This window comes from Aliidiomarina soli (genome assembly GCF_003986975.1).
Classification (GTDB): domain Bacteria; phylum Pseudomonadota; class Gammaproteobacteria; order Enterobacterales; family Alteromonadaceae; genus Aliidiomarina; species Aliidiomarina soli.
Map to the genome: position 1 here is coordinate 457868 of NZ_PIPO01000002.1, position 115343 is coordinate 573210.

108 protein-coding genes, 5 tRNA genes and 1 other RNA gene (2 of these 114 running past the window's edge) are annotated in these 115343 nt (G+C 52.4%); 85 read left to right on the plus strand and 29 right to left on the minus strand.

Annotated features, from left to right (window positions below; translation table 11 throughout):
• Window positions 1-139 carry the start of an ATP-binding cassette domain-containing protein gene (locus CWE14_RS05780; protein WP_126798525.1) on the minus strand. The gene continues 1784 nt to the left of window position 1, outside the view, so the window shows 139 of its 1923 coding nt (coding positions 1-139); its start codon is at window positions 137-139; its stop codon lies beyond the left edge, outside the window.
• 89 nt (window positions 140-228) lie between these two features.
• Here CWE14_RS05780 and CWE14_RS05785 point away from each other — a divergent pair, with 89 nt between their 5' ends.
• Complete coding sequence (locus tag CWE14_RS05785; RefSeq protein WP_126788638.1) at window positions 229-432, plus strand: YheV family putative zinc ribbon protein; 204 nt, start codon at window positions 229-231, stop codon at window positions 430-432.
• Between the two features lie 15 nt (window positions 433-447).
• Here the strand turns inward: CWE14_RS05785 and queG are convergent, their stop codons facing one another.
• Window positions 448-1608, minus strand: coding sequence for a tRNA epoxyqueuosine(34) reductase QueG (gene queG / locus CWE14_RS05790; RefSeq protein WP_420837096.1), 1161 nt, complete (start codon window positions 1606-1608; stop codon window positions 448-450).
• Window positions 1609-1647: 39 nt separating this feature from the next.
• Between queG and CWE14_RS05795 the strand changes: the two genes are divergently transcribed.
• From CWE14_RS05795 to CWE14_RS05960, 34 genes are all read left to right on the plus strand, one after another.
• Window positions 1648-3165: an NAD(P)H-hydrate dehydratase gene (locus CWE14_RS05795; protein WP_198676539.1), complete on the plus strand. Its 1518-nt coding sequence runs from the start codon at window positions 1648-1650 to the stop codon at window positions 3163-3165.
• Window positions 3155-3616 carry a tRNA (adenosine(37)-N6)-threonylcarbamoyltransferase complex ATPase subunit type 1 TsaE gene (gene tsaE / locus CWE14_RS05800; RefSeq protein ID WP_126798526.1) on the plus strand — a complete coding sequence of 154 codons (462 nt, stop codon included), beginning with the start codon at window positions 3155-3157 and terminating at the stop codon, window positions 3614-3616. The genes CWE14_RS05795 and tsaE overlap by 11 nt, the downstream gene beginning before the upstream one ends.
• Before the next feature lie 35 nt (window positions 3617-3651).
• The gene (locus tag CWE14_RS05805; RefSeq protein WP_420837098.1) at window positions 3652-4962 is read left to right on the plus strand and encodes an N-acetylmuramoyl-L-alanine amidase; all 1311 of its coding nucleotides are present in this window, start codon (window positions 3652-3654) and stop codon (window positions 4960-4962) included.
• The gene (gene mutL / locus CWE14_RS05810; RefSeq protein WP_126798528.1) at window positions 4962-6674 is read left to right on the plus strand and encodes a DNA mismatch repair endonuclease MutL; all 1713 of its coding nucleotides are present in this window, start codon (window positions 4962-4964) and stop codon (window positions 6672-6674) included. The genes CWE14_RS05805 and mutL overlap by 1 nt, the downstream gene beginning before the upstream one ends.
• Entirely contained in the window at window positions 6668-7642 is a 975-nt protein-coding gene (gene miaA, locus CWE14_RS05815) for a tRNA (adenosine(37)-N6)-dimethylallyltransferase MiaA (RefSeq protein ID WP_126798529.1), read from the plus strand. Before mutL ends, miaA begins: the two co-directional genes overlap by 7 nt.
• 100 nt (window positions 7643-7742) lie before the next feature.
• Window positions 7743-8006 carry an RNA chaperone Hfq gene (gene hfq / locus CWE14_RS05820; protein ID WP_126788633.1) on the plus strand — a complete coding sequence of 88 codons (264 nt, stop codon included), beginning with the start codon at window positions 7743-7745 and terminating at the stop codon, window positions 8004-8006.
• 18 nt (window positions 8007-8024) lie between these two features.
• A complete protein-coding gene (gene hflX / locus CWE14_RS05825) occupies window positions 8025-9317 on the plus strand; it encodes a ribosome rescue GTPase HflX (RefSeq protein ID WP_126788632.1) in 1293 nt (430 codons plus the stop codon).
• 47 nt (window positions 9318-9364) lie between these two features.
• Entirely contained in the window at window positions 9365-10549 is a 1185-nt protein-coding gene (hflK, locus tag CWE14_RS05830) for an FtsH protease activity modulator HflK (RefSeq protein ID WP_126798530.1), read from the plus strand.
• A gap of 2 nt (window positions 10550-10551) precedes the next feature.
• Window positions 10552-11439 carry a protease modulator HflC gene (hflC, locus tag CWE14_RS05835; protein ID WP_126798531.1) on the plus strand — a complete coding sequence of 296 codons (888 nt, stop codon included), beginning with the start codon at window positions 10552-10554 and terminating at the stop codon, window positions 11437-11439.
• A gap of 100 nt (window positions 11440-11539) precedes the next feature.
• Entirely contained in the window at window positions 11540-12691 is a 1152-nt protein-coding gene (locus tag CWE14_RS05840) for an aminotransferase class V-fold PLP-dependent enzyme (protein WP_126798532.1), read from the plus strand.
• A gap of 67 nt (window positions 12692-12758) precedes the next feature.
• Window positions 12759-14057 carry an adenylosuccinate synthase gene (locus tag CWE14_RS05845; RefSeq protein ID WP_126798533.1) on the plus strand — a complete coding sequence of 433 codons (1299 nt, stop codon included), beginning with the start codon at window positions 12759-12761 and terminating at the stop codon, window positions 14055-14057.
• 191 nt (window positions 14058-14248) lie between these two features.
• Window positions 14249-14324: transfer RNA gene (locus CWE14_RS05850), tRNA-Thr, on the plus strand.
• Window positions 14325-14341: 17 nt separating this feature from the next.
• Window positions 14342-14426, plus strand: a tRNA-Tyr gene (locus CWE14_RS05855).
• A gap of 38 nt (window positions 14427-14464) precedes the next feature.
• Window positions 14465-14539, plus strand: a tRNA-Gly gene (locus CWE14_RS05860).
• Between the two features lie 17 nt (window positions 14540-14556).
• Window positions 14557-14632, plus strand: a tRNA-Thr gene (locus CWE14_RS05865).
• Between the two features lie 115 nt (window positions 14633-14747).
• Window positions 14748-15932, plus strand: a complete 1185-nt coding sequence (tuf, locus tag CWE14_RS05870) for an elongation factor Tu (RefSeq protein WP_126788614.1) — start codon at window positions 14748-14750, stop codon at window positions 15930-15932.
• A 172-nt stretch (window positions 15933-16104) separates the two neighbouring features.
• Window positions 16105-16572: a hypothetical protein gene (locus tag CWE14_RS05875; protein ID WP_126798534.1), complete on the plus strand. Its 468-nt coding sequence runs from the start codon at window positions 16105-16107 to the stop codon at window positions 16570-16572.
• A gap of 74 nt (window positions 16573-16646) precedes the next feature.
• On the plus strand, window positions 16647-17387 hold the full coding sequence (locus CWE14_RS05880) for a glycerophosphodiester phosphodiesterase (protein ID WP_126798535.1): 741 nt from the start codon (window positions 16647-16649) through the stop codon (window positions 17385-17387).
• 12 nt (window positions 17388-17399) lie between these two features.
• Window positions 17400-17933: a hypothetical protein gene (locus CWE14_RS05885; RefSeq protein ID WP_126798536.1), complete on the plus strand. Its 534-nt coding sequence runs from the start codon at window positions 17400-17402 to the stop codon at window positions 17931-17933.
• A 122-nt stretch (window positions 17934-18055) separates the two neighbouring features.
• Window positions 18056-18132: transfer RNA gene (locus tag CWE14_RS05890), tRNA-Trp, on the plus strand.
• 57 nt (window positions 18133-18189) lie between these two features.
• Complete coding sequence (secE, locus tag CWE14_RS05895; RefSeq protein ID WP_126798537.1) at window positions 18190-18567, plus strand: preprotein translocase subunit SecE; 378 nt, start codon at window positions 18190-18192, stop codon at window positions 18565-18567.
• 29 nt (window positions 18568-18596) lie between these two features.
• A complete protein-coding gene (gene nusG, locus CWE14_RS05900; RefSeq protein ID WP_126788624.1) occupies window positions 18597-19142 on the plus strand; it encodes a transcription termination/antitermination protein NusG in 546 nt (181 codons plus the stop codon).
• Between the two features lie 113 nt (window positions 19143-19255).
• Window positions 19256-19684, plus strand: a complete 429-nt coding sequence (rplK, locus tag CWE14_RS05905; RefSeq protein ID WP_126788623.1) for a 50S ribosomal protein L11 — start codon at window positions 19256-19258, stop codon at window positions 19682-19684.
• Window positions 19685-19688: 4 nt separating this feature from the next.
• Entirely contained in the window at window positions 19689-20387 is a 699-nt protein-coding gene (gene rplA, locus CWE14_RS05910) for a 50S ribosomal protein L1 (protein ID WP_126788622.1), read from the plus strand.
• Between the two features lie 292 nt (window positions 20388-20679).
• The gene (rplJ, locus tag CWE14_RS05915; RefSeq protein WP_126788621.1) at window positions 20680-21198 is read left to right on the plus strand and encodes a 50S ribosomal protein L10; all 519 of its coding nucleotides are present in this window, start codon (window positions 20680-20682) and stop codon (window positions 21196-21198) included.
• A 51-nt stretch (window positions 21199-21249) separates the two neighbouring features.
• Window positions 21250-21624 (plus strand): 50S ribosomal protein L7/L12, encoded by a 375-nt coding sequence (gene rplL, locus CWE14_RS05920; protein WP_126788620.1) that lies wholly within the window; start codon window positions 21250-21252, stop codon window positions 21622-21624.
• 185 nt (window positions 21625-21809) lie between these two features.
• Window positions 21810-25838, plus strand: coding sequence for a DNA-directed RNA polymerase subunit beta (gene rpoB, locus CWE14_RS05925; RefSeq protein WP_126788619.1), 4029 nt, complete (start codon window positions 21810-21812; stop codon window positions 25836-25838).
• An 81-nt stretch (window positions 25839-25919) separates the two neighbouring features.
• Window positions 25920-30137, plus strand: a complete 4218-nt coding sequence (gene rpoC, locus CWE14_RS05930) for a DNA-directed RNA polymerase subunit beta' (RefSeq protein ID WP_126798538.1) — start codon at window positions 25920-25922, stop codon at window positions 30135-30137.
• A gap of 365 nt (window positions 30138-30502) precedes the next feature.
• Window positions 30503-30877, plus strand: a complete 375-nt coding sequence (gene rpsL / locus CWE14_RS05935; RefSeq protein WP_126788617.1) for a 30S ribosomal protein S12 — start codon at window positions 30503-30505, stop codon at window positions 30875-30877.
• Between the two features lie 78 nt (window positions 30878-30955).
• Window positions 30956-31426 (plus strand): 30S ribosomal protein S7, encoded by a 471-nt coding sequence (rpsG, locus tag CWE14_RS05940; protein WP_126788616.1) that lies wholly within the window; start codon window positions 30956-30958, stop codon window positions 31424-31426.
• A gap of 33 nt (window positions 31427-31459) precedes the next feature.
• A complete protein-coding gene (gene fusA, locus CWE14_RS05945; protein WP_126798539.1) occupies window positions 31460-33583 on the plus strand; it encodes an elongation factor G in 2124 nt (707 codons plus the stop codon).
• A 58-nt stretch (window positions 33584-33641) separates the two neighbouring features.
• The gene (tuf, locus tag CWE14_RS05950) at window positions 33642-34826 is read left to right on the plus strand and encodes an elongation factor Tu (RefSeq protein WP_126788614.1); all 1185 of its coding nucleotides are present in this window, start codon (window positions 33642-33644) and stop codon (window positions 34824-34826) included.
• 228 nt (window positions 34827-35054) lie between these two features.
• The gene (locus tag CWE14_RS05955) at window positions 35055-36644 is read left to right on the plus strand and encodes an AbgT family transporter (protein ID WP_126798540.1); all 1590 of its coding nucleotides are present in this window, start codon (window positions 35055-35057) and stop codon (window positions 36642-36644) included.
• A 129-nt stretch (window positions 36645-36773) separates the two neighbouring features.
• Entirely contained in the window at window positions 36774-37610 is an 837-nt protein-coding gene (locus tag CWE14_RS05960) for a hypothetical protein (protein ID WP_126798541.1), read from the plus strand.
• Here CWE14_RS05960 and CWE14_RS05965 read toward each other — a convergent pair.
• The 3 genes from CWE14_RS05965 to uvrA are packed head-to-tail and all read right to left on the minus strand — an operon-like array spanning window position 37604 to window position 41821.
• Complete coding sequence (locus CWE14_RS05965) at window positions 37604-38542, minus strand: glutaminase (RefSeq protein ID WP_126798542.1); 939 nt, start codon at window positions 38540-38542, stop codon at window positions 37604-37606. The genes CWE14_RS05960 and CWE14_RS05965 overlap by 7 nt on opposite strands.
• Window positions 38543-38564: 22 nt before the next feature.
• Window positions 38565-38975, minus strand: a complete 411-nt coding sequence (locus tag CWE14_RS05970) for an acyl-CoA thioesterase (RefSeq protein ID WP_126798543.1) — start codon at window positions 38973-38975, stop codon at window positions 38565-38567.
• 29 nt (window positions 38976-39004) lie between these two features.
• On the minus strand, window positions 39005-41821 hold the full coding sequence (uvrA, locus tag CWE14_RS05975; RefSeq protein ID WP_126798655.1) for an excinuclease ABC subunit UvrA: 2817 nt from the start codon (window positions 41819-41821) through the stop codon (window positions 39005-39007).
• Window positions 41822-42000: 179 nt separating this feature from the next.
• On the opposite strand from uvrA, the gene CWE14_RS05980 reads away from it, so the two are divergent.
• A complete protein-coding gene (locus CWE14_RS05980; RefSeq protein WP_126798544.1) occupies window positions 42001-43368 on the plus strand; it encodes an MFS transporter in 1368 nt (455 codons plus the stop codon).
• A 33-nt stretch (window positions 43369-43401) separates the two neighbouring features.
• Complete coding sequence (gene ssb, locus CWE14_RS05985) at window positions 43402-44067, plus strand: single-stranded DNA-binding protein (protein WP_126798545.1); 666 nt, start codon at window positions 43402-43404, stop codon at window positions 44065-44067.
• Window positions 44068-44141: 74 nt separating this feature from the next.
• Here the strand turns inward: ssb and CWE14_RS05990 are convergent, their stop codons facing one another.
• Genes CWE14_RS05990 through CWE14_RS06005 form a run of 4 tightly spaced genes read right to left on the minus strand, consistent with a single transcriptional unit; the run spans window position 44142 to window position 48867 of the window.
• The gene (locus tag CWE14_RS05990; RefSeq protein WP_126798546.1) at window positions 44142-45050 is read right to left on the minus strand and encodes a sensor domain-containing diguanylate cyclase; all 909 of its coding nucleotides are present in this window, start codon (window positions 45048-45050) and stop codon (window positions 44142-44144) included.
• Window positions 45051-45095: 45 nt separating this feature from the next.
• The gene (locus tag CWE14_RS05995) at window positions 45096-47126 is read right to left on the minus strand and encodes a bifunctional metallophosphatase/5'-nucleotidase (RefSeq protein WP_126798547.1); all 2031 of its coding nucleotides are present in this window, start codon (window positions 47124-47126) and stop codon (window positions 45096-45098) included.
• Between the two features lie 58 nt (window positions 47127-47184).
• The gene (locus tag CWE14_RS06000; protein WP_126798548.1) at window positions 47185-47559 is read right to left on the minus strand and encodes a hypothetical protein; all 375 of its coding nucleotides are present in this window, start codon (window positions 47557-47559) and stop codon (window positions 47185-47187) included.
• 60 nt (window positions 47560-47619) lie between these two features.
• Window positions 47620-48867, minus strand: a complete 1248-nt coding sequence (locus tag CWE14_RS06005) for an adenosine deaminase family protein (RefSeq protein WP_126788604.1) — start codon at window positions 48865-48867, stop codon at window positions 47620-47622.
• Between the two features lie 210 nt (window positions 48868-49077).
• Here CWE14_RS06005 and CWE14_RS06010 point away from each other — a divergent pair, with 210 nt between their 5' ends.
• The 15 genes from CWE14_RS06010 to tldD all read left to right on the plus strand — a co-directional run bounded on the left by CWE14_RS06010 (window position 49078) and on the right by tldD (window position 68795).
• Window positions 49078-49686 carry a thymidine kinase gene (locus CWE14_RS06010; RefSeq protein ID WP_126788603.1) on the plus strand — a complete coding sequence of 203 codons (609 nt, stop codon included), beginning with the start codon at window positions 49078-49080 and terminating at the stop codon, window positions 49684-49686.
• Window positions 49687-49706: 20 nt separating this feature from the next.
• A complete protein-coding gene (locus tag CWE14_RS06015) occupies window positions 49707-50864 on the plus strand; it encodes an efflux RND transporter periplasmic adaptor subunit (RefSeq protein ID WP_126798549.1) in 1158 nt (385 codons plus the stop codon).
• Complete coding sequence (locus tag CWE14_RS06020) at window positions 50857-52788, plus strand: MacB family efflux pump subunit (RefSeq protein ID WP_198676540.1); 1932 nt, start codon at window positions 50857-50859, stop codon at window positions 52786-52788. The genes CWE14_RS06015 and CWE14_RS06020 overlap by 8 nt, the downstream gene beginning before the upstream one ends.
• Before the next feature lie 59 nt (window positions 52789-52847).
• The gene (pyrC, locus tag CWE14_RS06025) at window positions 52848-53882 is read left to right on the plus strand and encodes a dihydroorotase (protein ID WP_126798551.1); all 1035 of its coding nucleotides are present in this window, start codon (window positions 52848-52850) and stop codon (window positions 53880-53882) included.
• 163 nt (window positions 53883-54045) lie between these two features.
• A complete protein-coding gene (locus tag CWE14_RS06030; protein ID WP_126798552.1) occupies window positions 54046-54525 on the plus strand; it encodes a type II secretion system protein in 480 nt (159 codons plus the stop codon).
• A 92-nt stretch (window positions 54526-54617) separates the two neighbouring features.
• Complete coding sequence (locus CWE14_RS06035; RefSeq protein ID WP_126798553.1) at window positions 54618-55904, plus strand: sensor histidine kinase; 1287 nt, start codon at window positions 54618-54620, stop codon at window positions 55902-55904.
• Window positions 55905-56224: 320 nt separating this feature from the next.
• Window positions 56225-58108, plus strand: a complete 1884-nt coding sequence (locus tag CWE14_RS06040; protein WP_126798554.1) for an SUMF1/EgtB/PvdO family nonheme iron enzyme — start codon at window positions 56225-56227, stop codon at window positions 58106-58108.
• Window positions 58109-58221: 113 nt separating this feature from the next.
• Window positions 58222-59265, plus strand: a complete 1044-nt coding sequence (locus CWE14_RS06045; RefSeq protein ID WP_126788596.1) for a rod shape-determining protein — start codon at window positions 58222-58224, stop codon at window positions 59263-59265.
• 2 nt (window positions 59266-59267) lie between these two features.
• Complete coding sequence (gene mreC, locus CWE14_RS06050) at window positions 59268-60140, plus strand: rod shape-determining protein MreC (protein WP_126798555.1); 873 nt, start codon at window positions 59268-59270, stop codon at window positions 60138-60140.
• Window positions 60137-60622, plus strand: a complete 486-nt coding sequence (gene mreD, locus CWE14_RS06055; RefSeq protein WP_126788594.1) for a rod shape-determining protein MreD — start codon at window positions 60137-60139, stop codon at window positions 60620-60622. Before mreC ends, mreD begins: the two co-directional genes overlap by 4 nt.
• Window positions 60619-61194 carry a Maf family protein gene (locus CWE14_RS06060; RefSeq protein ID WP_126798556.1) on the plus strand — a complete coding sequence of 192 codons (576 nt, stop codon included), beginning with the start codon at window positions 60619-60621 and terminating at the stop codon, window positions 61192-61194. The genes mreD and CWE14_RS06060 overlap by 4 nt, the downstream gene beginning before the upstream one ends.
• Window positions 61191-62660, plus strand: coding sequence for a ribonuclease G (rng, locus tag CWE14_RS06065; protein ID WP_126798557.1), 1470 nt, complete (start codon window positions 61191-61193; stop codon window positions 62658-62660). Before CWE14_RS06060 ends, rng begins: the two co-directional genes overlap by 4 nt.
• A gap of 1 nt (window position 62661) precedes the next feature.
• Entirely contained in the window at window positions 62662-66546 is a 3885-nt protein-coding gene (locus CWE14_RS06070) for a YhdP family protein (protein ID WP_126798558.1), read from the plus strand.
• Window positions 66533-67357, plus strand: coding sequence for a carbon-nitrogen hydrolase family protein (locus CWE14_RS06075; protein WP_126798559.1), 825 nt, complete (start codon window positions 66533-66535; stop codon window positions 67355-67357). The genes CWE14_RS06070 and CWE14_RS06075 overlap by 14 nt, the downstream gene beginning before the upstream one ends.
• A complete protein-coding gene (tldD, locus tag CWE14_RS06080) occupies window positions 67350-68795 on the plus strand; it encodes a metalloprotease TldD (RefSeq protein WP_126798560.1) in 1446 nt (481 codons plus the stop codon). Before CWE14_RS06075 ends, tldD begins: the two co-directional genes overlap by 8 nt.
• Here the strand turns inward: tldD and yjgA are convergent.
• On the minus strand, window positions 68792-69307 hold the full coding sequence (gene yjgA, locus CWE14_RS06085; RefSeq protein WP_126798561.1) for a ribosome biogenesis factor YjgA: 516 nt from the start codon (window positions 69305-69307) through the stop codon (window positions 68792-68794). The two genes, tldD and yjgA, sit on opposite strands and share 4 nt — an antisense overlap.
• Window positions 69308-69449: 142 nt before the next feature.
• Here yjgA and pmbA point away from each other — a divergent pair, with 142 nt between their 5' ends.
• Window positions 69450-70775: a metalloprotease PmbA gene (pmbA, locus tag CWE14_RS06090; protein ID WP_420837099.1), complete on the plus strand. Its 1326-nt coding sequence runs from the start codon at window positions 69450-69452 to the stop codon at window positions 70773-70775.
• A gap of 21 nt (window positions 70776-70796) precedes the next feature.
• Here the strand turns inward: pmbA and CWE14_RS06095 are convergent, their stop codons facing one another.
• Genes CWE14_RS06095 through CWE14_RS06140 form a run of 10 tightly spaced genes read right to left on the minus strand, consistent with a single transcriptional unit; the run spans window position 70797 to window position 77492 of the window.
• Complete coding sequence (locus CWE14_RS06095; RefSeq protein ID WP_126798562.1) at window positions 70797-71072, minus strand: HPr family phosphocarrier protein; 276 nt, start codon at window positions 71070-71072, stop codon at window positions 70797-70799.
• Entirely contained in the window at window positions 71069-71917 is an 849-nt protein-coding gene (gene rapZ, locus CWE14_RS06100; RefSeq protein ID WP_126788586.1) for an RNase adapter RapZ, read from the minus strand. Before rapZ ends, CWE14_RS06095 begins: the two co-directional genes overlap by 4 nt.
• The gene (gene ptsN, locus CWE14_RS06105) at window positions 71908-72372 is read right to left on the minus strand and encodes a PTS IIA-like nitrogen regulatory protein PtsN (RefSeq protein ID WP_126788585.1); all 465 of its coding nucleotides are present in this window, start codon (window positions 72370-72372) and stop codon (window positions 71908-71910) included. Before ptsN ends, rapZ begins: the two co-directional genes overlap by 10 nt.
• A gap of 3 nt (window positions 72373-72375) precedes the next feature.
• Entirely contained in the window at window positions 72376-72663 is a 288-nt protein-coding gene (hpf, locus tag CWE14_RS06110; RefSeq protein ID WP_126788584.1) for a ribosome hibernation promoting factor, read from the minus strand.
• 26 nt (window positions 72664-72689) lie between these two features.
• Complete coding sequence (locus CWE14_RS06115) at window positions 72690-74159, minus strand: RNA polymerase factor sigma-54 (RefSeq protein WP_126798563.1); 1470 nt, start codon at window positions 74157-74159, stop codon at window positions 72690-72692.
• A gap of 9 nt (window positions 74160-74168) precedes the next feature.
• Window positions 74169-74894 (minus strand): LPS export ABC transporter ATP-binding protein, encoded by a 726-nt coding sequence (lptB, locus tag CWE14_RS06120; protein ID WP_126798564.1) that lies wholly within the window; start codon window positions 74892-74894, stop codon window positions 74169-74171.
• The gene (gene lptA, locus CWE14_RS06125) at window positions 74881-75429 is read right to left on the minus strand and encodes a lipopolysaccharide transport periplasmic protein LptA (RefSeq protein WP_126798565.1); all 549 of its coding nucleotides are present in this window, start codon (window positions 75427-75429) and stop codon (window positions 74881-74883) included. Before lptA ends, lptB begins: the two co-directional genes overlap by 14 nt.
• Entirely contained in the window at window positions 75389-75970 is a 582-nt protein-coding gene (gene lptC, locus CWE14_RS06130; protein ID WP_126798566.1) for an LPS export ABC transporter periplasmic protein LptC, read from the minus strand. Before lptC ends, lptA begins: the two co-directional genes overlap by 41 nt.
• On the minus strand, window positions 75967-76515 hold the full coding sequence (gene kdsC / locus CWE14_RS06135) for a 3-deoxy-manno-octulosonate-8-phosphatase KdsC (RefSeq protein WP_126798567.1): 549 nt from the start codon (window positions 76513-76515) through the stop codon (window positions 75967-75969). The genes lptC and kdsC overlap by 4 nt, the downstream gene beginning before the upstream one ends.
• Window positions 76515-77492, minus strand: coding sequence for a KpsF/GutQ family sugar-phosphate isomerase (locus CWE14_RS06140; RefSeq protein WP_126798568.1), 978 nt, complete (start codon window positions 77490-77492; stop codon window positions 76515-76517). The genes kdsC and CWE14_RS06140 overlap by 1 nt, the downstream gene beginning before the upstream one ends.
• A 164-nt stretch (window positions 77493-77656) precedes the next feature.
• Between CWE14_RS06140 and CWE14_RS06145 the strand changes: the two genes are divergently transcribed.
• Genes CWE14_RS06145 through murA form a run of 7 tightly spaced genes read left to right on the plus strand, consistent with a single transcriptional unit; the run spans window position 77657 to window position 82253 of the window.
• On the plus strand, window positions 77657-78226 hold the full coding sequence (locus CWE14_RS06145; protein WP_126798569.1) for a TetR/AcrR family transcriptional regulator: 570 nt from the start codon (window positions 77657-77659) through the stop codon (window positions 78224-78226).
• A 55-nt stretch (window positions 78227-78281) separates the two neighbouring features.
• On the plus strand, window positions 78282-79082 hold the full coding sequence (locus tag CWE14_RS06150; RefSeq protein ID WP_126798570.1) for an ATP-binding cassette domain-containing protein: 801 nt from the start codon (window positions 78282-78284) through the stop codon (window positions 79080-79082).
• Window positions 79083-79856, plus strand: a complete 774-nt coding sequence (mlaE, locus tag CWE14_RS06155; protein ID WP_126798571.1) for a lipid asymmetry maintenance ABC transporter permease subunit MlaE — start codon at window positions 79083-79085, stop codon at window positions 79854-79856.
• Window positions 79857-79875: 19 nt separating this feature from the next.
• The gene (gene mlaD, locus CWE14_RS06160; protein ID WP_126798572.1) at window positions 79876-80343 is read left to right on the plus strand and encodes an outer membrane lipid asymmetry maintenance protein MlaD; all 468 of its coding nucleotides are present in this window, start codon (window positions 79876-79878) and stop codon (window positions 80341-80343) included.
• 11 nt (window positions 80344-80354) lie between these two features.
• Window positions 80355-80654, plus strand: a complete 300-nt coding sequence (locus CWE14_RS06165) for an STAS domain-containing protein (RefSeq protein WP_126798573.1) — start codon at window positions 80355-80357, stop codon at window positions 80652-80654.
• A gap of 38 nt (window positions 80655-80692) precedes the next feature.
• Window positions 80693-80950, plus strand: coding sequence for a BolA family protein (locus tag CWE14_RS06170; protein ID WP_126798574.1), 258 nt, complete (start codon window positions 80693-80695; stop codon window positions 80948-80950).
• 16 nt (window positions 80951-80966) lie between these two features.
• On the plus strand, window positions 80967-82253 hold the full coding sequence (gene murA, locus CWE14_RS06175; RefSeq protein ID WP_126798575.1) for a UDP-N-acetylglucosamine 1-carboxyvinyltransferase: 1287 nt from the start codon (window positions 80967-80969) through the stop codon (window positions 82251-82253).
• Between the two features lie 58 nt (window positions 82254-82311).
• Here murA and CWE14_RS06180 read toward each other — a convergent pair whose 3' ends face one another.
• The 3 genes from CWE14_RS06180 to CWE14_RS06190 form a co-directional block, all read right to left on the minus strand.
• Window positions 82312-83388 (minus strand): trypsin-like peptidase domain-containing protein, encoded by a 1077-nt coding sequence (locus CWE14_RS06180; protein ID WP_126798576.1) that lies wholly within the window; start codon window positions 83386-83388, stop codon window positions 82312-82314.
• Window positions 83389-83514: 126 nt separating this feature from the next.
• Complete coding sequence (locus CWE14_RS06185; RefSeq protein WP_126798577.1) at window positions 83515-84855, minus strand: Do family serine endopeptidase; 1341 nt, start codon at window positions 84853-84855, stop codon at window positions 83515-83517.
• Between the two features lie 95 nt (window positions 84856-84950).
• On the minus strand, window positions 84951-85403 hold the full coding sequence (locus CWE14_RS06190; protein WP_126798578.1) for a Z-ring associated ZapG family protein: 453 nt from the start codon (window positions 85401-85403) through the stop codon (window positions 84951-84953).
• Window positions 85404-85505: 102 nt separating this feature from the next.
• Between CWE14_RS06190 and zapE the strand changes: the two genes are divergently transcribed.
• The 4 genes from zapE (at window position 85506) to CWE14_RS06210 (ending at window position 88837) form a co-directional block, all read left to right on the plus strand.
• Window positions 85506-86612 (plus strand): cell division protein ZapE, encoded by a 1107-nt coding sequence (gene zapE, locus CWE14_RS06195; RefSeq protein WP_126798579.1) that lies wholly within the window; start codon window positions 85506-85508, stop codon window positions 86610-86612.
• A gap of 215 nt (window positions 86613-86827) precedes the next feature.
• Window positions 86828-87256 carry a 50S ribosomal protein L13 gene (gene rplM, locus CWE14_RS06200; protein WP_126788567.1) on the plus strand — a complete coding sequence of 143 codons (429 nt, stop codon included), beginning with the start codon at window positions 86828-86830 and terminating at the stop codon, window positions 87254-87256.
• A 17-nt stretch (window positions 87257-87273) separates the two neighbouring features.
• On the plus strand, window positions 87274-87666 hold the full coding sequence (rpsI, locus tag CWE14_RS06205; protein ID WP_126788566.1) for a 30S ribosomal protein S9: 393 nt from the start codon (window positions 87274-87276) through the stop codon (window positions 87664-87666).
• A gap of 136 nt (window positions 87667-87802) precedes the next feature.
• A complete protein-coding gene (locus CWE14_RS06210; protein WP_275065552.1) occupies window positions 87803-88837 on the plus strand; it encodes a DUF5924 family protein in 1035 nt (344 codons plus the stop codon).
• 63 nt (window positions 88838-88900) lie between these two features.
• Here CWE14_RS06210 and CWE14_RS06215 read toward each other — a convergent pair whose 3' ends face one another.
• On the minus strand, window positions 88901-89488 hold the full coding sequence (locus CWE14_RS06215; RefSeq protein WP_126798580.1) for a hypothetical protein: 588 nt from the start codon (window positions 89486-89488) through the stop codon (window positions 88901-88903).
• A gap of 360 nt (window positions 89489-89848) precedes the next feature.
• Between CWE14_RS06215 and petA the strand changes: the two genes are divergently transcribed.
• The 5 genes from petA to CWE14_RS06240 all read left to right on the plus strand — a co-directional run bounded on the left by petA (window position 89849) and on the right by CWE14_RS06240 (window position 93581).
• Window positions 89849-90442: a ubiquinol-cytochrome c reductase iron-sulfur subunit gene (gene petA, locus CWE14_RS06220; RefSeq protein ID WP_126798581.1), complete on the plus strand. Its 594-nt coding sequence runs from the start codon at window positions 89849-89851 to the stop codon at window positions 90440-90442.
• Complete coding sequence (locus tag CWE14_RS06225) at window positions 90442-91704, plus strand: cytochrome b (RefSeq protein WP_126798582.1); 1263 nt, start codon at window positions 90442-90444, stop codon at window positions 91702-91704. Before petA ends, CWE14_RS06225 begins: the two co-directional genes overlap by 1 nt.
• Window positions 91704-92435: a cytochrome c1 gene (locus tag CWE14_RS06230; RefSeq protein ID WP_126798658.1), complete on the plus strand. Its 732-nt coding sequence runs from the start codon at window positions 91704-91706 to the stop codon at window positions 92433-92435. The genes CWE14_RS06225 and CWE14_RS06230 overlap by 1 nt, the downstream gene beginning before the upstream one ends.
• A gap of 75 nt (window positions 92436-92510) precedes the next feature.
• Window positions 92511-93146, plus strand: a complete 636-nt coding sequence (sspA, locus tag CWE14_RS06235) for a stringent starvation protein SspA (protein ID WP_126788563.1) — start codon at window positions 92511-92513, stop codon at window positions 93144-93146.
• Window positions 93147-93182: 36 nt separating this feature from the next.
• On the plus strand, window positions 93183-93581 hold the full coding sequence (locus CWE14_RS06240; protein ID WP_126798583.1) for a ClpXP protease specificity-enhancing factor: 399 nt from the start codon (window positions 93183-93185) through the stop codon (window positions 93579-93581).
• Window positions 93582-93605: 24 nt separating this feature from the next.
• Here the strand turns inward: CWE14_RS06240 and CWE14_RS06245 are convergent, their stop codons facing one another.
• Genes CWE14_RS06245 through CWE14_RS06260 form a run of 4 tightly spaced genes read right to left on the minus strand, consistent with a single transcriptional unit; the run spans window position 93606 to window position 96931 of the window.
• Window positions 93606-94172, minus strand: coding sequence for a BON domain-containing protein (locus tag CWE14_RS06245; protein WP_126798584.1), 567 nt, complete (start codon window positions 94170-94172; stop codon window positions 93606-93608).
• Window positions 94172-94741: a D-sedoheptulose-7-phosphate isomerase gene (locus tag CWE14_RS06250; protein ID WP_126788561.1), complete on the minus strand. Its 570-nt coding sequence runs from the start codon at window positions 94739-94741 to the stop codon at window positions 94172-94174. The genes CWE14_RS06245 and CWE14_RS06250 overlap by 1 nt, the downstream gene beginning before the upstream one ends.
• Before the next feature lie 17 nt (window positions 94742-94758).
• Window positions 94759-95109 carry a YraN family protein gene (locus CWE14_RS06255; RefSeq protein ID WP_126798585.1) on the minus strand — a complete coding sequence of 117 codons (351 nt, stop codon included), beginning with the start codon at window positions 95107-95109 and terminating at the stop codon, window positions 94759-94761.
• Window positions 95078-96931, minus strand: coding sequence for a penicillin-binding protein activator (locus tag CWE14_RS06260; protein ID WP_157981784.1), 1854 nt, complete (start codon window positions 96929-96931; stop codon window positions 95078-95080). The genes CWE14_RS06255 and CWE14_RS06260 overlap by 32 nt, the downstream gene beginning before the upstream one ends.
• Window positions 96932-97008: 77 nt before the next feature.
• Between CWE14_RS06260 and rsmI the strand changes: the two genes are divergently transcribed.
• Window positions 97009-97881: a 16S rRNA (cytidine(1402)-2'-O)-methyltransferase gene (gene rsmI, locus CWE14_RS06265; RefSeq protein WP_126798587.1), complete on the plus strand. Its 873-nt coding sequence runs from the start codon at window positions 97009-97011 to the stop codon at window positions 97879-97881.
• A gap of 36 nt (window positions 97882-97917) precedes the next feature.
• An RNA gene (rnpB, locus tag CWE14_RS06270) (RNase P RNA component class A) lies at window positions 97918-98287 on the plus strand.
• Here the strand turns inward: rnpB and CWE14_RS06275 are convergent.
• Window positions 98286-100454, minus strand: a complete 2169-nt coding sequence (locus CWE14_RS06275) for a putative bifunctional diguanylate cyclase/phosphodiesterase (RefSeq protein ID WP_126798588.1) — start codon at window positions 100452-100454, stop codon at window positions 98286-98288. The genes rnpB and CWE14_RS06275 overlap by 2 nt on opposite strands.
• Before the next feature lie 273 nt (window positions 100455-100727).
• Here CWE14_RS06275 and mraZ point away from each other — a divergent pair, with 273 nt between their 5' ends.
• The 14 genes in view from mraZ to ftsA are tightly spaced (at most 43 nt apart) and all read left to right on the plus strand, a layout consistent with a single transcriptional unit that may run on beyond the window.
• Window positions 100728-101186, plus strand: a complete 459-nt coding sequence (mraZ, locus tag CWE14_RS06280; RefSeq protein WP_126788556.1) for a division/cell wall cluster transcriptional repressor MraZ — start codon at window positions 100728-100730, stop codon at window positions 101184-101186.
• Window positions 101183-102124 (plus strand): 16S rRNA (cytosine(1402)-N(4))-methyltransferase RsmH, encoded by a 942-nt coding sequence (rsmH, locus tag CWE14_RS06285; RefSeq protein ID WP_198676551.1) that lies wholly within the window; start codon window positions 101183-101185, stop codon window positions 102122-102124. Before mraZ ends, rsmH begins: the two co-directional genes overlap by 4 nt.
• Entirely contained in the window at window positions 102121-102438 is a 318-nt protein-coding gene (gene ftsL, locus CWE14_RS06290; RefSeq protein ID WP_126798590.1) for a cell division protein FtsL, read from the plus strand. The genes rsmH and ftsL overlap by 4 nt, the downstream gene beginning before the upstream one ends.
• Window positions 102429-104165, plus strand: a complete 1737-nt coding sequence (locus CWE14_RS06295) for a penicillin-binding transpeptidase domain-containing protein (protein ID WP_126798591.1) — start codon at window positions 102429-102431, stop codon at window positions 104163-104165. The genes ftsL and CWE14_RS06295 overlap by 10 nt, the downstream gene beginning before the upstream one ends.
• Window positions 104158-105633 carry a UDP-N-acetylmuramoyl-L-alanyl-D-glutamate--2,6-diaminopimelate ligase gene (murE, locus tag CWE14_RS06300; protein ID WP_241972338.1) on the plus strand — a complete coding sequence of 492 codons (1476 nt, stop codon included), beginning with the start codon at window positions 104158-104160 and terminating at the stop codon, window positions 105631-105633. Before CWE14_RS06295 ends, murE begins: the two co-directional genes overlap by 8 nt.
• Entirely contained in the window at window positions 105630-107021 is a 1392-nt protein-coding gene (locus CWE14_RS06305) for a UDP-N-acetylmuramoyl-tripeptide--D-alanyl-D-alanine ligase (RefSeq protein ID WP_126798593.1), read from the plus strand. The genes murE and CWE14_RS06305 overlap by 4 nt, the downstream gene beginning before the upstream one ends.
• Window positions 107015-108097: a phospho-N-acetylmuramoyl-pentapeptide-transferase gene (mraY, locus tag CWE14_RS06310; protein ID WP_126798594.1), complete on the plus strand. Its 1083-nt coding sequence runs from the start codon at window positions 107015-107017 to the stop codon at window positions 108095-108097. Before CWE14_RS06305 ends, mraY begins: the two co-directional genes overlap by 7 nt.
• A 3-nt stretch (window positions 108098-108100) precedes the next feature.
• The gene (gene murD / locus CWE14_RS06315; RefSeq protein ID WP_126798595.1) at window positions 108101-109453 is read left to right on the plus strand and encodes a UDP-N-acetylmuramoyl-L-alanine--D-glutamate ligase; all 1353 of its coding nucleotides are present in this window, start codon (window positions 108101-108103) and stop codon (window positions 109451-109453) included.
• Window positions 109440-110687, plus strand: coding sequence for a cell division protein FtsW (gene ftsW, locus CWE14_RS06320; protein WP_198676541.1), 1248 nt, complete (start codon window positions 109440-109442; stop codon window positions 110685-110687). Before murD ends, ftsW begins: the two co-directional genes overlap by 14 nt.
• Entirely contained in the window at window positions 110684-111769 is a 1086-nt protein-coding gene (gene murG, locus CWE14_RS06325) for an undecaprenyldiphospho-muramoylpentapeptide beta-N-acetylglucosaminyltransferase (protein WP_126798596.1), read from the plus strand. The genes ftsW and murG overlap by 4 nt, the downstream gene beginning before the upstream one ends.
• Window positions 111766-113247: a UDP-N-acetylmuramate--L-alanine ligase gene (murC, locus tag CWE14_RS06330; protein WP_126798597.1), complete on the plus strand. Its 1482-nt coding sequence runs from the start codon at window positions 111766-111768 to the stop codon at window positions 113245-113247. Before murG ends, murC begins: the two co-directional genes overlap by 4 nt.
• Window positions 113244-114170 carry a D-alanine--D-alanine ligase gene (locus CWE14_RS06335; protein ID WP_126798598.1) on the plus strand — a complete coding sequence of 309 codons (927 nt, stop codon included), beginning with the start codon at window positions 113244-113246 and terminating at the stop codon, window positions 114168-114170. The genes murC and CWE14_RS06335 overlap by 4 nt, the downstream gene beginning before the upstream one ends.
• A 5-nt stretch (window positions 114171-114175) precedes the next feature.
• On the plus strand, window positions 114176-114901 hold the full coding sequence (locus tag CWE14_RS06340; protein ID WP_126798599.1) for a cell division protein FtsQ/DivIB: 726 nt from the start codon (window positions 114176-114178) through the stop codon (window positions 114899-114901).
• Between the two features lie 43 nt (window positions 114902-114944).
• On the plus strand, window positions 114945-115343 hold the 5' portion of the coding sequence (gene ftsA, locus CWE14_RS06345) for a cell division protein FtsA (RefSeq protein WP_241972342.1). It continues 810 nt past the right edge of the window; the window shows 399 of its 1209 coding nt (coding positions 1-399); it begins with the start codon at window positions 114945-114947; its stop codon lies off the right edge, out of view.

Consider the following 115343-nt stretch of genomic DNA (forward strand, 5'->3'; position numbering starts at 1 on the left):
GCAGGGCGAACAAGGACGACTTGCCGCTACCATTGGCGCCAACTAATCCAACACGGTGGCCGGGAAAAATGGTAAAATCGCTGTTTTGCAGAAGCTGTTTGCCTCCGCGCATAAGTGCTAAACCGTCTGCCTGAATCATAACTGCCCACCTGAAAAAGAGTGCTGGCAAGTTTAACACAGGCAAACCGGGCGAACAGTGGGTCAGATTGATAAAGGCAGAGGTGAACTATGACGCGTCAGAAAAAGCGCTTTATTGCAGGAGCAACCTGCACCGAATGCAATGCAGCCGACAGCCTGATGTTATTTACCGAACATGGTGTCGAGCATGTGGAATGCGTTGAATGTGGCTTTAAAATGAGCGAGCCGAAAGAACAGGGTAGCGGGTCAGAGCGGACCTTTGATGGCGTTATCGGCGTGTTTAAGCCGGACTAAGAATCGGTGAACGGATTACGCGTCGCGCGGTAGCCCTTTCTCAATCACTCTGACCAGTCGTTTTATTTGCTGCGACGGACGTTGGCTGTCGATTTTTTTCGCTGCCTGCTCGGCCAAAGCCCAGGCAATGTGTTCGCTAACCATGTCGCTGACCTCGTGTTGCCGCGATTGCAGCGCAGTTACGATATCCTCGCTGTAGGGCGCGTTGCCAAGAGCAACCGCAATATTGCGTAACCATCGCTGGTGACCGATGCGGCGAATTGGCGAGCCCTCTGTCTGCTGCAGAAAAGTCGCTTCGTCCCATCCGAACAAGGTCAGTAATTCAGGCGCGTGGAGCTGATGACGTGGCGCGAAATCGCCTTCGTCGGTAGGCGTAGCATAGCGGTTCCAGGGGCAGATTAGCTGGCAGTCATCACATCCGTATATACGGTTGCCCATCGGTCTACGGAACTCCTCGGGAATCGGTCCCTGAAGTTCAATGGTCAGGTAGGAAATACAACGACGTGCGTCAACCACATAAGGTTCCACGATAGCCTGGGTCGGACAGATGGTCATACAGGCCGTGCATTTACCGCACTGTTCGGGCTGCTTCTCATCCACAGGTAAGGGCAGGTTGATGAACAGCTCGCCGAGGAAAAACCAGGAGCCATCTTTACTGTCCAGCAGCAAACTGTGTTTACCCGTCCAGCCAAGCCCCGCTTTTTCTGCCAGGGGACGTTCCATCACCGGTGCGCTGTCGACAAACGGACGAAAGTCGGTATCAGCGAAGGCCGCTTTAATCCGGTCGCCGAGCTTTTTCAGGCGCTTACGCATTAGCTTGTGGTAGTCACGACCTAGGGCATAGCGGCTGACATAGCCAAGTTGTGGGTTTTTCAGAACCTTTGCAAAGAGCGCCCCTTTGGGCAGATAGTCCATACGAACGCAGATAGCACGCACGCTACCCGGGTGCAGCAACTCAGGGTGCAGACGCAGATCAACATGCCGTTGCATGTATTCCATTTCGCCGTGGTATTCATTGTCTAACCATTTTTGTAAGCTGGCCTGGTGTTGACTAAGATCGAGGTCAGTAATACCAACATCCTGAAAGCCAAGTTCTTTTCCCCATTCTTTGATGTCGCGGGCGAGAGCGTGATAATCGATGGAGTCTGGCATGGTGACTGGCGTGGTGATTGGCATGGTAAGGCGATTCCTCAGCAAGGTAAGCGAAGGTAACAAATGAACAGGTTTATAACGCAGAGCATACCACAGCAACTGTACCGGCCTGAACAAGTGCGCGAGACAGAAGGCCGCGCTGCTGAGCTCGCCGGCTTGTCGATGTGGCAGTTGATGGATAGAGCTGGCCGCGCCGTATTTGAATGCCTGCATGCAGAGTACCCGGTGCCGCAGCGGGTACTGGTGCTGTGTGGCAGTGGTAACAACGGCGGCGATGGCTATGTGGTTGCCAAGCTTGCTAGCCTGGCTGGTTATTCTGTACGGGTGTGTGCGGTCAAAGCGCCGACCACCGCAGACAGCCAGCGTGCGCAGCAAGAGTGGCATCAGCAGGGTGGCCAGACCGAGTCACTGAGTGACTGGCAGGACGTTGAAGCGGATGTGGTAATTGATGCCTTGCTCGGCACCGGCCTTACCAGCGATGTCCGCGGTGAAATTGCGGAAGTGATAGACGCGCTCAATGAAAGCGGCATACCAGTGCTGGCGGTCGACGTGCCCAGTGGGCTGAACGCTGACAGCGGGCGGGTATTGGGGTGTGCTGTTACGGCCACGCATACTATTACCATGGTGGCGGCCAAACGCGGCATGTTTACCGGCCAGGCAGGCGACTATTGCGGTAAGCACTGGTTTGCAGATCTCGGTATCTTGCGCGAGTTTCGGGCGTTGAATGAAGCTTCAGTCTGGCGTTTGGATGCCAGTCAGTTGCAGCATGCATTTAGCAAGCGCCCCTGGAATAGTCACAAAGGCATGTTCGGCCATGTCCTGGTGATTGGCGGTAGCGACGGTATGGCGGGTGCGGCCCGACTAACAGGTTTAGCGGCATTACGGGCCGGGGCAGGAAAGGTCTCAGTGATTTGCCAGCCAGGGCAACAAAGTTTAGTCGGGCTGCAGCCGGAACTGATGGTTCGCGGATTGGACGCGGGCGACCAGGCGGCGGATGAATTACTGGCAGAGGCGGATGTGATTGCGGTTGGTCCGGGCCTGGGACAAGGCAGTTGGGGGCAGGCATGGTGGCAAAAGGTCGCTGACTACGATGCGCCTATGGTGGTTGATGCCGATGCCCTGAACTGGTTGGCAAAGTCGGCCAACCGACGCGAAGACTGGGTGCTGACACCCCACCCGGGTGAGGCCGCGCGGCTCCTGCAGTGTTCGGGCAGCGAGGTTGAGGCAGATCGTTGGCTGGCCGCCACCAGGTTAGAGGAACAATTTGGCGGTATCGTGGTTCTTAAAGGCGCAGGCAGCATCGTCCATGGCCAGGAGTACACCGCTGTGAACACCACGGGTAATCCTGGGCTGGCAAGTGCTGGCATGGGGGACACCTTAACAGGTATCATTGCGGCTTTATTGGCACCACTTTTCAGCCATTCGATGCAGTTACGTCAGAATTTGGCTGAAACCGTCGGCTATGCCGTATTGTTGCACGGCTCGGCCGCGGATGAAGCCGCGCAGGCAGCGCCCCGGGGCATGTTAGCCAGCGACTTAATGGACGCAATACGGAAACAAGTAAACACAGATGATGATTAAGCGAACTCTGGCGGATGAGCGCCAGACTATTGAACTAGGCTCACAGCTGGCAACCGCGTTGCATGCGCCGCTGGTAATTTACTTACAGGGCGACCTGGGGATGGGGAAAACCACGTTCACACGGGGCCTGGTACAGGCACTGGGGCATCAGGGGGCGGTAAAAAGCCCCACCTATGCGTTGGTGGAGTCTTATGAATTTAACGCGATGCGCGTTTTTCATTTTGACTTATACCGTTTACAGGATCCGGAAGAACTCGAATTTATGGGAATTCGTGACTATTTCACTGATGATTGTGTATGCTTAGTAGAATGGCCGGAGCGAGGCTTTGGGCTGCTACCGCCAGCGGATCTCGACGTTGAATTGCGGGAAAATTCTGATGGCGGGCGAGACGTGATGATTACAGCACGGACCTCGGCCGGTGAAACTTGCCTGAAAAAAGTTGTAAGTTGAAGTAAAACACCATGATAAAGATAATCATGACAAAAATGATAACCAGTGCGCTACTACTGTTTGCCGTTCTGGCCAGTCCACAGGTCATGGCGGCAGAAGCCATTGAATCTGTGCGGGTTTGGCCTGCGCCGGATAAGACGCGTATTGTGTTTGATTTGGCTGAGGCGCCCACTCACAGTTACTTTACCCTGTATGATAGCCAGCCCTATCGGCTGGTGATTGATTTTCACAATACCCGCAACCAGGTCAACCTTGATGCGCTGGACTTCGAGTCACTGATGGTGGGGCGCGTGCGCACCAGTTCGCCACCGGATAGCTCGACCGCGCGGATTGTGCTGGAGCTCAGTGACCAGGTTGAACCGGTAATTTTCGCGTTACCTCCGAATGAACGCTATGGTCACCGGTTGGTGGTTGATATTCCGGGCCAGTCGGTGCCTGAACAGCGAGTTACACGCAGCGCTGACCGGTTGCCTGAACGCGAAGTTATTGTCGCTATAGATGCCGGTCACGGCGGAGAAGATCCAGGTTCAATTGGCCCCTCTGGCGTCTATGAAAAGAATATCACGCTACCCGTGGCGACCAAGCTGGCCGCATTAATTAACGCGGATCCCGGCATGAAAGCGGTGCTGGTGCGCACCGGTGACTACGGTGTGCCATTGAATCAGCGCACTCGCGTAGCGCGTGGTCAACGGGCCGATATGTTTATTTCAATTCACGCCGATGCGTTCACATCGCCTCAGCCGCGCGGCGCGTCGGTCTGGGTGTTGTCGCGACGTCGGGCGAACTCAGAGTTAGGTCGTTGGCTGGAGAACCGAGAGCAGCATTCTGAACTGCTTGGCGGAGCCGCGGAGGTACTCTCTAGCAATGGCGATGACATTTATCTGGCGCGAACCTTGCTGGATATGTCACTGGACAGTTCCATGAGCGGTGGCTTTGACGCGGCGAATATTTTTATTGATCAGTTGAGTACGGTGACGCGTTTACACAGCCGCCAACCACAAGCCGCTAGCTTAGCCGTACTGAATAGTCCGGATATCCCGTCGGTATTGGTTGAGCTGGGCTTTATATCGAACCCCCACGAGGAAACACAAATGCGTAATAGTGCTCACCAGCAGCGCCTGGCTGAGGCGCTTTATCGTGGTACCCGGGAGTTCTTTGTCAATCATCCGCTGGACGGTACTATTCTCGCCAACCAAACGGAACGTCAGCATACGGTTAAGTCAGGCGAGTCACTATCGATACTGGCTCAGCGCTACGGTACAACAGTGCGGGCTATTCAGCGGCGCAATAACCTCAGTTCGACCACGCTACGGGTTGGGCAAGTACTGGATATTCCTATTTCCTGATGCCGATCCGTCAATTACCCGCCCAGCTGGCTAACCAAATTGCTGCCGGAGAAGTAGTAGAACGTCCCTCATCGGTGGTCAAAGAGCTGGTCGAAAACAGCATTGATGCCGGCGCCAGTGAACTGCTCATCGACATTGAGCAAGGAGGGGCGCGGCGGATTCGTATTCGTGACAATGGTAGCGGTATCGAACGGGATCAGCTGGAGCTGGCGTTGAGTCGCCATGCGACCAGTAAAATCAGCTCGCTGGACGACCTTGAAAGCATTGCCTCATTAGGTTTTCGTGGTGAGGCACTGGCCAGTATAAGCTCTGTCTCGCGGTTAACGCTGACTTCAAAAACGGCGGCCCAGACAGAGGCATGGCAAGCGTTCTGTGAAGGACGTGAGATGCGGGTGCAAATTCAACCAGCGGCGCACCCCACCGGCACCACGATTGACGTGCAGGACCTGTTTTTTAATACGCCCGCCCGACGCAAGTTCATGCGCACGGAAAAAACCGAATTCGGCCACATCGACGAAGTCGTCCGGCGTATTGCACTGGGTTGCCCGCGTGTGCGCATTCTGCTGCAGCATAATGGTCGCAGAATTCGTGACTACCGGCCCTTGCGGGATGAAAGCAACGCCACGCAGCGACTCAGTTCTATTGTTGGCAATGCCTTTGCACAGCATGCGCTGAGCCTGCAGGCTGAAGTAGCTCCCTGGCTGCTGCGCGGCTGGGTTGCACCGGCAGCGCATTGTCGCCATCAGGGTGATATTCAGTATATGTATGTCAACGGTCGGATGATGAAAGACAAGTTACTCAATCATGCGATACGACAGGCATATGGTGAACAGCTGGGCGATGACCGACAACCCACCTTTGTGTTGTATCTGGAACTGCCTCCGCGGGATGTTGATGTCAATGTGCACCCGGCTAAGCACGAAGTGCGTTTTCATCAGGCACGTCAGGTACACGACTTTGTCTTGCAGTCTTTACGTCAGGCGTTGCCGGGCACGACCCCGCAAACTGAAGGTGGGGACGAGTATCAGCCACCACCACAGCATTTTTACCACCAGCCAGAGCGCAGCGGGCAGACGGCTCAGGAGCAACCGCTCTCGCCCACTGAGCGGCCAGAATCCCGTTCCCAGTCAAGTTCAGCGGCGTTTGCTGGCTATCAGCAGTTGATGACACCGGCAGCGGATGAACGTCCCGCCGCGCGCACGGACACACCTACAGATACGCAACTGCTGACGGTGCTGGAACAGACCTACGTGCTGGTAAGGCAGGGTAGTGACCTGAGCCTGGCGCGGGTCAGTGAGCTGCACTATGAAGTCGAGCGGTCTCGTTTGCTGCAGAAGTTAGCTCAGGGCTTGAGTGGCCAGCCATTGCTGGTACCGGTTCAATTGAAGCTGGATCATGCGCTGAGCGAGGCCTCGGTGCATCAGCTGGCGAAGCTCGGCGTTATGCTTAAACCATTGAGTACGGATAAAGTCATAGTGATGCAGGTTCCCGCTATGTTACGCCACCATTCTGTTGAAGACTCTCTGCATAACCTGCTGGCTTTATTGCGCAAGCAGGGTACGGATGAGAGCGAGCTTGCGAGCTGGTTAGCGGCGCAAGTGACCCAACCTCAGTATAGCGACGAACAGGCCGCTTATTGGTGGCAACAGGCACTTGCACTAGGGCGTGCCTGCGATCATCTGCGTAAACTTGACTGGCGTGCACTATGCTAGAGACTGATGAGAACAACGGGTATGTTATCTGCATCTCCGGGCCGACCGCCGCAGGCAAAACCCAATTAGCGATGACTCTGGCTGACCGCCAGCCCTGTTCTATTATCAGTGTCGATTCGGCACTGATTTACCGCCAAATGGATATAGGCACCGCGAAACCGACGCTTGAGGAGCGGGCCTGTTACCCTCATCAGTTGGTAGATATAAAAGACCCGGCACAAACCTACTCGGCAGCGGATTTTCGTCAGGATGCGCTGCAGTGCATCAAAGACGCGCTGCAGGCCGGCAAAACGCCCTTGCTGGTGGGTGGAACCATGCTCTATTACCGCGCGTTGCTGGGTGGGCTGTCCAATTTACCGGAAGCCGATGCTGAACTGCGCCAGCGGCTTAGCGACGAGGCCGAAGCAAACGGCTGGGCCAGCATGCATCAAAAGCTGGAGGCGATTGACCCGGTGTCCGCAGGGCGAATTCACCCCAATGACCCGCAGCGCATTTTACGAGCACTGGAAGTTTTTCATCTCAGTGGTAAGTCGCTGACCGACATGACCGCAACGCGTGAGCCAGGCTTACACCTACCCAGTTTCCAGTTTGCGGTAGCACCGGATGATCGAAGTGTCCTCCATCAACGTATTGAACGTCGCTTTGAGCAAATGCTGGAGCAAGGCTTTCAGGCTGAGGTCGAGGCATTGCGCCAGCGCGGGGATTTACACCTTGATATGCCGTCAATGCGTTGTGTTGGCTATCGTCAGATGTGGCAATACCTTGATGGCGATTATAGCTACCCGGAGATGATTCTGAAGGGGGTTGCCGCGACCCGGCAACTGGCGAAACGGCAAATCACCTGGTTGCGAAGCTGGCCGGATTTACATTGGCTTGACCCGGAGCGTGAGAACCTTGCTGACAGGGCGTGGTCTATATTGCAGAGTGAGCAACCAAGCCAGCCACAGATGTGGTTAAAAAAAACTTGATTTCTCAGAAATTGACCTCATTTATCTAAATATGTTGCTACACTAATGCGTGCTACACGAAGCATTAATTCTAATAACAAATTGCTAAAGGAACCTACTCATGGCCAAGGGGCAAACCTTACAGGACCCATTTTTGAATGCGTTACGTCGTGAGCGTATTCCCGTTTCGATTTATTTAGTAAACGGTATCAAGCTACAGGGCCAAATTGAATCATTTGACCAGTTCGTAGTGCTGTTAAAAAATACTGTTAGTCAGATGGTTTATAAACATGCCATTTCGACTGTTGTACCATCCCGGATCCCTAACAATTATCACCCGACAGCAAACGGTGATGAAGAGGAAGGTAGTGTCGGACAACTCTAGTAAGCAGAGGTAGCTCGCTTGTTTGATAGATATGAAGGCGGCGAGCAGGCAATACTCGTCAATGTTGATTTCCCCAACGAGTCCGCGCGTGAAGATGTAGAAGAATTAGCATTACTGGTGTCGTCGGCTGGAGTTGAAGCGTTAGATGTTGTTTCAACCAGTCGGCGTGCGCCGGATGCTAAATTATTCATCGGTACCGGCAAAGCGGACGAAATAGCTGCTCTGGTGAAAGCTCACCAGGCGGATATCGTAATTTTTAACCATGCCTTGTCTCCGTCGCAGGAACGCAATCTGGAAAAAGTATTTCAGTGTCGGGTCCTCGACCGGACCGGTCTGATCCTGGACATTTTCGCGCAACGAGCCCGTACCCATGAAGGTAAACTGCAGGTTGAACTCGCTCAGCTGCGCCATATTTCGACCCGTCTGATCCGGGGCTGGACTCACCTTGAGCGACAGAAAGGTGGGATTGGACTACGTGGGCCAGGGGAGACCCAGCTGGAGACGGACCGTCGTTTGTTACGGGCTCGTATTAAAGCAATCCTGGCGCGCCTCGCTAAAGTAGCAAAGCAACGAGAACAAGGCCGCCGCGCTCGTCTTCGCGCTGAGATTCCCACTCTGGCGCTGGTTGGTTATACCAACGCGGGTAAATCAACCTTGTTCAACCGGATTACTAACTCGACTGTGTATGCAGCGGATCAGCTTTTCGCAACACTGGATCCGACGCTACGAAAAATAGAATTAAAGGACGTGGGGCCGGTGATCCTCGCCGATACGGTGGGTTTCATTCGTCACTTGCCGCACGACCTGGTTGCTGCATTTAAAGCCACTCTGCAGGAAACACGGGACGCAGACTTATTGCTCCATGTGATGGATATCAGTGACGAGCGCCAGGCAGATAATCAGCGTCAGGTAGATGCGGTACTGGCCGAAATTGAAGCGGCTGATACGCCCCAGTTGCTGGTCTGTAACAAGATAGACAGGCTTGATTCACAACAACCGCGGATTGATTACGACGACCAGGGGCTGCCACAGCGGGTTTGGTTGTCAGCGCAAACCGGGCAGGGTTGTGAGTTGCTGCTGCAGGCTTTAGAAGAGCGCCTGGCTAAGCAAATGGTGGCCGAGAGTTTACGCCTGCCACCCGAGGAAGGTAAACTACGCAGTCATTTGTACGCGCTTGAATGCGTTGAAAGTGAGCAGATACTTGATAATGGTGATATGTTAGTATCTGTGCGAATGCCTGCTATCGAGTGGCAGCGTCTGCTCAAGAATTATGCGGAAAAACTGACTGGCTTCGTACGCGATGCGGGTTAGTGCCTTCAAGTAAGGTCAAATTATTTATGTTTAATGTGGAGTAATCGATGGCCTGGAATCAACCGGGGAATGGCGGCGATAAAAACCGCGACCCATGGAATAATCAGGGTGGTAAAGATCAGGGTCCCCCTGATCTGGACGAAGCTCTGAAAAACCTGCTAGGCAAATTAGGTCTTGGCGGTAAAGGCGGCAAAGGTAAAGGTGGCGGAACCCGCAGTGGTGGTGGCGTACCAACCAAAGGATTAATTTTGGTTGCGGTGCTGGCGCTGGTGGTGTGGTTCATTTCTGGCTTCTATACCGTCAATGAAGCTGAGCGTGGTGTGGTACTGCGTTTTGGTGCCTACCACACCGAAGTTGGTTCTGGCCTGCATTGGCGTCCGACCTTTGTTGATAGCGTCAGCAATGTCGACGTGAATAACGTCCAGTCGCAAACCACCAGTGGCTTTATGCTGACTGAAGACGAAAACGTGGTTCGGGTTGAACTGGGTGTGCAGTACCGGGTCACCAATGCCCGTGCCTATCTGTATAACGTCGAATCACCTGACTCAAGTCTGGCACAGAGTACCGACAGTGCATTACGATATGTTGTCGGACACAACACCATGGATAATATCCTGACTGTGGGTCGTGAACAGATCCGCCAGCAAACCTGGGAAATTATTGACCGTTTGGTTGAGCGCTATGACCTTGGTTTAGAAGTGATAGATGTTAACTTCCTGCCAGCCCGTCCACCTGAAGAAGTGCGTGATGCATTTGATGATGCCATCGCCGCTCAGGAAGATGAAGAGCGTTTCATCCGCGAAGCTGAAGCCTATGCCGGTGAACGCGAGCCAGCAGCACGTGGTCAGGTTCGTCGTATGCAACAGGAAGCTCAGGCATACAAAGAGCAGGTTACTTTGCGAGCGCAAGGTGAGGTTGCACGATTTAATGAATTAGTCGCGCAGTACCAAATATCACCAGAGACCACGCGTCAGCGTATGTACATTGAAACGTTGCAGGAAATTTACTCCAACAACGCGAAAGTGTTCGTCGATGTCGATGGCAGCAATAATATGCTCTATCTGCCGCTTGATCAGATTATGAAAAATCGCCAGCAGCAGACGGCTCCATTATTGCCAACCGGCTCGCAACAGCGTGCTCCGGGAACATCGGGTGGCTCACCAGAGGTGATTCAACCAGAAGGTATTCGCGGTGGCACAAGCCGTGGCACAAGTGGCCGGGGAGGTAACTAAGCATGCGTAATCTATTGATTGTTGTCGCTGTGATTCTAGCAATACTTGGCTATTCATCACTGTTCACAGTGTCTGAAGGCGAGCGCGCGATTGTGATTCGTTTTGGTAAAATCGCCCAGGACGAAAGCGGTCAGGCGGTGGTCTATCAGCCAGGCCTGCATTTTAAAGTGCCTTTTATTGAGCAGATCAGAAAACTGGACGCCCGGGTGAAAACCCTGGATGGTCAGCCGGATCGCTTTATTACCAGCGAGCAGAAAGACCTTATCGTTGATGCTTTTGTGAAATGGCGTATTTCCGACTTCTCGCAATTCTATTTATCCACCGGCGGTAATGAACGTCAGGCTGAAGATCTGTTAATGCGACGCATTAACTCTGGCCTGCGCAGCGAGTTTGGTACCCGTACCATTCGCGATATCGTTTCCGGTGAGCGGGATGAATTGATGGAGCAGGCGTTGGTTCAGGCTGGCGACGGTGCATCTGACTTAGGGGTGCAAATTCTCGACGTGCGGGTGAAGCAAATCAACTTGCCGACCGAGGTTAGCCAGTCTATTTTTGCCCGGATGCGTGCTGAACGTAATGCGGTAGCACGTGAACACCGTGCTGAAGGTCGCGCTGAAGCGGAATTCATCCGTGCTGATATCGACGCTCGGGTCACCGTTATGCTGGCTGATGCACAGCGTCAGGCACGTCAGATCCGTGGTGAAGGAGACGCTGAAGCAACTCGTATCTATGGTGAGTCATACAGCCAGGACCCAGAGTTCTTTGCCTTCCTGCGCAGTATGGAAGCCTACCGGGCGAGCTTTGCCGGTGGCGATGATGTATTGGTGTTAAGCCCGGATAGCGAGTTCTTCCGTTATTTGAGTCAAATGAGCGGTACTAACAACGACTAGCTTTGCTAAGGTTGTAACGACTGTGAATTAAAAAGCCGATGTGCAGGTAGGCCTGACATCGGCTTTTTTGTATGCTTGCGACAGCAACCAAGGAGACCTTATGTATAAACATCTGTATTCGCGCTTCCTGGCCCAGCGGCCAGATATTCTGCATTGCTCCCCGCATAGTCATTATTATTGGCCGGATGTTACCCGTGAGGCTCATATGCAGTATTGGGATGACGCGGCGCAGTATGCTGATGACAAATGGGATGTCATCTTTTCTCAGCGGGTCCCCTCAGTGCAGGCGTTAATTGCCGGGCGGCTGAATATCAGTCAGCCACAGCAAATTACATTTGCGCCAAATACACATGAATTTGTATACCGGATCTTAAGCTGTTTTGACCCCGCTAAAGCGATTAAAATTCTTACCACCGACAGTGAGTTTCATAGCTTTAACCGGCAGAGCCGTCGTTTACTGGAACGCGGCAATGTGCAGATAGAACGGGTTGCGACCGAGCCGTTCGACAGTTTCGCCGAGCGCTGGCGCGACGCGGTTGCCGCCTCTGAGTATGATTTAATTTTTATTAGCCAGGTGTTTTTTAATTCCGGGGTGGCGGCGCCCGAGCCTCGCTTATGGTTGGATGCAGTGCTGCGCGATGACAGCGTTATCGTGGTCGATGGCTACCATGGCTTTGGCGCCATACCGACCGACTGGTCAGCCTATGAGCAGCGAGTTTTCTATATCGCCGGGGGCTATAAATATGCCCAGGCCGGTGAGGGAACCTGCTTTATCGTTGTGCCGACGGACTGTTCGTTACGACCTGAGTACACGGGGTGGTTTGCTGACTTTGAAAACCTGGCCAAGCCGCAACAAGGCGCAGTTGAGTACGCAGCAGACGGCTTCCGGTTTGCCGGTTCAACCATGGATTATAGCGCGCTGTATCGATTCGAAGCGGTATTGAAGCTATGGCAAGAGCAAGGGTTGAGTGCCGATGTTATTGATCGCTATATACGCTCGCTGCAGGATGCGTTCTTAGAACACATAGATAGCCTGCAGCACCCACAATTGACACGTGCGAACTTACTGGTCGATGACTTCTCAACCCATGGCCACTTTTTCGCCTTCAAGCTGGCGTCAGCCGATGATGTCAGCAGACTCGCGTCGCGACTACGCGAACAGGGTGTAGCAACGGACTATCGACACGACCGCTTGCGGTTTGGCTTCGCGTTATATCAGAACCCAGAAGACTTTGCGCAGATTAAAGGCTGAAAATTTGGGTGAATTCTGAACGCCGCTTTGATAGAATCGCGGCTTAATTTTCCACTGCTTGAGAATCATGGGTAAAAACGTCGTTATTCTTGGCACCCAATGGGGTGACGAGGGCAAAGGTAAAATTGTCGATCTGCTTACAGACAAGGCAACTTACGTAGTCCGCTATCAGGGTGGTCACAATGCTGGCCATACGCTAGTCATCGATGGTGAAAAGACTGTTCTGCACTTAATCCCGTCTGGAATTTTGCGTGAAAACGTCACCTGCCTGATTGGCAATGGTGTGGTGTTGTCACCAGAAGCACTGATGGAAGAAGTTGAGATGCTGGAAAAGCGCGGTGTACCTGTCCGTGACCGTCTGCTTATCAGTGAGGCATGTCCGCTCATACTTCCCTACCATGTAGAACTCGACAAAGCGCGCGAGCTGGCACGTGGTAAAGAAGCAATTGGCACCACCGGACGTGGTATCGGCCCTGCATATGAAGACAAAGTCGCACGCCGTGCTTTACGTGTCGGTGACTTGTTAAATATGGAGCGGTTTGAGGCCAAGCTACGGGAAGTCATCGCATATCATAACTTCTCGTTGACTGAGTATTATAAGCAGCCAGCAGTGGATGCCGATGCGGTTCTTGCGTATTGCAAAGAAATCGCCCCTGTACTGATTAAAATGATTGCCGATATTCCGGGTATTCTGGATAAGGCTCGCCGCAATGGCGATCATATGATGTTTGAAGGCGCTCAGGGCACGCTGCTTGATATCGACCATGGTACCTATCCCTATGTGACCTCTTCGAATACCACGGCCGGTGGCGTTGCCACAGGCGCCGGTTTTGGTCCGCGTTATATCGATTATGTGCTGGGTATTGTCAAAGCCTATACCACCCGGGTGGGCTCAGGTCCGTTCCCGACCGAGCTTGAATGCGATGTTGGTCAGCATTTAGGGGTGAAAGGGCACGAATTCGGCGCTACCACCGGCCGTAAGCGACGTACTGGCTGGTTTGATGCCGTTGCCATGCGCCGCGCTGTTCAGCTGAACTCGATTAGTGGCCTTTGTCTGACCAAGTTAGACGTTCTCGATGGTCTGGACGAAGTTAAGATTTGTACCGGGTATAAGTTACCGTCTGGAGAGGTTGTTGAGTTACCGCCTTTATCAGCGGAAGACTACGATGCCGTCGAACCGGTCTATCAGACCATGAAAGGCTGGCAGCAACCGACCATAGGCGCGACGAAGCACGAACAGTTGCCTGCCGAAGCGCTGGCTTTCATTGCCCGAATCGAAGCGTTGCTTGAGGTTCCGGTTGATATTATCTCAACGGGTCCGGATCGGATCGAGACGATAACCTTGCGCCATCCGTTCTCGGCGTAAGCGTTGAAAGAAGCCGTAAGGTAGGGGAGATGCCTGTCATTAAACCTACCTTGCGTTTGCAGCTAAATGTGTAAAAAGCACCCGCTTTAGGCAAAAATTGAGCACTTAGCCGCAAAAATCAAAAAAAATCCCGATTAGCTGTTGCAAGAGTAAAATCCATGCCATAGAATGCGCTCCACCTAAACGGTGAAGCCGGCATAGCTCAGTTGGTAGAGCAACTGACTTGTAATCAGTAGGTCCCGAGTTCGACTCTTGGTGCCGGCACCATTTAGAAAAAAATTTGTGGAGGGGTTCCCGAGTGGCCAAAGGGATCAGACTGTAAATCTGACGGCTCAGCCTTCGCAGGTTCGAATCCTGCCCCCTCCACCATTTTTTCTGCAGACCCCAGGTAGCCGAAAGTAAGATTTGCGGGTGTCGTATAATGGCTATTACCTCAGCCTTCCAAGCTGATGATGCGGGTTCGATTCCCGCCACCCGCTCCAATAAGAACATAATCCGTGCTGATATAGCTCAGTTGGTAGAGCGCACCCTTGGTAAGGGTGAGGTCGGCGGTTCAAATCCGCCTATCAGCACCATTCTTTTGCGTTCTTATTCTTCTTTGCCAGCTTCCTGCCTCTGCATTAAATTGAATGTTTTATAAACCTAAGCACTGGTGAGTATCGTCACCGAGCGTATTAAAGAGAGGCTGTCATGGCTAAAGAAAAATTTGAACGTAGTAAACCGCACGTAAACGTCGGTACTATCGGTCACGTTGACCATGGTAAAACCACGCTAACGGCGGCGATCACCACTGTATTGGCAAAAGTTTACGGCGGTGCGGCAAAAGACTTCGCATCAATCGACAACGCTCCAGAAGAGCGTGAGCGTGGTATCACTATCTCAACGTCACACGTTGAGTATGACACTCCGATCCGTCACTATGCGCACGTTGACTGCCCAGGTCACGCTGACTACGTGAAAAACATGATCACCGGTGCTGCTCAGATGGACGGCGCTATTCTGGTAGTCGCTGCGACAGATGGCCCAATGCCACAGACTCGTGAGCACATCCTGCTGTCTCGTCAGGTAGGCGTACCTTTCATCGTTGTATTCATGAACAAATGTGACATGGTTGACGATGAAGAGCTGCTTGAGCTGGTAGAAATGGAAGTTCGTGAACTTCTGTCAGAGTACGACTTCCCAGGCGACGACCTGCCAGTTATTCAGGGCTCAGCTCTGAAAGCACTGGAAGGTGACGAAGCATGGGAGAAGAAAATTGTTGAGCTGGCCGAAGCCCTGGATTCTTACATTCCAGAGCCAGAGCGTGACATCGACAAGCCGTTCCTGATGCCAATCGAAGACGTATTCTCTATCTCAGGCCGTGGTACTGTTGTAACAGGTCGTGTAGAGCGCGGTATCGTGAATACTGGTGACGAAGTTGAAATCGTGGGTATCAAAGACACTACGAAGACAACCGTAACGGGTGTTGAGATGTTCCGTAAGCTGCTTGACGAAGGTCGTGCAGGCGAGAACATCGGCGCATTGTTGCGTGGTACTAAGCGTGAAGATATCCAGCGTGGTCAAGTATTGGCTAAGCCAGGTTCAATCACTCCGCATACCAAGTTTGAAGCAGAAGTGTACGTACTGAGCAAAGAAGAAGGCGGACGTCACACTCCATTCTTCAAAGGCTATCGTCCACAGTTCTACTTCCGTACGACTGACGTTACTGGTGCTGTAGAGCTGCCAGAAGGCGTAGAGATGGTTATGCCTGGTGACAACATCAAGTTCGTAGTGGACCTGATTGCACCAATCGCGATGGACGACGGTCTGCGTTTCGCCATCCGTGAAGGTGGCCGTACTGTAGGCGCTGGTGTTGTATCTAAGATCTTAGATTAATTGGTAGCGCAGGCTTAGCCTGCGGTCAGCCAACAGCAATATCGAGAAAAGGGCTCCCATTGGGAGCCCTTTTTGTTTTGTGGAATTATAAATTCCACTCGAAGTTATGTTGATATTGTGTTGAAATCGCTGTTCATTTTATTGGATATATGGTTGTTAAGGAATGACAGTGATGCCACGTATTTTAGTTTGTATACTTACTTTGACTCTATTTTTACCCGTTTCAGGCGCTCAGGCGAAAGAGGGTGATCTAACTTTCGGCCTAGGGCTCGGATTCTCGTATTCGGGACTGGGCGGGTATGCTGCGCATCACTTCGGAAAACAATCAATCGCTTTAAGCGCCGGACTAACAACGTATTCGAGCTATGGCCATAGCTATGGCGCAGGCCTGTCCTGGCGACACACTGGTTTGCTGAGTGAAGCCAGATTTGCGCCTAACCGCCATGCGCTAGGCGTGTATATTGGCGCAATCGGCGATGAAAGTTATACCAACAAAACGGTTTGGGGTGGCGGTCCAAGCTATCACTATTATAGTGATGGAATGCAAAATACTGGCCTTGTCGTAGGGCTGAGTTTCTTGGTTAGTGATGGTAGGGACCGCAGAAAAATGGTAGCGCTGTCGCTCGGCTATCAATTTTAGCGGCGGCGGTTGCGATGGTGGCTTAGTTGAGTCTGTCGTACACTATAGATACTTGTAGTTAGTAGGAGGCGTCAATGACCACCTGGATCAGTCACCGTGGGTATACCAAGAATGCCACTGAGAACACTGCAAAGGCGTTTGAAGACGCCATAGAACTGGGTTTCGATCACCTCGAGACCGACTTGCGTACGACTCGCGATGGCCACATTGTGCTTTGTCACGACCCTGAACTGTCGCGTATCAGTGCGCAAACAACTACCGTCAATCAGCTAACCCGAAAAGAGCTAGAGGCGATCAAGCTGATCAAAGGTGAGCCATTGCTTTTTTTTGACGAGTTCATTGAGCGCTACAGCCATTTAAACTGGATTTTGGATATTAAGCCCGATAGCGCCGAACAAACTATCAGGCAACTTGAGCACTGGATGCGAGATCCAAAGGCAGAAGCTCTGTTGACGAATCGTGCACGTTTTCTGATGTGGCACCCGGACCACGAAGTACAGGTCCAGCGCACCATAGATAATGCGTTTTGTCTGGCACGGGACAAAGCGTGCGTGCGTGCAGGGCTGTCGGCGTTGGTGGGAGCGGCTGCATTGGGTGTAAAGGCAGAGCAGGTGTATGCGATCCCACCTAAACTTGGCGGACTGCCGTTACTCGGTGCCGGCCTGGTGAAGCGTTATCACAAACAGAATGCGAAGGTCATTGGTTACTTGCCAGAAACGCTGGTCGAACATGAACAGGCACTCAAAGCCGGCGTCGATGAGCTGCTGACAAATCACGCGCACCTGATGCGTGACTTGTCGACAAAGCGCGGATAGTTAACGATAAAGATGAACCTAAAACGACAGGAACAGGCGATGACTCAGGCATGGATACTCGGCGCAGTTAGCATACTTTGCTCAGGCGCCGCATTGGCCCAAACCACCTACCATGTGGGTGTAGGCGCAGGGCCGGAATATGGCGGCTTGGGCGCCACCATCGAGCGAGTGACCGATAATGACAAGATTACCGTCGGTGGCGGGCTTGTGAATAGCCATCGGATTGCTGGTGAGGCCTATGGTGCAAGCCTGATGTATCACCGTTTCGATTTGATCAATGCAGCAAGCGGTGAGCATGCTCTTGGCATTGGCATCGCACCGGTTGGTCATCGCTGGAGGTATTTTGTCGAGCAGGACACCGCCGGTCGGTGGCACTACCGAACCGATTACCATGATGTTATCTATGGGGGGCTACTTGCCTATAACTACCACCCTCGCGGTGCGTCCCTCGGTGGTTTCCATGTTGGCGTGTCCTACGGCTATGGTTCGCGGGCTGGAGAAACCGCTAGCGGACTCAATATTACCTTTGGCTACAGGTTTAACTAAGCGCGCGGCCTTGCTTTCGCAAGTTTGATCGGTATAATACGGCGTCCATCCTAATCAGCCTTCATTTCCCTTGTTTTCCTTCTACACGGGGTTAGTCCAAGATTTGGGTGGTATGTGTTTTTAGGGGTGTAGTTCCAATTGGTAGAACAGCGGTCTCCAAAACCGACGGTTGGGGGTTCGAATCCCTCCACCCCTGCCATATTCGACAGAGTGCTTCGGCATTTGGTGTTAAGCGTACATTGCAGGATTAGCAACCATGAGTGCAAATACAGAGAGTCAATCTACCCCAATGGAAGCCCTTAAGTGGGTCATCGTGATTGCGCTGCTGGCGGCGGCAGTCGTCGGTAACTACATGTATGATGACGTATCAGTGGTGTTTCGTGCCCTGGGAGTGGTTTTACTTGTTGTTGCAGCGGGTCTGATAGCAAGCCGTACCGTGAAAGGTCAGACGTTTATTTCGTTTGCTAAAGAAAGCCGTATTGAAGTACGCAAAGTGGTTTGGCCAAGCCGTAAAGAAGCAACCCAAACCACAGCGATCGTATTAATTGCGACCTTGATTGTGGCACTGCTGTTATGGGGCCTCGACGGGATTCTAGTGCGGGTTGTCGGTATGGCAACTGGTATTAGCGCGTAATTTAAGCTGCAAACCAAGCGGAGATCATCATGGCGGAAGAACAGAAAAAACGTTGGTATGTAGTACAGGCTTTCTCTGGCTACGAGCAGCGCGTACAGAAAACCTTGCTTGAGTACATTAAAACGCAGGGCATGGAAGACTTATTTGGTGAGGTTTTAGTACCGACCGAAGAAGTTGTAGAAATGCGTGGTGGTCAGCGCCGTAAAAGCGCGCGCAAGTTCTTCCCCGGTTACGTACTGGTGCAAATGGTGATGAACGAAGACACCTGGCATTTAGTTAAAAGTACGCCGCGAGTACTTGGCTTTATTGGTGGTACTGCTGAGCGACCTGCTCCTATTACCAGCAAAGAAGCGGATTCAATACTGAATCGTCTCAATGAGTCTGAAGACAAACCGCGTCCGAAAACGATGTTTGAACCGGGCGAAGTGGTACGGGTTACCGACGGTCCGTTTGCAGATTTCAATGGTACGGTTGAAGAAGTCGATTACGAAAAGAGCCGGATGAAAGTCTCGGTTTCAATCTTTGGCCGCTCGACGCCGGTCGATTTAGATTTCGGTCAAGTCGAAAAGTCTTGATCAGAGCCGCGGATTTGTATATAATCCGCGCTCAAATTTTCATCGGGAAGCCATTTGAGCCACCTTCCTCAAGGTCTGGCGAGGCGTTTAACCCATAGCAGAGGTAGAGAAACATGGCTAAAAAAGTAAGTGCCATTATCAAGCTGCAAGTAGCAGCTGGTGCAGCTAACCCTTCACCACCCGTAGGTCCAGCATTGGGTCAGCACGGTGTTAACATCATGGAATTCTGTAAAGCGTTTAACGCGCAAACAGACAACCTTGAAAAAGGTGCTCCGGTTCCAGTTGAAATCACTGTGTTTGAAGACCGTTCTTTCACCTTTATCACTAAGACTCCTCCTGCAGCGTTCTTGCTGAAAAAAGCAGCGGGTATCAAAAGTGGTTCAGGCGAGCCTAACAAGAAGAAAGTGGGTACCGTTACCCGCGCTCAGTTAGAAGAAATCGCTACTATGAAAGATCCGGATCTGACTGCAGCGTCTATGGATGCAGCAGTTCGTACTATCGCGGGTTCAGCTCGCTCAATGGGCTTGAACGTAGAGGGTTAATGCAATGGCAAAACTAACTAAGCGTATGCGTACCATTCGCGAAAAAGTTGAAATTCGCGATTACGACGTAAACGAAGCAATCGCTTTGTTGAAAGAATTAGCAACTGCCAAGTTCACTGAAAGCGTAGACGTTTCAGTCAACTTGGGAATTGATGCACGTAAATCAGACCAAAACGTTCGTGGTGCAACTGTACTGCCTAACGGTACTGGCCGTGATGTTCGTGTAGCCGTATTCACCTCTGGCGACAATGCTGAAAAAGCAAAAGCTGCTGGTGCAGACCTGGTTGGTATGGAAGACCTGGCTGAGCAAGTGAAGAAAGGCGAAATGAATTTTGACGTTGTTATTGCATCACCTGATGCAATGCGCGTTGTTGGCCAGTTAGGTCAGGTTTTAGGTCCTCGTGGTCTGATGCCAAACCCGAAAACTGGTACGGTTACCCCAGACGTAGCAACTGCGGTTCAAAACGCAAAAGCTGGTCAGGTTCGGTATCGTAACGACAAAAATGGTATCATCCACTGCACTATCGGCCGTGTAGATTTCGATGACGCTAAACTGAAAGAAAATTTAGAAGCACTGCTGGCTGCTCTTAAGAAAGCCAAGCCGTCTTCTGCGAAAGGTGCGTTTATTAAACGCATTAGCTTGTCGACCACTATGGGCGCAGGCGTTCGTGTTGACCAAGGTACCCTAAGCGATAAAGCTTAAGGCTGGTCTGTTGTCGCTAACTTAGGTTAGCGGGAACCAAAGGTTTTAGGGTTGGAGTTGCCTCTCATTATGATGCGGCTCTCATCCAAGACCGCAGGTGTCCACACCGGGAGGTGAGGGCTTAATCTTTTTTCTTCGGAAAGGGGCCTGCGCAGATGGTGACATCCGACTCAGACTCTCTGGGAGAGATTCACCGTGACAAAGGGGTAGCGACGCTTCGGCAGAACTACCAACTTGTAACGAAAGAACTGAGGTGGAAACACCAAGGTTCTTACATTAAGAGGTGATACTAGTGGCACTAGGTTTAGATGCAAAAAAGGCGATCGTTAAAGAAGTTAACGAAGTCGCTTCGCAGGCACTATCCGTCGCTGTTGCTGAGTATCGTGGAATCGAAGTTGCGGACATGACCAAACTTCGTACCTTAGCTCGTGAGCAGGGCGTACACCTTCAGGTTGTACGAAACACCCTGGCGAAACGCGCTTTTGAAGGTACAAACTTTGCGGACATGGACGAGGCATTGAAGGGTCCACTTCTCTACGGTTTTTCTTTGGAAGCACCAGGCGGCGCTGCTCGTCTGTTCAAAGATTTTCATAAAGAGAACAAAAACCTGAATGTGACTGCGCTATCGATCGGTAACGGTCTGATGGGTCCAGAAAAACTGGACGCTGTAGCGTCACTTCCGACTCGCGACGAAGCATTGGCTAAATTGCTTGCCACCTTCAAAGCGCCGGTTACTAAATTTGTTCGTACTATTAACGAAGTACCAACTAAATTTGTCCGCGTATTGGGTGCAATCAAAGACGCTAAATAAGCGATATTTTTTTAATCGAATTAACATTCATAATCCCAGGAGTTTAGAGACATGGCTCTGACCAAAGAAGACATTTTAAACGCGATCGCTGATATGCCAGTTATGGAACTGGTTGAACTGATCGAAGCTGCTGAAGAAAAATTCGGTGTTGACGCATCTGCTGCTGTTGCAGTAGCTGCACCTGCTGCTGGCGGCGAAGCTGCTGCAGAAGAGCAGACTGAATTTGACGTAATCCTGAAAGCTGCTGGTAGCAACAAAGTTTCTGCTATCAAAGCTGTGCGTAGCGCAACCGGTCTTGGCTTGAAAGAAGCTAAAGCATTGGTTGAGTCTGCTCCAGTAGCAGTTAAAGAAGGCGTTGCAAAAGACGAAGCAGAAGAGCTGAAGAAAACGCTTGAAGAAGCTGGTGCAGAAGTTGAACTTAAGTAAGTTCTGTTTGCATTAAGGCCTTTTTAGGGCTTGGGCTGGTGACTTTTTAGTCACCAGCCCTTTTGCGCTAAAGAGGATGCATCCATTTCCACTACAGTTTGGGATGCATTTAGTATAGAAATTGTAGTAGTAGCTGCCACGCAGTTTGGCAGTTAGGGTCAGAAATCAGCTAGCTGAGGAACCCCATGGCGTACTCCTACTCTGAGAAAAAACGAATTCGTAAGGACTTTGGTAAGCGCCCACACGTGCTTGAAGTACCTTACTTACTATCTATTCAGCTTGATTCATTTAAAAAGTTTATTGATGCCGACCCAGAAGGCCAATATGGCTTGGAAGCCGCATTTCGTTCGGTCTTTCCAATTACCAGCTATTCGGGTAACGCAGAACTAAAATACGTGAGCTATCGCTTAGGCGATCCCGTATTTGATGTAAATGAATGTCAAATTCGCGGGGTGACTTATTCAGCACCACTGCGGGTCAAGCTGCACATGGTGCTATATGACAAAGACGCACCAGCAGGCACAGTAAAAGACATTAAAGAGCAGGAAGTCTACATGGGCGAAATTCCGCTCATGACCGAGAATGGTACTTTTGTAATCAATGGTACCGAACGTGTTATCGTTTCTCAGCTGCATCGTTCGCCAGGCGTATTCTTTGACCATGACAAGGGTAAAACCCATTCGTCAGGCAAAGTGCTATATAACGCTCGCGTGATTCCTTACCGCGGATCCTGGCTGGATTTCGAGTTTGACCCGAAAGACAACGTATTTGTACGTATCGACCGTCGCCGTAAACTGCCTGCGTCTATCATTTTGCGTGCGCTTGAGTACAGCAATGAAGAAATTCTTGCTCTATTCTTTGAAACCACACACTTTGAAGTTAAACGTGACAAGATCTTACTGACCCTGATCCCAGAACGTCTGCGTGGTGAAACTGCGCTGTTTGATATCAAAGACGACAAAGGTGATGTGCTGGTTGAGACAGGCCGTCGGATTACCGCACGCCATATTAAGCAACTGGAAAAACTGAACATCGAAGAGATGGAAGTTCCGGTTGATTACCTGGTAGGCAAAGTGCTGGCGAAAGACTATGTGAACACCAAAACTGGTGAACTGGTTGCCTCTGCGAATGACGTGATTACGTTAGAGTTACTGGCTGAACTTCGTGAAGCCGGCTTCAAAAAATTCGACACCTTGTTCATGAACGACCTCGATCATGGTCCGTACATGAGTGAAACCCTGCGCATCGATAACTCGACCAACCGCTTAGAAGCGCTGGTTGAAATTTATCGTATGATGCGTCCAGGCGAGCCGCCAACCAAAGATGCGGCTGAAGCATTGTTTGAAAACCTGTTCTTCTCTGAAGACCGTTATGACCTGTCAACGGTAGGCCGGATGAAGTTTAACCGTCGCCTTGGCCGTGATGGTGAAACCGGTTCTGGTAACCTGAGCAAAGAAGACATCGTTGCGGTTATGCAGAAGCTGATCGAGATCCGTAACGGTCTGGACGTTGTCGATGACATCGACCACCTGGGTAACCGTCGTATCCGTTCTGTCGGCGAAATGGCTGAAAACCAGTTCCGCGTCGGTCTGGTCCGTGTTGAACGTGCTGTTAAAGAGCGTTTGAGCCTGGGCGACCTGGACAGCGTAATGCCGCAAGATCTGATCAACGCTAAGCCTATTTCGGCGGCGGTGAAAGAGTTCTTCGGTTCAAGTCAGCTGTCTCAGTTTATGGATCAGAACAACCCGTTGTCAGAAGTGACCCATAAGCGTCGTATTTCTGCGCTTGGTCCGGGCGGTTTGACCCGTGAACGTGCAGGCTTTGAAGTTCGTGACGTGCATCCGACTCACTACGGTCGCTTATGCCCAATCGAAACGCCGGAAGGCCCGAACATCGGTTTGATTAACTCCTTATCGTCGTTCTCGCGTTCTAACGAATATGGCTTCCTTGAAACGCCGTACCGCCGTGTTGAAAACGGTGTGGTAACGGACGAAGTTGACTACCTGTCAGCGATCGAAGAAGGCAAGTACATCATTGGTCAGGCAAACATTGCGTTGACCGATGACGGTGCGATTGAAGAAGATTTAGTACCATGTCGTCACCAGGGTGAATTTACTCTGACCAGTAAAGAACAGGTCCAGTATATGGACGTGTCACCACAGCAGATCGTATCAATTGCAGCGGCTCTGATTCCGTTCCTTGAACACGATGATGCAAACCGTGCTTTGATGGGTTCAAACATGCAACGTCAGGCCGTGCCTACTTTGCGTGCTGACAAGCCGCTGGTTGGTACTGGTGTTGAGCGTACCGTTGCGGTCGACTCTGGTGTTACCGTGATTGCAAAACGTGGTGGTGTGATCGACTACGTAGACGCGAGCCGGATTGTGGTTAAGGTTAATGAAGAAGAAATGGTACCTGGCGAAGCCGGTATCGATATCTACAACCTGACCAAGTACACCCGTTCGAACCAGAACACCTGTATTAACCAGAAACCAACGGTTAACCCGGGTGAACCAGTTCAACGTGGCGATGTATTAGCAGATGGTCCGTCAACTGACATGGGTGACCTGGCGCTGGGCCAAAACATGCGCGTGGCATTTATGCCATGGAACGGTTACAACTTCGAGGACTCGATTCTGATTTCAGAGCGTGTCGCGATTGAAGACCGTTTAACCACGATTCACATTCAGGAACTGAACTGTGTAGCGCGTGACACCAAGTTAGGTCCGGAAGAAATTACCTCTGACATTCCTAATGTCGGTGAATCGGCGCTGTCCAAGCTGGATGAGTCTGGTGTTGTGTATATCGGTGCTGAAGTAAATGGCGGCGATATCCTGGTCGGTAAGGTCACACCAAAAGGTGAAACCCAGCTGACGCCGGAAGAGAAACTGCTACGTGCTATCTTTGGTGAAAAAGCATCTGACGTAAAAGACAGTTCATTGCGCGTACCAAACGGCGTGACTGGTACGGTAATTGACGTGCAGGTGTTTACCCGTGACGGTGTTGAAAAAGACAAACGTGCACTGGATATCGAAGAGATGCAGCTGGCTCAGGTTAAGAAAGATTTAACCGACGAGTTTAAGATCCTTGAAGAAGGTGTCTATGCACGTGTTCGTAACCTGCTTCTGGCGAATGGCTTTGATGAATCTAAGCTGGCCGCGCTAGAGCGCAGCAAGTGGTTGATCCAAAACCTCAGAAACGAAGACGCGCAACAGCAACTTGAGTACCTGGCGCAACAGCATGAAGAGCTGCGCACAGATTACGACAAACGCTATGACGAAAAACGCCGTAAGATCACTCAGGGCGATGACCTGCAGCCTGGCGTACTGAAGATCGTTAAGGTCTACCTGGCTGTTAAACGTCGCATCCAACCGGGTGACAAAATGGCCGGTCGTCACGGTAACAAAGGTGTTATCTCGACTATCGTACCGGTAGAAGACATGCCGTACGACGAAAACGGTGAGCCTGTTGATATCGTGCTCAACCCGTTGGGTGTACCGTCGCGGATGAACGTGGGTCAGATCCTGGAAACTCACTTAGGCGCAGCTGCGCGTGGTATTGGTCGTAAGATCGAGACCATGCTGAAAGAACAGCGTGCGTTAGCAGAACTGCGTGAGTTCCTGCAAAAAGTGTATGACCTTGGTGAATGTCGCCAGCAAGTTAATATTGCTGAATTCAGTGATGACGAAGTGTTACGTCTGGCCGACAACCTGAAAGCTGGTCTGCCAACTGCGACACCAGTGTTCGATGGTGCAATTGAGTCTGAAATTAAGTCGCTGCTGAAATTAGCGGACTTACCAGAGTCAGGCCAGATCACCTTGTGTGACGGTCGTACTGGTAATGAGTTTGAGCGTCCGGTAACCGTTGGTTACATGTACATGCTGAAACTGAACCACTTGGTTGACGATAAGATGCACGCCCGTTCGACTGGTTCGTACAGCCTGGTTACTCAGCAGCCGCTGGGTGGTAAGGCACAGTTTGGTGGTCAGCGCTTCGGTGAGATGGAAGTATGGGCACTGGAAGCATACGGCGCGGCGTACACCTTGCAAGAAATGCTAACGGTTAAGTCGGATGACGTGAACGGCCGTACGAAGATGTACAAGAACATTGTTGACGGCAACCATCAGATGGATCCAGGCATGCCGGAATCGTTCAACGTACTGTTGAAGGAAATCCGCTCGCTTGGGATCAACATCGAGTTGGAAGACGATTAGCCGTCACGGCGCAAGCCATGGCATCTTAGGCGGGAGCCTTAACCGGCTCCCCGAAGGTTTAACTCCGACAGGAGAAGAAGCGTGAAAGATTTACTAAAGTTTCTAAAACCAGCTAACCAAGCGGAAGAGTTTAATGGTATCCGCATTGGTCTGGCGTCGCCTGACCAGGTTAGAAGTTGGTCGTATGGCGAAGTCAAAAAGCCGGAAACCATTAACTACCGTACCTTCAAGCCAGAACGTGACGGCTTGTTCTGTGCGCGTATTTTCGGCCCGGTCAAAGACTATGAGTGCTTGTGTGGTAAATACAAGCGTCTCAAACACCGTGGTGTTATCTGCGAGAAGTGTGGCGTTGAAGTAACTCTGACCAAAGTGCGTCGTGAGCGCATGGGCCACATTGAACTGGCAAGCCCGGTTGCACATATCTGGTTCCTTAAGTCATTGCCGTCTCGTATCGGCCTGATGCTGGATATGACCCTGCGTGATATCGAGCGGGTGCTGTACTTTGAAAGCTATGTCGTAATCGACGCCGGTATGACGTCGATGGAAGTCGGCTCGCTGCTAGGTGAAGAAGATTACCTGGATGCGCTTGAAGAGCACGGTGACGAGTTCGAAGCGAAGATGGGTGCTGAAGCCGTTCTGCATATGCTGCGTCAGGTTAACATGCCAGAGCAGATCAAAATGCTGCGCGAAGAGCTGCCTGAAACCAATTCAGAAACCAAGCGTAAGAAAATTTCTAAGCGCTTGAAGCTGCTTGAATCATTCGAACAGTCTGGCAACAAGCCAGAGTGGATGATTCTGCAAGTATTACCAGTTTTACCACCAGACTTACGTCCGTTGGTACCGCTGGACGGTGGCCGTTTTGCGACCTCAGATCTGAACGATTTGTATCGCCGCGTGATCAACCGTAACAACCGTTTGAAGCGTCTGCTTGATTTGGCTGCACCTGATATTATCGTACGTAACGAAAAGCGTATGTTGCAGGAAGCGGTCGATGCACTGTTAGACAATGGTCGTCGCGGTCGTGCGATTACTGGTTCTAACAAGCGTCCATTGAAGTCGCTGGCTGACATGATCAAAGGTAAGCAAGGTCGTTTCCGTCAGAACCTGTTGGGTAAACGTGTTGACTACTCAGGCCGTTCGGTTATCACCGTTGGTCCTAAGTTGCGTTTGCACCAGTGTGGTCTGCCGAAGAAAATGGCACTCGAACTGTTTAAGCCGTTTATCTATGGCAAGCTGGAAGGTCGTGGTTTAGCCACCACCATTAAAGCTGCGAAGAAAATGGTTGAGCGCGAGATCCCTGAAGTTTGGGACGTTCTGGACGAAGTTATCCGCGAACACCCGGTCCTCTTGAACCGTGCACCTACACTTCACCGTTTGGGTATCCAGGCGTTTGAACCTGTCCTTATCGAAGGTAAAGCAATTCAATTGCACCCGTTGGTTTGTGCGGCGTATAACGCTGACTTCGACGGTGACCAAATGGCGGTTCACTTGCCGTTGACCTTAGAAGCGCAAATGGAAGCACGTGCGCTGATGATGTCGACCAACAACATCCTGTCGCCTGCCAGTGGTGACCCAATCATCGTTCCGTCACAGGACGTTGTATTAGGTGTTTACTACATGACTCGTGAAGCGATCAACGCGAAGGGCGAGGGGATGATGTTTAAGAACCCGGCTGAAGCGGAGAAAGCTTACCGGACTGGCGCAGCAAGCATTCATGCCCGCGTTAAAGTACGCATCGACGATGTCGAGCGTGACGATGACGGTAATGTCACCGAGTACACGCACGTGGTCGATACCACCGTGGGTCGTGCCCTGTTGTCATTGATTCTGCCTAAGGGCATTAGTTATCAGAGCATCAACCAGAACATGGGCAAAAAGCAGATTTCAGCGTTGCTGAACAGCTGCTACCGTGACTGTGGTCTGAAAGACACCGTTATCTTTGCTGACCAACTGATGTACACCGGTTTCCATTATGCAATGGTTTCAGGTACCTCAGTCGGTATCAACGATATGGAAATTCCGGATGCGAAGAAAGAACTGATTGAAGGCGCGGAAGCTGAAGTTGCTGAAATTCAAGCGCAGTTTGAGCAGGGTCTGGTAACCTCAGGTGAGAAGTACAACAAGGTTATCGATATCTGGTCAACGGCCAACGAAAAAGTTTCTAAAGCGATGATGGAAAACCTGTCAAAAGAGACAGTGACCAATGCCAAAGGCGAGCAAGAAGAGCAAATGTCCTTCAACGCGGTCTTTATGATGGCTGACTCGGGCGCTCGTGGTAGCCCCGCACAGATCCGTCAGTTGGCTGGTATGCGTGGTCTGATGGCTAAGCCAGATGGTTCAATCATCGAAACCCCAATCGTTGCTAACTTCCGTGAAGGTCTGAACGTACTGCAGTACTTCATCTCAACTCACGGTGCGCGTAAAGGTTTGGCTGATACCGCATTGAAGACAGCGAACTCAGGGTATCTGACTCGTCGTCTGGTTGACGTGGCACAGGATCTGGTTATTACCGAATCCGATTGTGGCACCCTTGGTGGCCTGTACGTTAAACCATTGATTGAAGGTGGTGACGTAGTAGAACCATTGCGTGAACGTGTACTGGGCCGTGTCGTCTGTGAAGACGTCTTAGTGCCTGGCTCTGAAGATGTGCTAATCCCACGTAACACCCTGCTTGATGAAAAATGGTGTGACGTGCTGGAAGCCAATTCAGTGGACGAAATTAAAGTTCGCTCAATCATTACCTGTGACTCGTTACGCGGTGTGTGTTCACACTGTTACGGCCGTGACCTGGCACGTGGCCACATGGTTAACGAAGGTGAAGCAGTTGGTGTTATTGCTGCACAGTCTATCGGTGAGCCAGGTACTCAGCTTACCATGCGTACCTTCCACATCGGTGGTGCGGCTTCGCGGGCGTCAGCAGAGAACAACATCCAGGTTAAAAACCCTGGTAAGTTGAAACTGCACAATGCGAAAACCGTTGAAAACAGCGATACCCACCTGGTTATCACATCACGTTCAACCGAGTTAACGCTGATTGACGAATATGGTCGTGAGCGCGAGCGCTATAAAGTACCTTACGGTGCCATCCTGAAGAAGGGTGACGGCGCGGCGGTTGAAGGTGGCGAGACAGTAGCAAACTGGGACCCGCACACTCACCCAATCATTACCGAAGTAAAAGGTATGATTAAGTTTGTGGACATGATTGATGGCGTCACCATGACCACTCAAACCGACGAATTAACTGGCTTGAGCAGCTATGTTGTACTGGAAACTGGTCAACGTACCAGTGCTGGTAAAGACATGCGCCCAGCGGTTAAGTTGGTTGACCAGAATGGCGACGACGTGAATATCGCGGGTACCGATATGCCAGCGCAGTACTTCCTGCCAGGCGGTGCCATTGTCAGCTTAGCCGATGGTTCAGAAGTTGGTATCGGTGACACCCTGGCTCGTATTCCGCAGGAAGGTTCGAAAACACGGGATATCACCGGTGGTCTGCCACGCGTTGCTGACCTGTTCGAAGCGCGTAAGCCGAAAGAGCCTGCGATTCTTGCTGAAGTGACTGGTACGGTGTCGTTCGGTAAGGAAACCAAAGGTAAACGTCGTCTGATTATTACGCCGGCGGAAGGTGGTGATCACTACGAAGAGATGATTCCGAAATGGCGTCAGCTGAATGTCTTCGAAGGTGACCAGGTTAGCCGCGGTGAAGTTATTGCCGATGGTCCTGAAGCGCCGCACGATATTCTGCGTTTACGTGGTGTGTCTGCAGTTGCCAACTACATTACCAACGAAGTTCAGGAAGTTTACCGCCTGCAGGGTGTAAAAATTAACGATAAGCACATCGAAGCGATTGTTCGCCAGATGCTGCGTAAGGCGATGATTCTGCGTTCAGGTGACTCTGAGTTCTTAGAAGGTGAGCAGGTAGAAGTGGCTGCCGTGATCGAAAGAAACCGTGCGCTGGAAGCGGAAGGCAAAATGCCTGCGCTATACGAGCGTCAGTTACTGGGTATCACCAAAGCGTCACTGTCGACTGAGTCGTTTATTTCTGCGGCCTCGTTCCAGGAAACTACGCGCGTTCTTACTGAAGCAGCCGTGCAGGGTAAAGAAGACAGCCTGCAGGGTCTGAAAGAGAACGTTATCGTGGGCCGCCTAATCCCGGCGGGTACTGGCTATGCTTATCACCAGGACCGTGCGCGCAAACGTGCCGCGGCGATGGAAGCAACCCAGCAAACCACGGTCAGCGCGGAAGAAGCAGAACAAGCACTTTCCGACGCACTGAACGAAAGCAACGACAACGAGTAATCGTTATCACGTTAAAAAAAGGCCCTTCGGGGCCTTTTTTGTTGCCTGCGTTCGGGTGGGACGTGGTGGTGGAATAAACCACCGCCCCGCGGGAGCGCTACGTGGCACCGATAAATTGAGTGCAGGCACGCCTCACATGCATATCAAACAGGCCTGGCAAAGGCGTAAAGACCAGATAGATCGCGGGATCTGGTTGACAGGTTAATCTGTGACCTATAAAATTCGGCCTCCCTTATATGGGGAATCACTTGGAATATATGGTTCGTTGTAGCGACTGAGACCATTAAAACCAAAGCTGCGCTTGGGTGTTTGTTCACCCGGGCGCTTTGTGTCGTTTAAAAAAGTACTGATTACTTGGAGAAACCATGGCAACAGTAAACCAATTAGTGCGTAAGCCGCGCAAAGCACCAGTTGTGAAAAGCAGCGTGCCTGCGTTAGAAGCTTGCCCACAAAAACGTGGCGTATGTACTCGCGTATATACCACCACTCCTAAGAAGCCAAACTCTGCATTACGTAAAGTTTGTCGTGTACGCCTGACCAACGGTTTTGAAGTTACTTCATACATCGGTGGTGAAGGTCACAACTTGCAAGAACACAGTGTTGTTCTGATCCGTGGTGGTCGTGTTAAAGACTTGCCAGGTGTTCGTTACCACACTGTACGCGGCGCATTAGACTGTGCTGGCGTAAATGATCGTAGACAAGGCCGTTCTAAATACGGCGCGAAGCGGCCTAAATCTTAACGGTTCTCCGTTTCTAGTAAGGCCAAACTTTTAAATTTGTATGTTTTGGGTAATCCCTGAAGACACCGGAGAATTAATATGCCAAGAAGACGCGTAGTCGGCCAACGTAAAATCCTGCCGGATCCTAAGTTCGGATCAGAGTTGTTGGCGAAATTTATTAACATTGTCATGGTTGATGGCAAGAAATCAGTCGCTGAAAGAATCATCTATGGTGCATTAGACATCATCGCTGATAAAGCTGGTAAAGATCAGTTGGAAGTGTTTGAAGAAGCTTTAGACAACATCCGTCCAAGTGTTGAGGTTAAGTCACGCCGCGTAGGTGGTTCGACTTACCAGGTACCAGTTGAAGTTCGTCCTGTACGTCGTAACACTCTGGCAATGCGCTGGATGGTTGACGCAGCTCGCGCACGTGGTGAGAAGTCCATGGCTCAACGCCTGGCTGGCGAAATGTTAGATGCCTCACAGAACAAAGGTTCTGCGGTTAAGAAGCGTGAAGACGTTCACCGTATGGCAGATGCGAACAAAGCGTTCGCTCACTATCGCTGGTAATTCACGCTCACACTCAATTAAGAGGATTTTAACGTGGCAAGAAAAACATCTATCGAGCGCTATCGTAATATCGGTATCTGTGCTCACGTAGACGCTGGTAAAACCACCACTACTGAGCGTGTACTTTTCTACACCGGTTTGTCGCACAAACTGGGTGAAGTACATGACGGCGCAGCAACGACTGACTGGATGGCGCAGGAACAGGAGCGTGGTATTACTATCACCTCTGCTGCCGTAACTAGCTTCTGGGCTGGTATGGATAAGCAGTTTCCTGAGCACCGTATCAACATCATCGACACCCCGGGTCACGTTGACTTCACCATCGAAGTAGAACGTTCTTTGCGGGTACTTGATGGTGCAGTGGTTGTACTTTGTGCTTCATCTGGTGTTCAGCCTCAAACCGAGACTGTATGGCGTCAGGCGAACAAATACGAAGTACCGCGCATGGTTTTCGTCAACAAAATGGACCGCGCTGGCGCGGACTTCCTGTCTGTTGTGAACCAAATGAAAACGCGTCTGCAAGCGAATGCTGTTCCAATTCAGATGCCTATCGGCGCTGAAGAAGACTTCAAAGGCGTTATCGATCTGGTCAAAATGAAGACTATCAACTGGAACGAAGAAGACATGGGTATGACCTTTACCTATGGAGAAGTTCCAGAAGACCTGATGGACGAAGCGGAAACTCTGCACAACGAACTGGTTGAAGCAGCAGCTGAAGCGAACGACGACCTGATGAACAAGTACCTTGAAGAAGGCGAACTGACTGAGGAAGAAATCAAAGCGGGTCTGCGTTCGCGCACTCTGGCCAACGATATCGTTCTGACTCTGTGTGGTTCTGCGTTTAAGAACAAGGGTGTTCAGGCGATGTTGGATGCGGTTATCGAATATCTGCCGTCGCCAACTGAAGTTAAGCCTATCAACGGTATTAACGATGACGAGTCTGAAGGCGTGCGTAAAGCTGACGACAACGAACCGTTCGCGGCGTTGGCGTTCAAAATCGCAACCGACCCGTTCGTAGGTACGCTGACCTTCTTCCGCGTTTACTCAGGTGTTGTAAACACAGGTGACTCTGTTTATAACCCGGTTAAGCACAAGAAAGAGCGTTTTGGCCGTATCGTGCAGATGCACGCCAACGACCGTCAGGAACTGAAAGAAGTTCGCGCTGGTGACATCGCGGCAGCTATCGGTCTGAAAGACGTGACCACTGGTGACACCTTGTGTGATATCAACAACAAGATCACCCTGGAGCGTATGGAATTCCCTGATCCGGTCATCTCTGTTGCGGTTGAGCCTAAAACCAAGGCTGACCAAGAGAAGATGGGTGTTGCACTGGGTAAACTGGCTGCAGAAGATCCGTCATTCCGTGTTAAAACGGATGAAGAATCTGGCCAGACCATTATCTCTGGTATGGGTGAGCTTCACCTGGACATCATCGTTGACCGCATGAAGCGTGAATTCAGCGTTGAATGTAACGTTGGTAAGCCTCAGGTTGCCTACCGCGAAGCAATTCGTCAGAAAGTCGAAGTTGAAGGCAAGTTTGTACGTCAGTCAGGTGGTCGTGGTCAATACGGTCATGTCTGGTTACGTCTTGAGCCTCTGGCAATCGATGAAAAAGACGAAGATGCGCCTACTTACGAGTTCGTTAACGAAATCGTTGGTGGTGTGGTACCAAAAGAGTACATCCCTGCGGTATCAAAAGGTATCGAAGAGCAGATGCAAAACGGTGTTTTGGCTGGCTTCCCAGTATTGGGCGTTAAAGCGACTCTGTATGATGGTTCTTACCATGATGTCGACTCCAACGAAATGGCCTTCAAAATCGCTGGTAGCCTGGGCTTCAAAAAAGGTGCCCTGCAAGCTAAACCTGCGATCCTTGAGCCGATGATGAAAGTTGAAGTTACCACCCCTGAAGAATTCATGGGTGACGTAGTAGGTGACTTGAACCGTCGTCGCGGTATGATCGAAGGTATGGAAGATTCGCCAGGTGGCTTGAAAGCAGTTAATGCACAAGTACCATTGGCAGAGATGTTTGGTTATGCGACTGACCTGCGTTCACAAACGCAAGGCCGTGCTTCTTACTCTATGGAGTTCCTGAAGTACGCAGAAGCACCAAACAATGTTGCTGACGCTGTAATCGAAGCGCGTAACGCTAAAGATTAGTTGAGGTCTGGTCCCGGTCCCAAGGGCCGGGCTTTAAACTTATAGAAAGGAAATAGCAATGGCTAAAGAAAAATTTGAACGTAGTAAGCCGCACGTAAACGTCGGCACCATCGGTCACGTTGACCACGGTAAAACTACTTTGACTGCTGCAATCACTACCGTACTTGCAAAAGTTTACGGCGGTGCGGCAAAAGACTTCGCATCAATCGACAACGCTCCAGAAGAGCGTGAGCGTGGTATCACTATCTCAACGTCACACGTTGAGTATGACACTCCGATCCGTCACTATGCGCACGTTGACTGCCCAGGTCACGCTGACTACGTGAAAAACATGATCACCGGTGCTGCTCAGATGGACGGCGCTATTCTGGTGGTAGCTGCGACTGATGGCCCAATGCCACAGACTCGTGAGCACATCCTGCTGTCTCGTCAGGTAGGTGTACCTTTCATCGTTGTATTCATGAACAAATGTGACATGGTTGACGATGAAGAGCTGCTTGAGCTGGTAGAAATGGAAGTTCGTGAACTTCTGTCAGAGTACGACTTCCCAGGCGACGACCTGCCAGTTATTCAGGGCTCAGCTCTGAAAGCACTGGAAGGTGACGAAGCATGGGAGAAGAAAATTGTTGAGCTGGCTGAAGCGCTGGATTCTTACATTCCAGAGCCAGAGCGTGACATCGACAAGCCGTTCCTGATGCCTATCGAAGACGTATTCTCTATCTCAGGCCGTGGTACTGTTGTAACAGGTCGTGTAGAGCGCGGTATCGTGAATACTGGTGACGAAGTTGAAATCGTGGGTATCAAAGACACCACGAAGACAACCGTAACGGGTGTTGAGATGTTCCGTAAACTGCTTGACGAAGGTCGTGCAGGCGAGAACATCGGTGCATTGTTGCGTGGTACTAAGCGTGAAGATATCCAGCGTGGTCAAGTATTGGCTAAGCCAGGTTCAATCACTCCGCATACCAAATTCGAAGCTGAAGTATACGTACTGAGCAAAGAAGAAGGCGGACGTCACACTCCATTCTTCAAAGGCTATCGTCCACAGTTCTACTTCCGTACGACTGACGTCACTGGTGCTGTAGAGCTGCCAGAAGGCGTAGAGATGGTTATGCCTGGTGACAACATCAAGTTCGTAGTGGACCTGATTGCACCAATCGCGATGGACGACGGTCTGCGTTTCGCCATCCGTGAAGGTGGCCGTACTGTAGGCGCTGGTGTTGTATCTAAGATCTTAGATTAATCTGAGGCTGGAACAGCATTTACTGGAGGTCTGCAACGCATTCCTTTAGTTAACGCATAAAAAAGGGCTCCCATTGGGAGCCCTTTTTGTTTGCTGATACAACAGCCTGCACAAAGCCTTGTGGTCTTTGCGAAAGCTCGGTTTCTATAACCCGCCATTTGTTTTACAATGCTGCGCTGGTAAAAAACATCAAGGCGCCGCCACTGGCCGCCAAGAGAGGATATTTAGATGTCTGAAGGCAACTCCAACGCCGCCGATCCGACCCAGAAGCGCGGTGCCTTTACCCGTTTTCTTGATACCGTCGAATGGTTAGGCAACCTACTGCCACACCCGGTCACTTTGTTTGCATTATTTTGTGTCTTTGTCGTTGTCGCCAGCGGCATTGCGTCCTTTTTTGGTCTAAGCGTAGCGGATCCGCGGCCAGCTACCTTAGGTCAGGAAATTGCGGTCAATAACCTGCTCAGTGCCGAAGGACTGCGTTACATCGTTTCCAATCTGGTGACTAACTTTACCCAGTTTCCGCCGCTCGGTGTGGTCCTGGTTGCGTTGCTGGGTGTGGGTATTGCGGAACGCTCCGGGCTGCTCTCTGCACTGATGCGGGGCATGGTTATGAATGCGTCGCCGCGGATGGTAACAGTCACTATTGTGTTTGCCGGTGTCGTGTCAAACACCGCGTCAGAGCTCGGTTATGTGGTGCTGGTGCCGCTCGCAGCGATGATTTTTCATTCTCTCGGGCGCCACCCGTTAGCGGGTCTTGCAGCGGCCTTTGCCGGGGTGTCGGCGGGCTATAGTGCGAACTTATTCATTGGTACTGTCGACCCCTTACTGGCTGGTTTTACTACCTCGGCAGCCCAGCTGATTGACCCGACCTATGAAGTTGGGCCAGAAATGAACTGGTTCTTTATGTTCATCAGTACCTTCTTAATTGCAGTGCTGGGTTGGTTGGTGACCGAGAAAATTGTTGAGCCTAAGCTGGGTAAATACAATCCGAAGGACATGGACCCCGACGCCGATATTGATGAAAACGTTAAGATGGAAAACCTGACCCGCACTGAAAAGTCAGGTTTGGTCTGGGCCGGCGTTACTTTTGCGGCGTTGATCGGTTTATTGGCACTGACCGTTGTTCCTGAATCAGGCATCCTTCGTGATCCTGAAACCGGCAGTGTGTCAGGTTCGCCGTTCCTGCGCGGAATTGTGGTCTTTATCTTTATTACCTTCGCCATTCCCGGCTTCGTCTACGGCTTTGTCACTAAAGTGATGCGTACAGACCGTGATGTGATTAACGCCATGGCTGCAAGCATGAGTACCATGGGCCTGTATATTGTGCTGGTATTTTTCGCTGCGCAGTTCGTCGCCTTCTTTGGCTGGACAAACTTTGGCACCATATTGGCGGTGAACGGCGCAAACTTCCTGCAGACGATTAACTTAACCGGCCCTGGCGTATTTGTGTTGTTTATTTTGATGTGTGCCTTTGTCAATCTGATGCTGGGTTCGGCGTCGGCGCAATGGGCCGTGACCGCGCCAATCTTCGTACCTATGCTGATGCTAATTGGCTATGCCCCTGAACTGATTCAGGCGGCATACCGGATCGGGGATTCAGTGACCAATATCATCACCCCGATGATGAGCTATTTTGGTCTGATTCTGGCCGTGGCTGCCAGATACCAGAAGAACCTCGGTATCGGTACCTTAATTTCCATTATGCTGCCATATAGTATGGTCTTCCTGGTCGGCTGGATAATACTGTTCTATACCTGGGTGTTCCTGTTTGGGTTGCCAGTGGGCCCCGGCGCAGCCACCTATTATCAGGTAGGCTGAGGGTAGTAAAAAGGGCCTGCTTTCGAGCAGGTCTTTTTTTACGCCTTGCTTTGCATTTGACACTGGCAGCCAACGTGGTAAACATAGACCACTGGTCAGCAGTCGTAGTAAAGGCATGGAATGGCGTGTATGAAATTGAGTACCTGGTGTATATGTTTACTGGTGGTAGCCTTAAGCTCCGGGCTCAGTAGTCGGGTTAACGCCAGCGATGAGCCAACCCATGTGGCAGTAGCTGCTTATGAGTTCCCTCCTTATTATTCGTCGCGTCTGGAGCGCCATGTACTTGGGGCGCTGCTTGACGCGGTCAACCAACGCCAGCAGACTTTTTATTTTGAAATTATTGAAGTCCGTCCGCCACATCGCTATCAGGCGTTAGAGCCAGAAGGCTGTTGTCAGTTGATTTTCTTTGAAGCAGAGCAATGGGGCTGGAGCAGCTATATTGGTACTCATGTTGAAAAGGGGCCTAAGCTAACTGAGGGGGCTGATATCCATGTCCTGCGCGCTGAGGAAGACACCAGTGAGGTTAGCAATGACGCCGATGGCGCTGCGCGGGTAGGGGGCATCGTTGGCTACCATTATGACTTTGTTGATTACCAGAGCGATGTTGCAGTGCTTGAACAAGAGCATAACCTGTATCTGGCAGACAGCCATGTCACCCTGATTAATATGTTAAGCCGCGGGCGTTTGCACAGTATTTTATTGAATACAGAACTGCTCGCGATGCTAGAGCTGCACGACCCGGACGTAGCTAAGACCCTTAAGGCTGGTAAAACTGTCGACCAGACCTACGCTACTCATGTCCTGGTAGCTGACGATGCTGTGGTCAATGTTGACTGGCTGCGCGGGCAACTGGATGAAATGTGGGAGGATGGTTCATTAGCGGAGTTGTTTGCGTCCTTTGGGCTGGAGAACCATCTTGTGTATGACCCCAGTCCGGCCAATGTTCAGGCCGCAAGCCCTCAGTAAACTGATAAGCCAAGTTTTTTGGCTAAGCGCGTAATCATGTACATGCCCAGACAGGAGTTACCATACTGGTTCAGCCTTGGGCTCCAGGCGCAGATAACCCCGTAATTTGGGACCACAGCCACAATACCACCGCCGACCCCACTTTTGGCCGGCAGACCGACTTCAAAGGCAAACTCGCCGGACTGATCATACATCCCACTGGTTTGCAGAATTGCGTTTAACCGATGGGCGTCGCGGCGCGAGCAAATCTGGTCACCGCTGTGTGGCTGCACCCCTCGATTGGCGAGAAAGCCAAGACTTCTGGCAACATCCCGACAGCTCATATCAATTGAACACTGGTAGAAGTAATGGTCGAGCGCGTCGTTGACGTCGGCGTCGATGTTAGCAAAGCTTTTCATCAGGTAGGCGAGCGCTGCGTTGCGACTGCCATGCATTTTTTCAGATTGAAAAATATCCTGATTCACATGGATGTCCTGATTGTCCGCCAAGCCGCGCACAAACGACATCAGTGCACTTTTGCTGGCTGAGTAATGGCTCACCAGGGTATCGGCTACAACAATGGCTCCTGCGTTGATAAAGGGATTACGCGGAATACCATGTTCCCATTCTAGCTGCACTATCGAATTAAATGCATGGCCCGACGGCTCCATTCGCACCCGTCGCCATAAGTCATCGCCCATGCGCAGCATGGCCATGACCAGGCCAAATATTTTCGATACGCTCTGAATCGAAAAAGGCACGTCAGCGTCACCGGCAACGTGCACTTCTCCATCGAGGTTGGCTAATGCTATACCACATTGATTGGGGTTGATGGAGGCAAGGGCTGGAATGTAATTAGCGGATTCGCCGCTGAGCGGCAAGTCGAGCGCCTCCTGTAGGATCTCCTGCAGCAGCAGTTCCTGATTGGTTGGGCGCTTAAATTTTCCTTCCATGCAAAGCTCCGTGACTAGCGTATTAGCTGGCTAAAGGGTGATCAGGGTGCGTCTGTTGCAACAATTTAGCTTTTATCGCCTCGCTAATTGGCACCGAATGTCCGTTTTTATGGTCGTAGTTAACCAGTATGGTGGTGCCTTTCGCGCAAAGCTGACCGCTCTGCCACACCTCACTGCCAATATCGAACGAGCTTTTACCGATGCGGGCAATGTAGGTCTTTAACGTGACCATCTCGCCGAAGTAGACCGGGCGCAAAAAATCCACATTCAGATTGGCAACAATCAGACTGACTTCATACAGATTACCCTGCTCAGTGAACAGTTCAAAGACGGGCAGGCGGCCGGTTTCAAACCAGGCCGGAATGACCGTATTATTGACATGGCCGAGCGCGTCAGTTTCATAGAAGCGGACTTTAAGATCTTCTGTGTACATCGGGTGTAGTTCCTTGCGTTTAGATGCTGTTACAACATAGGTTTGAGAAAGTGAGCCGTGTGCGACACTTTGCTTTGGGCTACGTCTTCCGGGGTTCCCTGAGCCAGGATCTCACCCCCGCCTGAACCACCTTCAGGCCCAAGGTCGACAATCCAGTCGGCCGTTTTTATGACATCCAGATTATGCTCAATAATAACAATGGTATTACCATGGTCACGCAATCGGTGGAGGACCGCAAGTAGTTGCTGAATATCGTGAAAGTGCAGACCGGTGGTTGGCTCGTCGAGAATATACAGGGTTTTACCGGTGTCACGCTTGGATAATTCCCGCGACAGTTTGACCCGCTGGGCCTCACCGCCGGACAGTGTGGTGGCTGACTGCCCGAGGCGCACATAGGACAGGCCGACATCCATCAGTGTTTGCAGTTTACGCGCGATAGCGGGCACTGCATCGAAGAATTCACGAGCTTCTTCAATGGTCATTTCAAGCACTTCGTGGATGTTCTTGCCTTTGTACTGAACTTCCAGTGTTTCCCGGTTATAGCGTTTGCCTTTGCAGATATCACAAGGCACATAAACGTCCGGTAGGAAGTGCATTTCGACCTTGATCATGCCGTCACCCTGGCAGGCTTCACAGCGCCCCCCTTTGACGTTGAAACTAAACCGGCCCGGTTTGTAACCACGCGAACGGGATTCTGGCACCGCGGCGAAAAACTCGCGTACCGGAGTAAATATCCCGGTGTAGGTGGCAGGGTTAGAGCGTGGTGTGCGGCCAATCGGGCTTTGGTCAATGTCGACTACTTTATCGAGGTGTTCAAGACCGTGCACGCTGTCGTGGGGGGCGGCCATACCCGTGGTAGCACCATTCAACTCATGGTGAGCCAGTGGATAGAGCGTGTCGTTGATCAAGGTTGATTTTCCTGAACCGGATACGCCGGTGACACAGGTCATGATGCCCAGTGGTATCTTAAGATCCACACCTTTGAGGTTGTTGCCCCGGGCTCCGCGAACTTCAAGGAAGTCTTTACCAGGCTTATGACGTTTCGTCGGCACCGCAATGGCTTTACGCCCCGACAGGTAGTCACCGGTTAAGGAGGCTTCGCTATTAATGATGTCATCCACCTGACCAGCGGCAACGACCTCACCACCGTGGACCCCTGCACCCGGGCCGATATCGATCACGTAGTCGGCACTGCGAATGGCGTCTTCGTCATGTTCAACGACCAATACGGTGTTACCCAGGTCACGCAAATGACGCAAGGTAGTTAGTAAGCGCTCATTGTCACGCTGGTGAAGACCAATGGAAGGCTCATCGAGTACGTACATCACACCGACCAGGCCGGCACCAATCTGACTGGCTAAGCGGATACGCTGCGCTTCGCCGCCGGACAATGTTTCTGCACTGCGGGACAGGCTCAGGTAGTTGAGGCCAACGTTGACCAAAAAGCGCAAGCGGTCATTGATTTCTTTTAAGATCTTCTCTGCAATGCTGGCCCGCTGCCCGTGCAGCTCAAGGTTGGTAAAGAACTCCAAAGCATCACCGATGGACTTTTCAACTATTTCCGGCAATGTGGTCTTTTCTACGAAGACATTGCGTGCTTCTTCGCGTAACCGGGTGCCATGGCAGGACTTACAATGCTGCGCGGCGAGGTACTTCGACAGCTCTTCACGCACGGCGCTGGAATCTGTTTCCCGGTAGCGGCGTTGCATGTTGGGGATAATACCTTCAAAGGCATGCTTGCGAACCACGGTATCGCCGCGGTCATTGACATATTTGAACTTGATCTCTTCGCTGCCGCTGCCGAACAGGACCTTAGTGCGGACTTCGTCCGTGAGATCCTGAAACGGGGCGTTGAGGTCAAACTTGTAGTGTTCGGCCAGTGAACGCAGCATTTGGTAATAATAGAAATTGCGTTTATCCCAGCCCCGAATGGCACCACCGGTCAGACTGAGTTCGGCGTTGCCAACCACTTTATCCGGATCAAAATACTGTTCAACGCCAAGGCCGTCACAGGTCGGGCAGGCACCCGCCGGGTTATTAAACGAAAAGAGCCGCGGTTCGAGCTCTTGCATACTGTAGCCACATTCCGGACAGGCAAAATTGGCGGAGAATATCAGCGTCTCACCTTTGCCTTCCATTGGGGCGATAAAGGCCGTCCCCCCACTGAGGTCGAGTGCCGTTTCAAAGGACTCGGCCAGCCGTAGTTCGAGACCCGGACGTACTTTAATACGGTCAACTACGACTTCGATATCATGTTTTTTCTGCAACTCGAGAGACGGCGGATCGCTGAGGTCGCAAACATTGCCGTCCACACGAGCCCGCAGGTAGCCTTGTGCTGCCAGGTTCTCCAGGGTTTTCTGGTGTTCACCTTTACGTCCCTGGACCACTGGCGCTAACAGCATGACTTTACTACCTTCAGGTAACTCGAGAACCTGGTCGACCATCTGGCTTACGGTTTGTGCAGCCAGTGTTTTGTGATGGGTCGGGCAGCGAGGCTCACCGACACGCGCGAACATCAGACGCAGGTAGTCGTAAATTTCGGTAATGGTACCGACGGTGGAGCGCGGATTATGCGATGTTGATTTCTGTTCTATGGAGATAGCCGGCGACAGACCTTCAATGGAATCGACGTCAGGCTTTTCCATCAGGCTCAGGAATTGCCGTGCATAGGCCGACAATGATTCAACATAGCGGCGCTGCCCTTCGGCATACAAGGTATCAAAGGCAAGTGAGGACTTACCAGAACCCGACAGGCCAGTGATTACCACCAGCTTGTCACGCGGAATTTCAAGATTAATATTTTTCAGGTTGTGAGTACGAGCCCCACGAATTTCAATTTTATCCATAATCTCCGACTTCTCGTGACTGGGTGTATGATGACGCCCGCTGGCTAGCTGGATCAAACGAGTATTATCGCACATTTCAACCGCAAGCACAGCCAGCGTGGTCGCCCGCTGAGTATTCTGATACACTGTGCTGCCTTATTTTAGCTACTCCCATCAACCATATTCAGGTGTTTTCGGGTTTGAATAAACACGGATTAAACTCAGTCGAAAAGAAAGCGGCAGTATCGCTGGCCTCCGTCTTCGGGTTACGCATGCTGGGCCTGTTTTTGATCATGCCGGTTATCGCTGTGTATGGGCAGGACTATGCAGACTATTCGCCGATGTTGATAGGGGTGGCCATAGGCGCCTACGGCCTGACCCAGGCAATGTTGCAGATTCCGATGGGCTGGGTGTCTGACCGGATTGGACGGCGGCCGGTGATTGTCGGCGGCTTACTGGTCTTTGCGGCCGGTAGTGTTGTCGCCGCCATGGCGGATAGCCTGGTCTGGGTGATCGTCGGGCGCGCCCTGCAAGGCGCAGGCGCTATTGCCAGTGCTATTCTGGCCTTAGCCTCAGACTGCTCACGAGATGAGCAACGGCCTAAAGTCATGGCGACTATCGGGCTGTGTATCGGCCTCGCGTTTGCGCTGGCATTGGTGTTAGGGCCCTGGCTTGGCGGCATCGTCGGGATGAGTGGTTTGTTCTGGTTCACCGCGCTATCGGCGCTGTTGGCAGTGGTACTGGTGCTGACCATAACGCCACAGCCGGTGAATCGTACCCCGAAGCGTGATTTAGTGGCGGTTCCAACTGAATTAATGCGACTTATCAAGCATCCCCAGCTGTTGCAGCTCAATGTTGGCATTTTTATTCTTCATCTGGTGTTAACCGCCTGGTTTGTGTCGCTGCCGTTGACGCTGGTCGATGCCGGCCTGGCCGCAGAGCAGCATGGCTGGCTTTATTTGCCGACCTTGTTGTTGTCATTTCTGGTCATGGTACCGATGATGATTATCGCTATGCGGCGTAAACGTCAGTTAGCGGCTTTTCGCGTCGCTATCGCGATGCTGGTGGTGGCAATGTGCGCAATTGCGGCTTTTGCTCAGTCTTTAACAATACTTTTCCTCGCCGTGTGGATTTTCTTTATTGGTTTCAACTATCTTGAAGCTAACTTGCCAGCCTTGTTAGCGCAATTTGCGCCGGCCGGAAGCAAAGGCAGCGCCAGTGGGGTCTACACCAGCTGTCAGTTCCTCGGCGCCTTCATCGGGGGTGTTGCCGGTGGCATGCTGTTTGGTAAATTCGGCATGACCGGGGTGGTTTTATTCTGTATCCTGCTGTTAATCATCTGGCTGTTAGTCAGTGCCGGAATGAAGTTGCACACGGGTGTTGCCAACGTCAGCTATGCAGCCGCACCTGCCGAGCGGCAGATGGCAGTAAAGCTGGCAGAACAATTGGCAGAATTGCCCGGTGTGCTGGAAGCAGTAGTGCTGGCAGATGAACAAACAACCTATTTAAAAGTGCAGCGCGATCAGTTTGATGACCAGGCCGCGCGCCGCTTATTGCAGCTGCACTAAACGATTACACGTATTTAAGTAAAGGAGAGTGGCATGGCCAGTCGTGGTATTAATAAAGTTATTCTTATCGGTAATCTGGGAGCCGATCCGGAAGTTCGCTATACCCAGAATAGCACCGCGATCGCCAATTTAAGTGTAGCCACCAGTGAAACCTGGAAAGACAAACAAAGCGGCGAGCAACGCGAACAAACCGAATGGCATCGCGTGGTCTGCTATCGCCGTCTGGCCGAGATTGCCGGTGAATACCTGCGCAAAGGTTCAAAGGTATACATCGAAGGTCGTTTGCAAACGCGCAAATGGCAGGGGCAGGATGGCAAAGACAATTACACCACCGAGATCGTCTGCAACGATATGCAAATGTTAGATGGCCGTGGTGGACAAGGCGGTCAGGGTGGCCAGGGTGGATTCGCTCCACCACAGGGCGGCCAGGCTAACCAGGGCGGTTTTGGCGGTGGTCAGCAAGGCGGTCAGGCTAATCAGGGCGGTTATGGTGGCGGCCAGCAAAGTGGCCAGGGCAACCAGGGTGGTTTTGGTGGAGGTCAGCAAGGAGGCCAGCAAGGTGGTAAACCAACCGGCGGCCAAAGTAATCAGGGTTCGCAAGGCGGCTTCGGCGGCCAGCAAGGCAGTCAGGGTAACCAGGCGCCGCAGCCACAACCGCTGGCACCAGATCCTGACTTTGATGACGACATCCCGTTCTGAGGAACACGTTTTTTAATTTTGTTAACTATAGCGTTAAGAAGCCCCACTAGCTGGGGCTTCTTGCTTTCAGCAACTTAGGCCAGCTCCACCCGGTCGCGGCCGTTGGCCTTCGCTCTGTAAAGAGCCTGGTCAGCGCGCGACAATAAATCATCGATAGTTCCGTCGTCAGGGTTGAGCATGCTGACCCCAAAACTACTGGTGATGCTAAAGTCGCTGCCTTTGGGGTCGCTAAACTGGTTTTGACGTATCTGCTCGCGTAAGGTCTCGGCGATGTTGCGGGCATCGAACAGACTAGCGCCTTCGAGTAAAATGGCAAACTCTTCACCGCCGATCCGGGCTGCTACATCGGTTGTTCGTAAGCGCTCACCCAATTGCTGTGTTACTGCGATGAGAACCTTGTCGCCGGTAGCGTGACCATACTTGTCATTGATCTGCTTAAAATAGTCAATGTCTAAGATAATGAGTGCCAGGCGACTATCCTGACGGTGCGCCCGTTGGACTGATTTACTGCCAATTTGCATAAAATGACGGCGCGTATACCAGCCCGTCAGGCTGTCGGTTATGGATTGAGTAACCTCGTCTGTTACGTCAAGATGAAAACCAGCCATCATCAGCGGCGTATTGTTGTCCCAGGCTGAGACGGTGCCTTGTGACTTTATCCAGCGCCAATGATTGTTCTTATGGCGCATGCGAAAGACCATTTGATAGCCGGTTTGTTGCCTATGCTGAACACTATCAAGATGAGCCTGAAGCGACGCTTTATCGTCATCGTGCAGCAACGACAAAAAGCGTTCAAACGTAACGGGTTCCAGCTCTTCAGGCAGATATCCGAGGATATCTGCCCAGCGTGGAGTGACCTGGCTGTCACCGGTTCTAAGGTTTAGTTCCCAGAGTCCGAGTTGAGCGTTGTCGAGTATTTCGAGCAGAGCCTCTGCTGAGTGCTCTGTAAAGCGAAAGTCACTGCTTCCCTTACGCGAATTCATTTCCACCTCCGGTGGGGTAATTCCTGTGGAGTAATAATGCTGCACTCATGGTCTTAGTAGTGTCACTGTGGGCTCAGTCGCTGACTGAATTTGTTCGGGAAAGCGGCGCATAAATTCAATCACCGCGACTGCATCGGTATTACATCTCACCACTGGGTCATCACAGGCAAGCGCTAAGCCCTGGTAACGAGGGCGGTATCCGCCGTCGCTGGCAATAATTTTATCCACGGGAAAGGCCTGCAGGTGGCCGTTATGATACGCCAGATCAACACGCTCACTGCGCTCACGTTGTGCCTGATAGAACGCGGTCCATCCGTCGTTGCCGTTGGCTAAATAGCTGTTCACTACCACGTTATAGCGTGTATTGTCGTTAAGTGACTGCCAGTCAGGCTGTTGCAGTGTGCCGGTATTGACTTCCAGCTGGCGCAGTTCGCCGTGCTCACCGGCTTGGGTTTCAACAAACTGGTAGCGGAGCATGCCACCGTATGGATAACGCCCTGCATGCGCTCCCTCCGGCAAGGTCGCTTCGACGGTTTCTGTTATGACCTGACGTATCACCTTACCCTGCAGTGGCACTATCGCAAGTTGGCTGGCAAACGGCAGAACTTCGAGTGAAATAATACCTTCATGCAATTCACCGGCGTCGAGACCGCTGCGGATACCGCCTGCACCGACCAGCGCAAAGTCCGGTTGCAGGCCCGTTTCAGCGATGACCTCTGGCTGGGCAGCAAAGGCGTATTGAGCATGAGCAATTAAGGGTGCCAGGCGCGAGCCGTGGTGGTCCGAGTCATTATCACCGGGCCGACGAAGATGAGAAATAGCACTGGTTAAGTGGACGATTACTTCGCCATAGGCTTCTTTCAGCGCCGGCTGATAGGTGCGGTCGATGTGCTCGCGTAATGCCGGGTCTTCGTCAATGACAGCGATGTTGGGTTGCCCACTAATAAAGTCGTGGACGGTCTGGTTCTGGCTGGGCTCAAGGGCAAGGGTTCGCTGCTGATCCTGGTACCAGTCCGCGTTGCTAAGCAGGGTATTACCACCCTCACACCGGGTAAGCTCCCCTTGGGCATCAAACGATAGGTGAAGCAATCCGGCGGCCTGAGCATATTCACCGGCCTGGACGATACAGGTTGTGGTGGTGCCATTGGGGTTGTTGACCCGTTCAGCATATGGCCGTTGGCTGGTGGCCAGGCCCAGGTTGCTAAAGTCACCCAGCAGCGAATGTGAATGGCCGCCCACAATTGCATCAATTCCGTTTACCTGGCTGGCCAATTTCACGTCGAGGGCGTTGCCAATATGAGTCAGTGCGATAATTTTATCGACCCCGGCGGCCTGCAACTGGTCGACAGTGCGCTGAGCACTGGTGGTCAGGTCGAAGAAGTCTACATCGCCGGTATTCGGTGCAATAGTGGGCATGTCATCGAGGACCAGTCCAAATACCGCGACAACCGTAAAGCCGGCCGCTTGCTGGCGACTCACTTCGTCGCTCAGGCTAGCGGTCATTTCAGCGGGGGTCACTGATCGCTTCTGTTCACGTTTAAAGGCAAAAAGGGTAAAAGGCTGCAGGTTCGTTTGCCGGCCCAGGTCGGCGTCGTCAGAGGCGTCGATATTGGCCGCAAGCACGGGGAAATTAACACGGCTGATGAAATCGTTCAGGCGAGCGTTGTTTAAATCGAACTCATGATTACCCAGAGCCATCGCGTCGATTTGCATGCGGCTGAGAATATCCGCATTCATTTGCCCCTCATTTAGCTTGAAATAGGCACTGCCCTGCCATGCATCGCCGCCGTGAAGCACCAGCAACGGCTGCCCGGCTTCTGTCGCATTGAGGCGGTATTGCTGTAAGCGCGAGGCCAGGCGAGGGTGCCCACCCCATTGGTTGAAAACGTCGCGGTGTGGCGTGCTGAACTGCCCAGGCGTTGGCTCAAACGCCGAATGGGTGTCATTAATATGAGCAATTTGCAGGCTGAATTCGTACTCCGACGACTGGATAGTCTGGCTGCTGCAACTGATCAGCAACATAGACGCCCACATTACGGAGGCAATACGGATACAGCGGGTTACGGAGTGTCGCATGATCAAATCTCTTCGCCTGACGGTGGTGACCGCGGGTGCGGGCCAGCAAATAGCCTTACTATACCGTTAGCGAGAGCATGCTGCCAGGCGGCAATGATTCGCCGTTTGAACGTTCGTTGGCTTGCCGGAAAAGTTCTTTGCGTTGTTCATACAGACTTTCCAGCTTCTCGGCATCAAGTTGGGTGAGCTCTTCGACGCTTTCCAGATCTTCGATTTTGGATTCGACTTCATTCAGCGCGTCGATGTCTACGCCCATACGATTGAGCAGAGTCAGTCGTTGTGCCTCTTCAAGAAAGCCCTGTCGTTCGAAATTGTTGCCCTGCAAGTCGCGGATAAGCTCGTCGGAACGCTGCTGGTCAACGCTTTGTTGCTCACGTTGCTGTTGCTGTGCGCTGGTGTTGGTGACCGCCCCACTGGAGGTTACATTCAACATAAAAAAAGCCCTTTAAGTTGAGTATCTTAAAGGGCTTTTGCAGAAATAATGCCAACTTATTTAAATAAAGCCGTATTTATGCGCAACCTGGTCGAAATACTCCAGAGTTTGCTTGGCGTAGGCACGTTTTTCAATATAGTTACCGGGGAAGAAGTTTTTCTTAAAGCCGTATGCGACGATGTCTTTCAGCCGTTTCAGCGGAACATCGAAGGTGTCCAGCGCTAATTTGTATTCGTCGCTGACGGTGGTACGCGACACCAGACGATTGTCGGTACAGATAATAGTCGCTAAACGATTCTCCAGCATGTGACCAAAATTGTGGTTCTTCAACTCGCCAATGGCTGGGTTGGTTTGCATGTTACTGGTCAGGCAAACTTCTACCGCAATTCGACGGTCCGCAATGAAAGAGGCTAGTTTGCGTGAATAGTCGGCTTTGTCGCTAATGCTTTCATCCTCAATCATGTCGGGTGAAAACAGTGAATACCCGTGGCCGAGGCGGTCGGCATAGCACTGGGTCAGCGCTTCGAAAATACTCTCAGCTCCGTAGGCTTCGCCGGCATGCACGGTTTTGAGCAGAAAGTTCTGATGAGCATATTCGTAGACGTCTTTAAACTTGTGCGCTGGGTAACCAATTTCCTGCCCAGCAATGTCCAGCCCGACAATCGGTAAATCCTGTTCATCACGAACCCGAACGCTGGCGCGAACCAGTTCCATCGCCGCGGTTTTAATCACATCGATCGGTTTATGGTCACTGAGTAGCTGAAACATGTGCGTGTAGTAGGGAGAGAAGCCTTTATTGCCGAACATGCGCATGGCGCAGTTGATAATACCGTAGTGGAAAGGTGGCTTACCTTCTCGTTTCACGGCATCGCTGCGGTTGTACTCGTCCTGAGCTTTTTTCAGGCCGTCGTTGACAGCGTGCATTACAGTGTCAAAGGTAATGCCCCTGGCCGGGTCCATCAGAAGCTGTGGTGCGAAACGAACCTCAATGTAATTAACCCCTTCGTTCTGATTATCGACCGCCAGCTCATACGCCGCTTGTTGCAGGCTTTCAAGGTCGCGCAGTACTGCACAGGTGTACTGGAAGCCATTCAGATACTCACCGAGATTCTTATAACTTTCCTTAAACACCAGGTCGTACAGGCCGTCTACGGTGTAGGAAGGCAATTCTATCTTGTTGCGTTTGGCCATCTCTATCAGACTGTCAGGTCGCAGGCTGCCATCTAGGTGAAGGTGGAGATCTGCTTTGGGCATTTCCTTCAGAAAGTCGAGCGAGTATTTCGAATGGGGTGAGGTTGATACAGCCATCGTGACGGGTACTCCTGATGCGGGGTGAATGTAACCGCGGATCGTACCATAAAATATGCCATTCACCGAAAAGTGCAAAGAAACGATGTCCAGCGCTGGTCTTTGGCGGTAAATTTACGCATCATCAAGGCTTTATTACATCGTTCACAGTAAACGCCGTGGCTGGAAGCTCTCCAGCGATGGCGACACGCAAGCTGGCAGTTTAATTTTATGGCATCTCTTTATTTTACCTACTCTGCGATGAACGCAGGCAAAAGTACATCGTTGCTTCAGGTGGCGCATAACTACGAGGAGCGCGACCAGCATGTGTTGCTGCTGACGCCCGCGCTGGACACCCGCGGTGGGCGGGGACGGATTCATTCGAGGTTGGGAATAGAGCGTGAAGCGGCAACCTTTACCAGTAAAACCAACCTCTTCCAGCTGGTTAGTGACTACCTGACCAACGCTAGTGTTGACTGTGTACTGCTGGATGAAGCTCAGTTTCTGACCGTGGCACAGGTTTGGGAACTGGCCCGGGTTGCGGATATTCTGAATGTACCGGTTATGTGTTACGGCATACGCACCGATGCGTTCGGTGAAGCCTTTGACGGCAGTGCGGTGTTACTGGCTATTGCGGACAAACTGGTGGAGATGAAAACGATTTGTCATTGCGGACGCAAAGCAACCATGTCGTTGCGTGTTGACAAGGATGGCCGCGCCGTTGGCTCGGGTGAAAAAATTGCGATTGGCGGCAACGACAGGTATGTCTCCTGTTGCCGCAAACATTGGCTGCAGGCGTTGCAAGACGCAGGTGTGCAGCCGTCTATTCTGGGACTATGAAATAACTGGATGAGAAACGGATGAGCAACCTAATGGCACCGCGCGCCCGCATGGGTGGCGGGACTAAAGTCTGGATGGCGGCGATACTACTGGCAGCTGTTGCGCTGGTAGCATGGTTTGGATTGGTGAGAGAGAGTAATCGCCACCAGGTACCGGCGACGGCACAGGTCGAGCGGCGTGATATCGAAGTACTGGTTACCGCCACAGGCCGCCTGCAGCCGCGTGATTACGTTGACGTCGGGGCTCAGGTTTCAGGGCAGTTAAAAGAGTTCCATGTTGAGGTGGGGGATGAAGTTAAAGCGGGTGATTTGCTAGCCGAGATTGACGCCACCTTGTTGCAGGCGCAGGTAGAATCGAATCAGGCGCAACTGCGCAATCAACAGGCGGTGTTACGTGAGCGTGAGGCGTCCCATGAACTGGCACGGCTCAACTACCAGCGTCAGGAACGTTTGCAGACTGCCAACCTGACCTCGGAAGAACTGGTTGAAACGGCCCGTGCAGGCATGCAACAGGCAGCCGCGCAGGTGGACTCCATTCAGGCACAGATCGAGCAAACACAGTCAACGCTGCGCGCGGCTGAGGCAAACTTTAACTACACCCGAATTTTTGCGCCGATGGCCGGCACGGTGGTCACCATTGACGCCCGGCGCGGGCAAACCCTGAATGCGAGCCAGACCACGCCGACCATATTAACCATAGCTGACTTGTCTGAAATGACTGTGCAGGCGCAGGTTTCAGAAGCGGATATCGGGCGTTTGCGGATCGGCATGCCGGTGTATTTTACGACGATGGGTAATCGCACCCAGCGCTGGCATGGCCAGCTGCGCCTGATTGAACCAACGCCGGTGGTTGAAAACAACGTCGTGCTGTACAACGCGCTATTTGAAGTGCCAAACCCGGACCGACGCTTAATGACGCAGATGACCACCCAGGTCTTCTTTGTGGCTGATGCTGCCGAGGATGTGCTGGCGGTGCCAGTTGCCGCGGTGCAGCGTGATCCTGAGGGGGCCTATGTGGAAACGCTCAAGGCAGACAATCAGCGTCAGCAAGTGCGGATTGAAGCCGGTTTGAGTGACCGTATTCATACTGAAGTTCAGGCCGGGCTGGAACCAGGGCAACGCGTGATCCTGCCCACGGCTGGCGCGACCGGCAGCGCAGGTAGAGTGCCTCGTGGATAGCCAGTTACTGTCACTGCGTGGCATCAGCAAAAGTTATCAGAGCGGGGAGCTCACCACCCAGGTTCTGCATGACATCGACCTGGATATTGAAGCTGGCGAGTTTGTCGCCATTATTGGTAGTTCTGGCTCCGGTAAGTCGACCCTGATGAATATTTTGGGCTGCCTGGATAAACCAAGCAGTGGTGAGTACTACTTTCGCGGTCAATCGGTAGCCAGGCTGAATGCAGATCAGTTGGCGGCATTGCGACGCGATGCGTTTGGGTTTGTGTTTCAAAGTTATAATCTACTTGCCGCAGCCGATGCGGTGGCCAATGTCGAATTGCCTGCTGTCTATTCGGGACAGCCAGTCGGGCAACGACGGCAACGAGCGCGTGAGTTGCTTGGTCAGCTGGGTCTCGCCGACCGGCTTGATCACAAGCCAGGTCAGTTGTCGGGCGGCCAGCAACAGCGGGTCTCGATTGCCCGCGCGCTGATGAACGGCGGTGATATTATTCTTGCCGACGAACCGACTGGCGCGCTGGACAGTCAAAGTGGGCAGGAAGTGATGGCGTTGTTGCGTGAGCTGTCGCTGGCTGGGCATACGGTGATTTTAATCACTCATGATGCCGATGTAGCGGCTCATGCGGACCGGCTGATTGAAATCAAAGATGGTCGCATTATCAGCGATCAGAAGAAGCCGCAGACCGAACAGAAAGCGCCCGCTAAGTCGACTCCGCCGCGCGCTAACGCGAGTCTGCTGAATGATTTAGGCGAGGCATTTAGCACTGCACTGCGCTCACTGCGGGCTAATGTGTTCAGAACCATGCTGACCTTGCTAGGCATTGTGATTGGGGTCGCTTCTGTGATTTCGATGCTGGCGATCGGGCAGGGTGCGCAGCAGGAAGTGGTGGACCGGATTAGCTCGATGGGCAGCAATTTACTCTCGGTTTTCCCGGGGGCACCGAATCAACGCGGGCGCTGGAGTGTGGCATCACTGGTCCCGGAAGATGCCGATGCGGTGGCGCGGCTACCTAACGTACTGGCGGCGGTGCCTGAATTAAGCGGTAACCAAACCCTGCGTCGCGCCGGTTTTGACCAGCAAACCTCAGTCAATGCAACCTATTCCAGCTACCCGCTGGCGCGCAATTGGTTTCCGGTTATGGGCAGCTTTTTTACCCCTGAAGATGAAGCAATGACAGCGACTGTGGCGGTCATTGGGCAGACGGTGGCGCGGCAGATGTTTCCAGACCGCGACCCACTAGGGGAGTTCTTGCTGGTCAATAACGTGCTGTTTAGGGTCATCGGGGTGATGCAGGAACGAGGGGCGTCGCCCTGGGGCCAGGATCAGGATGATGTGGTGCTGGTCCCGTTCAGTACGGGCTCATTGCGTTTGTTCGGACAGCGCTATGTGCGCAATATTACGGTGGCTGTTGACGACACCAGTTTAATGCATGATACCCATCAGCAGGTGCATAATTTGCTACTTGAACGTCATGGCATAGAAGACTTTACCATTCGTAACATGGCATCGATTATTGAAACCCAAACCGAAACTGAAAATACGATGACTATTTTGCTTGCGGTAATCGCAGTCATTTCGCTGGTAGTCGGTGGGATTGGGGTGATGAATATTATGCTGGTCAGTGTCACTGAACGGACCCGGGAAATTGGCGTGCGCATGGCGACGGGTGCCAGACGCCTGCATATCATGCAGCAGTTTATGATCGAAGCACTGACTGTCTCGTTGGTAGGCGGCCTGTTAGGTGTCGTAGTAGGCCTGACTACGACGGCGGTGATTCAGTCACTCGGCACGCCAGTGTTGTATGCCGTGTCTCCAGTTGTGCTGGCGTTTGCCTGTGCGTTTTTGACCGGCCTTATTTTTGGATTTTTACCCGCCCGCAAAGCATCACGGCTGGATCCGGTGCAGGCGCTGGCAAGCGAGTAAAGTGCCAGCAAAGTGTGTATAATACTGCCGTTTGCGACCACTACCCCGAGGAGAGCTAAATGACTGAACGCATCACTTTTACCCGCCCTGATGACTGGCATTTGCATTTGCGCGATGATGCGTTACTCAGCGGCACCGTACCGGCGAGCGCGCGGCAGTTCTCACGGGCTATCATCATGCCTAATCTGGTCCCGCCGGTGACCACGGTCGAACAGGCCATGGCGTATCATCAGCGGATCCTGGCGCAAGTGCCAGAAGGGCTTGATTTCACGCCATTAATGGCGCTTTATTTAACCCAGCAAACCAGTGTCGAGGACATCGCGAAGGCGGCGGCTAATCCAGCGATAATCGGCTTTAAATTATACCCGGCCGGAGCCACCACAAACTCGGCCTCAGGGGTGACGGATATTAACGCACTGGCTGACGTATTTGCTGCTATGGAGCGCCTTGAAGTGCCTTTGTTGGTGCACGGTGAGGTCACAGATGCGGACATTGATATCTTTGACCGTGAAGAAGTGTTCATTGAGCGTTATCTGAAACCATTGCATCAGCGCCATCCGCAGTTACGGCTGGTACTCGAGCATATCACGACCCGCCAGGCGGTCGACTTTGTTGCATCGGCAAACAGCAAGGTTGCGGCGACTATTACCCCGCAACATTTGCTGATGAACCGCAACGACATGTTGGTTGGTGGAATCCGGCCGCACCACTACTGCTTACCGATTCTAAAGCGCAAAAGTCATCAACAGGCACTGCAACAGGCGGCTCTGAGCGGCAACCCGAAGTTCTTTCTGGGGACTGATTCGGCCCCTCATACGCAGGATAAGAAGGAAGCTGCCTGTGGTTGTGCCGGTTGCTTCTCGGCACCAGCCGCGATTGAGTTGTATGCGGAGCTGTTCTTTCAGCATGACGCAATGGACAAGCTGGAGGGCTTTGCCAGCCATTTTGGAGCAGATTTTTATGGTTTGCCGCGCAATACCGACCAAATTACATTAGAGGCCAACTCCTGGACAGTGCCAGCGAGCGTCGATATAGCGGGCTCTCCGTTTGTTCCCTATTGGGCTAATGAACCACTCCACTGGCGCCTTATATAGCGCTGCTGTGGGCGTAGAATCGCTGGTTACAAAAAAAAGCACCTTCGGGTGCTTTTTTAATAAGTCATTCAAAAGAAACAAAATTTCAAAGAAGTAGTTCATTTCTTGTTCAGTTGTTCGTATGATGGCTAAACGTACGTAACACATGCGGTAGGAAATAGGGATGACAAAACAACTACAAAATGGCTTGACCGCAGTAGAGATGGTGATTGTGTTGGCGATTCTCGGACTGTTGCTATTCACTGCGGTGCCACAATGGTTTAAAGGTGACGACCGAGCATGGGCTAGTAGTGTGGAAGAATTCAGTCGCTCACTGCACAGTACATCGCAGCGAATCAACGCGCAGGCAGGCGTTGCCCCGCAACAGCTCGACGATATTCTCTTACAAGGCACCTTTGCCGCTCCGTCGGGGCAGGGCATCGGCGCCGCGTTGGGCGGGACTGATGGCGAGTGGGTTATTTTCGACAGTATGGGTGAAGACATTGTCGCCTGGCGTCCGGCGGATGTGTCGGTGTCCCGTAAGTGGTCACTTGGCGAGCCTGAGCGCAGTTCAGCCAGAGGCAACCGGGGGTGTTTCGCCTATTACTATCTGCCAGCGGACAGTCCCCAACCGGTGATTGGAACTGTGGTAACGGATTGCTAACCAATTTGGTGGTTGATTAAATTGTGTCTGCATTGATGAAGATTTAAGCGCCTGATAATAGTAAACTGGTGAACAAACCAGAGGAGGCGCGAATGCAAATACCAGCTCAACCGGAAAATGAAGTGCAACGTCTGGCTCATTTAAAAGCGTTGAAAATATTGGATACAGCTCCGGAGGAGCGGCTGGATAACATCACCCAACTGGCTGCTGCTATATTTGCCAAACCGGTGTCCTTGATCAGCCTGGTTGATAAGGATCGCCAGTGGTTTAAGGCCCGTTGCGGTATGGAGCTGCAACAAACTGACCGTGAAGTGTCTATTTGCGCCCATGTGGTGGCTGAAAATACGCCGCTCATTGTCGAAGATACCTTGAACGATCCGAGGTTTGCTGACAACCCGCTGGTGCAGGACGAGGATAAGCCAATTCGCTTTTATGCTGGCGCCCCAATCACAACCAGCGAAGGCTATGTTTTAGGGTCGTTGTGTGTGATCGACCATGTACCGGGCTCATTCAGTGATGACCAGCTAGCGCAGCTAAAGCGCCTGGCACGGGTGGTGGAAGATGAAATTCAGTTACGTCAGCTATTTGAACAGACCAGGCAGGCTGAACGTAAACTAGTCGCGAAAAGTACATTGCTGGAAGAACGCAATAAGAAATTACTAGACCTGATAGAACGCTTTAAAAGTACCCGTTCACGGTTAATTAGCTCAGAAAAACTGGCAACACTGGGACTATTGGCTGCAGGCGTCGGGCAGGAGGCGAATCGCGCGATCAATCTCAGTCGCAAGCATTTGCTGACGGCTTTGGATTTTGCCGACAATAGCAAGAGCAAAGGGCTGATTGGGCAAAGCATGGAATCTATTGACGAGCTAAGACGAATGGTCGATGCGCTTTGCGACACCACCGAGACAGCCGGAAATAACGAGTGGGCCTCAACCGATCTGAATGAAACAGTGAAGCATTGCCGCAATGTGGTTCTGAGCCGGTATGCTGATAAAATTCGCTTTGTATTTGAAGAGAACAGCGAGGTTCCACTTATTAAGCTGGTTGAAAGCCAGATTTTTATGGCACTGCTGAATATTTTGCTCAACGCGGCTGAGTCGACCACAGGTCGGGTGACAATAAAGGCTGAGCTAACGGTAAAAGCAGACCATGTGCAGATCCGCATCGTTGACAACGGCAGCGGGATGGCGAAGGAAGAATGCGAACAAGCCTGTGAACCTTTTTTTTCCAGAGGCAAAGATGATACTCATTTTGGCTTAGGGTTAAGTATTGCGCAGGGGATTATTCGTGATCATGGCGGAGCGATCCGGCTGCAAAGTGAGCAAGGAAAAGGAACACGAGTCATAATCGCATTGCCTTTGCAAAGACGGAGTTAAACTTTTTATCGGCATATAGCCTTGCAAAATTGCCTGTTTAGTACTTAGGCTGGAAGCAAAATTCGCGATTAGGGCTTCCCTTTCGCTTGCCGAGCCGATATAACTTCGTTAAGTTGAGGGTTATTCCGCCGCTGTAAGGATGTAGAATCTGCGATAGCGGTCGATAAAACAGAACGAAAATAAAAACAATAACAATTGTAAATAGCGTTTGTTGATCACAACATTGGCTCTATTATATAGCCTTTGCTTGCCATTTGAGCGTGCAACAAATAGCATAAGCCTGTTAGGCATCAAATCACATATCACACTTGGGGAAACACATGCGACTGGCTCAAACATCGATAATAATAGCCGCATTATTCGCCTCGCCGTTATTCAGCACTCTCGCCAGTGCATCGGAGGGGAGTGAGCAGGTAACTGTTGCTGAGATCGAAAGTCACATTTCGACTATTGAGTCTCAGTATCAGAGCACACAGGAAGAGCGCCGAGAGATGGAGGCGCAGCTTAATAGTGTGCGCGAGCGTCTTGAGCAGGCGCGTCAGCAAAGTGAGGCGGTTGAACAAGAACGTCGGCAGGCGCTGGAACAGATGAACCGCCGTTATCGTGAACTGGTTGACAACCCCGAAACTGATATCTCTGAAGCCCAACAGGCGTACCAGCAAGCCGTGGTAAACGCGCAACGCAATACACAGCAGGTCAGTGAACTATCTGCTGAATTGTCGAATTTGCAGGCGCAGCAAGAGCGTCACCGGGTTCGTGAGCATGGCCTCGTTAACCAGCTGGCAACCTATCAGGAACGCCTGGCGTTGGCTCGTGTTGACCGTGTGATAACTGAATTCGGAGCGACCAGTCAGGTTCGCGTAGAACAAGAAGTAACCTGTGATCGTGATGAAACTATCGGTCAATGTGAAAGCCGTGCAGACTTGCTTGCCAAGCAACGGGCGTCACGCAATTTCCTTGATAGTGCATTTGACCGCCTGACTGAATCTGAACAAGCAATTAAGCACCGCGATCAGGTGAGTCCGGATGTCCGTCTTATTGGTTCACGTCCATTGAACAGTGGTTTCAGTGGACAGCGTAACTATTCGGTTAACTTGCAGGTCGACCTGCAGGGCCGTATTACACGCACTGATGTTTGTAAATTACTTGAACTCGATGTTCGTTATTGCACCGATAATGTGCAAGCTTCTAACGAAGAGGCGAGTGATGACGGAAAAAAGCCGTCTGACGAGGACGTCATGCACCGCGTCCTCATTCGTTCAAATGTCTATGATGACCAGGTAATGATTAATGGCGAGCGCTACGGCTCGACCCCGATTGAGTTAATGCTGGAAACCGGCGAATATGATTTGGTTGTGAGCCGTCGTGGATATACGTCGCATAATGTACGAATGAATGTAAACCGGTCGGCCACCTACAGTGCTGAACTTGACCGTTTAGCCTATGATTTCTCTCCCGGCGAAATTATTCAGGACTCTGTTGGAAATCGCAATGAAGGGCCGTCGCTGATTGTTATCCCTTCAGGAAGTCAGCGGTTAGGTAATATTCGTAGTGGTTCCAGCGGTGACCCTCAGGTTCGTAATTTTGAACTGAGTGTTCCTTTAGCGGTTGGTGTGTTCCCCGTTACGATTGAACAGTTTGGCGTTTTCGTGCGTGATACAGGGTACGTGACGACCGCCGAAAAAGGCGATGCGTGTAACGTGATGATTGATGGCGTGGTCCAGGCTGACCCAAATATTACCTGGGAAGAGCCTGGTTACTCGGTGCAGGAACGTATGCCGGTGACCTGTGTGAGCTACGGTGATGCGCAGCGTTATGCGGCCTGGTTGACGCAAAAAACAGGTGAGCGCTATCGTTTAGCCAGTGAAGACGAATGGGAATACGCGGCCCGCGCCGGTACCGATACGCACTACTGGTGGGGAAATGGTATCGGGTCCGGACGTGCTAATTGCTTTAGTTGCGGTACTCGTTGGGCTGGAGATAGTCCTTCGCCGATGGGAACCTTTGCCAAGAACCCGTTTGGTTTAGAAGATACAGTGGGAAATGTGTGGGAATGGACGAGTGCAAGGGATGGTTCGTCTCCAGTCGCACGCGGGGGAGCCTACAACTTTGCTCCAAGCCTGGTACGAGTGTCGTCCAGAATGGAGCTATATTCATCGTTTAGCGCAAACTATGTTGGTTTCCGGGTCGTGCGAGAAGAATGATTTATTTATCCGGCAAGGGGGGTATCCGCCTTGTTGCTCGCTTGTTAGCTACCCGTTGGCCTGCTACAGTTACGCCGGTTTTAATACACAGATTATTTTAGGATCAGCCCTCCATGTTTAAGAAGTTGCGCGGTATTTTCTCAAATGACTTGTCAATTGACCTTGGCACAGCAAATACCCTTATATATGTCAAAGACGAAGGTATCGTACTGAACGAACCTTCCGTAGTCGCGATTCGTCAGGAGCGCTCAGGCGGTCCGAAGACCGTCGCAGCTGTGGGGACCGCGGCTAAACAAATGCTAGGCCGTACGCCTGGTAATATCCGCGCGATTCGGCCAATGAAAGACGGCGTTATTGCTGACTTCTTCGTGACCGAAAAAATGCTTCAGCACTTTATTAAGACGGTGCATGACAGCCGCTATTTCAAACCCAGCCCGAGAGTGCTGGTTTGTGTGCCTTGCGGTTCGACCCAGGTAGAGCGTCGCGCTATTCGTGAGTCTGCGCTGGGCGCAGGGGCACGCGAAGTGTACCTGATCGACGAGCCAATGGCGGCGGCGATCGGTTCTGGTCTGCCTGTTTCAGAGGCAACCGGCTCTATGGTTGTCGACATTGGTGGTGGTACGACCGAAGTTGCTATTATCTCGTTAAACGGTGTGGTTTATTCTGCATCGGTTCGGATCGGTGGTGATAAGTTCGATGAAGCGATTATTAGTTATGTGCGCCGTAACTTCGGCTCGTTAATTGGTGACGCCACGGCGGAGCGGATTAAGCACGAGATTGGCTCAGCGTTTCCTAGTGATGAAGTGAAAGAGGTCGAAGTTCGTGGACGTAACCTTGCCGAAGGTGTGCCACGTTCATTTATTCTGACCAACGCTGAAATCCTTGAAGCATTGCAAGAACCGTTATCGGGTATCGTGTCGGCTGTTATGGTTGCGCTGGAGCAATCTCCGCCAGAACTGGCCTCGGATATTTCCGAACGCGGTATGGTTCTGACCGGCGGTGGTGCGTTGCTTAAAGATCTCGACCGCTTGCTGATGGAAGAGACCGGGATCCCGGTTATCATCGCTGACGACCCACTGACTTGTGTCGCTCGAGGTGGCGGTAAAGCGCTGGAGATGATCGACATGCATGGTGGCGACTTGTTTAGCTACGAGTAATTGTGAACCAGCTCTTTAATCAACCGATCTCCCTTAAAGGGCGTTTAACGCTAGCCTTAGTGCTGGCGTTTTTGCTTTTGATTCTTGATTTGCGCATGGGGGCGATGCAACAGGTACGGATGGTCCTCAATTCTGCAGTCAGCCCGGTTCAGTACCTGGCAGCAGTGCCTGAGCAACTCCTGCAAGGGGTTTATGAAAGTGTTCGTACCCGCCGCTCGCTAAGTAGCGAAAATGCGCAGTTAAAGCGAGAAATGCTCGAGTTACAGGGCGTGGTACAGCGCTTTGACTTCCTCGTGACCGAGAATCAACGCCTACGAAGTCTGCTTTCAAGCGAATCGGATTTGGACACCACACGAATGGTGGCTGAAGTCATTGCCGTCGATTCGGACCCCTTTAGTCAGCAGGTCGTGATTAATAAAGGCCTGTTACATGGCGTCTATCTGGGGCAGCCAGTGATTGATGATCAGGGCATTGTTGGCCAGATCAGCAGTGTCGGGGTTAGCACCTCGCGAGTTATCCTTATTTCAGATCCGAGCCATGGCTTACCTACGCGGTCACGCATCTCCGGCATCCGGGTTGTTGCCCAGGGAGTTGGCGAGACCGAACGCCTGGAACTTATGCATGTGCCGCATTCCACTGATTTAGAAGAAGGTGAGTTATTGTTTTCATCCTCCTTGGGTGGTGTCTTTCCTGAAGGGTATCCGGTTGCAGAGATTACCCGTATCCGACGTGACGAATCATTTCCGTTTGCACAGGTCGATGCTCGCCCGGTAGCACAGCTGGACAGAATACGGATGGTACTGCTGTTGTGGCCAGCCGATGGAGAGCACGCACCGTCGGCAATACCAGAGTTACTTGAGGAGGCAGGGCAATGACCTCACGTTTTTCTCAACGGATGGCGATTAATGCCGCGTTGATGATGGGATTGGTGCTTTCGGTAATGCCGATGTCAGCTGGCTTGCAAGCGTGGCGTCCGGAATGGTCGATGATGATTCTATTGTATTGGGTGATGGCTGTTCCGAACCGGGTGAATATCGGAACCTGCTTCATTATCGGCCTGTTAATGGATGTATTGCTCGGGTCGACGCTCGGTATTCACGCCGCCGGGATGTCATTTGTAGGCTATATTTTTGCTCATCACTATAAACGTATCCGCAACTTCTCGTTGTCACAGCAAGCATTGTTCGTTGGTCTTATGGTCATGATTGAACGCTCAATTGTTTATCTGGTCGAATACTACGTGAGTAACGCCAGTTTACAGAGTAACTATTTTCTACCGGCGGTTAGCTCCGCAATTATCTGGCCTTGGTTGTTCTTGGTAATGAGGAAAGTTCGCCGTCGTTTTGGAGTCGCATGAAACCTCTCTACCTGGCGTCCGGTTCGCCGCGACGTTATGAATTACTACAGTTGCTGCAGTACCCCTTTTCAGTTATCCGCCCCCACGTGCCTGAAATACCGCAGGATGACGAAGCCGCTCATGCCTACGTGTCACGTCTGGCGTGCAGCAAGGCGTCCGCCGGGTTGCCTCTGCGCGAAAGCACTGCAGGCATTGTCATTGGTGCCGATACTATAGTTGTCGTTGACGGTGACATTCTGGAAAAACCACGTGATAAAGCGCATTTTTTGCAAATGTTTAGCCGTCTCAGCGGGCGCGCTCATCAGGTGATGACCGCGGTATGTGTCGACGACGGTAACCGCCAGTTGCATGACCTGGTGACCACCGAAATTCGCTTTCGTCAAATTAGTAGCGATGAAGCTGAGCACTATTGGGCCACCGGTGAACCTACGGACAAGGCGGGTGGTTATGGCATTCAGGGGTACGCAGGTAAGTTTGTTGAATTTATCCGGGGTAGCTACTTTGCGGTGGTCGGACTGCCGCTGTATGAAACGGACCAATTGATTAAGCGACTTGCAGAGGATAGCCGATGAGCGCAGAAATACTGATTAACGTAACCCCGAGTGAAACCCGGGTCGCTCTGGTAGAGAACGGCATTCTGCAGGAAATCCATATTGAACGTGAAGCGCGTCGCGGGCTGGTGGGCAATGTGTATATGGGGAAAGTGGCCAGAGTACTGCCCGGTATGCAAGCTGCGTTCGTAGATATTGGCCTGGAAAAGGCCGCGTTTTTGCATGCATCAGATATTATCACCCACATTGACCAGGTCGAAGAGCTTGATCGCGAGCAGCTGCCTGCGCGGGATATCTCGAGCTTAGTGAGGCAGGGGCAGTACATCATGGTGCAGGTGGTGAAAGACCCTCTGGGCACTAAGGGTGCACGGTTGACGACTGATATCACCATTCCGTCCCGCTATCTGGTCCTGACCCCGCGTTCAAATCACGTAGGCGTGTCTCAGCGTATCGATGATGAAGGTGAACGCGACCGACTCAAACAGCAGGTGAAAGAAGTCGTTGATGAACAGCTTGGGTTTATTGTCCGCACCGCCGCAGAAGGTGTCGGTGACGACGAGCTGCAACAGGACGCACGCTTTTTGCGCCGCCTGTGGGAAAAGATTAAGGAACGGAAGAAACGATTTAGTAAGGGCGGCGTGCTTTACCAGGACCTCAATCTGGGCGCACGGGTTTTGCGTGATTTTGTCGGTGGTCAGATCGAACGCATTCGCGTCGATTCCAAATTAAGCTATGAGCAGTTAAAAGACTTCGTTGATGAGTTTATTCCGGAACTGAAAGACGCCCTTGAATATTACGAAGGCGAGCGGCCTATTTTTGATATTTTCGATATTGAAAATGAGATCCAGCGTGCCCTCGACCGCAAGGTCAATCTAAAGTCGGGTGGCAGTCTGATAATCGATCAGACCGAAGCCATGACCACCATTGATATCAATACCGGTGCCTTTGTCGGACACCGGAATCTGGCAGAAACGATTTTTAACACCAATACCGAAGCAACCCAGGCGATCGCCCGGCAACTCAGACTGCGCAACCTTGGTGGCATTATTATTATCGACTTTATCGATATGCAGAATGAAGACCATAAGCGTCGTGTGCTGCACAGTCTGGAACAGGCGCTGGCGAAAGACCGCGCGAAGACAACGATCAATGGCTTCACCAGTTTAGGTCTGGTCGAAATGACCCGTAAGCGAACCCGTGAGAGTCTGGAGCACGTGCTGTCCTCGGAATGCCCTGTATGTCAGGGCCGCGGCACGATGAAAACGGTGGAAACCGTATGCTACGAAATCATGCGCGAAATTGTCCGCGTCAACCGCGCGTATGACGCTGACCAGTTTGTTGTTTACGCCTCAGCCGCTGTCTCAGAAGGCTTGCTCAACGAGGAGTCGCATGCATTGGCAGAGTTGGAGGTGTTTGTCGGTAAACAGGTTAAAGTTCAGGTCGAGCCCCTTTACCACCAAGAGCAGTTTGATGTGGTTATGATGTAGTATGGTGCGAAGAATTCTCCATTTCACAGTGCGCAAGTTATGGCTGATGCTGGCCATCTTGCTGGTGCTCGCGGCGGTAATATTAAGCGGCGTGCGTTATAGCTTGCCCTATCTTGACCACTACCGCAGCGACATCGAATCGCTAATTGAAGAGCGCTACGGACAACGCGTGGAAATCGGTGCCCTGGCTGCGGACTGGTCAACCTTCGGTCCCTCGTTGGTATTGCAGGATGTGAGTGTCACGGTGGATCAGGCTCAGCCCTTTACCCTGCATGTTGGGCGAACCCATTTAGTGGTCAATTTATGGCAGAGCCTGTGGAATTGGCAATGGCAGCTGGACGACTTTGTGCTGGAAGGGGTGAATGTTGATTACCTGATTGATTTCAGCGATCCCGGCAGTGGCGAGTTGCCTTTGCTCGATGCACTCGAGGGTTTATTGCTGGAGCAACTGGAACAGTTTCAGGTCGTAGAATCTCAGATCAATTTGCGCAACCAGGAAGGGAGCGGCAGAACGCTTTATATCGAGCAATTGAGTTGGGTTAACCGTGTCGACCGGCGTCAGGGCCGGGGTCGGGTGCGGGTGTCTGATGTAACAGCAGATAACCTGAACTTTATTCTGGATGTCGAAGGTGACCACTTCCTGACCATGCGTGGTGAGCTTTATCTGCAGGCTGAGCAACTGGATATGTCACCCTGGCTCGAAGCGGTTATTGCCGGCGTTGATATCAGCCGCGCCGAACTGAACGTGCGGGCCTGGTTTGACTTTGACCAGGGGCGCCTGGGGAACGGACAGGTTCACTTTGGCGAAAATGTGCTGCAGTGGCAGCGCGACGGACGTGATCATCAACTGGTATCGAGTCCGGTGACCTGGGGAATATGGCCGCAAGACAACGGCTGGCTGATGAACAGCGAACCCTTAACTTTCCGCGTCGACGATAGTGAATGGCCGGTCGATTCTGTGCGCTGGCATTTCCAGGATGGTGAGCATACCTGGAACTTACATAACCTTGTGTTCAGTGATACCGCTCCGCTGTGGAGTTTATTTGGTTCACCAGGTGCGCAAATTCGTGACTGGTTTGCAGGGATTAAACCAGCGGGCGTGGTGAATGACGTCCAGGTCAGGCTAAGCCCGGCACTGGAATGGAGTTTCTTCGCCAGCGCCGATAACATTCGCTGGCAATCGCATCGAGGAGTGCCAGGCCTGCAGGGCCTTAGCTTCGATTTCTGGAGTGACCTTAAGCGGGGCGCTTACCGTCTGTCAGGTGATAACGTCGCACTGGTCTCCCCGGCTACCTTTAGCAACACCCAACAGTTGTCGCGTATCCACTGGCAGGGGTACTGGGAGCGATTAAACGACGGTTGGCGGGTCGCCTTACCGGAAGGCCGGGTGCGTCTTGCCGATGTCGAATTCAATCAGCAGTTTACCCTGACCCGCGAAGGTGTCGATGTGCCGACTGTGGAATGGTGGTTAAGTGGAGACGGCGCGCAGCTGGCGGTGGCCGATGCACTTGAACTACTGCCACTGCAGCTAGGACAGCGCCTGACAGACTATTTGCGTGAAGCCATTGTCGACGGTGAGGTCAACAAAATGTCCTTACTCTGGCGTGGCGCTTTAGAAACCTTTCCGTATTATCAGAATGACGGTGTTTTCCTGGCTAGCCTGCAGGCAAGCCCGCTGGACTTCCGGTTTCGGCCGGAATGGCCGATGGTTACAGATACTGCGATGACCATCGAATTCCGTGATCATGCATTGCGTATGTTGGCTGAAGGCGGCAGTTTGGGTGGTACTGAGGTGCTCGAAGTGGATGCGCAGATCACCGATTTAATGTTGCCGCAACGCTGGCTGAGAATAAATGCGAAAGCCCGTTCAACCGGTGTTGCTGCGCGCGAGCTGTTTATGGACAGTCCATTACAGAAAACAGTCGGAGCCGCATTGCAGCGGCTCCATTCCGAGGACAGCTTTGACGGTGAAGTGGAATTACAGATCCCGCTGTTTGCTGCTGCGCAGGATCAGAGTGAAGATCCTCGTATACGTGTTGCAGGGCATGTCGATTTTAGCGGCCAGCAGTTATTGATTGAGCCGATTGGAATGACACTGAAAAACCTCGATGGTCGTTTCAACTTTGACGATGATCATCTGGACGCGGAGTCAGTAACAGCGGAAGTCTATAACTTACCGTTGCAACTGTCGCTGGCTGGCGCTCCTTTTGAGCAGGAAGCTGACAAGGGGTACGGCCTAGATGTAACTGTGGCGGGCGAGTGGCCCGCTGAGTTTATTCACCGTCAGTTGGACGCGCAGTGGCTGGATGAGTTTGTGGATGGCGATGTGCGCAGTGACGCAAATCTTGCGTTGCGCTTTATTGACGACGGATTCAGTTATCGCTGGGCGATGCGAACTATGCTCGATCAGTTAACGATGGATTTGCCTGCTCCGCTAGGGGCTGAACGCGCCGCGGGCGACTACTTCGATTTTACGATTCGTGGTGATCACGAACAGATGATGGTCACCGCATTATGGCCATCATTGCTGCGCTTTGAAGGAGCGCTCCCGCTCGGCGAGAAAACATTTAGCCGAGCGCTGGTAGAATTGGGCGAGACTCCAGAACGGGGCCCGGCACTGAGTGATGAAGGGCTTGCGCTTTATCTTGATCTGGACGAACTGGATGTCAGTTCATGGCTTGCCATTCGTAATGCCTTGTTAGCCGCTCCTCAAGGGGCTGACGAAGGCGCCGGTATAGCGTGGCGCCTGCCGGCGCTTAACCAGCTTAGTGGCCGTATTCAGCAGCTCAGCCTCTTGGGCCAGCAGCTGGAGGACGTTCAACTCAGTGGCCGAACCGAAGACGAGGGCCTTAGTTTCGATCTTATTTCTGACTCCGGCCGGGTGGCGATGATGCTTCCGCATGACCCGCAACAGCCAATTGCCGTTCGCGCTGATTATCTTAGCCTGCAAAAAGTTGAGAACAACAACTCAGAGTCCTCAAGTGTGGATTTAACCCCAGCTGGTGACGTCTTCGACCAGTTACCTGCGATTCATCTGGTTTGCCAGCTATGTCGCTACGACGAAAAAGAAATAGGGCGTATCGAAGCGACTATTGACCCCAGCTATGAGGGTGAACAGTTGCGGAATCTGAATATACGACGGTCGGGCGCAGAGGTTGATATGACCGGCGGCTGGCAGAAAGGTGACACTGGTTATGTCAGTCGTGTGCAAGGCTGGGTCGCGGTCAATGACATTGGTAACCTGTTTGCCGACTTTGGCGTCAGCTCTGTGGTGCGGGACTCCAGCACTCAGCTCGAATTCGATCTGCACTGGGACGGTTCGCCGGCAGAGTTTAATAAGCAGAGCCTGTCAGGTGCGATCGACTGGGAGCTAGGGTCAGGCTATTTGCGTGATGTGAGTGACGGCGGAGCCCGTTTGTTTTCGCTGTTCAGCCTGGAAAGCCTGATGCGTAAACTAACGCTCGACTTTCGCGATATATTTGCGCGCGGGATGTTTTACTCAAGCTTTCGCGGTACGCTGACGATCGACGAGGGTATTGTCTACACTGACAATACCCGTATGAATGGTTCGGCTGGTGATATGGATGTACGTGGCAGTACCAACCTGGTCAGTGAAGCACTGGACTACCAGTTGGTGTACGTACCGAAAGTTACCTCGAGCCTGCCAGTGTTAGTTGCATGGATGGTGAACCCGCCGACCGGGATTGCCGCATTGCTGATTGACCGGGTGCTACATGATGCTCAGGTTATATCGCGCTTAGAATATTCGATTACCGGAACGGTTTCACAGCCAGTTGTAAATGAAGAGGCACGTGACCAGATGGATGTTGATATCCCTGACATCGAGTTTGAGCAATCGACGGAGAACGAAGATGACCCAAGTTAGTGTGATTCAATGGACGTCGGGCAACGAACCTGAAGAGAACATTGCCCAGCTAAAACGCCTGATCCAGTTATTACCGGCAGAACGGCCGCAGTTGGTTGTTTTACCGGAAGCCTTCGCCAGCTTTGGTGCCGGTGAATCGAACCAGTTACAACGTGCTGAGCAGCCAGGACAGGGCCCGATTCAGGAGGCGATTGCTGATCTGGCGCGTACCCATAAATTGTGGATAGTTGCCGGCACCATACCGTTGCAGGCGGGTGAACGATATGCGGGCGCTTCGTTGCTATTCGATGACCAGGGCGAACAGCGCGCCCGCTATGACAAAATTCATTTGTTTGACGCCACGGTTGAAGACGGCACAGGTAGTTACCAGGAGTCCCGGTATACCAAGCCAGGTGAAGAACTGGTGGTAGCCGAATCGCCATTTGGTCGTATTGGTATGGCGGTTTGTTATGACTTGCGCTTTCCTGAGCAGTTTCGTGCTCTGCGTCAGGCCGGGGCCGACATTATCGTGCTGCCCTCAGCGTTTACCAGGGTCACCGGCCGGGCGCACTGGCAACCACTATTGCAGGCCAGAGCGATCGAAAACCAGTGCTATATGATTGCGCCGAATCAGGGTGGGGAACATCCTGACGGACGTGAGACCTGGGGTCACTCGATGATCATTGACCCCTGGGGCAAAATTTGTACGGAAATTAGTAGCGACATTGGCGTCGGCTCGGTACGACTGGACACGTCCAGTCTGGAGAAAGTTCGCCGCCGAATGCCCGTCGATGCGCACAATCAATTTAAGGTGAAGTTTAAAAATGCATGATGAAGTAAAAGCCCAATTGCTGGATCGAGCCGAGATGTCGATGACGGATCTTGAGTCTGGTCTGGCACAGTTGTACCAGGGCAGTATCGATTATGCTGATATTTATTTGCAGTCCAGCCATCATGAAAGCTGGGTGCTTGAAGATGGTATTGTTAAATCCGGTAGCTTCTCAATAGACCGGGGGCTTGGTGTGCGTGCTGTAGAGGGCGAGAAGACAGGCTTCGCTTACGCCGACGATATTTCCACTGCAGCGCTAAAGCAAACTGCGGCGGCAGCACGTGGTATTGCCGCAGCGGGACAGCAAAAAACCGTGCAGGCGTTAACAGCGACTGCAGCACCATCCCTGTACCTGCCGGATAACCCGCTGTCAGCGTGGAAAGAAACACAGAAAATAGACATTCTGAATGCAGTGGATCGCCATGCGAAGAAGCAGGACCCGAGAATAAGCGAAGTCACGGTCAGTTTGACCGCGGTCTACGAACATATTCTGGTGGTGGCCACAGATGGCACCTTAGCCACCGATATCCGTCCTTTAGTACGACTCAACTGCAGTGTGCTGGCGACCCAGAATGGACGCCGTGAACGCGGCAGTGCAGGTGGTGGCGGACGCTTTACCTACGACTATTTTGCTCAGCGCAATGAACGCGGCCAGCCACGCCATTTTGCCTTTGCCGAAGAGGCGGTGCGTCAGGCGCTGGTGAATCTCGAAGCCGAAGAAGCGCCGGCCGGCAAAATGCCGGTGGTACTGGGACCGGGCTGGCCGGGCGTTTTGCTGCATGAAGCAGTCGGGCATGGCCTTGAAGGTGACTTTAACCGTAAAGGTTCGTCGGCTTTCGCCGGGAAAATGGGTCAGCAGGTCGCGTCGAAAGGGGTTACCGTGATTGACGACGGGACCCTGGAAAACCGGCGTGGTTCGTTATCAGTCGACGATGAAGGTACCCCAAGCCAGCACAATGTGCTGATTGAAGATGGCCGTCTGGTTGGCTATATGCAGGATAAACTGAATGCGCGCTTAATGGGCATGCCGGCAACCGGGAATGGCCGACGTGAGTCCTTTGCCCACTTGCCGATGCCACGAATGACCAATACCTATATGCTGGGTGGCGAGCACAGTCCGGACGAGATTATCGGTTCAGTAAAGAACGGCATTTATGCGCCTTACTTTGCCGGCGGACAGGTTGATATCACCTCGGGTAAATTTGTCTTCAGCGCATCAGAGGCGTATTTGATCGAGGACGGTAAAATCACCCGGCCGATTAAAGGTGCCACCCTGATAGGTAACGGGCCAGCGTCGATGCAGCAGATTTCCATGATAGGCAACGATTTAGCGTTGGATACTGGGATTGGAGTGTGCGGTAAAGATGGACAGAGCGTGCCGGTTGGCGTGGGCCAACCGACGTTGAAGCTGGATGCTATGACGGTAGGTGGAACTGGCTAAGCTGAGACTTCGCGTAAGTATTTAAATAACTCACGAAAAGCAGCAGGTGGTTTATTCTCCGCCTGCTCTTTTTTTGCTTTACGTACCAGTTGACGAACTTTCTGACGGTCCGTCTCTGGATAGTTGTCGATAAAGCCCTGAATAGCGTCATCGCCCTCGTCTAGGATCCGGTCACGCCAGCGCTCCAACGCGTGGAAACGGGCATTTTCCTGGTCACCGCTGCGTTGCAAGCCGTCTAACGCCTGTAAAATCTCGTCGTGGTTATTGGCTCGCAATAGCTTGGTTACCAGCTGCAGCTGGCGGCGGTAACCCTCGCGGGTATTGCGAATACGGCGGGCCAGTACCACTGCGTTCTCAAGTTCATCACTGAGTGGCATTTTTTTAGTCGCGCCATCGGATAGATCAACCAGACGGACTGCAATATCGTGTAATGCTGCCATTTCACGCTTGATTTGGCTTTTATTCGGGCGTTCCGCTTTGGGTTCGTTACCTGGCTGATTCGGGTTGGCCATTTTTTACTCTCTTGCGCATGCTAACAATTGATTTCTGAAGGGCTAAACAACACCAACTATAGTAACACATGATATGCTGTAACTATTGAATTTAGACGAGGAGAAACGGGTGTCAGGGCAAAGCAACGATCAGCGTAAACTATTGCAGGCAGACATGCAGCAGGCGCAGGAAGCCGTACAGGAAGCATTGGCGTTTGCCAAATCGCTTGGAGCGAGCGCGGCTGAGTGTGGCTTGAGCCAAAGCCGGGGGCTTAGTGTCGACAGTCGCTTAGGCGAGGTTGAAACGGTTGAATTCAACCAGGATGGCAGTCTTGGTATTACGGTTTACCGTGGTCATTGTAAAGGGGCCGCAGCAACCGCAGATCTGAAACCTGATGCGGTGAAAGCGGCGGTCAGTAAAGCCAACGAGATCGCCCGATTCACTTCCGAGGATCCTTATTCCGGTTTGGCTGATAAAGCCTTAATGGCGGACGACTATCCGGAGCTTGGGTTGTACTTTGATGCCAATATGGATCCTGAATACGCCATTGAACAAACTAAGCGCTGCGAACAGGCGGCGCTCGACCAAGACCCGCGTATTGTCAATTCAGACGGTGCTAATTACAGCTCCCACGCGGGCTTCCGGGTGTATGGTAACAGCCATGGCTTTATTGGCAGCTATATGAGCTCCAGACAGAGTCTAAGTTGTGTCCTGATTGGGAAAGAAGGCGATGTCATGGAACGCGACTATGCCTACACCCTGGCGCGCAACCCTGACTTACTGCAAAGCCCACAGCAAGTTGCTGCAGCGGCGGTAGAAGCCACCGTATCACGGTTAGGCGCACGTAGCCTGGATACCTGCAAAGTCCCAGTGCTTTTCCACAGTGACGTCGCGCATGGCCTTTTTGGCCATCTGGTTGCTGCCATTAGTGGCGGAAGTCTGTACCGTAAATCGAGCTATTTACTCGACCGCTTAGGGACCAAGGTATTACCCGACTGGTTAACTATCAGTGAAGATCCGCACGTTCAGGGCGGCCTCGCCAGTAGTGCATTCGACCATGAAGGTGTACGTACAGAGCCACGCGAGATCGTAACCAATGGTGAACTGAACAGTTACTTACTGACCAGCTACGCGTCACGCAAAATGGGTATGCAGCCCACCGGGCATGCGGGCGGTATCCATAACTGGTATGTCCAACACAGTGGTCTTGATTTAGACGCATTGTGCAAGAAAATGGGACGTGGCCTGTTGGTTACTGAATTGATGGGGCAGGGGGTTAATATTGTGACTGGTGATTACAGTCGCGGCGCCGCTGGCTTTTGGGTTGAAAATGGTGAAATTCAGTATCCGGTCAGCGAAGTGACCATTGCCGGAAATCTTGACCACATGCTCCAGAACCTGGTGGCGGTGGGGAGCGACATTGATCCGCGGCACGGTATTCAAACCGGTTCGGTCTTAGTCGAGCAGATGTCGATAGCGGGAAATTAACGAGGGCTGTTGATGGGGCTGTTACTCAGCCTCATCGAAGCGGTTCTGGATTAGGTTTTCGATCGCATCTAAAGCTGCTGCGGCGTCATTGCCTCGTGCGGTGACACGAATGCTCTTTCCTTGCTGACTTGCCAACAGCATCAGGCACATGACACTGCTTGCATCGACTTCCTGGGTGCCTTGAGTGAGGGTCACTTTGGCATCGAACTGATTGGCCAGGCGCACCAGTTTGGTGGCCGCACGGGCATGCAGTCCGAGCTTGTTGCGAATAATCATGTCGCGACTTATTTCACTCATTTCTTTTCCAGTTCCCGATGTTTGACCTGAACCTGTTCGTGCTGAGTCCGAAAATAGGTGCCAAGCTGTTCGGCAATGTAAACCGAGCGGTGCTGTCCACCCGTACAGCCGATACCGACGGTCAGGTAACTGCGGTTGCTCCGCTGGAAATAAGGCAGCCAGGTGGCGATAAAATTCTCAACCTGATAAACGAATTTGGTTACCAGCGGTTGCTGGCCAAGAAAACGTTGCACCGGCGCATCCAGGCCGGTGTAGGGTTTTAGCTCGGGTTCCCAGTGCGGATTTGGCAAAATACGGGCATCGAACACGGTATCCAGAGTTGAGGGTAAGCCGTGTTTAAAACCAAACGACATGAAAACCAGAATGAGTTTATTCATCTTGCGGCCCAGTACGCGTTCGGTAACCTGTTCGCTGAGTTCATGCACACTAAACGCCGAACTGTCGATGCGCCAGGTGGCACGGGTGGCCAGCGGCTCAAGAAGTTTATGCTCTAACGCAATGGCGTCATTAAGCATAATGTTTCCCTGCGACAAGGGGTGCATACGCCGGGTTTCACCAAAGCGACGCATAATCACTTCGTCGGCAGCATCAATAAACAGAATGTCAGCTTTAGTCTGGGCGGGTAAAAACTCGAGCGTTTCAACCAGATCGTTTTCATCGGAAGGGAGATTGCGGACATCGATACTGACCGCAATGGATTCGTACTTATCCATCACTGCGTGGACCAGAGTAGGCAGTAAGCTGATGGGGATGTTGTCAACGCAATAAAAGCCGAGATCTTCAAGCACCCTAAGGGCAATGGTTTTTCCTGAACCGGAGCGACCGCTAACAATAATTAATTGCACGCACTTCCTTCCTCTAGAAAAATATCGTATAGCTCCTGGTCGGTGGTCGCTTTGCGTAACGCGCGGCAGCATTCTTTCTGATTAAGCCGTTTAGCAACCTCAGCCAGGGTGCGTAAATGCTGCTCTGGCTCATTTTCCGGCACTAACAATGCGAAAATAATATCCACCGGCTGGTTATCGATGGCATCAAAATCGACTGCATGCGCCATGGTTACTAGGACCGCCACCGGTTTACCTGCTTTTTCCAGGCGACCGTGGGGGATAGCAATACCAAGACCAATTCCGGTGCTGCCTAAACGCTCACGTTGAAGGAGACTGTCAAAAACATCAGCACGGCTGATCCCTGCTAATTTAGGGGCCACCATGCCGCTGATTGTTTCCAGTAATTTCTTTTTGCTAGAGTCCTGGACTGCACAGTGAGTGCAGTCCAGGCTAAGGATTTCATTTAATTGCATAAGTTAATGACGTTGCATCTTCTCTTTATGCTTAACCACCTGACGGTCGAGTTTGTCGATAAGCCCGTCAATAGCAGCGTACATATCTTCATGTTGCGAGGTAGCAAAGACCTCGCCCCCACTTAAATGGACGGTAGCTTCCGCTTTTTGGGTTAACTTTTCAACATTTAAAATCACATGGACGTTGGTAATGTGATCGAAGTGGCGTTCCAGCTTGGCGAATTTGTTGTCTACATACTCACGCAGTGACTCTGTGATTTCGACATGATGACCAGTTAAATTAATTTGCATAGTACATCTTCCTTCTGTTGCCGTCGTTAAAGTAGGCTTTTACGTTGATTGGAAGGTGGGATATTGAGCGATTCCCGATACTTCGCAATCGTCCGTCGTGCTACTTGGATTCCCTGTTCGGCCATGAGTTCAGCAATTTTACTGTCACTCAGTGGCTTTGCGGGATTCTCTGTCGCAACCAGCTTCCGGATAAGGGCACGGATAGCGGTTGAGGAGCATTCACCACCGTCTTCGGTACTTACATGGCTGGAAAAGAAATACTTCAGCTCGAAGATACCGCGCGGGGTGTGCATAAATTTTTGCGTTGTCACCCGTGAAACCGTTGATTCATGCATGTCGATGGCGTCTGCAATGTCATTTAAAACCATCGGTTTCATTGCTTCTTCACCCTGTTCAAAAAATGCCTGCTGGCGGTGTACTATCGCGTTCGTGACTTTCAGCAGAGTCTCATTGCGGCTCTCAATGCTTTTAATAAACCAGCGAGCATCCTGCATATGCTGCTTAATATAGTCTGAATCTTCGCTGCGTTTGGCCTGCTTAGACAATGCTGCGTATTCTTCGTTAACGCGCAGTTTTGGCACCGAGTCAGGGTTCAGCTCTACCACCCAGCGGCCCTGATGCTTAAACACTGATACGTCAGGTATGACATACTCTGACTCGCGCTGAACAACGGTTTCACCTGGGCGTGGATGAAGCCGGTGCATCAGGCGCATGACCTCACGTAACTGGTCTTCTTTAAGCTTAGACTTTCGCGCCAGAGTTCGATAGTCACGCGAGGCCAATAAATCCAGATGGTCGCGGATGACCATCATAGTTTCAGCGCGCATGGGGGTGTCTTCGGGAAGCTGAGTGAGCTGAATAAGCAAGCATTCACTGACGCTGCGAGCGGCGACACCGACAGGATCGAATCGCTGCACTCGTTTCAGAACCATGCATACTTCGGCGTCGGTAACTTCCGGGTAATCTTTTTGTACAGCGGCCTGAACTTCGTCCAGATCAATGGTCAGATAACCGGCATCATCCACCGCATCAATAATGGCCTGCGCAATGGCCTCGTCCTCATCACTGAAATGAGACAACTGCATTTGCCAGATCAGATAGTCCTGCAGGCTTTCGCTGGTTTCCCCCTGGTAAACATAATCTTCATCGGAACTGACACTGCCTTTGGCGGGCGCCGTACTGGCCGAGTAGACGTCGTCCCAGCTGGAATCTGTGGGTAAATCCTGAGGAATATCCTGCTGCCCTAAGGCGTCACTGGTTTCCATATCCGAGCTATCAGCCGTGCTGTTGTCACCCTCCTGCTGTTGGAAGTCATCGAGTGACTCACTGTGAGGCTCATCCTCAGCGTCCGTTTCAAGCAGTGGGTTGCTGTCCAGCGCATCCTGGATTTCCTGTTGCAGGTCCAGCGAGGAAAGCTGCAGCAGGCGGATGGCCTGTTGCAGTTGCGGGGTCATGGTAAGTTGCTGGCCAAGTTTTAACTGCAGACTTTGCTTCATAATTTTTACTTATAGCGAAAACTGGTCACCCAGGTAGACATCCTTAACTTGCTGATTTGCCAAAACTTGCTGGGCTGAACCAGAGGCAATCAACTCTCCTTGACTGACAATATAGGCACGCTCGCAGACTGACAAGGTTTCTCTTACATTATGATCGGTAATTAACACCCCTATGCCCCGGTTTCGCAGCTGATTGATAATTTTCTTTATATCAATCACAGAGATAGGGTCGACCCCGGCAAACGGCTCGTCGAGCAAAATAAATTTGGGTTCGGCGGCCAGGGCGCGCGCTATTTCCACCCGGCGGCGCTCACCACCGGAAAGGCTCATACCGAGACTGCCGACAATATGGCCGATATTAAATTCGGCAACGAGGCTATCAAAGGCTTCTTCCCGCTGCTCGCTGCTCAGCTCTTTGCGGGTTTCCAGAATCGCCATAATGTTGTCGCGAACGCTTAACTTACGAAACACCGAGGACTCCTGTGGCAGGTAGCCAATGCCGAGTCGCGCCCGGGCATGCATTGGCAGCAGCGTAAGGTCCTGATCATCCAGGGTGATACGCCCTTTGTCGTTGTTCACTAAGCCGACGATCATATAAAAGGTTGTGGTTTTGCCAGCCCCATTGGGGCCCAGCAAGCCTATCACCTGACCGGCTTCGACCTGCAGGCTGACATCTTTGACCACTGCACGCTTTTTGTAGCTTTTGGCCAAATGCTCGACTTTAAGAATCGCCATTATTTTGCTCGTTTTGTGATGAATTATTCGAACGGGGCTGGAAAATACTGCGTACGCGCTCGTCACTGTCTTCACTGCGTTCGGCGGTCGCTCTCAGTTCGTCGACGTAGTAGGTGATACGCTCGGCCGTTACCTGATTACCGCTCTCGCGCATTTCCGCACTGCCAGTTAACGTCAGCACCCGGCGGCGCGAATCAAATCGAATTTCATTGGCATGTGCGTTGACCGTGACCCCTTCATCAACCGTTTGTTGATAGGTGGCGGGTGAGCCTGTGGCCACAAACACTTCACCCTGGCCGAGTTCGGCGTCGTTATCGCCTTCTACCTCGAGTAAATCGGCGGTAATCCGCAGGCTTCCCTGGGTGATAATGACATTGTCGCGAAAGGTTAAGCGGTTGGCACGTAAGTCCAGTTCTTCATGATCAGCTTCAACCTTAATCGGTTGCTGAGAATCATACTCGACATCAGCCCAGGCAATCGCACTTATGAGCAGGCTACTGAGAGCGACGCTCAGGGAAATAGACAGTTTGCACATGTTCGGTCAACTCCAGTTGTTGGCTTTCAAGGTTGGTACGCATGCCCTGACCCTGAACTTCAAATTGTGGACCATAAATACGCACGGGGTGGTCGGTGCTGATCACCTGTGTGCTTGTATTGATGGTTAGATACTCGGTTTCTATGGCCCGGATAAACGATGTTTCATCTTCGTTGGTAATGCGGACGTTATCTTCCAGGATTAGGCGTTCGTCATCATAATAGTTCCCTCGGTCGGCGCGAAGTTGCCATAATTCGGTCTCGCCATTGTCACGCTGGATGGTTGTGATATACACAGGATTGCTGAGTTCAGTCAGGCCAATAACGCTGAAGTGGGCCATTCGCGTCGACTCAATCCGATGCTGTAGTTCACCTTCCGGGTTGAATATACGGGTAAACAAGCCTTCTGCTACGAAATCAGGCTGCAATTCAGCGGGATCAAGCTGCGGCAGGGTCTCTTCAGGCTCAGAAAATGGGCGCCAGAATAAAAACAGCAGTGCAATAGCAATGCTGACCAGAATAAAGCTGACGCGCCAGTTCACTCGCTGCTACCCATGTATTGATTAAGCCGGCCGAGACTCGACAGAATCAGATCGCTGACCTCGCGCACCGCACCAAACCCACCAGGTAGCGCGGTAACGTAGTTAGCAGACTGCTGTACGCTGGCGTGGGCATCGCGCACCGCGATGCCAAGTCCAACCTGTTGAATCAGCGCCAGGTCGGGCACGTCGTCGCCAATATAAGCTACGTCAGCATCTTGCAATGATAGTTGCTGGATTAATTCTTTATAGGCCACTGTCTTGTCGCTGAGCCCCTGGTAAATATGCCGCACACCAAGCGCCTGCATGCGCGATTCCACAATTGTGGATTGGCGGCCCGTCATAACGGCAACCTCGACCTGGTTCTGTAACAACGCTTTCACGCCAAAACCATCGCGGGTATGGAAGGCTTTCAGCTCTTCCCCCTGGTTACCCAGGTAAATGCGACCGTCTGAAAAAACGCCGTCAATATCGCAAATCAGCAGGCGCACGGATGCAAAGCGCTGCCACAGGGTCTCTGAAATATCGCCGTACCAGGTACTTACCATCAAAGCACTCCTGCGCGTAATAAATCATGCATGTTGAAGGCTCCAATTGGGCACTGCTGCGGGTTGACCACAATCAGGCCATTAATTTTCTTATCTTCCATTAATTTAAGTGCTTCAGCGGCGAGGGTGTCCGCGGTTACGGTAATACAACGCGCGGTCATCACACTGGCAATGCTGGTTTCGTGCAAGTCGACCTGGAGATCCAGAATGCGGCGCAAATCACCATCCGTAAACACGCCCAACAAAACATCCTGCTCATCGACAATACTGGTCATGCCAAGCCCTTTGCGCGAAATTTCCAGCAACGCATCTTTAATCGACGCTTTTTGCTCAACTTTAGGCAAACGCTCGCCGTCATGCATCAGGTCGCTGACCCGTAATAACAGACGGCGGCCCAGACTTCCACCCGGGTGCGACAGAGCGAAGTCGTCAGCGGTAAAGCCACGGGCATTCAGTAACGCCACAGCCAGGGCATCGCCCATCACCAGAGCGGCTGTGGTACTGGCTGTCGGTGCCAGGCCAAGCGGGCAGGCTTCATTTTGCACCGCCACGTTAATGTGCACGTTTGAGGAGCGTGCAAGTGTGGACTGTGGATTACCAGTCATTGAAATCAGGGTCAGGCCCAGGCGTTTAATGACCGGAATGATACTCACCACTTCCTGCGTTTCGCCGGAATTGGACATCGCCAACACCACATCCTGAGCGGTGATCATCCCGAGATCACCGTGGCTGGCTTCACCGGGGTGGACAAAAAAGGCGGGAGTACCAGTGCTGGCCAGGGTGGCGGCTATTTTACTGCCAATGTGGCCAGACTTACCCATGCCAGTGACCACGACCCGGCCCTTGCAGCCGAGCATTGCCTGACATGCATGAACAAAATTCTGATCGATGGAGGGGGTAATGTCATTGATTGCTTCGCGCTCGATATCGAGAACACGCAATCCCTGACGAATAAATTCATCCGCTTGCTCAGTCATAAGCTTCCTGATGTTGTAACCATAATACGGGTTTCGCTCTTGCCGACAGTATATCACTGCTGCTTCTGAAGTCACTTTCCAACGGCAGCATCTTGTTACAACTTATTTATGTACCATGCAGACGGTATTTGTTACACTCGGGCCAATCTTGAGGAGATACAACTATGAATGACAAACCGCGTGGCGGTCGGCCAAGCAAGCGTAGCTTTATTCTGGTGGCAGCCGAGCAACTGGTGAAAAAGCAGGGCCCTGCCCAGCTGACCTTCGACCGATTGAGCGAGGAAACTGGTATTAGTAAAGGGGGTTTGCTATACCATTTTGCCAGTAAAGACGAACTGGTGCTGGCGATGATGGAGCGTCTGCTCGATAGTCGCGAGAAACTGCGGGAAACGATTCAGCCCCAGTTCAATGGCTGCGACGCTGAAATCAAGGCGCTTATTATGGCTCAGGCCAATGTACGCGCAGGCGCAAACGCTGACGGCGAGGATGAGCTGGCGCTGGATAGCGCTGTGCTTTGTGCAGCTTCGAACAATCGTGATCTCTTGTCCCCGATGCGCGGCCGATTCAATGACCTGTTGCTGAAGTTTGATCAGAGTGAAATGGGCGGAGACAAAGCGCGTATCGCTTTTTTTGCGGTCTTGGGCGAACGCCTTATGCAGCAACTGGGCATGGTTGACAGCTCACCGGCCGACCGTGAACGCTTTGTCAACGCGATTCGGGCGTATGTCGATTAAGTGAGTGTCCTGGCGGGCGTCTCATTGGATTCCCCCTCTGCAAAAGGGTTGCAACGTGGAAAATTTAGTCGAAATTAAGGATGTGCACTTCTACCGGGGTGCTACGCCAATATACAAAGGGGTTAACCTGCGGGTGCCCAAAGGTAAAATTACCGCGGTCATGGGACCGAGCGGCTGTGGTAAAACCACCATGCTGCGTTTAATTGGTGGTCAGTTGAAACCGCGCAGCGGCAGTGTCCAGTTTGCCGGTGAAGAAATTCCGCAGTTAAGCCGTCAGCGTCTGTATGACGTGCGCAAGCGCATGAGCATGCTGTTTCAAAGCGGTGCCTTGTTTACCGATATGACCGTGGCTGAGAACGTCGCGTTTCCTATCCAGGAACACACTAAACTGTCGCAGGAACTCATCGATACCATCGTCAAAATGAAATTGCAGGCGGTTGGTTTGCGCGGTGCTGGTCAGTTGATGCCGAGTGAGTTGTCCGGCGGTATGGCCAGACGTGCTGCGCTGGCGCGGGCTATTGCCCTCGACCCCGAACTGATTATGTACGACGAACCATTTACCGGGCAGGACCCGATTTCGATGGGGATGATTGTAAAATTAATTCGTTCGCTGAATGAAACACTGGGTTTAACCAGTATCGTGGTGTCGCATGATATTCATGAAACCATGGGTATTGCTGATCACGTAGTGATTGTCGCTAACATGCAGATAGTTGCGGAAGGATCGCCAGAAGAATTGATGAATCATGATTCCGCGCTGGTCCAACAGTTCCTCAAAGGGGAACCGGACGGGCCGGTGCCGTTTCATTATCAGGCGCCTGATTATTTGGATGACTTGATGGCGAGGAAAGCATAGATGGATAAATTGGCAAAACTTGGGCGGTCTAGCCTGGATATTTTCAGTGGTATGGGCGCTGCGCTTATCATGCTACTGCAGTCGATCATCGGTAAACCGCAACCAGCTAAGTCGTTCCCGCTGTTCCTGCGCCAGATGTATGTAGTGGGTGTCCAGTCGATGCTCATTATCATTATTTCGGGCATGTTTATCGGTATGGTGCTTGGGCTTCAGGGATATACCATTTTAGTCGACTTCGGCGCGGAGCAGGCGCTGGGGCCGATGGTGGCACTATCCTTATTGCGTGAACTGGGGCCTGTGGTGACTGCATTATTGTTTGCAGGACGGGCTGGTTCTGCATTGACCGCCGAAATTGGTCTGATGCGAGCCACGGAACAGCTTTCCAGCCTTGAAATGATGGCTGTGGACCCGCTGCGACGTGTGGTTGCTCCGCGTTTTTGGGCTGGCTTTGTTAGTATGCCGATGCTGGCGCTGATGTTTACAGCGGTCGGCATTATCGGTGGGTACTGGGTTGGTGTGCAATGGCTTGGCGTAGACGACGGTGCGTTCTGGTCGGTTATGCAGGCGTCTGTAGACTGGCGTGCCGACGTGATGAATGGCGTTATAAAAAGTCTGGTGTTTGCCTTCGTAGTAACCTGGATAGCGCTTTATAAAGGGTATACCGCTGAACCTACGTCCGCTGGCATCAGCTCAGCGACGACTTCAACGGTGGTGACCGGATCATTGGCGGTTTTAGGACTCGACTTTGTCCTGACTGCGATTATGTTTAGTTAACTAAAGTGGATTGTGAGTAATGGAAACGAGAAAAACTGAAATTTTGGTCGGTGTATTTGTCGCCGCTACCATTGTGGCGTTGGTATTCCTGGCCTTGCGTGTGGCAAGTAACACCGATATTACCCGCGGTTCTACCTATACGCTGAATGCGACCTTCGACAACATTGGCGGTTTGAAAGTACGCTCGCCGGTGAAAATAGGTGGTGTCACTGTAGGTCGGGTCAGCCGCATTTACCTGGAAGGTGAGTACTATGTTCCTGTGGTTGAAGTGCAGATTAGCACTGACTACGATGCTCTGCCGGAAACCTCGACAGTCTCAGTGTTAACCTCTGGTCTGTTAGGTGAGCAGTATCTTGGGGTGGAACCTGGCTTTATCGACGACGGCATTATGATGCTTGAAGACGGTGATAGCTTCATGAACACCAACTCCGCGATGGTGCTGGAAGAGTTAATCGGCCAATTCCTGTTTAGCCAGCGCGAAAATTAAGGGTAAAGCTGATGACACAAGAGCTTTCATTTAAGCGCCGGGATAATGAGGTCGCCGTAAGTGGCGACCTCGACCGCGGCTCGGTTCCTAAAGCCTGGGCAGACCGTAAAAACTGGGTGCCGACAGACACCGACGTGGTTCTTGACCTCTCAGGTGTGGCCCATGCTGACTCAGCCGGACTGGCGTTGTTGATTCGTCTGCGTTCCGAGCTGGAGATGAAAAAACAGACCCTTTCTTTACGCCATGTAAACAAACAACTGCAACAATTCGCTGAGGTCAGTGGCGTTCAGGAGCTGCTTTCGATAAGCTAAGCGTTATTTGTTAACGTCAGTATATTGAGGCTGCAGTCATGGACGCCCAGGAAATCACCGCGAAATTACGCGAAGCTATTGATTTAGAAGATGTATTTGTTAAAACCGATGGTAGCCACGTAGAGGTTATTGCGGTCGGTGCCGTATTTGCGGACGTACCGCGGGTCAAGCAACAGCAAATGATCTATGCCCCCTTGAATGCTGCCATTGCGGATGGCAGCATTCATGCACTAAGTATTAAGGCCTACACGCCGGAACAGTGGCGGCGCGATAAGCTGCTTAATCAACCATCATAAGGCAGCAAAAATAGCTATGGAAAAACTGGTTATTCGTGGCGGTCATCGCCTGTCGGGTGAGGTTGCAATTTCGGGTGCTAAGAACGCAGCCCTGCCTATTATTCTGGGCGCCATTCTGGCCGAAGACGATGTCATCATTGAGAATGTGCCGCGTCTGCAGGACGTTGAAACATCGTTTGAGCTTCTTCATCAACTGGGAATCCCCCATACCCGCGAAGGCGAACACAGCTACCGTATTCGGGCCTGTCGAGAGCATGGCTGCGTGGCGCCGTACGAGCTGGTTAAGACCATGCGTGCGTCAGTGCTGGTGCTGGGGCCTCTGTTGACCAAATGTGGACACGCAGAAGTCTCCTTGCCCGGTGGATGCGCCATTGGTGCACGTCCGGTTGACCTTCATATCCAGGGCTTACGCCAGATGGGTGCGACCATCGTGGTCGAAAACGGCTATATTAAAGCAACCACCAATGGTCGTCTGACTGGTGCGCATTTGCTGATGGATACGGTGAGTGTGACCGGCACCGAGAACCTGATGATGGCCGCGACTCTAGCCGAGGGTGTGACCGTAATTGAAAATGCGGCTCGCGAGCCCGAGGTTATTGATTTAGCCCGTTTTCTGAATACCTTGGGCGCCGATATACGCAATGCCGGAACGGATACCATCGAGATTCACGGTGTTGAACGTCTGCACGGCGGTCGTTATAAAGTGATGCCGGATAGAATTGAAACTGGTACCTTTTTAGTCGCTGCACTGGCAACACAAGGCCATGTGCGTTGCACCGATACCGATCCACGGATGCTGGATGCGGTACTTAAAAAACTGACCGAAGCGGGTGCGCAGATTGAGCGCGGCGAAAATTGGATTGAGCTTCGCAGTCAGGGCCGGGCTAAGGCAGTAAATATCGTTACGGCGCCGCATCCTGCTTTCCCAACGGACATGCAGGCACAGTTTACGGCGCTTAACAGTATTGCCAGTGGCACCGGGTTTATTCGTGAAACCATATTCGAAAATCGCTTTATGCATGTGCCTGAGTTGCGGCGCATGGGCGCTGAGATCGATTTGGAAGGCAACACCGCTATTTGCACCGGGGTTGATCGACTGACTGGCGCTCAGGTGATGTGTACCGATTTAAGAGCGTCGGCGTCGTTGGTTATCGCCGGCATGGTGGCTGAAGGCGTTACTGAGGTGGAGCGAATTTACCATATCGACCGGGGCTATGAAGAAATAGAACATAAGCTGGGTCGTCTTGGCGCTGATATTGAACGGGCCAAGATGGATAAAAGCGAGAAAGATGAAGAAATTTGACGTCTAAACTTATCAAAAAGGGGCCTTTAGGCCCCTTTTTTGTTGGTGGCCTGGCGTTCTACTGATTTTGCAGGCGTTCAATCTGCACTTGCGCAACCATTGGGCGTACGTCGCGGTAAAACTGAACTTCCAGCAGTTCGCCAGGGCGGGTCTCGGCGACTAGGTCTAAACCTTGATTCACCGATTGAATGGGCTCGCCACCGATTGCGTATATAAAATCACCGATAGCAATGCCTGCCTCTGCAGCGGGGCCTTCAGGGTCAATGCCGCTGACCAGCAAGCCGCGAGCTTCCTGGATCGAGTTATAATGCTGCTCAGCAGTAATCCCTATGTAGCCGCGGACCACACGGCCTTCGCTAATAATCTGCTGCATGATGCGATAAGCCAGTTGATAGGGAACAGCGAAGTAAATCCCGCTGGTGCCCTGATCGGTCAATTGCGACTGATAGGAGGCGTTATTGATACCAACCAGGTCGCCTGCGGAGTTGACTAGAGCGCCACCGGAATTGCCTTCATTAATGGCGGCATCCATTTGAATAAAGTCGGAGTAACCACTACCCAGCCCCTGGGATCGCTCGGCGAGACCAATTCGCCCGGTTGCAGACACAATCCCCTGCGTCACGGTCTGACCCAGATTGTAGGGGTTACCAATGGCGAGAACTACATCACCGACCCGTGGCTGAAGGTCTGTATTCTGCGGTATGACCGGTAGATTATCGGCTTCGATTCGAAGTACAGCCAGATCAGTCAGCCGATCACTGCCAACCATTTGTGCGGCCAGCAGACGTCCATCCTGCAGCGCAACCCGGATTTCATCCACCTCAGAGACGACATGGTTAGCGGTCAGTATAAAACCACGACCGTCCATTATAACTCCTGATCCAAGCCGCACTGAATTACGCGGCCGTGGGTCATAGGGACCCTGGCGAAGAGACTGGGTGTAGATATTAACGACCGCCGGAGAGGCTTTTGTCACCGCATCTGCATACGAAGCAACGGAGTTTGATGGGGTCATGCGCGGCTGTGGATCGGAATTCAGGTAAGACAGCACAGCCAGCACAACAGCAGCGACAAGCAAGCCCATCAGGGCTGGCTTAATAAAAAGTTGGAGTACGTTGGCACCTGCTTTACTCATGCGGTTGTCGTCTCAATGGGCTAGTCGCTAGATAATTGAACATACTAGCATTCCTGAGCAATTTCGAACAGGTGAAGTAAAGCAAGAGGCGGCTAAAATGCCGCCTCTTTATCACCCGCTGCTGGCTTAATTGGGTAATACCAGATACAGGGTACTGGACCCCCGGCGGACATGCATAGCGATGACACCTTGGGCATTGTCCAACAGACGTCGAAGTTCGCCGACGCTGGTAACCCGCTGGCGATTGACTGCGATAATAATGTCATCCTGGCGCAAGCCAATTTGGTGGGCCGGGGTGTTGTCCTCAACGGCGCTGATACGAACTCCCTGTTCGTTGTCGAGGGTACTCAGCTGCGCGCCTTGCAATGCTGCATGCATCGAGGCGGCGACGGCTTCAACGCTGTGCTCTTCCAGTTCCACCGTTACCTCCAGTTCGTCACCGTCACGCAGTAGTCCAAGGGTTACTGAGCGACCCGCTCCCATACTGCCAACTTTGGCCGCTAACTCAGCGAACGAATGCAACGGCCGGCCGTCGAGACTGACAATAACGTCACCTGCTTCGATGCCCGCTTTGGCAGCGGCACCGTCTTCAACGACTTCGCTAACCCAGGCACCACGGGTGCGGGAAATGTTGAGGGCATCTGCCAGTTCCTGAGTCAGGTTGCCGCCCCGAACTCCTAGTATGCCGCGGCGCACTTCGCCATGTTCAATTATCTGGGCGATCAGGTCGTTCATCATGCTTGAGGGAATGGCAAAGCCGATCCCGATGTTGCCGGTACGACCAAGAATGGCGGTGTTAATACCAATCAGGTTGCCGCGCAGGTCGACCAGGGCACCGCCCGAGTTGCCACTGTTAATTGCAGCATCGGTTTGAATAAAGTTTTCCAGGCGGTCGGCACCGAAACCACCGCGACCGAGCGCTGACACAATGCCTGAGGTGACGGTCTGACCGAGTCCGAATGGATTGCCAATGGCGACGACGAAATCACCAACTCGCATGTCATCGGAATCGCCAATCGCGATCGCAGTCAGGTTATCGGGGCCTTCAATTTTTAATAAGGCAATATCGCTTTGCTCGTCGCGACCCAGTACCTGGGCAGCAAACTGGCGGCCGTCTTTAAGCGTTACGGTGATATCGGTGGCTTCATCGATAACATGGTTATTGGTCACCACATAACCGGCTTCAGCATCGATAATGACCCCGGAGCCCAGGCCGCGGAACGGTTGTTCGCGGGTGCCATTTTGCGGCGCATTAGGGCCAAAGAAAAACTGAAAAGCATCGGGCAGGCGCTGCTGCGTGATGCGGGTTCCTTCGACGGAGATGTTGACCACCGCGGGTGTAACCTGCTCCAGCATGGGAGCAAGGGTAGGAACTTCTTTTGAATTGGTAGAAAACGGAATTTGCGCATGCGCCGGGGTAAGTACCAGCGCACTTGCTGCAAGAAATAAAAGCACAAGCTTTTTCATGGTTTTATAGCTCCAGCATTAACAACAAGGGAATCGAAGTTAGAGACTGCTGAAGCTATTAATAAGTTCGGATTTTTTTAATTCAAGAGGTTAAATTAATTACGGTCGCGGGACGAGTAGTCTTCGTCATTACGAAACAGTCCGCTGCTGCCACCTTCAGAATAATCACGGGGTGCTGCATCACCCGGGCGATCAGGATGCGACTGGTCGTTGTCGAGCGCCTTGGCAGCGCGCAATTGACGGATGGTGTCGGCAGAGAAGAAAGGTAATGGCTGCTGCCATTCTTTTTCCTGTTGCAGCAGTTGCTGGCTGTCACTCAGAAACGCATTGAGCTTGGTCTGGGTGTCATTCAGATCTTCAGCTAATTGCCGCGCCGTTTCAAAATGTTCGAAAACATCTTTGCGGTAGGCGTCAAACTGTTCTTTATTGGCTGCTACCTGAGCTTCAAGCTGGGCAGAGTCAGAATGAGAAGAAAGATAGTACCGAGCTGCGAAGAAGCCGATGACAGCGCCGACGATAACCAGCAGCAAACCAATGAGCCAATCCATAATGACATCTCCCGAAAATGCTAATTTATATTGGATTATGATACCATGCTTTGCCCGACACGATAGTGGGTTTTTCTCAATCTGGCAGTGGTAAGCGCAGTGATGACACCCAAAGAATTATATCAAAGAGACCTTAGTAGTCATGGTTTTAGCCATGATCCGGCGCAACAAAACGCAGTCAACCATTTACAACGTCTTTACGATGATCTGCTGGCCACCGAGCAGCCTCAACGACATGGTTTGTTGGGTAAGCTAAAGAATGCGTTCGGTGGAGGTCAGGCGGAGAAAGTGAAAGGCCTGTATTTCTGGGGCGGCGTCGGACGCGGCAAGACCTATCTGGTTGATACCTTTTACAACGCATTGCCTTTTGAACGTAAAATGCGCATCCATTTTCATCGCTTCATGCATCGTGTCCACGATGAACTCAAGCAACTTAAAGGGCGTTCTGATCCGTTGCCGCTAATAGCAGACAAGTTTGCAGAGGAAGCACGGGTACTCTGTTTCGATGAGTTTTTTGTGCAGGATATTACTGATGCGATGATTTTGGGTACCCTGATGCAAGAGCTGTTCAAGCGCGGGGTAGTGCTGGTTGCAACGTCAAATATAGTGCCGGATGAACTTTATAAGAACGGATTGCAGCGACAACGCTTTGTGCCGGCGATTGAGTTGATTAACGCCCACTGTGAGGTGGTTAACGTGGATGGCGGGATTGACTACCGAATGCGTACCCTGACTCAGGCGGAAATTTTCCACTCGCCACTGGATGACGACGCCGATGAGAACCTGGTGACCTACTTTAAGCAACTGGCACCGGACCATCAGGCGCATTCTACCGGCAAACCGATTGTCGTGAATGGACGTGAAATTGCGACCCGCATGGAAGCCGATGACGTCGCTATGTTTGAATTTGACGTGTTGTGTGGTGGGCCGCGCAGCCAGAATGATTACATGGAACTGTCCCGCCTTTACCATGCGGTGTTGCTGGCAAACGTGCGTCAGATGGGCGAAAAGAATGATGATATCAGCCGCCGCTTTATTGCCCTGGTGGACGAGTTCTATGAGCGCCACGTCAAGCTGATTATGTCAGCCGAAGTTGCGCTGGAAGAGTTGTATAGTGGCGGTCGCCTTAGCTTTGAGTTTAAACGCTGTATCAGCCGTCTGCAGGAGATGCAGTCGCACGAATACCTCGCTCGCGAGCACCTTGCGTAATTCAACATTCAAGCCCCGCGCCTGAATGTTGAATTTGCCGTGCGATCGTTGTTGAAAAACTAGCCTTGGTGCGTGTATAATCCGCGCCAGCCCACGTTACCGGTAGCGATAAAACCCGAAAGGGACGTCGCAAGCCGTTATATATGTTGGCATTTCGCGGGGAAGCCCGGAATATGTCAGGTTGTGGAACTTATTAAACTGGGTAATTAAAAGTCATGAAAACTTTTGTAGCTAAGCCAGAAAGCGTAAAACGCGACTGGTTCGTGGTAGACGCCACTGATAAAACACTTGGTCGTCTGGCCACTGAAATCGCTCGCCGTCTGCGTGGCAAGCACAAGGCTGAATACACGCCGCACGTTGACACTGGTGATTACATCATCGTTGTAAACGCTGAGAAAGTTGTTGTTACTGGTAATAAAACCACTGACAAAATGTACTACTCACACACCGGTTTCCCGGGTGGTATTAAAGAGATCAGCTTCGATAAGTTGCAGGCTAAGAAACCTGAAATGATTATCGAAAGCGCGGTAAAAGGCATGTTGCCACGTGGTCCGTTGGGTCGTGCCATGTTCCGTAAGCTGAAAGTGTATGCAGGTGCTGAGCATAACCATATTGCTCAACAGCCTCAAACCCTTGATATTTAATTACGGAGCAGATGAAAATGGCAGATAATCAATACTACGGTACCGGTCGTCGCAAAAACTCGACTGCACGTGTTTTCCTGCGTCCAGGTAGCGGTGACATCAAAATTAACCAGCGTACTCTGGAAGAATACTTCGGTCGCGAAACGGCTCGCATGGTTGTTCGTCAGCCGCTAGAGCTGTTAGAAATGACTGAAAAATTCGACCTCTACGTGACTGTAACAGGTGGCGGTACTACTGGTCAGGCGGGCGCAATCCGTCACGGTATTACTCGTGCACTGATGCAGTACGACGAATCACTACGCCCTGAACTGCGTAAAGCGGGTTATGTTACTCGTGACGCGCGTCAGGTTGAGCGTAAGAAAGTCGGCTTGCATAAAGCACGTAAGCGTCCACAGTTCTCGAAGCGTTAAGTCGCCCGGGTTTCTGGACCTTATACAAAAACCGCGCTTCGGCGCGGTTTTTTTGTGCCCGTTTTGCTCATCGCTTGCAGGTGGTATATTGCAATGCCAGGAGTACGAAGTAAGTGACTGCATCCGGAAAATCTAAATGAAATCAGTTAAAGCTGCACTGTTAAAACTGCTTACCCGCCTGGCAACATTGGTTCAGGACCATCCCGGGCTAATGGCAGCGTTCGGTTTTGCCTCCGGACTGGCCAGTTTTTTTCTGGTTGAGCGTAACGAATCACTGGCACAGATGATAGCGGTGCTGATGCTGCTTAGCTGGGCATGGCTTATTCTGGAGCGCTGGTTACGTCTGGGTATTATCAAGCGGTTTGGCTTCAAAATGCCCCCTGCAGTGATGCGGTTTGCAACCCAGATGGTGCATCAGGAAAGCCTCTTTTTTACCCTTCCATTTTTTCTCGCGGCAACCACCTGGAATCACGGTCAGCTGGTGTTTACGCTGTTACTGATTACCTGCGCGCTTATCTCCCTGATTGACCCTATCTATTACAACTGGCTGGCTCCCAAGCGCGGACTTTTTGTCGCTTTCCATGCGCTCACTCTCTTTGCCGTGCTACTGGTGGTTAGCCCTCTGTTACTCAATCTGGACACGGGCCAAAGTCTGGTACTGGCGCTTGTTTTAGCCTTGTTGTTCAGTCTACCCAGTCTCAAGGGATTCATACCCAGCGGCCGCTGGTGGCGCTTGCCGCTGATATCTCTGATGCTGGTTGTGATGGCGACGGGCGCCTGGCAGATACGCAGCTGGATCCCGCCAGCGTCGTTGCGCATGACAGAGATCACGTTGTCTCAGCAAATGGATCGTGAACTACGGGCCCCCGGGGACAGTATTCGAAACATAGAGGTGGCCAGTCTTCACCGCGACGGGCTCTTTGCCTGGACTGCGGTACGGGCCCCACGAGGTCTCAACGAACGCATTCACCACCTGTGGTTACTAAATGGCAACGAGGTTGATCGTATTACTCTGGATATCGTCGGCGGCCGCGATCAGGGCTATCGCGCCTGGACACATAAGCTTAATTTCCCGGTTAACGCGGAAGGTAACTGGCAGGTACGGGTGGTTACTGACTCGGGGCAGTTAATAGGCCTGACCCGCTTTACCGTGGAACCTGCCTCAGAGTAAACAACCAGTGCCTGCCTGACGACGCGTTCATTCGGCGGCGCGAGCAGGGCACTGGTAACCCGTTTAATGGAGCGCTGCTACCTTGACGGAGTCGTCGATACGTCGGGCAATTGAGTAGCTCATGTTGCGGACGCCGGTATGCTCCATACCATAGGTATCAATTTCCCCTGCCTGTATCAGTTGTTGATTATGCAAAGAGACCAAACTCAGGCTGAATTCATTTTTATAGCGGTTAATGTAGCAACCGTTACGGCTAATGCCGAAATGCGCTCTGTGCGCCCGCTCAGGCGACACCTCAGTAAAGCGTAAGACTGCGGGGTTGGGCTGGTACGACAAACCTGTCCAACTGATAAAAAGTAGATGGTCGGCATTCTCTTGCTGTGCAAGTTCCACAAAGGCCTGACCATCATTGACATCAATGCCGTCGCCAATAGAGCGTAGTGATGTACAGCTCATGCCTGGATTCTGTTCGACCACGTACTCGCAATATGAGGTTTCAAGAACCCTGCTTGCATTGGCATCAGCAAAGGTAGCTAACACTGCAACATGCTGCACTTCTGGCTGTACGCCAGGTTGCTTAATAGTCTCGGTAGGAGTCGCTGCAACCGAAAAGGCGGCGATGAGGGATGAAATGAGTGGTGTGCTTAGCATATCCTGCCCCTTATGCTTTTAAGTTTGCTTCCATTAACAGCTCGTCGAGACGAAAATTGGATGTGTTTTGCGGTATCGACATGGATTGAGTATTATTTATACAGTTAGAAATGGCAAGACGCCTTGCCAAAAGGTGTCACGCCGATCTTCCCGGCTCTTTGTTTGTTACCTGCCAGCCCAGAAATATTCTTTGATTCGCTGAGTCTTTCATTCGCTGAGTATTAAGCACGTATAAAGAGGTGCCTAGCCTTGTAAAAGGTAGGGCTTTTCTTTATCATCACGCTTGATAAATTTGTCACAATAAAATTAGTTTTTCGCTGCGGATGCCTCCGTCAAGCGTCCAAAACTGGAGATAAATGGATGAGCAATGCGCCTGTAGATAAAGGCCGCCGTCGGTTCCTGACTGTTGCTACCTCTGTTGTAGGTGGTGCAGGAGCTCTCGCTGCTGCCGTGCCTTTCATTGCTTCATGGAGTCCGAGTGTGCGAGCGCGTCTCGCCGGGGCTCCTGTTGAAATGAAAATCGACAAGATAGAGCCGGGCCAGCTGGTCAGAACTGAATGGCAAGGCCGACCTGTGTGGGTCATTCGTCGGACCCCAGAAATGCTGGAATCGTTAAGCCTGACTGATGACGAAGTCCGCGACCCTGAGTCGGACCAACCGCAGCAACCTGAATACGCTAAGAACAAACACCGTTCGATTGACCCTGAATGGTTTGTCGCGGTCGGTGTGTGTACCCATTTAGGCTGCTCTCCACAGTTTTTGCCGCGTAATTTCGGCGATATGGACGGCGTTGACTCAGGCTTCTTCTGCCCCTGCCATGGTTCGCGTTTTGACATCGCAGGGCGTGTTTTCCAGGGCGTGCCAGCACCAACCAACCTTGTCGTACCGCCATATCACTTTATCGACGACGCCACTATTTTGATTGGTCTTGGTGAAGACGAGGGGGCTGTATAATGTCACGTATTATGAACTGGATAGACGAACGTATACCTTTCAGCAACTCGCTGAAGCTGCACGTGACGCAATATCCGGCACCAAAGAATTTTAACTTCTGGTACATCATGGGCTCACTGGCCCTGGTTGTGCTGGTAAACCAGATCGTGACCGGTATCTGGCTAACCATGAACTATAACCCGAGTGCTGACGGCGCCTTTGCCTCAATCGAATACATCATGCGTGATGTCGATTATGGCTGGCTGCTGCGCTATATGCACTCAACCGGGGCCTCCGCGTTTTTCGTGGTGGTTTATCTGCATATGTTCCGGGGCCTGATGTATGGGTCATACCAGCGTCCACGTGAACTACTGTGGATCTTCGGCATGCTGATCTTCCTTGTGCTAATGGCAGAAGCCTTTATGGGCTACTTGTTACCCTGGGGACAAATGTCGTTCTGGGGCGCGCAGGTTATTATTTCGCTGTTCGGTGCAATTCCGTTCGTCGGTGAAGATCTGACGACCTGGATCCGCGGCGACTTCGTTATTTCCGGTGCCACACTGAACCGTTTCTTTGCCTTGCATGTAATTGCCTTACCGCTGGTATTGGTAATTCTGGTCTTCCTGCACCTGATTGCATTGCACGAAGTAGGTTCGAACAACCCAGACGGTATCAACATTAAGAAACCAAAAGGGTCTGTGCCGGACGACGAGAAAGCACCATTTGAATTCCACGAGCGTTACACAGCGAAGAAAGACATTGTCGATGCTATCCCGTTCCATCCGTACTACACGGTTAAGGATCTGGTAGGTCTGGCAGGGTTCCTGATTCTGTTTGCCTGGGTGATTTTCTTTGCGCCGACGATGGGAGGTTTCTTCCTTGAGCCGCCTAACTTCCAGGCAGCCGATCCGATGAAAACACCGGAGCACATTGCGCCTGTTTGGTACTTCACGCCATTCTATGCAATTTTGCGTGCTATCCCGGATAAGCTACTCGGCGTTATCGCCATGTTCCTGGCCATCGTGTTCCTGTTCCTGATGCCTTGGTGGGACCGCTGTAAAGTACGTTCGGTTCGCTATCGCAGTACCTTGCACAAAGTGAACCTGACTGTGTTTGTTATCAGTTTCATTGCGCTAGGGTATCTGGGCGTCAAGCCAGCAACCGATGTGTACACTATTATGGCGCGTATCTTTACGTTCCTGTACTTCGCGTTCTTTATTGTGATGTGGTTCTACAGCAAAAACGAGCGCACTAAGCCACTGCCAGAGAGGGTTACGAAATGATTAAGCGTTTTCTTCTAGCCTTGGCTCTGCTTCTTCCGTCGGTCGCATTTGCGGCCGGCTACAGCGGACCGCTTGATCGCGCGGACCACGACCTCAGTGACAAGGCGTCACTGCAGCGTGGGGCCCAACTTTATATGAACTACTGCCTGGCGTGTCACTCAATGCAGTATCAGCGCTACTCGCGTACCTTTGATGACCTGGATATTCCTCAGGAACTAGGCGAAGAGTTGCTGCAATTCACCAACGAGCCGGGCGGACATAAAACCTCTGCCATTGACGGCGATGCGTCTGCAGAGTGGTTCGGTCTGACACCGCCTGACTTAACTATGGTTGCGCGTGTCCGTGGTGCAGATTTCATCTACACTTACTTACGTTCTTTCTATGCTGACGACTCGCGTCCGTTTGGTGTTAACAACGACGTGTTTGAAAACGTTGGTATGCCGCACGTGCTCGAAGAGTTGCAGGGCACACCTCGCCGCGTTGAAGAACAGCGTATGGTTGATGGTGAAATGAAAGACGTGTACGTCGGTATTCGCGCCGATGGTAACGGGACAATGAGCCCGGAAGAGTTTGACCAGGCGATGCTTGATCTGACTAACTTCCTGGTGTACACCGGCGAGCCTATGATCCTTGAGCGTCAGCGCATGGGTTATTTCGTTATTGGTTTCCTGATTGTTTTCTTAATTCTGACAATATTGCTGAAGAAAGAGTACTGGCGCGATATTAAGTAATCGCCGCAGGATAAACCATAAAACATTGGGGGCGAAGTTCGCCCCCTTTGCTGTTTGCATAAACTGGAGAAAATCATGGCTGTAGCTGCCAATAAACGTTCGGTAATGACCCTTTATTCTGGCAAAGACGATTTGTTCAGTCATCAGGCCCGCATTGTGCTGGCTGAGAAAGGGGTGGGTGTTGAGATCAGCTTTGTCGAAGGTGATGAAAAACCGGAAGATCTGATTCAGTTGAATCCGTATCCGGATGCGGTACCGACTTTAGTCGACCGCGAGCTGGTTCTGTACAACTCAAAAATTATCATGGAATACCTTGATGAGCGTTTTCCGCATCCACCATTGATGCCAGTTTATCCGGTCGCCCGTGGCAACAGCCGTTTAATGATGTATCGCATTGAACGAGACTGGTATGCATTGGCATCGACGATTCTGAAAGGCAGCAACAAAGAAGCCAACCAGGCCCGACAGGAGCTGCGTGAAGGCTTGCTGGCACTGGCGCCGATGTTTGCTGACAGTGACTACTTCATGAGCGAAGAGTTCAGCCTGGTTGATTGCTATCTGGCGCCGCTATTATGGCGTTTACCGCAGTATAAGATTGAGTTAGAAGGTTCCACAGCGAAAGAGATTAAGCGGTATATGGTACGCCTGTTTGAGCGTCCATCATTCCAGAAGTCACTGACCGAAGCAGAGCGCGAATTAGCTCAGGGTTAATCCTGAGCTGCGCCAAGAGGGGTTATGGATCTAAAGATGTCTCCACAGCGTCCTTATTTATTGCGAGCCATGTATGACTGGCTTGTTGATAACCAATGCACACCGCATCTTATTGTGGATGCGACGTTGGAGTTTGTTGATGTGCCACAGGAACACGTGCAGGACGGCCAGATCGTGCTCAACGTGCATCCTGATGCAGTGACTCGCTTTACCATGGATCTTAATCACGTCAGCTTTGAAGCCCGTTTTGGCGGTGCTACACGGCGTATCTGGGTCCCTATGACGGCAGTGACCGCAATCTATGCGCGCGAGAATGGCGCAGGCACTATCTTCGAACAGGAACCAGGGCTGGATGACTATCAGGGTGACCCTGAGTCCGCTTCTGAGCCAGCAGCTCCAGCGAAGGGCAAACCTTCACTGAAAGTAGTCAAGTAAGTAACGAATAAGCTGGAGCGCGCGTTAACGGCGCTCCAGTACATCAATAACCCGCTCCACACCATTCATGTGACGAACTTGTTCAATGGCATCGGCGGCGGCGTCAGCAGTGGTCACTCCGACCAGAAAAACTTCACCTTTTTCGCTATATACTTTGATATTGCTATGGTCAAACTCGCTATCGGTGATCAATGCCGCTTTCACTCTTGAGGTGAGAAAGGTATCTCGCGAGCGTTCACTTAAGCTCGCTTTAGGACCGACACGGAGCTGGTCATAGACACGGTTAACGCCATTCACATCACGGGTAACCCGCACTGCCTGATCGCGAATGCGGTCGGTTTCCGCTTGCCCGAAAATCAGTACGTTGCCATTGTAAGCTACGATCTGGATGCGTTGTTCGCGAAGCGTCTGGTCATCATTGAGATGGCTTTCTACACGCAAGCGCAAACTGTTGTCGTCCACCTGAGTGCCGACATCACGCCCGTCCATGGCCACTACAGTGGCCCCGACAGCACCCCCTGCAACGACCAGGGCACAGCCGGAAAGGTTAACCAGCAGCGGTAAACATAGCAGCATAGCCATGCGTTTCATTAGGACGTCCCCCCCTGAAAAATCTGTTGTTCAATCAGACTACATAGCAGATGGCTGATAAACAATTGCTGTTCAGTGATACGTGCCGGGTTGGCGGCCGGGATTTGTATTTCGATATCGGCCGGACCGAGCAGACCGGTTGCGTCTCCGGATTCGGTGCCAATAATAGCGATAATGGTCATCTCACGGGACAGCGCTGCTTCCATCGCCTGATGGACTCGCTCGGAATGCTGTTCGCTAATAAAGGCAACCAGAATATCACCCTGGCTCCCAATCGCCTGTACCTGGCGCGCAATAGATTCCAGCTCAGATGTCTGGCTTGAACTCAGCCCCAACGCCAGCGCGGGAAAGGGCGGGCGTTCAAGTTCTGAGCCCTGTAATAAGAGGTCAGCGAAGTGATTGGCCACAAACAAACTCTGTCCGTCGCCGCAGCTGAATACCCGTTGCCCAGCAAGCAGGCTGGAGACCAGCAGGTCGGCAGCGTCGACTAAAACATCGGCTAATGTTTCAGAGGCGGCAACCTGAATTTGTATACTCTCGTTGTAATAGTTTTTGAGAAACTCGCGCATGGAAAACCTTAGGTTCTTTAAAAAGCGTCTTTGACCCAGAGTAACTCCGCCGGGTCGGCCGTAATGGCGACGACGTCAAACCGACAGGGGGTAAGATACTCGGACAAATCATTGGAATAAAGATAAACTTTTGCACAGTGACGGATCCGTTGTAGCTGACCCTGGCGGATCTGCCCCAGCGGATGCTCGACGGTCGCATTATAGCGGAACTTAACTTCGACAAAGACCCAATAGTCCTGGTCGCGCATAATCAAATCAATTTCACCGCCATGGAGGCGAAAATTACGCTCCACCAGGGTCAGCCCCTGCGCCTTCAAATACGCTTCTGCCTGGTACTCAAAGTGTGTCCCCACTGAACGACTGCTCATTTCCGCGTTGCTCCACTATACGGCCGTTGTCGAATACGGCCCAGTGTAGCTGACGGCTGATGGCATGCTCAGAAATACGCAATTGCCCGGTTAAGCCCGGATGGTCGTAACCGGGCAGCCAGTTCATTACACTCAGGCGGGGTAACAGTTCCATTGCATCATAGCCCATCCCGATAAGCCGTTGCGACGAGGGTGACTGATTCGGACGCAATTGTTGAAAGCGTTCAAATAGAGCGCGCTCAGAATGCCGTGGTAACAGCCATGGCGCTTCTGAAAACACAATGCCGTCAAGGTCACTGCTGCCGCGGCTGTCTGAGCTTTCGTGAACCGAGGATGAGGCAAAGACCGGCAGGCGGCGGGCAAACGGACTGATATTAGTTTCGATAAAGGGTTTTAACAGCCGCGCCTGGGCTGCATCACCGAGCAGGTAGATAGCGCTGACGTCACGTCGACTACGTGGTTCAGACTCTATGGTAGTAGTGCCGGCGGCCCGTTCGACTAGCTCGATACGGTTGTTGGAATCGCGCACGTGAAGGCTTTCTGCTACCCGGTCAGGCATGTCATTGCTTGAACTGTAACGGCCAACATGGACGCTGGTCACGCCGTGTTTAGCTACCCACTGACTTTCAAACTGGTTGGCGAGCTGCCGTCCACGTTGGGTATCAGCGCCTAGCACCAGGACATTTTCGTGGTCGCGCTGGCTAAGGTAGTCAACCGCGGATTCAACTTCGGTATCGATATCGAGGGCAAAAAAATTGTCCAGCCCCGGCTGGTAATCATCTGGTGTGCGGTTGAGCCACAATTGAACCCAGGGCATCGGCTCGTCCTGTGCGTTCAGCGTCGCGGCGAAACGGTTAACATAATCGCGAGACAATGGACCTATTACCGCTTCTATATTTTCCCGTTGCAGACGCTCTAGTACTTCGTCGGCATTGTAGGCGGTCGTGTCGATAAACAGCACGTCTTCATTTCGTTCGTTGCTTAGCGCGGCAAGCACGCCATCACGAACCGCCAGGCCTTGCTGTCCGAATTGGCCGCTCAAAGGTAACAAAACCGCTATCCGGCGAGGCTGCTCGTGGAGCCATGGCTGGTCGGCAAGCACGTCTTCAACTTGTTGTCGGGCGGGGTGGCCGGAGAACTGTTGCAGCCAGCGCTCTAATGTCGGCGCGACGGGTTCCCGGTAGTCAAGTGCCTGAGTCAGACGGGTAAATAAGCTGGTCCAGCCGCGCATCCGCTCGCTACTTTCGCGGGCAGCATTGCGCCAGTACCCGGCGGGCACATGGCTTAGATGGTGCCAGATCCGTGGATTATGGTCCTGCTCATCGTAGGTCGACAATTCGACCAATTGACGGGCGGCACTGAGGTGTCGCTGCTGCCCTGCGTAGGATTGATAATACAGGCGTAAAAGGGCAACCCGCTGCTCGCGGGAGCTGGTTCGCTCAATATCATCAAGAATCTGTTGCGCTGTCTGCCACTGTTCGAAGTAAAGCAACAAGGCGGCACGCTGCATCAGGTATTCAGTGCGTAGCCGGCTGGGCAGGGCGACATCTTCCATTTGGCTCAACACCGATGCACCCTGCTGCCATTCTCCACGGGCAAAGAAAGCTTCGCTGGCCTGGAGCAGGAACTGATAGGTCTGAGCGCGGTTCTCAGCGAGCGCTGCGCGTTCAAGGAAGTCCTCCGGGCTGGCATCGATGAGCGTCGTGGTGTCCGCTAACGGCTCATCCTCTATAGCTGATCGGTCTGTAACCGGTGCAGATGGCTGACCCGCGCAACCCGCGAGGGCGAAAATAGCGATGCAGGCAAGTAACTTCTTTGGCACAATAAACGCTCTTGGTAATTCACATGTCCATACTATAAACGCCCAACGGCGAGGACACAATCAAAGGGCTATAGGATATGCGGTCTGAGTCACCCAGCGGGATACTTTATATTGTTGCCACGCCGATAGGGAACCTTAGCGATATGACCTACCGTGCGGTTCAGGTATTGCAGCAGGCGGACCTGATTATGGCTGAAGACACCCGCCACAGCAGGCTGCTGCTTGATCATTATGGGGTCGAAGGACCGCTTTCCACGGTGCATGAGCACAACGAACGCCAGCGTAGTGAGTACCTGGTCAAGCGCTTGTTGGCGGGTGAAAATATTGCGTTAATCAGTGATGCGGGAACCCCGTTGATCAGCGACCCGGGGTACCCGCTGGTTCATGCCTGTCGTGAAGCGGGCGTTCAAGTGGTGCCTATTCCGGGACCCTGTGCGGCGATCGCTGCGTTAAGTGCCGCTGGACTACCGACAGACCGCTTTTTGTTTGTTGGCTTCCTTGCGGCTAAATCTGCTGCCCGGGTCAGCCAGCTCACTGCCGTCAGCGAGGAGAGCGGGACCCTGGTGTTTTATGAATCACCACGTCGTATTTTGAGCACATTACGGGATATGCAGGACGTCTATGGTGCTGACCGTCAGGCGGTCGTGGCGCGTGAAGTGACCAAGCAATTTGAGACCTTCCTTGCTGGTAGCCTCTCGTCGTTGATTGACCAGGTGGCGGCGGACAGCAATCAGCAACGTGGTGAAATTGTAGTAATGGTACACGGTGCACGACGGGCCGCCGATGCACTGCCAGCAGATGCGACCCGACTATTGCTGCAATTGTTACCCCACATGGCATTAAAGAAAGCCGCTGCGGTGGTGGCTGAGCATTATGGGGTACGTAAAAACCAGCTCTACCAATGGGGCCTGGAGCAACAGGGCGACGGCCGCCAGGGTGGACAAGAATAGATTGACCTGCCCCCCTGGGCGCGTACAATGTCCGCCGGAGTCAGCCAGGGCAATCGCTGCCTGCATACTTTCGGGTATGTGGGGGGAGGAAAGTCCGGGCTCCATAGGGCAGGGTGCCAGGTAACGCCTGGGCGGCGCGAGCCGACGACCAGTGCAACAGAGAGCAAACCGCCGATGACTCACTTTTCGGAGTGGGAACAGGTAAGGGTGAAAGGGTGCGGTAAGAGCGCACCGCGCGGCTGGCAACAGTTCGTGGCACGGTAAACTCCACCCGGAGCAAGACCAAATAGGGATCCTTGGGGTGGCCCGCCTCGGATCCGGGTAGGTTGCTGGAGGCTACAGGCGACTGTAGTCCTAGACGAATGATTGTCCACGACAGAACCCGGCTTACTGGCTGACTCCCCTTATTTTATCTGTACTATGCCGCTGGCTGAAAGCCTGGCGGCATAGTCTGGATACCATTCAGCCAGCTCGTTACGCGGTAACGGCTCGGTATAAAGATACCCCTGCAAATAATCGACCCCAAGTGTCTCAAGCATCTGCGCCTGAGCCTGGGTCTCGACGCCTTCGGCAACCACTTGTACTTCCAGCGCTTTCGCCATTTGCACCAGCGCACCGACCATCGCCACCACCCGGCTGTCCTCTGCCAGGTGCTGAGTAAAGCTGCGGTCTACTTTAATCAGACGAATTGGAAAGCGACGGACATAGTTGACCGACGAGTAGCCGGTGCCAAAGTCATCAATTGCTAATTGAATACCTGCTTCGTCAAGCTGATTGATCAGCGCATGCTGACGAGGCTGATCCGGCATCAGCATGGACTCAGTAATTTCGAAAATCACATCGTGACTGACAACCTGATGTTCAGCCATGATCGCCAGCCAGCGCGACGCCACCTGCGGATCATTGAATTCAGCCGGCGAGCGGTTAATGCTGACTTTGACGCCTGGGATCAGGGCCCGCAATGAGGCCAGATCGCTGCACACCTGGGTAAGTACAAAGTCACCCAGAACTGCAATAATTCCGTTGCGTTCGGCGCTGGGAATAAACTGGGCCGGGCTGAGGAGCCCCAACTGGGGATGATGCCAGCGGATCAGAGCCTCCAGATGCGTTATCGCGCCGGCTGGGGTGACGATTGGTTGATAGTAAATCACGAACTGACCGCTGCTGAGACCGATACGCATCTCCTCGGATAGTTTGAGCTGGCTTTCGGCGGAACGCTGCATACTGGCGTCGAAGAAGGCACTGGTGTTACGGCCCGCACTTTTCGCTGAGTACATTGCCACATCTGCATGTTTTATCAGCGTCATGACGTCCTCGCCATCCTCCGGATACATGGCGATGCCAATACTGGCATGCATGTGGATATGATGACCGTCCAGCTCGACCGGCTGGGTCAGCGTCTGCTGCAGCTGGTTGGCCAGGTTCATGCAGGTTTCCAGATCGTCGACGTCTTTGAGCACCAAAATGAACTCATCGCCACCGATCCGCGCGACAATATCGCGTTCACGGAGACGATTACTGAGCCGCTCCGCGATGGTAATCAACAATTGATCGCCGAGATCATGGCCCAGACTGTCATTCACTTGTTTGAAATGATCGAGGTCGATAAAAAGGACACAGAATTTTACCTGGTGCGTCTCGCAATAGTCGATATAGCGGCCCAGCAGCTGGCGCAAATAGACACGGTTAACAAGCCCGGTTAACGGGTCCCGCTGTGCTTGTTCGGTAATCTGCGAGAACGCGTGCTGAAGTCGACGATGGTTAATGAAGACCACAATAAACAACGCCAGGATGGCGGCAATGACCAGGTTCCCAGCCAGGAGCAAAGGCCAGTAGTGCCACCAGGGCGGTGCCCAGTAGCCGTATGTCGGATAGCCGGCCAGTGACCACTGCAACACACCCAGCTGAATGGGCAGCTCAACCACGTCGTGATTCCAGATCTGATCATCACCGGCGAGATGGTCGTCACCAGCGCGCAATGCAGTATTCAATGAGTCGCCGTGGCCAATCCCGGCATCAGCGAAGAGTCGCTGATGATCCAAAACCTGTGAGATAATACCCCAGTTATTGTCGTCATGGACTAAGGGAACCCGGGCGATCAGGGCCTCTCCTCCCTGCAGCAGGGGGACTGGCCCCTGAAATACGATATCGCCGCTTTCAATAGCCTGACGAACTGACTCCATTTGTGTGGGGAGCTGGCGGTAGTCAGTACCCAGGACCTGCTCGTTGCCATTGCGTGGATAGACATAGCGGATCACCAGATCTGGCGCTACGGCGACATGGCGGGTATGGAGATCATCAGCCAGCAGGTATTGGTTGAGCGTAGCAAAGCGTTGTTCGTCGATCGCTGGGTTGGCCATGAATTCGGCACGCAAGCCACGCATGCTGGCGAGGTTGGCATTGAGAAGACCGTCAAACTGAGCGCGCAGGGTGGCAAGTTGCTGAAATGCAGCGATACGTTCGTTGTTTGCCTGTTGTGTCTGATAGCTATTGAGTAACGCGATCAGGATCCCTTGTAGCACAGCGAAGCTAACGACAAGAAAAAGAATGAACCAGCGACGCATCGCAACCATAGGGACAACCTAATTATTCTGGTAATATGTATACATAGTCCAGTATGGTCAAAATTAGATCAATATAAAGTATTAGTAGGTTGGCTCATTCATTTTCTCCCACAATTTCCCACCCAGTTTCATGAACTTGCTCAAAGCCCAGTAAAAATAAGGTAAAGCAATGCTTCTTAAGCCCCTGTTTTTGCTTGACAGGGTGCTTTTATGACGCCTAGACTGTACTATTGTGGGGAATAGTGGAGAAAAGTGGATCGCGCTGCGATCCCGGAGACGATCATGTTTCGTGGAGCAACTGCTGTAAGCATTGATGACAAAGGCCGACTGGCGATACCTAGTAAGTATCGTAGCCAGGTATTGTCGCAGGCTGAAGGTAAGATGGTCTGCACTATTGATACTCTGCAACCCTGTCTGTTGCTCTATGCCATGCCTGAATGGAAGGTGGTGGAGCAGTATTTGGCGGGGCTTTCCAATTTTGAGCCTGCTGAACGCCGGGTAAAAAGGCTGGTTCTCGGGCATGCCCACGATTGTGACATGGATAAAAATGGCCGCTTGTTGATAGCTCCCATTCTACGCAGCCATGCTGCGCTCGATAAGAAAGTCATGTTGGTTGGTCAACTGAACAAATTTGAAATTTGGTCAGAAGACGCCTGGAACGAACAAATTAAACGTGACATTGAAATTGAGCAGCGTGGCGACTTTGAAGTTCCAGACCGACTAAAAGATTTCACATTATAATGACGATGCCAGCCAAACATGTTCCGGTACTGCTCAATGAAGCCATTGAAGCACTTGCGATTCGCCCGGATGGAACCTACATCGACATGACCTTTGGTCGTGGCGGGCATAGTCGTGCAATTCTTAACGAATTGGGCGAAGAGGGTCGTCTTTATTCGTTTGACCGCGATCCGCGTGCTGCAGAAGCCGCCGCTGAACTCGCCGGACACCCCCAGTTTCACTTCATCCAAGCTCCTTTCTCCACTCTGGCTGAAGCCGCGCAACGCGAGCAAATCAGCGGCCAGGTTGATGGCATTTTATTTGACTTAGGTGTCTCGTCCCCACAACTTGATGACGCCGAACGTGGTTTCAGTTTCATGCGTGACGGTCCTTTGGACATGCGCATGGACCCGGAACAGGGTCAGTCTGCGGCAGAGTGGATTAACACGGCCTCGATTGATGACCTGGTATATGTATTTAAACACTATGGTGAAGAACGCTATGCGCGACGTATCGCGCGGGCCATAGAGCATGACCGTAAAACCACCCCTTTTCTCTCTACTGCGCAGCTTGCGGGGCTGATCGCACGGGTAAGTCCGGTGAAAGAAAAACACAAACATCCGGCTACACGTGTGTTTCAGGCGATCCGCATTCATGTAAATCAGGAGCTGGAAGAAGCCGAAACGGCTCTGCATGCCGCTATTCAGGTGCTTGCACCGGGTGGCCGGCTGGCAGTGATTAGCTTCCACAGCCTGGAAGATCGTTTGGTCAAGCGCTTTATCAAACAACAAAGTGACGGCGCACAGTTGCCTGCCGGGTTACCGGTGACGGAAGCTGAACGACTGAAAGACTGTACTTTAAAGCCCTTGAGCCGTGCGATAAAACCTGGAGCGGCTGAAGTACAGACGAACCCGCGAGCGCGCAGCTCCGTCCTTCGGATTGCGGAGCGTTTAGCATGAGCCGGCTACAACAATCCACGTTACTGCATGTGATCCGTCAGGATCTGGGGCGCCATTTAGGGTTGCTCACGCTGACGGCACTGACTGTTGCCACCAGTCTTGGGGTGATTTATCTGACCCACCTCAATCGTGAACTGGTCGCAGACCGCGAAGAGCTTCTGCAGCAGCGCGATGCGCTGGATGTAGAGTGGCGTCACCTGGTGATTGAGCAAACCGCATTGGCCGAGCACAGCCGTATTGAACAGCTGGCTACGCGCAATCTATCGATGCAGCGGCCGAAGGATGATCAGGAGGTGCTGGTACCATGGCGGTAAAACGTAACCAACGCATCCTGCGACCTGAACCTATTCAATGGCGCTTTCAGGTTATGCTGGCCATGATCGGACTGGTGTTTTTCAGTCTGGTTGGGCGAGCGGCCTTTATTCAGGTGGTGGAACCGGATCGGCTGCGCCATGAAGGTGATCTTCGCTCGCTGCGGGTATCCCACAGTGAAGTTCAGCGTGGCAATATTACCGATCGCAACGGCGTTGAGCTGGCGGTCAGCGTGCCAGTGCAGACCGTATGGGCGGATCCACTGCGCATGCATGAGCAAAGCGGACTGGAAGATATGCGGCGCTGGCAGGCGCTGGCTGACGTATTTCAAACCCCGGTGGATGACTTATTAGCGCGGGTTGATAACCCGCAACGGCGCTTTGTGTATCTTAAACGCATGGTTACGCCGGCAGTGGCTGAGTATGTGCGGCAGCTGGATATTCCTGGCGTTTATCTGCAAAACGAATCGCGTCGTTTTTACCCTACCGGGGAAATCAACTCGCACATTATTGGCGTTACCAATATTGATGGTGAAGGCCTCGACGGTATCGAAGCGGTTTATGATGGCATGCTAACCGGAACGCCTGGTCAGCGCCAGTATCGCAAAGACGGCCAGGGGCGGGTTATTGAAGAGCTCGAAGTTCGCCAGGCTGAATACCCGCAGAATGTGCGCCTTTCCATCGACCAGCGCATTCAGGCAATGGCCTATCGCGAATTGAAAAAAGCAGTGAGTTATCACGGCGCGTCATCGGGGTCGCTGGTTGCGGTTGACGTCCACACCGGGGAAGTCCTGGCGATGGTGAACAGCCCGTCCTATAACCCGAATAACCGTCAGGAAATGCTGCCCCACCTGATGCGCAACCGTGCCATTACTGACACCTTTGAACCCGGCTCGACGGTTAAGCCGCTGGTTATGTTAGAGGCGCTGCGGCAGGGCGTGGTTGATTTAGACAGCACCATTGATACCAGCCCTGGCTGGATGAGACTCGGCGGGCGCCGGGTTCAGGACGCACGCAATTACGGTGAACTCAGCCTAGCGGAAATTTTGCAGCATTCGAGCAACGTAGCGATCAGTAAGCTGGCGCTATCGATTGACATTGACGACCTGTTGCATACCTACGCTGGGGCTGGTTTTGGCAGCGACACCGGGATAAACCTGATTGGCGAAAGCATGGGCTTAATCCGCCACCGCACCAGCTGGTCTGACTTTGAAGTGGCGACGTTATCCTATGGCTATGGCCTGGGAACGACGACCATGCAACTTGCTCAGATGTATGCGATTCTGGGTAATGGCGGGGTGCAGCGTCCACTTAGCGTGCTGGCGCTGGAAAACCCGCATGAGGGACGGCAGGTTTTTGAACCTGAGTTAACCGAAGACGTATTGCGAATGATGGAATCAGTGGTGAGCAGCGACGGCACCGGCCGTCAGGCTCGGGTCCGCGGTTACCGGGTTGCCGGTAAAACCGGAACCACACGAAAAGCGGTGCCGGGTGGTTACGGCGATGAATATGTGGGCTTGTTTGCCGGCGTTATTCCGGCCTCGAACCCGCGCATTGCGATTGCGGTAATGATCAATGAACCAGAGGGTGATGCCTATCATGGCGGTAGCGTGGCGGCGCCGCTCTTTTCTACGGTAGCGGAAGGCAGTATGCGGATCCTGAATGTGGCACCGGATGACATCTCACCAGCTACTTTACGCTCAGCAGGGTTTGGGGGGCAACGTGATTAAACTCATCCAGTTACTCCCGGACGCACCTGAAACGCTGCCCGATATTGAGGTGAGCGGACTTAAACTTGACAGTCGCCAGGTTACACACGGCGACTGTTTTGTTGCTGTACCTGGCTATCAGGTGGACGGGCGCCACTTTATTAATGCCGCGTTGCAAGCGGGCGCCAGGGCTGTTTTACAGCAAGCAGACAACTTTTCGATTGAGCAGCGTGACGCTGTTGCGATCATTTCGGTACCACACTTAAACGAGCAACTGTCAGCCATTGGTGGTCGCTTTTATAACCAGCCAAGTGAGCGTCTTAAATTAATCGGAGTGACCGGTACCAATGGTAAAACGACGGTGACTCACCTGGTGGCCCAGCTATACCAGGGGCTCGCTGAAAAAGCCGCGGTGCTCGGTACGCTGGGGAGCGGCTTTATCGATGCGCTGCTGGCAGAAAAAAATACCACCCCCGACGCGCTGACCGTGCAGTCACGTTTAGCGGGTCTCGCCAATGAAGGGGCGGATGTGGTGGCGATGGAAGTCTCCTCCCACGCGCTGGTTCAGGGGCGGGTTAACGATTTACGCTTTGCAGCCGTGGTGGCGACGAATGTGAGCCGTGACCACCTCGACTACCACGGTTCGATGGAATCCTACGCCGCTGCAAAGCAGGATTTATTCGACCATTATCCGGCTCGTGCGCGGATCTATAACCTTGATGACCCGATCGTGTGTGGCTGGTATCAGCAGTCGGCGCGACCAGCCTATGGTTACAGTCTTGAAGCCCCCGCTGACGGCTACAACGGCGAAGGCGTTCTGCGCGCAACGGGTCTGGAATTTGACCACGAGGGTGCACAGTTTACCTTGCACTGGCAGGGTCAGCAGGTGGCGGCACGCTTGTCGTTGCTGGGTGAATTTAATGTCAGTAACGCCTTAGCCGCGTTATTGGTGCTGCTGAGTGAAGGCTACACCTTACTCGATGTAGTGCCGCTGTTATCGACTTTACAACCGGTCGCCGGTCGCATGGAAACCTTCAGCGCGCCGCAGCGGGCGCTCGCCATTGTCGACTATGCCCATACCCCGGATGCGCTGGAACAGGTTCTTAAAGCCGCGCGTCGTCATTGCAAGGGCCAGTTATGGTGTGTGTTCGGTTGTGGTGGCGACCGTGATCGCGGCAAACGCCCTCAAATGGGCAATGTAGCAAGCCAGCATGCTGATATCGTGGTGGTGACCGATGACAATCCGCGTACCGAGTCGGCTGAGGCAATTATCGCCGATGTGGTCAGCGGTGTGACCGGAAGCGCACAAATAATTCAGCATCCCGGACGGGAGGCAGCAGTGCGCTACAGCCTGCAACATGCCCAGCCTGATGATGTGGTAGTGATGGCCGGAAAGGGTCATGAAGACTACCAGATCGTCGGAACACAAACATTGGATTACAACGAGCGCGCTGTGGTAGCAGCCTGTATGAACGAGGTCGCCCTATGATAGACGTTGATATTAATTGGGTTGCGAGCAAGGTGAATGGTCACTTACATGGTGGCAACGCAGACATCAGCCGGGTCACTATCGACAGCCGCGACGTGCGCAGGGGTGACCTTTTTATTGCTATCAAAGGGCCGCGCTTTGACGGCCATGATTATGCGCAGCAAGCTATTGCGGATGGCGCCGTGGCGATCATGACCAGCCAGCAATTGGCGCTGGATGTGCCTCAGGTGGTGGTAGAAGACACCCGTTATGCGTTAGGGCGTTTAGCCGCCGCAGTTAAAGCCGAGGTCGATGTTAAAACCGTGGCACTGACCGGTAGCAGCGGAAAAACCACGGTCAGAGAAATGTGCGCGGCGATCCTGCGTCAACGCGGCAACGTGCTGGCGACTCAGGGCAATTTCAATAATGACATTGGGGTGCCACTTACCTTACTTAATTTAACCCACGAACATGAATTTGCAGTGATAGAACTGGGCGCCAACCATCGTGGTGAAATTGGGTATACCAGCGCATTAGTCAGACCCGATGTAGCCCTGATCAACAATGTTCAGCCCGCACACGTTGAAGGGTTCGGGGATATCTGGGGTGTCGCCCGGGCAAAATCAGAAATTGTTAAAGGGCTGGCGCAGGATGGTGTGATTTACACCAATGCCGACTCGGAATTTGACCAGTTCTGGCAACGCGAGTATGCCAACCGGGTGCACAAAACATTCGCCGTGAATAATCCAACTGCGGATGTCAAAGCCAGCGACGTTGAACTTGATGAGCAGGGCTGTGCGCATTTCACCCTGCACTGCAAAGATCAGCAGCAGGCCGTTTCGGTGCCATTGCCCGGCGCGCATAATGTCGCCAATGCCCTGGCTGCGGCTGGGTTGTGTATGGAACTCGGAAGCACTCTGAAGGATGTCGCCAGCGGGATTGCCAGTCTGAAACCAGTACCGGGGCGAATGAATGTATACAATTTGGCCCCCGGATTGCGGGTGATTGATGATACCTACAACGCCAACGTAGCGTCAGCCAAAGCGGCGCTGGATGTATTGGCAAGCTTTACCGGCTATCGGGTGATGGTCCTCGGTGATATGGGTGAACTCGGTGCTCATGCTCGGGGATACCATGAAGAAGTAGGAACCTATGCTATCGACGCAGGGATTGATAGTCTGTTTACTCTGGGGGGCCTCAGCCAGAGTGCCAGCCAGATGTTCAACGGCCATGGGGGCCAGCACTTTGATAATAACGACGCACTAGTGGATGCACTAATAACAATTATGAAGCAGAAAAACGACGTCACTATTTTAGTAAAAGGGTCGCGCAGCGCGCGCATGGAAAGGATCGTTGAATCGATCCGTGACTACACTGCTAAAGCAAAAGTGGGGTACTCCACATGCTAGTTTGGTTAGCGGATTATTTGCAGTTCTTTTATACCGGGTTCAATGTTGTCCAGTACCTGACTATGCGTGTCATTCTGGGTATCCTAACCGCCTTAATGCTGTCGCTGTGGCTGGGTCCGAAAGTAATCCGGGCATTGCGCCGTTTACAGGTCGGCCAAACCGTTCGCGACGACGGCCCGCAAAGTCATTTAAGTAAAACTGGCACCCCGACCATGGGCGGCCTGCTGATCCTGATTTCAGTCTTTGTCTCAGTATTACTGTGGGCTGACCTAAGCAATCGGTATGTGTGGGTAACCTTATTTATTATCGGTGGCTTCGGTCTTGTCGGTTTTATTGACGATTATCGCAAAGTGGTACGCAAAGACCCGGCCGGCCTGATTGCACGCTGGAAATATTTCTGGCAGTCGGTGATTGCCGGAACCGTTGCGGTGTACCTTTTCTGGAGCGCAGGGCAAAGTGCAGAAACGGCGCTACTAATACCCTTCGTTAAAGACGTGATGCCGCAGCTGGGTGCCTTTTACATGCTGCTCGCTTATTTTGTCATTGTCGGCACCAGCAACGCGGTCAACCTGACCGACGGCCTTGATGGCCTGGCTATTATGCCGACGGTGATGGTCGCGGGTGCGCTGGGTGTGTTTGCTTACGTGACCGGCAACACCAATTTTTCTGCCTATTTGCAGATCCCCTATATCCCGGAAACCGCGGAACTAACCGTCGTCTGCGCTGCAATTTGCGGCGCCGGGTTGGGCTTTCTGTGGTTTAACACGTATCCGGCACAAGTGTTTATGGGCGATGTTGGGTCGCTGGCACTGGGCGCAGCACTTGGCATTATCGCCATTTTGGTTCGGCAGGAACTGGTTCTCTTCATTATGGGTGGGGTGTTCGTTATTGAAACGCTGTCGGTCATGCTGCAGGTGGGCTCGTATAAAATGCGCGGCAAACGGGTTTTCCGGATGGCGCCGATCCACCATCACTATGAATTAAAAGGCTGGCCGGAACCGCGGGTTATCGTGCGTTTCTGGATCCTTTCATTGGTACTGGTATTAATTGGCCTGGCCACACTCAAACTAAGGTAAGTTATGGACGTGAAGGCGGCTTTACAGGGGTATGAACGCATCGGCGTTATCGGTCTTGGCATGACCGGGATGTCGGCTGCGCGCTTTTTAGCCGCGCACGACGTCGCACCTGTATTGTTTGATACCCGTCCACAAGGTTCTGAACAGTATCAGCAGGCGACCGATTTAGCGCAGCACGAATGCTATTTGGGTGAGCTTAAACTTGAAGACTTGCTTGGCCTGGATCTGGTCATTGTCAGTCCGGGCCTGGCCTTTACTGCCCCGGCTTTACTGATGGCACGCGATGCCGGGGTCGAGTTTATTTCCGATATTGAACTGTTTGCACGGCTGGTTGATGTTCCCGTGTTAGCGGTAACCGGCTCGAACGGTAAATCGACCGTGGTTAGCCTGACCACCCACATTCTGCGCCAGTGCGGGCGCCATGTCGGTCTCGGCGGCAATATAGGTATCCCTGCTCTGGAGCTGCTCGACCAGGGCCATGACTGCATTGTTCTCGAGCTATCTAGTTTTCAGTTAGAGCAGACTTATAGCTTACATCCAGCGGCGGCCTGCGTGCTTAATGTCAGTCCAGACCACATGGACCGTTATGCGGATCTGGAAAGCTATGCACGGGTTAAAAACCGTATCTACCGTAAAGCCGATATGTGCATTTACAACCGTGATGATGCGCTAAGCGTGCCGTTACGTCGTCGTCAACTGCAGCATTTTCTCAGTGTTGGCTTACACGCAGACGAACATAATTTGACGGTTGAGATGGTCGACGGTGAGGAATTCATCGTTTTTGCCGGTCAGCCGCTGCTGGCGGTGTCGAGCATGCCAATGCCGGGTGATTACAACAAGCTCAACGTACAGGCAGCGCTGGCTCTGGTAGCGGCTTTGGGCACCGATCTTGAGTGTGCTGCAGATGCGGTGGCCAGCTTTGAACCGCTTCCACATCGCTGCCAGCAGGTGGCCAATGTAGACGGTGTGCGTTGGGTCAATGACTCTAAAGCAACCAATGCCGGGGCTTGTATTGCGGCTATCGAAGGGCTGCGTGGCGATGTCAGCGGCAAGCTGATTCTGATAGCTGGGGGTGACGGCAAAGGGGCTGATCTGAATGTATTGAAAGCACCTTTGCAACAGGTAGACGTGCTTATTACCCTTGGCCGTGACGGCAGCAAAATCGCAGCACTGAAACGCGGTGCGATCGAGGTGGATGGCATCGAGGAAGCGGTGCGAGAAGCGGCCAGACATACCAGCAAAGATAGTCTGGTTCTGTTATCGCCAGCGTGCGCCAGTCTCGACATGTTCCGCGACTACCAACAACGTGGTGACGTATTTACCGCCGCGGTGGAGGCTCTGTATGGCGACGCGTGAGCAACAACTGGAACTGCAGATGCCGGTTCGTGATGGCGTGATGACGCGCGTTCGCCACTGGTATCATCAACAACAGTCGGTGCTGTTATATGACCGGCAGTTACTGCTCATTATGCTTGCTCTGGCGGCGATTGGTATTGTTATGGTAAGCAGTGCATCGATGCCCGTGGGCGAGCGACTGACCGGTAACCCATTTTATTTCGTTATTCGCCATGGGCTTTACCTTGCCTTCAGTATGGTCGTCGCCATGGCTGTGCTAACTCAGCCGATGTCACGTTGGGAAGCAATCAATGGCTGGCTTTGTCTGGCTGCTATCGTGATGCTGGTCGCCGTGCTCTTCGTCGGCCATACGGTGAATGCCGCAACCCGCTGGATCCGGATTGGGCCAATGACCCTGCAAGTCGCTGAGTTCGCCAAATTGTTCTTCTTTATCTTTCTGGCCAGTTACCTGCACCGTCGGCATGACGAAGTGCGAAAAAATATTAAGGGCTTTCTTAAAGCGCTGGCGCTGTTAGGTCTGATTAGTATGCTGCTGCTGGCGCAGCCCGATCTGGGGACCGTGGTGGTGGTGGCAATGACCAGCATGGGCATGTTGTTTCTGGCTGGTGCCCGCATTACCCAGTTCTTTGGCGTGGTGCTGACGCTGCTTATTGCGCTGCTGGCGCTGATTATTTTCGAACCCTACCGGATGCGCCGGGTGACCTCGTTCTGGAACCCGTGGGAAGACCCTTTTGGTAGTGGCTACCAGTTAACCCAGTCGCTGATGGCATTTGGTCGCGGCGACTGGCTTGGTCAGGGTTTGGGCAATAGTGTGCAGAAGTTACAGTATCTGCCGGAAGCCCATACCGACTTTATTGTCTCGGTGATGGCCGAGGAGTTAGGTTTTATCGGTGTGTTGATTACGGTAACATTGCTCTTTGCGCTGGTGATAAAGGCGCTGTTTCTGGGGCAACGGGCGTTGCGTCAAAAACGGGCATTCAGCGGCTATCTGGCGCATGGAATTGGCATCTGGTTTGGCTTTCAGACCATGGTCAACGTGGGTGCCGCCGCTGGTATTATTCCTACCAAAGGTTTAACCATTCCGTTTATCAGTTACGGTGGTAGCAGTCTGTTGGCGATGACCATCGCACTGGCCATTTTGTTGCGTATCGATTACGAGCTTCGGGTCGGCTATCGAGCCAGCCCGGCGAAGAAAAAAAGCGCACCGCGGCGGCGTAAGGTGGTGCACTCATGAGTAAGCATGTGGTGATCTTTGCTGGTGGCACCGGCGGGCATGTGTTTCCGGCGTTAGCCGTGGCCCGCCAGTTACGTGATGCAGGGTATCAGATTAGCTGGGTTGGCACAGAGCAGAAAATTGAAGCGCGAGTGGTCCCGGCAGCAGGTTTTGAGTTTCACGCGATGTCGCAGCAGGGGTTGCGCGGGCGTGGTGTAGTCGGTTACCTGAAAGCCCCTTTCGTGTTAAGTCGCGCGGTATGGCAGTCTGCCCGGCTGTTAAAACGGTTGCGTGCCGACCTGGTGCTTGGTTTTGGCGGTTATACCGCAGGGCCAGGTGGGGTGGCAGCGAAACTGATCGGCGTGCCGTTGTTAATTCATGAGCAGAACGCGGTACCCGGGCTGACCAATAAATTATTAGCAAAGATCGCTAATCGGAGCTTGCTTGGATTTGAAATTGCGCGTAAAACCCTGCCCTCAGCAGAGTGGGTTGGTAATCCGGTACGCGAAGAAGTTTTCACCCTCAACCGGAGCGTTGAACGTGCTCACCAGACTATCCGCATCCTGGTGGTTGGCGGTAGTTTAGGCGCTCGGGTGCTGAATGAGCGCGTACCGCAAACGCTGAGTCAGTGGCGGGGTGATGCCATCCGCGTTACCCATCAGGCAGGACAGGGCAATCGTGATCAGACCCTGCAGGCGTATCAGCAGTGTCCGCCAACGGTTGAGGCGGATGTGCTTGAATTTATTGAGGACATGGCGGCGGCATACGCCAGCCATGATTTAATTGTTTGTCGCTCCGGGGCGTTGACCGTGGCGGAAGTGGCAGCGGCAGGCATTGCCAGTGTGCTGGTGCCTTTTCCGCATGCAGTGGATGACCATCAGACGCGCAATGCTGAAGTTCTGGTAATGCAGCACGCTGCGGTACTGATGCCACAAACGAAAATGACGGCGGAGCATCTGCTTGCCACCCTGGAAGAACTGACAGCGGTGCCGGATAAGCTTCGTCAAATGGGCGAAAATGCACGCAAAGTCGCGCAACCTGAGGCGACGTCACTGATTGTGCGCCATTGTCAGCAGTTAATGAAAGAGCAGGTAGTAGTATGAGTGAGATCAGAAGCGGCACAGACCGCCAGCCATTTACCGTGATCAGCGTGCCCGAGATGCGCCGCGTTAAGCGGATCCATTTCGTCGGCATTGGTGGCGCGGGCATGGCCGGGATTGCCGAAGTGCTGCTCAATCAGGGCTACCAGATTTCCGGCTCAGATATTGCTGAGAACGCCAACACGCAGCGACTCCGTCAGTTAGGCGCCTGCATTAAAATGGGTCACGATGCTGAGCACGTGAAAACCGCCAGTGTGGTGGTGGTCTCCTCTGCCATTAAAGCGGATAACCCGGAATTAACGGCCGCCAGTGAGCAGTTGATTCCGGTTGTGCGCCGTGCCGAGATGCTGGCCGAACTGATGCGCTTTCGACATGGTATTGCGATTGCCGGCACGCACGGCAAAACCACCACCACCAGCTTGATTGCGAGCATTTTTGCGGCGGCGGAACGGGATCCGACGTTTGTTATTGGCGGTTTGTTGAACAGCGCCGGCAGTAATGCTCGGTTGGGTAGCAGCAAATACCTGATCGCGGAAGCGGATGAAAGTGATGCGTCGTTTTTGCATCTGCAGCCAATGGTGTCCGTGGTGACCAATATTGAAGCGGACCATATGGACACCTATGAAGGTGATTTCAGCCGGGTGCAGGATACGTTTTTAGAATTCCTGCATAACCTGCCATTTTATGGCCTCTCGGTGATGTGTATTGACGACCCGGTTATTCGTAAATTGTTGCCGCAGGTGGGCCGTCAGATTGTTTCTTATGGCTTTAGCGAAGACGCCGATGTACGGGCACTGGATTATACCCAAACCGGTAACGAAAGCCGTTTTACCGTGCAGCGTAAAGGGCAGTCACCATTGTCGGTGGTGCTTAACCTGCCGGGTCGGCACAATGTGCTGAATGCGTTGGCGGCGATTGCGGTGGCAACCGACGAAGGGATCGAAAACAGCGCGATTGAACAGGCGCTACTCAACTTTGAAGGTATTGGCCGGCGCTTTCAGCACTACGGTACTTACCCTCTCGGCGATGGTGATGTGATGCTGGTTGATGACTATGGTCACCACCCGAGTGAAGTGGCAGCGACCATTGCTGCGGTTCGGTCGGGTTGGCCTGAACGTCGCCTGGTGATGTGTTTCCAGCCGCACCGTTACAGCCGTACCCGCGATTTGTATGAAGACTTTGTTGAGGTGCTTGGACGAACCGACGCCTTGCTCTTGCTGGAAGTTTATGGCGCGGGCGAAGAGCCGGTTGCAGGCGCTGACAGCCGGTCATTGTGCCGTTCGTTACGACAGCAGGCGGGCCTGGAGCCAGTCTATGTGAAACAGGTTGATGAACTGGCCAGTCGCCTGGCGGACATCATCCAGCCCGGTGATATCGTCTTAACTCAGGGCGCCGGCAATGTTGGTGGCCTGGCGAAAGTACTGGATGCCCAGTCGTTGAACCCGGAGCAGTTGCGTCAGCAGTCGGGAGGCAAGCAATGAATACATCGCTTTCCTTTGGCAAAGTAGCAGTGCTTGGCGGCGGCAACTCGGCAGAGCGGGAAGTCTCCCTGCGCTCGGCAGCAGCGGTCTGTAAAGGTCTGCAGCAAGCTGGAGTGGACGCTCACTTCGTTGACACCGCAGAGACCGACGTACTGACATTGAAAAGCGCAGGATACCAATGTGCGTTTATTGCCTTGCATGGTCGGGGCGGTGAAGACGGGCATACCCAGGCGGTGTTGGAGGCGATTGGCTTGCCTTACACCGGCAGCGGCGTGATGGCTTGTGCGCTGGCAATGGATAAAGCGCGAACCAAATATTTATGGCGTGGCATCGGCTTACCGACTGCGGCGTCGAGAGTACTGACAAAAAGCGATGTGAACGAGAACCTGGCCAATGTACTGGCTGAATTGGGCGGCAAAGTCATGGTCAAGCCGAGCCAGGAAGGGTCGAGTGTTGGCATGGCGAAGGCGGAAAACGCGGAACAGCTTCAGCATGCATTGCAGCACGCGTTGCAATATGACCAGGACGTGTTGGTTGAACAATGGCTGGATGGGCCGGAATACACGGTGGCGGTATTGAACGGCGACGCATTACCGGCGATTGAAGTACGGACACCGCATGAATTTTATGATTATGCAGCCAAGTACCAGGACAATACCACCGAGTACATTTGTCCTGCCCCGATCAGCGACGCACTTGAAGCTGAGTTGCGTCGTGTCGCGGTCAAGGCGTTTGCTGCCGTCGGCGGCAAGGGCTGGGGTCGGGTTGACTTTAAAACTGATACGCAGGGCGACCTGCAATTGCTGGAAGTGAACATGGTCCCGGGCATGACAGAGAAGAGCCTGGTACCGATGGCCGCTCGTCAGCAGGGAATGAGCTTTAGCGACCTGGTTGTGCGGATTTTACGTAGCAGCCAGGAGTGAGACTGATGGCAGTCGACTGGCGCGAAGTTCGATGGGACTTTTGGTTCGGCCTGCTCAGTCTGGTGCTGTTGCTGGTTGGGATCTATCTGGCCGGGAACTGGGTTTACCGGGTACTGATGGATGAACAACAGGTCCCGCTGGACGCGATAGTACTGCAGGGTGAGCTGGTCTATACCAGCTCGGATGAAGTCCGCGATGCCCTGGTGGCAGGCGAGGTAGGCAGCTTTTTTGGCGCCGATATGGCGACCCTGAAGGCGCGGGTTGAAGCGCTACCCTGGATATATAGTGCGGCGGTGCGCAAGGAATGGCCAGGGCGGTTACGGATTTTTCTAGTCGAGCAGGTGCCGCTGGCCATTTGGAACGATGAGGCGCTGGTAAACCGAGACGGCGAGGTATTTTCCGGGCGGGTTGAGCAAGTCGAGGACTGGCTTCCTCATTTGTACGGGCCGCCTGCAGATATTGACGAAGTAATGCGCCAGTACCTGCGAATCGATGAGCTGTTGCAGTTGAACGGCTACCGGATTGATGAGCTGAGCGTGACCGAGCGATTTTCGGTCAGTGTCGGACTAGAAGGGGGAATTACCCTTCACTTAGGGCGTGAAGCGCGGCTGCAACGCATTCAACGCTTTATTGATTTACATGAACGTTTGCAGCGGGCCGATGACAGAGACATTGACTATGTCGATTTACGGTATGACACAGGTGTCGCCGTAGGTTGGCGTGAAGAATGAGAGAAGTGAGTTAACCGTGATCGTGAAAACAGAAGAAGACAAAATGATTGTCAGCCTGGACGTCGGGACTAGCAAAGTGGTCGCGCTGATCGGTGAGATGTTACCCGACGGCGAACTGAGTGTGGTCGGTGTGGGTGTAACCGCTGCCCGCGGCATGGACAAAGGCGGCGTCAACGACCTCAACCTGGTAGTGCAGTCAATTCAGCGTGCGGTTGATGAAGCCGAACTGATGGCTGATTGCCGGGTGTCTTCGGTGTACCTGAATATTTCAGGGCGTCATGTCGGTTGCCAGAACGAAAACGGGATGGTGCCGATCAACGAAACGGAAGTAACTCAGGATGACGTGGAGAGTGTTATTCACGCCGCCAAGTCCGTCCCAATCGCCCAGGAGCGGCGCATTCTGCACGTGCTGCCGCAAGAGTATGTGATTGATTCGCAAGAA

Bases quoted from the DNA above. Each gene is read 5' to 3' on its own strand.
- CWE14_RS05785 (WP_126788638.1), top strand. From the start codon at position 229: ATGACGCGTCAGAAAAAGCGCTTTATTGCAGGAGCAACCTGCACCGAA.
- queG (WP_420837096.1), bottom strand. From the start codon at position 1,608: ATGCCAATCACCACGCCAGTCACCATGCCAGACTCCATCGATTATCAC.
- CWE14_RS05795 (WP_198676539.1), top strand. From the start codon at position 1,648: ATGAACAGGTTTATAACGCAGAGCATACCACAGCAACTGTACCGGCCT.
- tsaE (WP_126798526.1), top strand. From the start codon at position 3,155: ATGATGATTAAGCGAACTCTGGCGGATGAGCGCCAGACTATTGAACTA.
- CWE14_RS05805 (WP_420837098.1), top strand. From the start codon at position 3,652: ATGATAACCAGTGCGCTACTACTGTTTGCCGTTCTGGCCAGTCCACAG.
- mutL (WP_126798528.1), top strand. From the start codon at position 4,962: ATGCCGATCCGTCAATTACCCGCCCAGCTGGCTAACCAAATTGCTGCC.
- miaA (WP_126798529.1), top strand. From the start codon at position 6,668: ATGCTAGAGACTGATGAGAACAACGGGTATGTTATCTGCATCTCCGGG.
- hfq (WP_126788633.1), top strand. From the start codon at position 7,743: ATGGCCAAGGGGCAAACCTTACAGGACCCATTTTTGAATGCGTTACGT.
- hflK (WP_126798530.1), top strand. From the start codon at position 9,365: ATGGCCTGGAATCAACCGGGGAATGGCGGCGATAAAAACCGCGACCCA.
- hflC (WP_126798531.1), top strand. From the start codon at position 10,552: ATGCGTAATCTATTGATTGTTGTCGCTGTGATTCTAGCAATACTTGGC.
- CWE14_RS05840 (WP_126798532.1), top strand. From the start codon at position 11,540: ATGTATAAACATCTGTATTCGCGCTTCCTGGCCCAGCGGCCAGATATT.
- CWE14_RS05845 (WP_126798533.1), top strand. From the start codon at position 12,759: ATGGGTAAAAACGTCGTTATTCTTGGCACCCAATGGGGTGACGAGGGC.
- tuf (WP_126788614.1), top strand. From the start codon at position 14,748: ATGGCTAAAGAAAAATTTGAACGTAGTAAACCGCACGTAAACGTCGGT.
- CWE14_RS05875 (WP_126798534.1), top strand. From the start codon at position 16,105: ATGCCACGTATTTTAGTTTGTATACTTACTTTGACTCTATTTTTACCC.
- CWE14_RS05880 (WP_126798535.1), top strand. From the start codon at position 16,647: ATGACCACCTGGATCAGTCACCGTGGGTATACCAAGAATGCCACTGAG.
- CWE14_RS05885 (WP_126798536.1), top strand. From the start codon at position 17,400: ATGAACCTAAAACGACAGGAACAGGCGATGACTCAGGCATGGATACTC.
- secE (WP_126798537.1), top strand. From the start codon at position 18,190: ATGAGTGCAAATACAGAGAGTCAATCTACCCCAATGGAAGCCCTTAAG.
- nusG (WP_126788624.1), top strand. From the start codon at position 18,597: ATGGCGGAAGAACAGAAAAAACGTTGGTATGTAGTACAGGCTTTCTCT.
- rplK (WP_126788623.1), top strand. From the start codon at position 19,256: ATGGCTAAAAAAGTAAGTGCCATTATCAAGCTGCAAGTAGCAGCTGGT.
- rplA (WP_126788622.1), top strand. From the start codon at position 19,689: ATGGCAAAACTAACTAAGCGTATGCGTACCATTCGCGAAAAAGTTGAA.
- rplL (WP_126788620.1), top strand. From the start codon at position 21,250: ATGGCTCTGACCAAAGAAGACATTTTAAACGCGATCGCTGATATGCCA.
- rpoB (WP_126788619.1), top strand. From the start codon at position 21,810: ATGGCGTACTCCTACTCTGAGAAAAAACGAATTCGTAAGGACTTTGGT.
- rpsL (WP_126788617.1), top strand. From the start codon at position 30,503: ATGGCAACAGTAAACCAATTAGTGCGTAAGCCGCGCAAAGCACCAGTT.
- rpsG (WP_126788616.1), top strand. From the start codon at position 30,956: ATGCCAAGAAGACGCGTAGTCGGCCAACGTAAAATCCTGCCGGATCCT.
- tuf (WP_126788614.1), top strand. From the start codon at position 33,642: ATGGCTAAAGAAAAATTTGAACGTAGTAAGCCGCACGTAAACGTCGGC.
- CWE14_RS05955 (WP_126798540.1), top strand. From the start codon at position 35,055: ATGTCTGAAGGCAACTCCAACGCCGCCGATCCGACCCAGAAGCGCGGT.
- CWE14_RS05960 (WP_126798541.1), top strand. From the start codon at position 36,774: ATGAAATTGAGTACCTGGTGTATATGTTTACTGGTGGTAGCCTTAAGC.
- CWE14_RS05965 (WP_126798542.1), bottom strand. From the start codon at position 38,542: ATGGAAGGAAAATTTAAGCGCCCAACCAATCAGGAACTGCTGCTGCAG.
- CWE14_RS05970 (WP_126798543.1), bottom strand. From the start codon at position 38,975: ATGTACACAGAAGATCTTAAAGTCCGCTTCTATGAAACTGACGCGCTC.
- uvrA (WP_126798655.1), bottom strand. From the start codon at position 41,821: ATGGATAAAATTGAAATTCGTGGGGCTCGTACTCACAACCTGAAAAAT.
- ssb (WP_126798545.1), top strand. From the start codon at position 43,402: ATGGCCAGTCGTGGTATTAATAAAGTTATTCTTATCGGTAATCTGGGA.
- CWE14_RS05990 (WP_126798546.1), bottom strand. From the start codon at position 45,050: ATGAATTCGCGTAAGGGAAGCAGTGACTTTCGCTTTACAGAGCACTCA.
- CWE14_RS05995 (WP_126798547.1), bottom strand. From the start codon at position 47,126: ATGCGACACTCCGTAACCCGCTGTATCCGTATTGCCTCCGTAATGTGG.
- CWE14_RS06000 (WP_126798548.1), bottom strand. From the start codon at position 47,559: ATGTTGAATGTAACCTCCAGTGGGGCGGTCACCAACACCAGCGCACAG.
- CWE14_RS06005 (WP_126788604.1), bottom strand. From the start codon at position 48,867: ATGGCTGTATCAACCTCACCCCATTCGAAATACTCGCTCGACTTTCTG.
- CWE14_RS06010 (WP_126788603.1), top strand. From the start codon at position 49,078: ATGGCATCTCTTTATTTTACCTACTCTGCGATGAACGCAGGCAAAAGT.
- CWE14_RS06015 (WP_126798549.1), top strand. From the start codon at position 49,707: ATGAGCAACCTAATGGCACCGCGCGCCCGCATGGGTGGCGGGACTAAA.
- pyrC (WP_126798551.1), top strand. From the start codon at position 52,848: ATGACTGAACGCATCACTTTTACCCGCCCTGATGACTGGCATTTGCAT.
- CWE14_RS06030 (WP_126798552.1), top strand. From the start codon at position 54,046: ATGACAAAACAACTACAAAATGGCTTGACCGCAGTAGAGATGGTGATT.
- CWE14_RS06035 (WP_126798553.1), top strand. From the start codon at position 54,618: ATGCAAATACCAGCTCAACCGGAAAATGAAGTGCAACGTCTGGCTCAT.
- CWE14_RS06040 (WP_126798554.1), top strand. From the start codon at position 56,225: ATGCGACTGGCTCAAACATCGATAATAATAGCCGCATTATTCGCCTCG.
- CWE14_RS06045 (WP_126788596.1), top strand. From the start codon at position 58,222: ATGTTTAAGAAGTTGCGCGGTATTTTCTCAAATGACTTGTCAATTGAC.
- mreD (WP_126788594.1), top strand. From the start codon at position 60,137: ATGACCTCACGTTTTTCTCAACGGATGGCGATTAATGCCGCGTTGATG.
- CWE14_RS06060 (WP_126798556.1), top strand. From the start codon at position 60,619: ATGAAACCTCTCTACCTGGCGTCCGGTTCGCCGCGACGTTATGAATTA.
- rng (WP_126798557.1), top strand. From the start codon at position 61,191: ATGAGCGCAGAAATACTGATTAACGTAACCCCGAGTGAAACCCGGGTC.
- CWE14_RS06070 (WP_126798558.1), top strand. From the start codon at position 62,662: ATGGTGCGAAGAATTCTCCATTTCACAGTGCGCAAGTTATGGCTGATG.
- CWE14_RS06075 (WP_126798559.1), top strand. From the start codon at position 66,533: ATGACCCAAGTTAGTGTGATTCAATGGACGTCGGGCAACGAACCTGAA.
- tldD (WP_126798560.1), top strand. From the start codon at position 67,350: ATGCATGATGAAGTAAAAGCCCAATTGCTGGATCGAGCCGAGATGTCG.
- yjgA (WP_126798561.1), bottom strand. From the start codon at position 69,307: ATGGCCAACCCGAATCAGCCAGGTAACGAACCCAAAGCGGAACGCCCG.
- CWE14_RS06095 (WP_126798562.1), bottom strand. From the start codon at position 71,072: ATGAGTGAAATAAGTCGCGACATGATTATTCGCAACAAGCTCGGACTG.
- ptsN (WP_126788585.1), bottom strand. From the start codon at position 72,372: ATGCAATTAAATGAAATCCTTAGCCTGGACTGCACTCACTGTGCAGTC.
- hpf (WP_126788584.1), bottom strand. From the start codon at position 72,663: ATGCAAATTAATTTAACTGGTCATCATGTCGAAATCACAGAGTCACTG.
- CWE14_RS06115 (WP_126798563.1), bottom strand. From the start codon at position 74,159: ATGAAGCAAAGTCTGCAGTTAAAACTTGGCCAGCAACTTACCATGACC.
- lptB (WP_126798564.1), bottom strand. From the start codon at position 74,894: ATGGCGATTCTTAAAGTCGAGCATTTGGCCAAAAGCTACAAAAAGCGT.
- lptA (WP_126798565.1), bottom strand. From the start codon at position 75,429: ATGTGCAAACTGTCTATTTCCCTGAGCGTCGCTCTCAGTAGCCTGCTC.
- kdsC (WP_126798567.1), bottom strand. From the start codon at position 76,515: ATGGTAAGTACCTGGTACGGCGATATTTCAGAGACCCTGTGGCAGCGC.
- CWE14_RS06140 (WP_126798568.1), bottom strand. From the start codon at position 77,492: ATGACTGAGCAAGCGGATGAATTTATTCGTCAGGGATTGCGTGTTCTC.
- CWE14_RS06145 (WP_126798569.1), top strand. From the start codon at position 77,657: ATGAATGACAAACCGCGTGGCGGTCGGCCAAGCAAGCGTAGCTTTATT.
- mlaE (WP_126798571.1), top strand. From the start codon at position 79,083: ATGGATAAATTGGCAAAACTTGGGCGGTCTAGCCTGGATATTTTCAGT.
- mlaD (WP_126798572.1), top strand. From the start codon at position 79,876: ATGGAAACGAGAAAAACTGAAATTTTGGTCGGTGTATTTGTCGCCGCT.
- CWE14_RS06165 (WP_126798573.1), top strand. From the start codon at position 80,355: ATGACACAAGAGCTTTCATTTAAGCGCCGGGATAATGAGGTCGCCGTA.
- CWE14_RS06170 (WP_126798574.1), top strand. From the start codon at position 80,693: ATGGACGCCCAGGAAATCACCGCGAAATTACGCGAAGCTATTGATTTA.
- murA (WP_126798575.1), top strand. From the start codon at position 80,967: ATGGAAAAACTGGTTATTCGTGGCGGTCATCGCCTGTCGGGTGAGGTT.
- CWE14_RS06180 (WP_126798576.1), bottom strand. From the start codon at position 83,388: ATGAGTAAAGCAGGTGCCAACGTACTCCAACTTTTTATTAAGCCAGCC.
- CWE14_RS06185 (WP_126798577.1), bottom strand. From the start codon at position 84,855: ATGAAAAAGCTTGTGCTTTTATTTCTTGCAGCAAGTGCGCTGGTACTT.
- CWE14_RS06190 (WP_126798578.1), bottom strand. From the start codon at position 85,403: ATGGATTGGCTCATTGGTTTGCTGCTGGTTATCGTCGGCGCTGTCATC.
- zapE (WP_126798579.1), top strand. From the start codon at position 85,506: ATGACACCCAAAGAATTATATCAAAGAGACCTTAGTAGTCATGGTTTT.
- rplM (WP_126788567.1), top strand. From the start codon at position 86,828: ATGAAAACTTTTGTAGCTAAGCCAGAAAGCGTAAAACGCGACTGGTTC.
- rpsI (WP_126788566.1), top strand. From the start codon at position 87,274: ATGGCAGATAATCAATACTACGGTACCGGTCGTCGCAAAAACTCGACT.
- CWE14_RS06210 (WP_275065552.1), top strand. From the start codon at position 87,803: ATGAAATCAGTTAAAGCTGCACTGTTAAAACTGCTTACCCGCCTGGCA.
- CWE14_RS06215 (WP_126798580.1), bottom strand. From the start codon at position 89,488: ATGCTAAGCACACCACTCATTTCATCCCTCATCGCCGCCTTTTCGGTT.
- petA (WP_126798581.1), top strand. From the start codon at position 89,849: ATGAGCAATGCGCCTGTAGATAAAGGCCGCCGTCGGTTCCTGACTGTT.
- CWE14_RS06225 (WP_126798582.1), top strand. From the start codon at position 90,442: ATGTCACGTATTATGAACTGGATAGACGAACGTATACCTTTCAGCAAC.
- sspA (WP_126788563.1), top strand. From the start codon at position 92,511: ATGGCTGTAGCTGCCAATAAACGTTCGGTAATGACCCTTTATTCTGGC.
- CWE14_RS06240 (WP_126798583.1), top strand. From the start codon at position 93,183: ATGTCTCCACAGCGTCCTTATTTATTGCGAGCCATGTATGACTGGCTT.
- CWE14_RS06245 (WP_126798584.1), bottom strand. From the start codon at position 94,172: ATGAAACGCATGGCTATGCTGCTATGTTTACCGCTGCTGGTTAACCTT.
- CWE14_RS06250 (WP_126788561.1), bottom strand. From the start codon at position 94,741: ATGCGCGAGTTTCTCAAAAACTATTACAACGAGAGTATACAAATTCAG.
- CWE14_RS06255 (WP_126798585.1), bottom strand. From the start codon at position 95,109: ATGAGCAGTCGTTCAGTGGGGACACACTTTGAGTACCAGGCAGAAGCG.
- rsmI (WP_126798587.1), top strand. From the start codon at position 97,009: ATGCGGTCTGAGTCACCCAGCGGGATACTTTATATTGTTGCCACGCCG.
- CWE14_RS06275 (WP_126798588.1), bottom strand. From the start codon at position 100,454: ATGGTTGCGATGCGTCGCTGGTTCATTCTTTTTCTTGTCGTTAGCTTC.
- mraZ (WP_126788556.1), top strand. From the start codon at position 100,728: ATGTTTCGTGGAGCAACTGCTGTAAGCATTGATGACAAAGGCCGACTG.
- ftsL (WP_126798590.1), top strand. From the start codon at position 102,121: ATGAGCCGGCTACAACAATCCACGTTACTGCATGTGATCCGTCAGGAT.
- CWE14_RS06295 (WP_126798591.1), top strand. From the start codon at position 102,429: ATGGCGGTAAAACGTAACCAACGCATCCTGCGACCTGAACCTATTCAA.
- CWE14_RS06305 (WP_126798593.1), top strand. From the start codon at position 105,630: ATGATAGACGTTGATATTAATTGGGTTGCGAGCAAGGTGAATGGTCAC.
- mraY (WP_126798594.1), top strand. From the start codon at position 107,015: ATGCTAGTTTGGTTAGCGGATTATTTGCAGTTCTTTTATACCGGGTTC.
- murD (WP_126798595.1), top strand. From the start codon at position 108,101: ATGGACGTGAAGGCGGCTTTACAGGGGTATGAACGCATCGGCGTTATC.
- ftsW (WP_198676541.1), top strand. From the start codon at position 109,440: ATGGCGACGCGTGAGCAACAACTGGAACTGCAGATGCCGGTTCGTGAT.
- murG (WP_126798596.1), top strand. From the start codon at position 110,684: ATGAGTAAGCATGTGGTGATCTTTGCTGGTGGCACCGGCGGGCATGTG.
- murC (WP_126798597.1), top strand. From the start codon at position 111,766: ATGAGTGAGATCAGAAGCGGCACAGACCGCCAGCCATTTACCGTGATC.
- CWE14_RS06335 (WP_126798598.1), top strand. From the start codon at position 113,244: ATGAATACATCGCTTTCCTTTGGCAAAGTAGCAGTGCTTGGCGGCGGC.
- CWE14_RS06340 (WP_126798599.1), top strand. From the start codon at position 114,176: ATGGCAGTCGACTGGCGCGAAGTTCGATGGGACTTTTGGTTCGGCCTG.